This window comes from Clostridium sp. YIM B02555, assembly GCF_022320955.1.
GTDB classification, from domain to species: Bacteria; Bacillota; Clostridia; order Clostridiales; family Clostridiaceae; genus Clostridium; species Clostridium saccharoperbutylacetonicum.
Genome location: NZ_JAKJJY010000019.1, coordinates 1 through 115,343, shown reverse-complemented (window position 1 = coordinate 115,343; position 115,343 = coordinate 1). Strand labels below are relative to the sequence as shown.

Annotated in this window: 92 protein-coding genes and 1 pseudogene (1 of these 93 running past the window's edge); 32 read left to right on the top strand and 61 right to left on the bottom strand. The window is 29.2% G+C overall.

Going from position 1 to position 115,343, the window contains the following annotated elements; all coding sequences use genetic code 11:
• The 11 genes from L3B98_RS21620 to L3B98_RS21570 form a co-directional block, all read right to left on the bottom strand.
• Positions 1-895, bottom strand: the 5' portion of a protein-coding gene (locus L3B98_RS21620) for a hypothetical protein (protein ID WP_238918214.1). 173 nt of this gene lie to the left of the window's left edge; the window shows 895 of its 1,068 coding nt (coding positions 1-895); its start codon is at positions 893-895; the stop codon falls past the left edge of the window.
• Positions 896-900: 5 nt separating this feature from the next.
• Positions 901-1,263, bottom strand: coding sequence for a hypothetical protein (locus L3B98_RS21615; RefSeq protein WP_238918213.1), 363 nt, complete (start codon positions 1,261-1,263; stop codon positions 901-903).
• Positions 1,264-1,277: 14 nt separating this feature from the next.
• Entirely contained in the window at positions 1,278-4,076 is a 2,799-nt protein-coding gene (locus L3B98_RS21610) for a hypothetical protein (RefSeq protein ID WP_238918212.1), read from the bottom strand.
• Positions 4,077-4,082: 6 nt separating this feature from the next.
• Positions 4,083-7,403: an immunoglobulin-like domain-containing protein gene (locus L3B98_RS21605; RefSeq protein WP_238918211.1), complete on the bottom strand. Its 3,321-nt coding sequence runs from the start codon at positions 7,401-7,403 to the stop codon at positions 4,083-4,085.
• A 16-nt stretch (positions 7,404-7,419) separates the two neighbouring features.
• The gene (locus tag L3B98_RS21600) at positions 7,420-7,956 is read right to left on the bottom strand and encodes a hypothetical protein (RefSeq protein ID WP_238918210.1); all 537 of its coding nucleotides are present in this window, start codon (positions 7,954-7,956) and stop codon (positions 7,420-7,422) included.
• Between the two features lie 208 nt (positions 7,957-8,164).
• Complete coding sequence (locus L3B98_RS21595) at positions 8,165-8,380, bottom strand: hypothetical protein (protein WP_238918209.1); 216 nt, start codon at positions 8,378-8,380, stop codon at positions 8,165-8,167.
• A 69-nt stretch (positions 8,381-8,449) separates the two neighbouring features.
• Positions 8,450-9,442 carry a hypothetical protein gene (locus L3B98_RS21590; RefSeq protein WP_238918208.1) on the bottom strand — a complete coding sequence of 331 codons (993 nt, stop codon included), beginning with the start codon at positions 9,440-9,442 and terminating at the stop codon, positions 8,450-8,452.
• A 33-nt stretch (positions 9,443-9,475) separates the two neighbouring features.
• Positions 9,476-10,012, bottom strand: coding sequence for a hypothetical protein (locus L3B98_RS21585; protein WP_238918207.1), 537 nt, complete (start codon positions 10,010-10,012; stop codon positions 9,476-9,478).
• A gap of 48 nt (positions 10,013-10,060) precedes the next feature.
• Positions 10,061-10,501: a hypothetical protein gene (locus L3B98_RS21580; RefSeq protein WP_238918206.1), complete on the bottom strand. Its 441-nt coding sequence runs from the start codon at positions 10,499-10,501 to the stop codon at positions 10,061-10,063.
• Positions 10,502-10,508: 7 nt separating this feature from the next.
• On the bottom strand, positions 10,509-11,000 hold the full coding sequence (locus L3B98_RS21575; RefSeq protein WP_238918205.1) for a hypothetical protein: 492 nt from the start codon (positions 10,998-11,000) through the stop codon (positions 10,509-10,511).
• 130 nt (positions 11,001-11,130) lie between these two features.
• The gene (locus tag L3B98_RS21570) at positions 11,131-11,625 is read right to left on the bottom strand and encodes a hypothetical protein (RefSeq protein ID WP_238918204.1); all 495 of its coding nucleotides are present in this window, start codon (positions 11,623-11,625) and stop codon (positions 11,131-11,133) included.
• Positions 11,626-11,954: 329 nt separating this feature from the next.
• Here L3B98_RS21570 and L3B98_RS21565 point away from each other — a divergent pair, with 329 nt between their 5' ends.
• Positions 11,955-12,050 carry a putative holin-like toxin gene (locus L3B98_RS21565; RefSeq protein WP_017810920.1) on the top strand — a complete coding sequence of 32 codons (96 nt, stop codon included), beginning with the start codon at positions 11,955-11,957 and terminating at the stop codon, positions 12,048-12,050.
• A 191-nt stretch (positions 12,051-12,241) separates the two neighbouring features.
• Here L3B98_RS21565 and L3B98_RS21560 read toward each other — a convergent pair whose 3' ends face one another.
• The 4 genes from L3B98_RS21560 to L3B98_RS21545 form a co-directional block, all read right to left on the bottom strand.
• The gene (locus L3B98_RS21560; RefSeq protein ID WP_238918203.1) at positions 12,242-14,539 is read right to left on the bottom strand and encodes an Ig-like domain-containing protein; all 2,298 of its coding nucleotides are present in this window, start codon (positions 14,537-14,539) and stop codon (positions 12,242-12,244) included.
• 649 nt (positions 14,540-15,188) lie between these two features.
• Complete coding sequence (locus L3B98_RS21555) at positions 15,189-16,283, bottom strand: hypothetical protein (protein ID WP_238918202.1); 1,095 nt, start codon at positions 16,281-16,283, stop codon at positions 15,189-15,191.
• A gap of 1,053 nt (positions 16,284-17,336) precedes the next feature.
• Positions 17,337-17,621: a hypothetical protein gene (locus L3B98_RS21550; protein WP_238918201.1), complete on the bottom strand. Its 285-nt coding sequence runs from the start codon at positions 17,619-17,621 to the stop codon at positions 17,337-17,339.
• Positions 17,622-18,576: 955 nt separating this feature from the next.
• On the bottom strand, positions 18,577-19,455 hold the full coding sequence (locus tag L3B98_RS21545) for a hypothetical protein (RefSeq protein ID WP_238918200.1): 879 nt from the start codon (positions 19,453-19,455) through the stop codon (positions 18,577-18,579).
• Between the two features lie 447 nt (positions 19,456-19,902).
• Here L3B98_RS21545 and L3B98_RS21540 point away from each other — a divergent pair, with 447 nt between their 5' ends.
• Positions 19,903-20,412 carry a lysozyme gene (locus L3B98_RS21540; protein WP_238918199.1) on the top strand — a complete coding sequence of 170 codons (510 nt, stop codon included), beginning with the start codon at positions 19,903-19,905 and terminating at the stop codon, positions 20,410-20,412.
• A gap of 369 nt (positions 20,413-20,781) precedes the next feature.
• On the opposite strand, the gene L3B98_RS21535 is transcribed toward L3B98_RS21540, so the two are convergent.
• Positions 20,782-21,306, bottom strand: a complete 525-nt coding sequence (locus L3B98_RS21535) for a sigma factor-like helix-turn-helix DNA-binding protein (RefSeq protein WP_238918198.1) — start codon at positions 21,304-21,306, stop codon at positions 20,782-20,784.
• Positions 21,307-21,612: 306 nt separating this feature from the next.
• On the opposite strand from L3B98_RS21535, the gene L3B98_RS21530 reads away from it, so the two are divergent.
• Together L3B98_RS21530 and L3B98_RS21525 are read left to right on the top strand one after the other, a co-directional pair.
• Positions 21,613-21,891, top strand: a complete 279-nt coding sequence (locus L3B98_RS21530) for a hypothetical protein (protein ID WP_238918197.1) — start codon at positions 21,613-21,615, stop codon at positions 21,889-21,891.
• 6 nt (positions 21,892-21,897) lie between these two features.
• On the top strand, positions 21,898-22,173 hold the full coding sequence (locus L3B98_RS21525; RefSeq protein WP_343073702.1) for a phage holin family protein: 276 nt from the start codon (positions 21,898-21,900) through the stop codon (positions 22,171-22,173).
• A 287-nt stretch (positions 22,174-22,460) separates the two neighbouring features.
• On the opposite strand, the pseudogene L3B98_RS21520 reads toward L3B98_RS21525, so the two are convergent.
• The 3 genes and pseudogenes from L3B98_RS21520 to L3B98_RS21510 form a co-directional block, all read right to left on the bottom strand.
• Positions 22,461-22,749, bottom strand: a pseudogene (locus L3B98_RS21520) (transposase); the annotation flags it as partial.
• Positions 22,743-22,829: a hypothetical protein gene (locus tag L3B98_RS21515; protein WP_238918226.1), complete on the bottom strand. Its 87-nt coding sequence runs from the start codon at positions 22,827-22,829 to the stop codon at positions 22,743-22,745. The pseudogene L3B98_RS21520 and the gene L3B98_RS21515, both read right to left, overlap by 7 nt.
• A 309-nt stretch (positions 22,830-23,138) precedes the next feature.
• Positions 23,139-24,566 (bottom strand): Ig-like domain-containing protein, encoded by a 1,428-nt coding sequence (locus tag L3B98_RS21510; protein WP_238918196.1) that lies wholly within the window; start codon positions 24,564-24,566, stop codon positions 23,139-23,141.
• Positions 24,567-25,388: 822 nt separating this feature from the next.
• On the opposite strand from L3B98_RS21510, the gene L3B98_RS21505 reads away from it, so the two are divergent.
• From L3B98_RS21505 to L3B98_RS21495, 3 genes are all read left to right on the top strand, one after another.
• A complete protein-coding gene (locus tag L3B98_RS21505; protein WP_238918195.1) occupies positions 25,389-26,849 on the top strand; it encodes a hypothetical protein in 1,461 nt (486 codons plus the stop codon).
• A 197-nt stretch (positions 26,850-27,046) separates the two neighbouring features.
• On the top strand, positions 27,047-27,526 hold the full coding sequence (locus L3B98_RS21500) for a hypothetical protein (protein ID WP_238918194.1): 480 nt from the start codon (positions 27,047-27,049) through the stop codon (positions 27,524-27,526).
• A gap of 442 nt (positions 27,527-27,968) precedes the next feature.
• Positions 27,969-28,241, top strand: a complete 273-nt coding sequence (locus L3B98_RS21495; protein WP_238918193.1) for a hypothetical protein — start codon at positions 27,969-27,971, stop codon at positions 28,239-28,241.
• 82 nt (positions 28,242-28,323) lie between these two features.
• On the opposite strand, the gene L3B98_RS21490 is transcribed toward L3B98_RS21495, so the two are convergent.
• Together L3B98_RS21490 and L3B98_RS21485 are read right to left on the bottom strand one after the other, a co-directional pair.
• Positions 28,324-28,701: a hypothetical protein gene (locus L3B98_RS21490; protein ID WP_238918192.1), complete on the bottom strand. Its 378-nt coding sequence runs from the start codon at positions 28,699-28,701 to the stop codon at positions 28,324-28,326.
• Positions 28,677-29,447, bottom strand: a complete 771-nt coding sequence (locus L3B98_RS21485) for a ParA family protein (protein WP_238918191.1) — start codon at positions 29,445-29,447, stop codon at positions 28,677-28,679. The genes L3B98_RS21490 and L3B98_RS21485 overlap by 25 nt, the downstream gene beginning before the upstream one ends.
• A gap of 745 nt (positions 29,448-30,192) precedes the next feature.
• Here L3B98_RS21485 and L3B98_RS21480 point away from each other — a divergent pair.
• Together L3B98_RS21480 and L3B98_RS21475 are read left to right on the top strand one after the other, a co-directional pair.
• Complete coding sequence (locus tag L3B98_RS21480) at positions 30,193-30,417, top strand: DUF1659 domain-containing protein (protein ID WP_238918190.1); 225 nt, start codon at positions 30,193-30,195, stop codon at positions 30,415-30,417.
• Between the two features lie 38 nt (positions 30,418-30,455).
• Entirely contained in the window at positions 30,456-30,677 is a 222-nt protein-coding gene (locus L3B98_RS21475; RefSeq protein ID WP_238918189.1) for a DUF2922 domain-containing protein, read from the top strand.
• 171 nt (positions 30,678-30,848) lie between these two features.
• Here L3B98_RS21475 and L3B98_RS21470 read toward each other — a convergent pair whose 3' ends face one another.
• The gene (locus L3B98_RS21470; RefSeq protein WP_238918188.1) at positions 30,849-31,085 is read right to left on the bottom strand and encodes a hypothetical protein; all 237 of its coding nucleotides are present in this window, start codon (positions 31,083-31,085) and stop codon (positions 30,849-30,851) included.
• Positions 31,086-31,289: 204 nt separating this feature from the next.
• Between L3B98_RS21470 and L3B98_RS21465 the strand changes: the two genes are divergently transcribed.
• Positions 31,290-31,718: a hypothetical protein gene (locus L3B98_RS21465; RefSeq protein WP_238918187.1), complete on the top strand. Its 429-nt coding sequence runs from the start codon at positions 31,290-31,292 to the stop codon at positions 31,716-31,718.
• Positions 31,719-31,720: 2 nt separating this feature from the next.
• Here the strand turns inward: L3B98_RS21465 and L3B98_RS21460 are convergent, their stop codons facing one another.
• A complete protein-coding gene (locus tag L3B98_RS21460; RefSeq protein ID WP_238918186.1) occupies positions 31,721-32,584 on the bottom strand; it encodes a hypothetical protein in 864 nt (287 codons plus the stop codon).
• 778 nt (positions 32,585-33,362) lie between these two features.
• Here L3B98_RS21460 and L3B98_RS21455 point away from each other — a divergent pair.
• The 7 genes from L3B98_RS21455 to L3B98_RS21425 all read left to right on the top strand — a co-directional run bounded on the left by L3B98_RS21455 (position 33,363) and on the right by L3B98_RS21425 (position 39,175).
• The gene (locus tag L3B98_RS21455; RefSeq protein ID WP_238918185.1) at positions 33,363-33,797 is read left to right on the top strand and encodes a hypothetical protein; all 435 of its coding nucleotides are present in this window, start codon (positions 33,363-33,365) and stop codon (positions 33,795-33,797) included.
• Positions 33,798-33,891: 94 nt separating this feature from the next.
• Entirely contained in the window at positions 33,892-34,566 is a 675-nt protein-coding gene (locus tag L3B98_RS21450; RefSeq protein ID WP_238918184.1) for a glucosaminidase domain-containing protein, read from the top strand.
• Between the two features lie 239 nt (positions 34,567-34,805).
• Entirely contained in the window at positions 34,806-35,156 is a 351-nt protein-coding gene (locus L3B98_RS21445; RefSeq protein WP_238918183.1) for a hypothetical protein, read from the top strand.
• A gap of 57 nt (positions 35,157-35,213) precedes the next feature.
• On the top strand, positions 35,214-35,693 hold the full coding sequence (locus L3B98_RS21440) for a hypothetical protein (RefSeq protein ID WP_238918182.1): 480 nt from the start codon (positions 35,214-35,216) through the stop codon (positions 35,691-35,693).
• Positions 35,694-35,743: 50 nt separating this feature from the next.
• Positions 35,744-36,175 carry a hypothetical protein gene (locus tag L3B98_RS21435; RefSeq protein WP_238918181.1) on the top strand — a complete coding sequence of 144 codons (432 nt, stop codon included), beginning with the start codon at positions 35,744-35,746 and terminating at the stop codon, positions 36,173-36,175.
• A 71-nt stretch (positions 36,176-36,246) separates the two neighbouring features.
• Positions 36,247-37,581, top strand: coding sequence for an AAA family ATPase (locus tag L3B98_RS29170; protein WP_238918180.1), 1,335 nt, complete (start codon positions 36,247-36,249; stop codon positions 37,579-37,581).
• 46 nt (positions 37,582-37,627) lie between these two features.
• Positions 37,628-39,175, top strand: a complete 1,548-nt coding sequence (locus L3B98_RS21425; RefSeq protein WP_238918179.1) for a VWA domain-containing protein — start codon at positions 37,628-37,630, stop codon at positions 39,173-39,175.
• Between the two features lie 41 nt (positions 39,176-39,216).
• On the opposite strand, the gene L3B98_RS29005 is transcribed toward L3B98_RS21425, so the two are convergent.
• Positions 39,217-39,351: a hypothetical protein gene (locus L3B98_RS29005; protein WP_275298475.1), complete on the bottom strand. Its 135-nt coding sequence runs from the start codon at positions 39,349-39,351 to the stop codon at positions 39,217-39,219.
• A 160-nt stretch (positions 39,352-39,511) separates the two neighbouring features.
• Between L3B98_RS29005 and L3B98_RS21420 the strand changes: the two genes are divergently transcribed.
• The 15 genes from L3B98_RS21420 (at position 39,512) to L3B98_RS21350 (ending at position 59,799) form a co-directional block, all read left to right on the top strand.
• Entirely contained in the window at positions 39,512-39,991 is a 480-nt protein-coding gene (locus L3B98_RS21420; protein ID WP_238918178.1) for a DUF1256 domain-containing protein, read from the top strand.
• Between the two features lie 357 nt (positions 39,992-40,348).
• Positions 40,349-41,131, top strand: coding sequence for a hypothetical protein (locus L3B98_RS21415; protein ID WP_238918177.1), 783 nt, complete (start codon positions 40,349-40,351; stop codon positions 41,129-41,131).
• A 290-nt stretch (positions 41,132-41,421) separates the two neighbouring features.
• Complete coding sequence (locus L3B98_RS29165; protein WP_343073703.1) at positions 41,422-41,712, top strand: transposase; 291 nt, start codon at positions 41,422-41,424, stop codon at positions 41,710-41,712.
• Between the two features lie 54 nt (positions 41,713-41,766).
• A complete protein-coding gene (locus L3B98_RS21405) occupies positions 41,767-45,357 on the top strand; it encodes a leucine-rich repeat protein (protein WP_238918176.1) in 3,591 nt (1,196 codons plus the stop codon).
• A 340-nt stretch (positions 45,358-45,697) separates the two neighbouring features.
• On the top strand, positions 45,698-46,609 hold the full coding sequence (locus L3B98_RS21400; RefSeq protein WP_238918175.1) for a hypothetical protein: 912 nt from the start codon (positions 45,698-45,700) through the stop codon (positions 46,607-46,609).
• Positions 46,610-46,661: 52 nt separating this feature from the next.
• Positions 46,662-46,946, top strand: coding sequence for a co-chaperone GroES (locus tag L3B98_RS21395; protein WP_238918174.1), 285 nt, complete (start codon positions 46,662-46,664; stop codon positions 46,944-46,946).
• 75 nt (positions 46,947-47,021) lie between these two features.
• A complete protein-coding gene (gene dnaE / locus L3B98_RS21390) occupies positions 47,022-50,123 on the top strand; it encodes a DNA polymerase III subunit alpha (protein ID WP_238918173.1) in 3,102 nt (1,033 codons plus the stop codon).
• A 48-nt stretch (positions 50,124-50,171) separates the two neighbouring features.
• On the top strand, positions 50,172-50,438 hold the full coding sequence (locus L3B98_RS21385) for a hypothetical protein (RefSeq protein WP_015395952.1): 267 nt from the start codon (positions 50,172-50,174) through the stop codon (positions 50,436-50,438).
• Between the two features lie 59 nt (positions 50,439-50,497).
• Entirely contained in the window at positions 50,498-51,028 is a 531-nt protein-coding gene (locus tag L3B98_RS21380) for a hypothetical protein (protein WP_238918172.1), read from the top strand.
• Positions 51,029-51,040: 12 nt separating this feature from the next.
• Positions 51,041-51,517: a hypothetical protein gene (locus L3B98_RS21375; protein ID WP_238918171.1), complete on the top strand. Its 477-nt coding sequence runs from the start codon at positions 51,041-51,043 to the stop codon at positions 51,515-51,517.
• A 1,174-nt stretch (positions 51,518-52,691) separates the two neighbouring features.
• Positions 52,692-55,652 carry a hypothetical protein gene (locus tag L3B98_RS21370; protein WP_238918170.1) on the top strand — a complete coding sequence of 987 codons (2,961 nt, stop codon included), beginning with the start codon at positions 52,692-52,694 and terminating at the stop codon, positions 55,650-55,652.
• Positions 55,653-55,725: 73 nt separating this feature from the next.
• Positions 55,726-56,376, top strand: coding sequence for a hypothetical protein (locus tag L3B98_RS21365; RefSeq protein WP_238918169.1), 651 nt, complete (start codon positions 55,726-55,728; stop codon positions 56,374-56,376).
• 275 nt (positions 56,377-56,651) lie between these two features.
• Positions 56,652-57,323, top strand: coding sequence for a hypothetical protein (locus tag L3B98_RS21360; RefSeq protein ID WP_238918168.1), 672 nt, complete (start codon positions 56,652-56,654; stop codon positions 57,321-57,323).
• Positions 57,324-57,984: 661 nt separating this feature from the next.
• Positions 57,985-58,329, top strand: a complete 345-nt coding sequence (locus L3B98_RS21355; RefSeq protein WP_238918167.1) for a PadR family transcriptional regulator — start codon at positions 57,985-57,987, stop codon at positions 58,327-58,329.
• Positions 58,330-58,767: 438 nt separating this feature from the next.
• Positions 58,768-59,799, top strand: a complete 1,032-nt coding sequence (locus tag L3B98_RS21350) for a PDDEXK nuclease domain-containing protein (protein ID WP_015395946.1) — start codon at positions 58,768-58,770, stop codon at positions 59,797-59,799.
• A gap of 135 nt (positions 59,800-59,934) precedes the next feature.
• Here L3B98_RS21350 and L3B98_RS21345 read toward each other — a convergent pair whose 3' ends face one another.
• From L3B98_RS21345 to L3B98_RS21165, 37 genes are all read right to left on the bottom strand, one after another.
• The gene (locus L3B98_RS21345) at positions 59,935-60,840 is read right to left on the bottom strand and encodes a sigma factor-like helix-turn-helix DNA-binding protein (protein WP_015395945.1); all 906 of its coding nucleotides are present in this window, start codon (positions 60,838-60,840) and stop codon (positions 59,935-59,937) included.
• Positions 60,841-60,977: 137 nt separating this feature from the next.
• A complete protein-coding gene (locus L3B98_RS21340) occupies positions 60,978-61,259 on the bottom strand; it encodes a hypothetical protein (protein WP_015395944.1) in 282 nt (93 codons plus the stop codon).
• Positions 61,240-61,608: a hypothetical protein gene (locus L3B98_RS21335; protein WP_238918166.1), complete on the bottom strand. Its 369-nt coding sequence runs from the start codon at positions 61,606-61,608 to the stop codon at positions 61,240-61,242. Before L3B98_RS21335 ends, L3B98_RS21340 begins: the two co-directional genes overlap by 20 nt.
• 539 nt (positions 61,609-62,147) lie before the next feature.
• Positions 62,148-63,377, bottom strand: coding sequence for a hypothetical protein (locus L3B98_RS21330; RefSeq protein ID WP_238918165.1), 1,230 nt, complete (start codon positions 63,375-63,377; stop codon positions 62,148-62,150).
• Positions 63,358-64,197 (bottom strand): hypothetical protein, encoded by an 840-nt coding sequence (locus L3B98_RS21325; RefSeq protein ID WP_238918164.1) that lies wholly within the window; start codon positions 64,195-64,197, stop codon positions 63,358-63,360. Before L3B98_RS21325 ends, L3B98_RS21330 begins: the two co-directional genes overlap by 20 nt.
• A gap of 1 nt (position 64,198) precedes the next feature.
• Positions 64,199-66,616, bottom strand: a complete 2,418-nt coding sequence (locus tag L3B98_RS21320; RefSeq protein ID WP_238918163.1) for a hypothetical protein — start codon at positions 66,614-66,616, stop codon at positions 64,199-64,201.
• A gap of 1 nt (position 66,617) precedes the next feature.
• Positions 66,618-68,420, bottom strand: coding sequence for a virion structural protein (locus L3B98_RS21315; protein ID WP_238918162.1), 1,803 nt, complete (start codon positions 68,418-68,420; stop codon positions 66,618-66,620).
• Between the two features lie 11 nt (positions 68,421-68,431).
• The gene (locus L3B98_RS21310) at positions 68,432-70,615 is read right to left on the bottom strand and encodes a virion structural protein (protein ID WP_238918161.1); all 2,184 of its coding nucleotides are present in this window, start codon (positions 70,613-70,615) and stop codon (positions 68,432-68,434) included.
• A 132-nt stretch (positions 70,616-70,747) separates the two neighbouring features.
• Positions 70,748-71,866 carry a GH25 family lysozyme gene (locus L3B98_RS21305; RefSeq protein WP_238918160.1) on the bottom strand — a complete coding sequence of 373 codons (1,119 nt, stop codon included), beginning with the start codon at positions 71,864-71,866 and terminating at the stop codon, positions 70,748-70,750.
• A gap of 26 nt (positions 71,867-71,892) precedes the next feature.
• On the bottom strand, positions 71,893-72,381 hold the full coding sequence (locus tag L3B98_RS21300; RefSeq protein ID WP_238918159.1) for a hypothetical protein: 489 nt from the start codon (positions 72,379-72,381) through the stop codon (positions 71,893-71,895).
• A gap of 127 nt (positions 72,382-72,508) precedes the next feature.
• Positions 72,509-72,877, bottom strand: coding sequence for a hypothetical protein (locus tag L3B98_RS21295; RefSeq protein WP_238918158.1), 369 nt, complete (start codon positions 72,875-72,877; stop codon positions 72,509-72,511).
• A gap of 52 nt (positions 72,878-72,929) precedes the next feature.
• Complete coding sequence (locus L3B98_RS21290) at positions 72,930-73,304, bottom strand: hypothetical protein (protein ID WP_238918157.1); 375 nt, start codon at positions 73,302-73,304, stop codon at positions 72,930-72,932.
• A gap of 1 nt (position 73,305) precedes the next feature.
• The gene (locus tag L3B98_RS21285) at positions 73,306-74,871 is read right to left on the bottom strand and encodes a tail fiber protein (RefSeq protein WP_238918156.1); all 1,566 of its coding nucleotides are present in this window, start codon (positions 74,869-74,871) and stop codon (positions 73,306-73,308) included.
• Positions 74,871-76,289: a hypothetical protein gene (locus tag L3B98_RS21280; protein WP_238918155.1), complete on the bottom strand. Its 1,419-nt coding sequence runs from the start codon at positions 76,287-76,289 to the stop codon at positions 74,871-74,873. Before L3B98_RS21280 ends, L3B98_RS21285 begins: the two co-directional genes overlap by 1 nt.
• Entirely contained in the window at positions 76,289-78,154 is a 1,866-nt protein-coding gene (locus L3B98_RS21275; RefSeq protein WP_238918154.1) for a hypothetical protein, read from the bottom strand. The genes L3B98_RS21280 and L3B98_RS21275 overlap by 1 nt, the downstream gene beginning before the upstream one ends.
• Before the next feature lie 12 nt (positions 78,155-78,166).
• Complete coding sequence (locus L3B98_RS21270; protein WP_238918153.1) at positions 78,167-79,432, bottom strand: hypothetical protein; 1,266 nt, start codon at positions 79,430-79,432, stop codon at positions 78,167-78,169.
• 192 nt (positions 79,433-79,624) lie between these two features.
• Positions 79,625-80,839, bottom strand: a complete 1,215-nt coding sequence (locus tag L3B98_RS21265; RefSeq protein ID WP_238918152.1) for a glycine rich domain-containing protein — start codon at positions 80,837-80,839, stop codon at positions 79,625-79,627.
• Between the two features lie 142 nt (positions 80,840-80,981).
• Positions 80,982-81,653 carry a hypothetical protein gene (locus L3B98_RS21260; protein WP_238918151.1) on the bottom strand — a complete coding sequence of 224 codons (672 nt, stop codon included), beginning with the start codon at positions 81,651-81,653 and terminating at the stop codon, positions 80,982-80,984.
• A gap of 59 nt (positions 81,654-81,712) precedes the next feature.
• Positions 81,713-83,125, bottom strand: a complete 1,413-nt coding sequence (locus L3B98_RS21255) for a glycine rich domain-containing protein (protein WP_238918150.1) — start codon at positions 83,123-83,125, stop codon at positions 81,713-81,715.
• 11 nt (positions 83,126-83,136) lie between these two features.
• Complete coding sequence (locus L3B98_RS21250) at positions 83,137-84,510, bottom strand: glycine rich domain-containing protein (RefSeq protein ID WP_238918149.1); 1,374 nt, start codon at positions 84,508-84,510, stop codon at positions 83,137-83,139.
• Positions 84,511-84,693: 183 nt separating this feature from the next.
• Positions 84,694-86,157, bottom strand: coding sequence for a glycine rich domain-containing protein (locus L3B98_RS21245; RefSeq protein WP_238918148.1), 1,464 nt, complete (start codon positions 86,155-86,157; stop codon positions 84,694-84,696).
• 12 nt (positions 86,158-86,169) lie between these two features.
• Positions 86,170-87,411 (bottom strand): glycine rich domain-containing protein, encoded by a 1,242-nt coding sequence (locus L3B98_RS21240; protein ID WP_238918147.1) that lies wholly within the window; start codon positions 87,409-87,411, stop codon positions 86,170-86,172.
• 10 nt (positions 87,412-87,421) lie between these two features.
• The gene (locus L3B98_RS21235; RefSeq protein WP_238918146.1) at positions 87,422-88,066 is read right to left on the bottom strand and encodes a hypothetical protein; all 645 of its coding nucleotides are present in this window, start codon (positions 88,064-88,066) and stop codon (positions 87,422-87,424) included.
• An 18-nt stretch (positions 88,067-88,084) separates the two neighbouring features.
• Positions 88,085-88,741, bottom strand: coding sequence for a hypothetical protein (locus tag L3B98_RS21230; protein WP_238918145.1), 657 nt, complete (start codon positions 88,739-88,741; stop codon positions 88,085-88,087).
• Positions 88,741-90,558, bottom strand: coding sequence for a virion structural protein (locus L3B98_RS21225; RefSeq protein ID WP_238918144.1), 1,818 nt, complete (start codon positions 90,556-90,558; stop codon positions 88,741-88,743). The genes L3B98_RS21230 and L3B98_RS21225 overlap by 1 nt, the downstream gene beginning before the upstream one ends.
• A gap of 11 nt (positions 90,559-90,569) precedes the next feature.
• Entirely contained in the window at positions 90,570-91,421 is an 852-nt protein-coding gene (locus tag L3B98_RS21220; RefSeq protein ID WP_238918143.1) for a hypothetical protein, read from the bottom strand.
• A gap of 14 nt (positions 91,422-91,435) precedes the next feature.
• Positions 91,436-91,891, bottom strand: a complete 456-nt coding sequence (locus L3B98_RS21215) for a hypothetical protein (RefSeq protein WP_238918142.1) — start codon at positions 91,889-91,891, stop codon at positions 91,436-91,438.
• The gene (locus L3B98_RS21210) at positions 91,892-93,319 is read right to left on the bottom strand and encodes a hypothetical protein (protein WP_238918141.1); all 1,428 of its coding nucleotides are present in this window, start codon (positions 93,317-93,319) and stop codon (positions 91,892-91,894) included.
• A 55-nt stretch (positions 93,320-93,374) separates the two neighbouring features.
• Positions 93,375-97,139, bottom strand: a complete 3,765-nt coding sequence (locus L3B98_RS21205; protein ID WP_238918140.1) for a virion structural protein — start codon at positions 97,137-97,139, stop codon at positions 93,375-93,377.
• The gene (locus L3B98_RS21200; RefSeq protein ID WP_238918139.1) at positions 97,136-101,155 is read right to left on the bottom strand and encodes a hypothetical protein; all 4,020 of its coding nucleotides are present in this window, start codon (positions 101,153-101,155) and stop codon (positions 97,136-97,138) included. The genes L3B98_RS21205 and L3B98_RS21200 overlap by 4 nt, the downstream gene beginning before the upstream one ends.
• Positions 101,149-102,288, bottom strand: coding sequence for a Low copy number virion structural protein (locus L3B98_RS21195; protein ID WP_238918138.1), 1,140 nt, complete (start codon positions 102,286-102,288; stop codon positions 101,149-101,151). Before L3B98_RS21195 ends, L3B98_RS21200 begins: the two co-directional genes overlap by 7 nt.
• A 2-nt stretch (positions 102,289-102,290) precedes the next feature.
• Entirely contained in the window at positions 102,291-102,971 is a 681-nt protein-coding gene (locus L3B98_RS21190; RefSeq protein WP_015395904.1) for a hypothetical protein, read from the bottom strand.
• A 13-nt stretch (positions 102,972-102,984) separates the two neighbouring features.
• Positions 102,985-103,827 carry a baseplate J/gp47 family protein gene (locus L3B98_RS21185; protein WP_238918137.1) on the bottom strand — a complete coding sequence of 281 codons (843 nt, stop codon included), beginning with the start codon at positions 103,825-103,827 and terminating at the stop codon, positions 102,985-102,987.
• Positions 103,808-104,224, bottom strand: a complete 417-nt coding sequence (locus tag L3B98_RS21180) for a hypothetical protein (RefSeq protein ID WP_238918136.1) — start codon at positions 104,222-104,224, stop codon at positions 103,808-103,810. Before L3B98_RS21180 ends, L3B98_RS21185 begins: the two co-directional genes overlap by 20 nt.
• Positions 104,225-104,989, bottom strand: coding sequence for a hypothetical protein (locus L3B98_RS21175; RefSeq protein WP_238918135.1), 765 nt, complete (start codon positions 104,987-104,989; stop codon positions 104,225-104,227). It lies immediately after the preceding gene.
• A 2-nt stretch (positions 104,990-104,991) separates the two neighbouring features.
• On the bottom strand, positions 104,992-110,703 hold the full coding sequence (locus tag L3B98_RS21170) for a glucosaminidase domain-containing protein (protein ID WP_238918134.1): 5,712 nt from the start codon (positions 110,701-110,703) through the stop codon (positions 104,992-104,994).
• Between the two features lie 10 nt (positions 110,704-110,713).
• Entirely contained in the window at positions 110,714-115,321 is a 4,608-nt protein-coding gene (locus L3B98_RS21165; RefSeq protein WP_238918133.1) for a hypothetical protein, read from the bottom strand.
• Between the last annotated feature and the right edge of the window lie 22 nt (positions 115,322-115,343).

Below are 115,343 nucleotides of genomic sequence, written 5' to 3'. Positions count from 1 at the left end.
TTAATAGGGAGTGATAGGTTACCTTTAAACTTTTCCCTATTATGCTGTAAGGCTCTTTGTTGGTTACAGTTAAATTAAAAATTGTATCACTTGATATTTTCCCTAAATCGTACATTTTTTCTGAATCTAATATGTCATTATTTATTTTGAATTCCAAATTATAATTAAACTCGTATATATCCCCACCATAGATCTCATTAAAAACCTGAGCTGCGATTTCTTTATTATCGCTTCTGTTGTAGACTTTAACTTCAATATTATTTAACGGAAATAGCTTATCGATACAGTCTAAAACGATTCTCGTATTATATTTTTTAATATCAAAATCATTTGTTATTTCTACACCAGCTTTAAAAAGCTTAATATATGTTGTTCTATCAAAATTATTAAAAGTAACATAATTATTTTTATACATTATGCAATCATATATTTTTAATTCTTTATTTTTTCCATAGTTATAGAAACCTAAATTATTCATATTAACAAGTTTAGTGTTACCATAATTTTTCCATGTAGTGCCATTATCTGAAGATGCATATGCATATAATATTCCATATTCATCTATACAAGTCTTCATATTTGTACAAATAATACTATCATCACCACAGACTTCGAAATTAACTACAGAATCCGTTACTGACCTCAACAAAATTCCAGCTTTGTCATCTTGTGATCCTGGAGTATATGCTATTTTGCTCTGTACCACATACTGATTTTCAGTAGGTATTGGTATTAATAATTCTATGTTTTCATTTCCCTGTAATAAAGAGATAGAGTCGTTATTTTGAACGACTCTATCTTGATTATTCGGGCTTAAATCCCACAATAGAGATATATCGCCATCAAATTTTTCTGAAAATAGTAATCCAGATGATGATTTAGCTAAACTAGACATCTCTGTTATTGTTCCTCAAATACAATTTCAGTAGAAGCTGGAACTACTTGAACTATTTGTACATTATCAACACCATATTGTTGCATTAAAGGTTTTGCTATCTTCATAGCTTGTTTAATTGTATCCGCCACCGAAAATACTGCCCATACAGAATGTGGTATCTTTCTAAAATTTGCTGCTTGAACCCATCCATTATATCTCCATATGGAGTCACTATCTGTTGGCCAGCTTGTCCTTGTATAATATAAGGCACAATCATAATCTCCCGCAGCTGTACTTGATCCAACTCCTGACCAAGCACTTGTATTAGTAATTGGAGTATTATTAGCTGTATTTATTGGCTTAAATTGAACTTGATATTTAACCATTTTAGTTCACCTCGTTATTTTTTAATGGTAAGTCGTTTACCTTTTAATTTATCAGTATGATGTAAATCAAAATATTCAATCATCTTATATATTGCAATTGTAGCAGGTGCTAAATTTGTTACTGTAGCTTTTTCTCCATCTGTAACAAGTAAAAGCTTATTGAATAAATCTTTGAGAATAGGATTAACATCTCCTAGTTTTCCTTTATATCTTACAGTAAAGTTTCTTGTTGGATAATTTGCTATGCTTGCACTTGATATTGCAATACTTTGATTGATATCTGTTGGCTCATACTGAATAGTTATTTTATTTTCTAATTCTAAATTTAACTCATATATTCCTGGTTCATAAATAGTTTCTGTAACATTATTATCATTATCAGTAATTAATATACTGCTCTGTGAATTACAATTGTATAGCTTAAAATGTAAATCTAACTTAGGAATTTGCTGTTTATGAGTATTTACAAATGTTATGTTGCATGGAAGAGTCTTATCTATAGGCTCTAATATATAATTATCAGTGATAGTCATATTATTAAGCACTGTCATATTATTAAAATCATTTAAGCTTTTATGTGCATAATCAACACTTATCTTCTTTGTTGCAAATTCTACCTCATATTTGCAATTGTTTAATATGGCCATTTCTGAATACCATCTAAAAAGTTGTATACACCTTTCAGCCATTTTCATCTTTGCTTCATCATGAGGATACTTTTTCTCAAAGAAATCATATAAAAATTCCATCATATCACTTAAAACATCTACAGCATACATTGCAGCATATTTATATATACTTGCTTTCCATCTTGATTCAAGTAAGGTTATAAAATATTTTAAAAATCCTACATCTAAATCAATATAATCTCTTCCTATATAGTTATAAACTTCAATTGGATTTTCAATTGGAAGTTTAACTGTATATCTCATGCTGCTCGCATCATAATCAGTTATATATTCTGGCTTTATCTTGCCATCACTATCTATAAGTTCTCTTAAAAAGGATGTATAATTGTAATCCTTATGAGGCAGCAAGAGCTCATCTATAAGCCCATTATTGACTTCTTCATTCCAATCTTCATAGGAGTTAATTACTGATACAAATTCATAGTTATCTCTGAATGATTTCTTATCTTTAAACTTATTTACATGTACCTCTTTAACAATATAATCAATTTTAGGCTGCTCAAGATTTTTGCTTGTTTCTGATTTAAGTTCTTTTTTATAAATGAAATACTCCTCAGACATATGTTTCATTTCATTGAATTTCTTATTTAAAGTCAACTCATCTTCAATGATTCTTGAATGCTTTTCTACTTTTAATCCTAATATATCATCATCTTTAAATATTCCTTTTGAATTAAGATCCACCATCGATACATTATCTTTTAAGTTTATGCTCTCATTATCTTTATGAACAAATTCATGATTTTCTAAGTTTATACCCTCATTATCTTTACCCATAAACTCATGCTCCAGCATATAAAGTTTCTTATTTTCTAAATGAGAATTTAATAAATCACCTATATAGCTGATATTTCTGTCATAAGTGCCAATACCAAAAGTATCATACATTCTTATACTGTCTAAATCAGTAGTTACAAAATAATTTTTATCATCAATATACATTTTTTTGTCTTCATTTGCTGCAAAATAGTTAATTTCATTTATTTGAGTAGCACTTCCATCTAATGCAGCATTTAATATGCTGTCATCTATTTGAATACTCTCATTATATTTGTAAAGACTTATATCTCTATACTCTCTATTTGTAAACTTATCGCCTTTATTTATATAGAAATATTTATATTCTCTAAATGCATCAATAATATTTTTATTTACAAAATAATCTTCATATTGACGTTTTAAATATGAGCTTGCCTTAGACACTGAATAATCTTCATATTGACGCTTTAAAAATGATCCAGACTTAAATATATAATAATCTTTATACTGAAGCTCTAAAGGCTTTATATCCTTTGAAATTAAAGAATTCTTTAAATATTCCTGTGCTTTAACCCCATGCTTTTCTATGGTATACTGCTCCTTCAAGTAATATAGATCTCTATTATTTATACTTACAAACTCGTTATCTAAATAATACATTTCTCTGTTGTCTATATTTAAAAAGCAATTATTTAAATAAAATATATATCTGTTTTTTATATCTAGAAAATAATTAGAAAATCTATCATTCATACTTTTTGAATTAACAGACATGCCTAGCAAAGTTTGTATATCTAAGCTATGATATCTTATAGACTTTTTGAGTCTTTCAATAGTATTTATAGTTTGGAATATTATCTTTCCTCTGCTTACTATCTGCTGATCTCTGCTTAAATCATTAGTTTCTATTAATTTTTTAAAGACGAATTCTTCCTTATATAAGTTAAGATTTCTCCTATTTGAAACATTAGCAGTTATTTGTTTTTTCATAGTAGCATCATATTTATATGGGCTAAAAAGCATTTTTTCCTGCTCATATATCTTTAATTCTTTTTTATATGAAGGTAATGACATATTTATTAATGGATTACTATTAAAAATGTCCTTTGAATACTTTTTTACAAACAATTCATCATATATATATAATGGTTTTCCATTTTCCATAAAATTAATTAAAGCATCACTAAAACTAACTTCCTTATATTTTTTGCTTACAAAAATTGAATCATTTTGTATCTTTAGCTTTTCTTCTTCTGGAATATTTACCATAGTACAACATAGGGAGAGCTTTTTATCGCTCCCTATGTTGAAAGATACTTGATTAGTCCTTTTAAGTCCTATATTAAAGGATAAATCTCTTTTCATATTTTTTTAGCTTTTTGTTGTAGGTGTTGTAGTATCTGTAGGAGATTTTGTATCTTGAGGTAAACTTAAAATTATTAATTGGAAAGGATTAGAAGCAGTTTCTGAATTTTTAGAAATTGTAGCTTTCAATGTTATTTTTCCATTTTCCTTTCCATATATAGGTCTAGTGATTTTAGCTGTTGTTACTGATGCTCCTGGTATTAAAGCTATATAATCACTTGAAGTTACATCTTTTCCACTAGCATCAACTAATGACCACTTTATTGTAACCCCTACTAAATCTACATTAGAATCAATTAAATTTGGCAAGGTCATATCAGTTGTTATTTCATTTACTGATTTATTATCTCCAATAAATAAATGTGGTTCTACTAAGCCTTTAACAGCAGCTACTGCCTCAGCATCACTTATAGGAAGTGGCGCTACAATATATACTGGTAAAGTAATAGTTGCAATGTCTTTTAACCCTGTTAAAGATAAGTCACATTTTAATGTAAATGTAATTTGACCTTTAGTATAAGCAGGTCTTGTAACTTTTCCTGTTGCTGCATCTACACAAGTTGCATCAACAACTGACCATTTCGCAGTTACTCCTTGTGTTCCTATAGTTGTAGGTAAATTTAAATTATCAGTTATTGCTTGGGAATCTGTATTTTTTCCTTTTACTAAATCCCATGTGATTTGGGCTCTTGCATCTGCTATTTCATCTTCTAATGTCCATTGATTTACTGTAACTGTAAATGTTTCTACTAACTGTGTAGCTTTCTTTGTAATCGGATCAATCTTTGTAGCAGTTGCAGTTAAAGTTACAGTTGCATCTCCTGCTCCTACAGCTGGTCTAGTTACTAAACCATCATTGGTAATTGCATCAGGCATCTTAGATACCCAACTTATTGTACTTCCATTAGCACCACTTATAGGTAGATCTATCTTTGGACCTTTTGTTTCTGAAGGAAGTTTTATACCATTAATATCTAACTGTACAGCTTTAGAATCTGTCATTCCCTTCATTCTAACTATAACCTTCTTTTGGAATTCGCCTTTAAATGCTCCAGCGCCAGTTCCATGTGTTATTGTTGCTGTTAAAATAACTTCTGGATTTACCTTGATATTTTCATCAAAATCTGGTCTTGTAACTTTTGCTTCAATCATGTCTCCAACTTCTTTACTAACATCAATTAATGTTTGAACACTAGAAGTCCATGTAATTGTTGCTCCATATTTACTTTTTTCCAATAGATTAAAATCTGATATAACTTCATTTAAATCCTTATATTTTTTCTCAAGCTCATCTATTGCAAAATCCACGATTTCTTGATCAGTTGTTGGAACTGGATATATATATTCCTTTAATATACCAATTCCATATCTTCCATTTGGAGAATTAGCAAATGGACAGTACGGTGCAGTTATTGGAAGGAATACATAGGTTTCCTCTGGCTCATCCTTATACTTTTCAAAATCTTTATTTATAATTAATTCATCAAAGGCATTTAATGAACTTGTATCAATAGTAATCAAGCCTCCAAGGATTCCTCTTGGACCTTCTGATGAATGAACTACTTTTATTTTATCTGCAAAATATTCTGATGTATAAACAGATTTACCATATAATTCTTTTTCCATATATTGTTCAGTACTTGCAAAATATAAGTAATGTTTTTGGAAATAATCTTTAGTATAAGTAGCATACATTGCAAAATCTGTAATACCAGTAGCTGTATTTTTACCATAAGTAGTATCATGATTTTCTGCTACTGCATTACCAAAACCGTCTCTTATTACTCCTGGTACCTTCTCTGAATATTCTGTATAATATGAGAAATTATAAGTTAAATTCATTGTAACTGGTGTAAAAGTACCATCCGCAGCCAATTGTCCAAGTTGAATTCTAGAGCCTGAAAGTACTTTATTGGTAACACTTTTACCTACTAAAGAAGTTAATAATTGATTTACCGGTAATGTCATAGTAATCTTTGTTCTATCATCTTCTTGATAATTTACCTCAGGTATAAACGTAGCTGAAGTTTGAACCCCTACAGATTTAATAATTGTATTATTAAATTCATCTATATATCTGACTGAATCGGGTTGAGCGCTAAATGTAGAATATACTCTTATTGTAGAAGTATCTACATATCTATCCCCCCAAGCTGTACCACCACCTGGTAAGCTATAGTCATAAGGTATATTAGTAAGTTCCATTACTTGTTTGTTATATTCTGTACCAGAGTTAAATATACTAAGATTTGTTGCAAAAGCTAGTCTTGTACCACTTCCAACAGCACCAGTTCCTTGGGTAACAGTTGTTCCACTAATTATTGCTGGCTTTGCTGGTCTAATCTTAGTAATTGACTTACCCATTGCTGGTGAAGAAGAACTTGTAGCAAAGATACCAAAGTTTCCTGCTGTATCATTTATACTAAAATCAAAACTTTCAATTTGTCCTACATATGCACAGCCTATTAAATATCTGTTGTCACTAAAGTCAACATTTGGAGATCCCATAACGCCAAGTACAACTCTTGATCTATTAATATTTGCCCATATTTTAACTCTTGTATCCTTAGTTAATCCATCTAAAACAGGTACTCTTATTGTTCCATCAAGCATACCTGTCTTGCTGCCAAGTAAATCAGCTCTAAATTTTTCTTCAAAATCTGTATACCATGCTAACTTAACCCAATTCGATGTTCTTGAATTCCAAGTAGTGATATTTCTTGTTGTTGAATCAATTCCATTATCAGCAGGACCAGTTCCTTCAGCATTTAATTTATCAAAAATTCTCATGAACACATGGTGATAATTCCTTGCTACTACTGTATTTCCTGATGATATATCATTTGTATCAATTACATTAGGTATAGTTCCTGTTCTTTGAGTAAATGGATCATCTTTTTCACTATCACATAAATATTTAGGCATATAAATTTCAAGATACATAGTAATTTTCTCTACATTTAAATCTGAATTTACCCCTAAACTTGTTGAATTATTAGCTTTAATATCTTTAGGTATTGTTGTAGTCTTAAGGATTACTGTATCTCCTATTCTTTTTATTTGTTCTTCAGTAACAGCCTTATATTCCTCAGGTAATAAGTTATTCCAGTCATCTACATCAACTTTTATGTTATTTGCTGTTCTGTCTACTGCTGGATAAACTATTTGCCAGCATTCATCAATAATAGGATTAGCCGGCTTTACTACTTTTCCTGAGCTATCTATTATTTCCTCTGATTCAATTCCAAGTGTTAATAATCTAGATATATCTTTTACGATATTATCTGAGTCTGTTAGTATTTCATAATAAGCGAAATTTTCTGCCATTTTAAATACTCCTTTACTAAATTAATGCACGGACCCCTAGCCATATTTTTTTCTGAGTTCCGCTATCGTTTTTAAATATTAATTTTATTTTTGAAGAGGCTGGTGCTGCATAAACATACGTTGATGTACCAAGAAACAGCCCCTCTTTTACTTCTGAACAATACCAGTCATTAAACCACTGAACATCATTAAAAAATAAATCATAATGATCATCCTCACCATAGCCACTACAAGTTAATGTTATAGCAAGAATTTCACATTCTACGGATGGCATGTCCATTATGAACGTGTAATCCCCTTTAAGTGCAGGTATATCAAATTCTTTCATGAAATTGTAAGGCTGAGTTTTTGTAGCAAACCCTCTTATTCTTCCAATCTCATCTAAATATTTGACGTTTTCAACCTCTTGAAGGTTGTCTATATTTTTTATATTGTCTACATTTTCTACATTGTCTAATTTTTCTACTTCTTCTAAAGCAACAATTTTCTTTACTTTATCTATGTCACCGCCAACATTATAATTTGCAGTAAAAGATCCACTCAATAAAATCACTCCTTATAATGCATCCGAAATTTCATCATATTACAGCTGTAAAATAGCACTTTGTGCCTCAATTATTGAAAATAATTATTTGTATAAAATATACCTACAACTTTTTTCCAATTGTAATTGTGATAATATTATTTATTTTATAAGTAATAACAAATAATATTTTCAGCACATAATTCCAAGGTACCTAATAAGCTGCCATATGAAAATATTACTGTTTTTTCTTTTTACTTTTGCCCTTTTTACTCATTTCTTTATTAGGAGTAAGTGAGCAATATGTTGTGATTCCCATTTCTTCACTTTTCTCTTTCTGCTTTTGTGTATTACAATTTCCATAAAGAACACAATGTCTACAAGCAATTTTTTTAGAGTCATTCATTAAATTTAATATATTTTGTTTTTTTCTACTTCTAGCTTTTACTGCCATTTTAATTCCTCCAATGTCATTGGGTTTACGTAATCTAATTACCTGCCCATCTTATATTTTTGTATCACTTTATTGAAAAAAACTTCTGTATTTTGCTTTATTCAAAGCTGATACAGACACATCTCCAGAGATTAAGTTATAATTCATGTAAGCCTTAACCAAGGTATCAAATCTTTTTTGCATTGTATCCTTGCAGCTATTCTTCATCTCTGCAAGCTCAGTCTTACCATCCTTAAACGAAGATATCTTAGTAAAGGTATCCAAATAAGATAAAAACTCTTGTTTTTCTAGATAAAAATTCTTAATTGAAATAAGCAAATCATCTATGGAGCTAGATAAACTTTGATTTAAAGAATCTAAATTAACTGTTTCCTTATTGAAAGTTTTCTTTATTAAACTTTTTGCTGCAGTATCCAAATCAATTCCCTTAGCTTCTATCTTTATACTTTTTAAATCATAGCAAGTAGTACTAAGTACTGAAATAAAGTCACTTAATGCATAGGAAATCAAAGTGTCATAATACAGACTTGCATAATTTACCTTTTCATATTCATAATTTGCTTCTAAGGCCTGAATCTTACTTAAATACTCTTTAACTATAATATCTGCATCAGCTGGATTCACATTATCTCCAAAAACACAATTCATATATAAATCTAAAACTTTATTTATATCTTCATAAATTTTCTTTAAATATGAATAAGTTTCTAATTTATCAGAGCCAAAGTCTATATCGACTTTGTTGATGTCTAAAATCTTATTTATTTCATCCTCTGTCTTAGCAGCAAGATAGTCTGCCTCATATTTATTGCCTGTGAACTCGCCTTCCATTTCTTTTAGATAACCATTTACATCTTCCATAGAAGATAAAAATGAGTTAACAGTACTAGATGGAGAATTACTTAAAAAAATTCTTAAACATCTCGTTTTTGAATTACTGCTTTCATTGGAATACGTAATATCATTACTTCCAGAAGCATATTCACTATCTGATATTTTGCCAGATTTTCCATATATATTTAAATCAGGCTTATATGCTATAATTTCTTGTTCAATTCCCATAAAAATCCTAAGACCTTTCTTTTAGATAATTATTTATAATTTGGCTATACGGCCTATTGCAAAATGCATTGCATCCTTTGAGGAATAACCAAGCTGTCCAAGAAGTGTATCTTTTGAATCTAAGTCATGTAAAACTTTTCCTGCTGCAATAGCCCCTACTGCAGCTATAGATGTTCTCAATGCAAGCTGCTTTTTAGCATGGCTTTTCTCCTCTTTAGTTGCATTAGAGCTTAGAATTGTTTTAGCTGGCTCTTTAAACCAATCTGCCCCAATTTTAAACTTTGCCTGCATATCTATATCTTTTTTGAACTGCTCAGAAGTCTTACTAACCTCTTCTTTTGTTATATCCCTTAGATTAGAATTCTTTAAAAGCTTCTTAACTGCAAGATTTTCGTAGTTTGTTAGATCATTTTTACTCTTTCCCATTTTTTGAAGTACAGAATTAAACGCATGCTTATTAACCCCTGAATAGTCAGAATATTTTGTATTAATAATTGAATTAACTGCTCTTCTTCTTGTACCATCTGGCATTTTTAATAAATCAACAGCATCTTTTAATACTTTATTCACTATATCCACCCCCTTTTTAAGTCCATAAAAATAATAATTTTATGGAACTTAATAAGCTATCTTCATAGCTCTTTTTCTTGCTTCACTTCCAAATGCCTGACTCTTTTGCATATCTGAACTCATATTTTGAAGCTGTCTTTGCCTCATAGTTGCAGCAATTTCACTAGAATTAAAAAGCTTATTCCCAAGCTGTCCAGATGCTACAGCACCTGCTAAAGCTTCATGCTGAGCCTTTTCCCTTCCATACTGAAAGACTTTATCTACGCCTTTCATTACTACTTCTGCTCCCTCAACAAGAGCTACTGCTTCTCCCCCAAAAAGTCCAGTTGCAATTTCTGATATAGCTGTATTTGCTACATTGTCACCAAGAGTCCTTATAAAACTTTTATTATCGTCTGCTGCTTCTTTAGCTGAATTAAAAATAAGATCGGCACCATTTTCACGAATAAATTTAGTGCCAATATCTTTAAAAAATTTATAACCTGCCATATAATAATCACCTCAATTTATGCAGTGCTAATACTATTTCCCCACTTACAGCTGAATCCATGACATTGCCTTTAAAGCTTTTTTCAGCTAATTTTTTAGCTGTTTCCTTTATAGATTCAGGTGTTTCTCCTTTGCTTTTGCCTGCTTTCTTTGTAACTTTTCCTGTTTCCTTAGAATCATTGCCTGCATTTTTTACACTGTCATATACTTCTTTTATATTTGTGATTGTATCTTTTATAGTTTTATCTTCTTTTTCAGTGCCTTCCTCTGGTTTTTCAAGCATCTTAGTCAGCCCTGGAGAAAGGCCAACACCATCAGTCATATCAGATAATCTTCCAGATGTAATAGGACCTAATTTAGCAGCTTCATTAAGCTTTATTGCCTCAGCAACTGTAGCTCCAGCTACTATGGCACCTTTTGTAATAGCAGGACTAAATCCAGTTGAAGCTTTTAATGCTTTACTACCTAATACCTTTCCTAGTGCATTATATACATTCAAAAAACCACCCCAAATTCTTAATTATAAAAATAAACTGCCCGCTTAAGCAGGCAGTTATAAAAGGAAAGAAAAGAATAGATTAACAAACTCCACTCGTTTATTAATTACCCTAATCACTATTAATTTTGTTCTATATAATGTAATATCTGTTTTCAAACTCTTCATCTGTTTCTGGAAACCACTTAGTGCTGCCATCTTTATTTATTATAATGCTTCCATCCTTATTAAAAAGTGCAGGTGAATAATCATAAAGGCTAAGATAAACTCCGTCTCCAAAGATTTCATCATTATATACCTTTTTCCCATTGATTATTTGCTCATAGGCCTCCTCTGATGTTAAATTCTTGCCTTCTTCGTATACATAAAAGTCCTCTGCATTTATATCATCTATGGAAATTTCCCAGGTATATATTTTTTCTTCTTTAATGCCCTCATATACTGTAAACTTATTGTCTTCAATATACCCTAAATCCAAAATCACTGTATCACCAAGTTTTCTTATACTTTCTTCATCTAAATTTTCATATTCCTTAGGATCAACTATTTTAAGTCTCATTTTTGGATCCTTATGTCTTCCAACTTCTTTCCCAATCATTAATTCACTCATAGCCTCATTTAAATTCATTTTTTGCCTCCCGCAATTTATTTTTATATAATACACAAAAAATCAAAAGATTTGTCCTTTTAAGTGCCTTTAAATATCATTATTAATTACAGGTATAAATTTCTATTTTGCAATTTTTTATGATAAATATATATTTCAATTATCAATGCTTAATAATCATTAATCATTGAATGTTGATTTCCTTTGGAAATCTTTATATCTTGAATAATTATTTTTGCAACATCTATATATATGTTAATATAAATTTCCAGTATTTATGATATAATTAAATGGTACAATTGGTTACGGGCTACTTATACCACAATCCCTTAATGTTAGGGGGTGGTAATGTGAATGATAATTTAATGTTACTTTTATATGCAGGTAATTTTCTACTTGCATTGTTAACATTTATAGTTTTACTTATCAATAACATAAAAAAATAGTAGCCCATAGAGTGCAAATCTTGGCTACCATTTTCTAATTACTTAAATTTTTAAGTGGTATCAGTTGCTTCAACTGATTGTATACAGGGCTAAAACATACTCCAATATGTTTTAGCTCTTTTAATTTCTTCTTATCTTATTTTTATTATATCATATTTTTATTTTAAATATACAAGAATAATTTTCAAGATTTATTTAAGTTTATAATTTGGATTATTAAGCATATATTCACCAATCTTTAATAAGTCATCATTATCTATTGCCCCATTTATAGCTTGATCAGTAACATATTGTGGAAGAGAATTTGGATCTTCACCTAAATGCCTAGCATCGATTGCTAAGTCAAGAAGAGTAAATTCTCCACTACGGTTTACATCATCTGGTATTAAAATATCATCTATAGTTATGGTTGCTTCTCCGCATTCATCATATGTTAAATCTTTTTCCATCTGAATACCGTCAGAAATCTTACCCTTAATTATATCAACTAAGGCTTCTCCTTCAGCTATACCTTGAAAATAAAGCTTTAATATCACTCTCTTGGCATTTGCTATCCCTGCTAATCCTTCACTAGCAGTTATTATTCTTAATTCATTATCATCTTGATCTAATTTTACTAATTTTATACCTTCTACTTCATTTGCTCCTATGAATTTTAATTTAGTATTATCATACTTTATTAATGCATCTTCTGCTGCTATTTCTGTTATATTTTCTATAACTAAATTAGCTATTACATTTTCTTTTATATGAATTTTATCTTTTTTGGGCTCTATATCTAAAATTATGTCTCTTTTCACTGTAACAACACATGTTGTACTTAAACCACCCCAGATTGTAGCTGCTGTTATAGTTACTTGTCCTGGTTTAATACCTGTAATTTTACCTGTCGCATCTACAGTAGCTATTGAAGTATCACTTGAAGTCCAGGTTACTCCTATACCAACTGGATTTGTTGTTGCAGTTATCTGCTCTTCTCTTCCCTCAATCATTGTTATTTCTGTTTTATCTAAAGTTAAACTGCTCACATATTTATATTCATAATGAGTAGTTTCTGATACATTACCTGCATTATCTATTGCTTTGATATGAATATATATTGGTTTTAATAAATCTAAACCTGATAAAGGTACAGATATTGATAAATCTGAAGTGTCTATTTTATTATCAGGTTCTGTATTTTCTATATTATCAATAACATATGAATATCCTGCAATTCCTAATGTATTTACAGCAGATACTGTATTAGAAATTATATCATTTGTATTATTACCAGCACTAGCCTTAACATAATATTCATAGGTTGTCCCTTTATCATTTGGCTTTGAATAACTCACCTTTAAGTCTTTATCATCACTTAATACATTTGTAATAGTGACTTTATCAGGACCTGTTACATCCTGACCTTTATGATCATCACAAGAAGTATTACTTGTTAGTTGAGCTAAATAATATAATGTATTTGCAATAATACGAGTTTCTGCTTGTGATATCTGTGGGAAACTATGTCCACTATTAATAATAGCTGTATTGTTATAAGTATGAACATAAAAGTTATTTGTTCCACTTTCCCCTGTTGATGGAGAAACTGTTATTTCTTTAAATGTTCCATCAGTAAATCCTGTTGGGTTCACTGGGGTCATCCAAACATCTCCTTTTCCAAAAACCGATAAACTATGTTGAAGAGGAATATCAAAAACGGTTCCTATATCTCCAACTTCAAATGGATAATTGTCTAGTAATCCTTTTTTAGCTATTTGTACTTTTGATGAATAGTTCCAATAAACTGTACGATCTGCATTACTTAAGCTTGATGGATCATCAATTTCAAAAGATACTGTTGGAAATAAATTACCACTTGAATCCCTGCATGTATATGCACTATTACTATTTGCCTGCTTACGTCCAAATATTTCAACGCCAAGTTCCTTTGCTAGTTTATTGACTCCTCTATCCAATCCTCTATATCCTATAGTGTGGTGAGAAGTCATAAATCCTCCACCTTCATGAATAAATGTTCTAAGATATTCAATAGCATTATCATTAGGATACATTGTCTCAGGTAATAAATTCCACATGCCATAAAAAACGCAATCGTAATTCCATTTATTATTAGTTTTATATAAGTATTTAGACGGATTTGTATTAAAACTTGTAAGAGAAATGGATTCTATTTTAACTTCGTTTATATTCTCCTTTTCTAACCATGTCTTTAAAATACCACTATCAGGAATAACATTTCCATCTAAATCTTTTTCTCCGCCTGATAATCCTGTATTTTGAACTGGACTTGGATAGATATTTAATACTATCACATCCCCTCTTGCAGGGATACTTTGATAAATTTCTTCATTTTTTTCTTTTGAATAAACTCTATAGGTATATCCTTTCCCAAGATCTGTCCACTGAAGGTGAACATAATTCTGCCCTTCTATTGGTGTAGCTGTAACTATTAAATTTGTTTGTGTTGAATCAATATTTTCATTCATTGTCTTTACCTCCTAAAGTAAATTAATAATTTTCTAATCCATTTTTATATCCTTACTGAATTATGGATTTTTTACAAATATTTGATTTATTTAATAATTACAATGATAGTAATTAAATTTGTAATATTAAATTAAAACATAAAAATATATATTCCTATGTTTTAATTTTTATAAAATCTATGGTAATTGATTTTTTACTAAGGCAATAATTAAATTTTATCTTGTTAATATATTATCTATAAGTTCATATATTTATCTAACTATTAATTAATTATCATACTATTAATATTATTTACTTACAGTTTATCGAAAAATTAAATATAGCCTTAGACGTTAGTATATAAAGGTTTTGAGTAAATTTTATTTTTATCAAAATTCAAAGAAATTTAATAGAAAGTAATACTATTTATATAACTTTAAGTATAAATTTTAAGACTTTATAATTAATTTTTATAACTTTACATAAAAATGCTTTAATAATAAAAAGTAAAATGAATTAAAGCATAAAATTAAGATTTTTGTATAAAAAAAGATAAGAATAATTAATTTCTTATCTTTAAATCGAATATTAGGTTGTTAATTTTCTAAATTTTTAAAATTAATATAAACACCAATAAGCCTATGGATTTTTAGAAAAAAACAATAGACTCTAGTATAGTAGTGCTAAATTTTTATTAATATTTTCTGTAAGGCTTATATAAAATTTATCATCCATATAATTATTAAAATATTCACCGGTTTCATAGGAATTTTTATTGAGCTTCTTAGTATGTATGAAATTCTTATATTCCCCCACTACAGATTTTACAACTGCAGCTGCATATGCAGGCAGAGATTTAATATTTTCACGGCTTTTATGTACTTGGATAGCCCTATATTTATTTACTACAAGCTGAACTATTCTTTCTTTTAAAAACCATTCCTTTAAATTTGCTATTGCACGAATAAGATGCATTATGAGTTTCTTAGATAATGTAATTTGTGCAAAGCGAATTTTATCCATTACAAGCTCATATTCTTTTGGGTTCTTAGCTATAACAAGTTCAATATAAGTGTCTTCGTTAGTTTTATCCTTGATTGCCTTGCAGTCAAAGGCAAACTTGAAATTTTTAATTCTTTCTGGAGAATAATCCTTTTCACGCAAGGTATCACTATTATCTTCAAAAAGCTCGGAGTAAGTTGAAAGCATTTTGCAGATAGTATATTTTGCATAATATTTTGATTTTGTTTTTAATACATTAAGCCATGAAGAATTAGGCTTTAAAAGATTCATGGAAAAACCAGTATGAAAAGCTGATTTCTTGGAATCCTTAAGCTGAGACATATATATTAAAAGACGTTTTTCTCTTGCTTTCATAAAAGTAAATTCTTCAGAGAAAAAGAACTTTCTTATATTTGTATAACCAGTTGCAGTATAAGAAGCGTCATAATCTAAAGCTTCTGTCTTAGCTTTTGTCATGTTTTCCATATCTTTAAGAAGCCAGCAGTTTAAAGTGCCATCATAAATTAAAACGTTTAAGTTAATTAACTTTTCCAAACAGTTAAAGACAGTTTTATAAGATATCTTAAGATTCTTACGTATGAGGTTAATAAGATCTGACATTTTATCACTAAATGTTTGAATCAAATATTTATCATTAACTTCTGAACTTATATGTACCAGATTTATATAAGTATCTAATATATAATATTCATTGCAGGACAATATTTTTGATAAATGTGAATTATACATTTTAGTTGCCATAGATCTCTGTCACCTCCTTATAATTTCTCACTATGCCTATTGTATTTCATAATGGAGATTTAATCAAAATTTCAAAAATTCCACTCAGATACGTTGATTCTGAGACACTTCTCACGAAAGAATGCGCCTTTGAAGGCATTTTTCCACTCAGATACGTAAATTCAGGGACAGTTCTCTGGAAGTGGCTAGGCGTCTGGCTTAGAACCATGTGGAGTCTTGAATTTTTATGAAAAAAAATCAAAAATCACAAATTTCAAAAAAAAAATTCCACTCAGATACGTTAATTCTGAGACACTTCTCAAAAATAAGCCTTTTTTGCTTCAAAAATTCCACTCAGATACGTTGATTCTGAGACACTTCTCAAAAATCCATAAAAAATAGAAAAAAAATTTTTTTTATTTTTCTATTTTTTAAATAAATATTATTACATAAAAGGAAATATATAGGTTGTTTTTATCCATTTAATTAATATTAAGCCTAAATTTGTAAGAGTATATTTGTATTATAGTGATATTTCCACTCAGATTTTAAATTTAATTTACTATAGAAATAACAAATCTAAGTGGAAAATGCCACTTAGATTTAAGAATTAGGGACAAAATATAAAAAGAAAGTAGAAATCTGAGTGGAAAAATTCAAATGTAGTATGATAATAAAACAAGTGATATAGCCATTATAAAGAAAATCCAAGTGGAAAATACCACTTAGATTTAAGACTTTAAGGACAAAATTATAATAAGAAAATAGAAATCTGAGTGGAAAGATTCAAATGTAGTATGATAATAAAACAAGTAAGATAGCTGTTATAGAGAAAATCCAAGTGGAAAAATGCCACTTAGATTTAAGAATTTAAGGACAAAATTATAATAAGAAAATAGAAATCTGAGTGGAAAAATTCAAATCCAATATGATAATAAAATAAGTAAGATAAATGTTATAAAGAAAATCCAAGTGGAAAATACCACTTAGATCTGAAAGGTTAAAGACAAAAATATAATGAATAGATAAAAATCTAAGTGGAATTTAAAAAATGATTAATATTAAGTTATATAATTATCCATGATATCTTTTGAATGTAGTAGCTGTTCTATGCCAAACGATATATCCTGCAACTGTATTTTTATTTAATTCATCTTGAGGATATTGTAATTTAGCAGCAACTATATGTAAATCAGTATTAAGATCAAAAGATATTCTATATTCAATACTACTATCTAGCAGTCGTATATCAATATAGTCATCATATTCTCCAATTACTTTATAGGGATGTCCTTGGAATGTTTTAGTTGTTATATCTATTTTGTAGTTAACTTTATTACCTTTAATATCTATTAGCAATACCTATATGGATTTTACAAAAAATAATAAAATTTAGCAAGGGTATTCTTTATTGTATTAAGTTTCCTAATAATTAAAAGTTATTTATCAAAAAGGAAATAAATTATATAAAAACAGATCAAGCTTATTGTTCATTAATATTAAAAGAAACCTACATTTTCTGTAAGTTCCTTCAACTAATATCAATATTCTACTTTATCACATATTACATAGTCTTCATTACTACAATTTTCAAATTTATAAATTGGTACTACAGATATCATATTAACTTTATATAAATAATTCAAAATATATAAATTATATACTATTATATAATTGTAAATAAAAAATTTAATAAAATAAAAATTACAAATTAATGAAACAAATATGTAATAAAAGTTACCGATATATATTTATTAAAGCCTTCTATATACTTAAGTAAGTAATATATGTAGTTACTAAATATGTTACTTATTAAGATACATAAATAGTAACATATTTTATAACAATTATAGTAACTTTAAATGTTTCATAAGTAGTAACTAAATATGATACATATACTGTAATTATATATAAGGAAATTAAAAATGTTTTATATGATTTTTCATATTTAAAAATTATAATAATACTAAGTGATTACACTGAATTATGAAAACAAGGTTTCCTTTTAAGCAAAATTAAAAAACTTAATGGTGCTGATAATTTTCTTATAAAGTTTTACACTTTATGAGTTGGTTTGATTGCGATGTTGAGACTAAAATAATAGCATAAACTTAAGGTACAGCTAAACTTTGTATTAGCACTATCTTAAATTTATGCATCTCAATATCGAAATCAATTACTAGAACGAAGTCGCTAAAAGCAGACCGTCCCGTATGGGGATTCAGAATTTACGATTCCCCCTAAAACATATATTTTTATTAACATTTTTCTATTTTGGGTGTCGACAGCATTCCCAGCAAAACTAATGATACGTTTAATTATTTATAGCAATAATCATTAATTTAGAATCACTGCCAGTAGATATAACATCATTAATCCAAAGCTCACCTACCCCAACCATTATTCCTTGATAATTTACAAATAGATACTTGGTAGATGTTTTGCTAATTTTTTGCTTATACTCTTCATAAAAAATCTTGTCATAATTCTTAATTAACTCATCTTTATCTTGAATTTTAGTGACCTTACCATTTATTTTTACATTAATTGGATACTTTATTTCTTCAGCTAATTTTTCTTTATTATCATTTGATATATAATTTCGAATTTTACTAACGAAATCTTCTACATCTTGGTCACTTTTGTTATTAAGAACTTTGGCATATCTTTTTCCATATTCTGCTCCAGGAATACTACCTTCAAGTGATAATACAAATGGATAACTCGTTTTATTATCTGCACTTGTCCATGTTCCTTCAATTTTCTCAAAAGTACTCATTGTTCCTTGAAATATACCTGTATTTTCACCCATTTCATCATACTCATATAGTACAATGTTTTTTTCCCCTGATTTCCCTTGTAATCGTATTTCCTTTCCATGTTCCTCATAATAATATGTTCCAACTATATCTTTTCCTAATGGATAAATACTCATTCGAATTGGAATATTAGTATTTATTGTACCTTTATAATCATAATATCCTTTTTCAAACGGGCTTTTCGTAGTATCTATACTTTCAAGTAAGTTAGAATTTGTATCTTTTGATTGTGACTGAGATTGTTTACTACTTAATGAGTTATCTTCACTAGTTGTATCATTGGCATTAGGATTAAGCCCCTTCTTTGCACTTGAACAACCAAATAGCATTATGATTACGGTAATTATAATGATAATTCTTAGTGTTTTTTTCACTTTTAGCCCTCCAATTTAATATTAATTTTCAGTAATACATTTTACACAGTAATAATAAGTATTTACTTATACAATTATACATAAATTCTTTGAGTAATCATAGCTTACATAACTATGATTCTATACAGAAACTTGAGCGATCAACATCATTCATTAAATTATTCTTACTTCATTTATATCTTAGTTTACAAATTCATTATAATAATCTCTTTATATAATGACTACAAAATAAATCATTGTAGCTGTTACCCAAAGAAGCAAATTGTGATAAATAAGTGCTTTAATAAAATGATTATAAACTTTAAGCAGCAATAATATTAGGGATGTATTTTAGCTGTTATCCCTTGAAGAATGATTATTTTAGATTTGACACCACATAAAGAATTTATAATTCTTACAATTTAACACATAGCTTTATTTGGATTATATTTGAAAGGATGATAAATAATGAATACAAGTGATAATGGAATTGAATTTATTAAAAACGAAGAAGGTCATAAACTTTATGTTTATCGAGATTCTAAGGGAAATCCAACTTGTGGATATGGGCATTTGGTTGTACCTGGAGATAACTTACAAGTGGGGGACACTATAACACAAGAACAAGCGGATCAGTTTTTTTTAGATGATCTCGTTAATTCTACTGAAGGTCCAATTAATGATTTGGATTGTGCGTCTGATTTAAGTCAAAATCAATTTGATGCACTCGCTTCTATTGTATTTAACGGAGGATCTGGCGTTTTACAAACACATGATATGAGGAATATGTTTAATTATCCTGAGATTTTCCCAGATTTTTATGGACCACTTTCAGACGATGAAATTGATACTTGTTCAAGATTAGTCAGCAAAGCATTTTCATATGACAGAAGTTTAAAAGGAAGAAGAAATAGAGAAGCAACTTTATTTTGTCAAGGCGAATTATATACTCACCAATACCCAGTATATACATTATAATTTAATCGAATGTCCTAAATAAATAAGAAAGATCATCCTAAAAGATGATCTTTCTTATTTATTTTCTATATATTAGCACAAAATTTATTATATAACCTTACTTCATTGCACAAAATAATACTGTACCTGCAGCGATATATAAAAGAAAATAACAAGTTCTAAGTTGCCTTGGATATTTTTCATCGGGCAAGAAAGTGAATTGCCATAATAGGCCTGCTATTATGGCAAATTGACTTATTATTTTCTTGATTATACCTTATGCAAAACTTTTATCTTAGGATAATTGGATCAGAAATATTGGTGCTATAAATTCCATGAAGATTTTTAGTAAAGTTACTTAAAAATCATAAAAAAAGTTAAGTAATATATTTAAATGAAATAACATTCTTTAATTTTATTTAATGCCCTCTTTTTCGTTTGATTGATAGCTTGTCTTGATTTATGTTTAAACTCAGCTATTTCTTTTGCAGAATATCCATAAATATATATTAGTTTAATTATTTCTCTTTCTTTATAATTCAATTCAGTTAAAATATCAGAATATATAGTTAGATCGGTTAATGATTCATTACTTTTTATTTCAATATCATAGTTTAACTCAGTTTCTAAATTTAGAATATTCTTTTCCTTAGATAATTTTATATACTTATGTCTTAAAGATTTAGATATATAAGATAAAAGTACCTTTTCATTTTTTAAATATTCATTATTCATATTAAGCTTTCTTATGACCTCTATTAAAAAAATTAGCAATGTTTGCTTTGTATCATCTCCATCTAATAACCTTGCGTATTTGTTTATTTGATTTGAAAAAATACCAATAATATTGTCCACATATTCATTATTATAGTTTTTTTGATATTCAATAATAGTTTCATAAATTGACTTATCCACAAGAATACCCCCTTTTACAATGAAAAAGAGAAAAAACTTGTTATTGTAAACTTTTATTTGTAAATATTGACTATATTGCTCAAATTCTGCTTTTTTTTACAAAAAATATGTTTATATGAAATATGTTTAAAATATGTATTTACAATTTCGTTTTTTAAGACTTCTTATTTATATATAAGTTCTACTTAAGAAAGTTCATAATTTAGTTGGTTGCCTTACCCAACCACTCTAATATAGTAATTAAATCTTAATGAAGAAAATTTTTTAGAACATATATATAAAATCTTTTTAGATAGGAGGGAGTTTATGGAATCAGTTAGTATTGCGATAATTACTTCAATAATTACAGTAATAATAACTATACTTACATTTAGTAAAAACAGTGTGTTAGATGTTAAAAATGATAGTAAGGAAGATGGTATTTTTTCAGCCAAATTAGATTATATAAGTCAAGGAATTTATGATATAAAATTAGATAATAAAGCTCGTGATAAAGAAATTCGAGAAATGGTTAAAGATCTAATTGAGCTAAAGCAGAATTTGATTTCTATTAACAAAAGATTAGATTCACTAGAAAACAAATAAGTTTGAATGGAAGTGATTATCATAGATATGTCCAACTTAATTCAATTTATACCAAAAGAATTACTAATAGTTATTTTAGCTGATTACACAATAGGAATATTTTTCAAAAAGTTGAACTGCATAAAGGATAAATATATAACTATAATTCTAATGTTGTTTACCATAATATTTTCTATGATTATAAGTAAACCAAGTATATCTTCATTCTTGCAAGGAATATTGTGTTGGGGCGCTGCTATTGGAATTAATCAAACAACTAAACAACTTAGTAAAGAAGAATAATTGATTAACAATCCTAATTAGGTGCAGTCAACAAAACTTTCATTCCGAAGATGCCAATGTATATTGTTTAAAAAAACTTTTAAAAAATAAGCAGTAGTTTCTGTTGTACCTACACATAATAAATAAACAAATATAAGTTTGTCAAGATTTTTGTGTAAACTTCAAAAAATAACATGTTTATTTAATAAGGTTGGAGGTAGAATTATAACTTCCAACCTTTATTTTATGATTATCGAATATTATTACATTAATTATTTAAAACATAGGTGATTTAATTGTTCTAAATTTTAAAACAAGACTTCGTCGAAACGATCTTCGAAAAAGATTGATAGTTGAGCTAAAATTTGAGCCCAGCCCTTAATTCCTTGTGTCCACTTTTTGGTGATATCAACAGTTGCAAGATAAAGTATTTTTAACATTAAAAGCCTTCAAATCTTTATACGATAAGTACTTACTTGAGTTTCGTATTTGATGAATAATACATCTTTGTATTTCAGTATTGGGGAATACTGCATGGATAGCTTCTTTGAAACCATTAAGACCATCAACGCAAGCTATTAAAATATCATTTACACCACTAAAATTTCTAAATTTTTTTGAGATAATAAAGTATATCGTTCTTTGTTTCTTTTGCCATTTCTTATTCTAATTTTCATTTCTTTACTCATAATATCTGATATTCTAAGATTAATAACTTCGCTAACACGTAATTCTAGATCATTAATCATTTTCTTGATTTTTGGGTACATTTTATCACTCCTTTAAGAGGTGTGTAAAATGTGAGAAGTGAAGTTCCTTGAGAAAGGACTTCACTTCTTATTTTTTCCATATAAAATTTTATTTAATCACCAAACCAAGCCGTCGCTTTTAGCGATTTAGTTCTATAGTCCTAGTACGCACTAATATTGAAAGACACCTACATTTCTGTAAGCGTCCTTATATAAAAATTTTATTACTTTTTCAATTTATGCTATTACAGTTGCAGGTATTTTAATTGTTACTATTCCTGCAGGTGGAATATCTCCAACATTAACTATAATATTTTTAGAGGTTGAACTTGAATCAACTGTTCCTTGAGTAGTTGTTACTCCACTAACATTAAAATCAATATGATTTGGAGCTGGGTCATTTACAACTACTGCTTTAGCTGTTTTTGTACCAGTGTTAGTTATTACAAGAGTATATGTGAAATTATCTCCAATCCATACATCTTTTACATCTGCTGTTTTTAATAAACTCAATGTAGTGTCAGATGATCCATGAAATATAATCGTAACCTCTCCACCAGGGTTATTGGTATTGGTACCTTTGGCATGAGCAATATTAGTTATATACTCTGTATCTATTGGTTGAGGATCTGGTGTTGGTATTGGGTCAGTTTTTTTAGTTACATTTATAGTACATGATGCACTTAAATTGCTACCATCTGCTGTAGTTGCTGTTATTGTACAAGTTCCTTCTTTAATTCCATTTACTTTTATAAGTTTACCATTAGTAGGATCTACTTCTATTGTTGCCACTGAAGTATCACTTGATTTCCATGTTACGCCTACCGATGCTGGAGTTGTTGTTGCTGTTAGTTTATCTGAATCTCCTAAATTTAAATCCATTGTGGATTTATCTAATGTTATTGATTGATTATTCCAGTTTCCCCACGCAAACTCTCCACCATACACTCCTATATTAGCCTGTGTTCCATCTGGATTTGTACCTGTTCCCGCATTTTTCCATCCACTTGAAGTTATGTTATAATTACTATCCATGGTAACATTCTTCAAGTTAAAATATCCAGAAGTACATGCAGTATCTTTATTGGTAACACTACAACTATCATATGTGAAATTGTTCCAATTACCTGGACCAAATAAACAATTACTAACTCTTCCTGTATAAAGATAAAATATATCTTTTGACCCATCTGAACTATATTGATTTGTATAAACAATATTATATAAATTGAAATTTCTTCCTAATACTGACCATGTCTCATCAATATTGTTAGCATTAATAACAAATCTATATAAGTTTACATTTGTTCCTTGTATTTGACATGTATTAATTACCGATTCTTTTTCATATCCTATATAGCTAATTCCAGACTTAAAAGTTTTTTTAGTTTCAGTGAAATTTCCTTTAAAAACAATTGCTTCACCACTATTTACATTTGATTCTGCCATTTTTAATGTTTTATATGGATTAATTTCATTACCATCACCAGTTGTATCATTACCATTATTAGAATCAACATATACAATTTTATTAAAACTCAAAGTTGTATTATTAATTTTTATTGATTGAGTTGAACTATCTGCAAAAGCATTAACACAACAACCCAACATTAATATTAAAGCCATTACAAACATTATACTAAACTTTTTAAAGTAATTTTTCATTTATCATTCTCTCCCTTATTTTCAATAATAAATGAATGCGCATTCCTTATATTTATTTTATTTCTAATACCAATTAAATCCAACAACAATCGTAATACAAATTCCTTTATATCTAAGAAATTCAGTAAATTTTTACATGTTTTATTATCCATATTTATACTATTTTACTTTAAATAGATAAGAAAAAAGACTTTTTATTTATGTCCTTAATGTTATCTATACTTATATACTTGGACATCATATTCTCCAATTGTATAGCAATATAAAAAGACACATAAATTTCTCTAAGTGCCTTCAACAAATATCAATATCCTATTTTATCTCATATTAGATAGTCTTCATTACTAGCATTTTTTAATTTATAAGTGGTACACAGGCTTTGCTATAAATTCTAAATATATAATTAATAATATGCCATTTATATATAATAAATTATTCTATATATTTAAATGTAAAATATTAATTTTATAAAAGATAAAAGCATAAATAAATGAAAAGATATATAAGAATAATTGCAGATATATACTGATTATAAGCTATATATATGCTTTTATAAGTAACATATATAGTAACTAACTATGTTACTATATGAGGTACTTAGTTAGTAACATAGTTTATAACAATAATAGTAACCATTAATGTTTCATAATAAGTAACTAAAAGAGATACATATATTGTAACAATACATAGGGAAACTAAAAATATTTTATATGATTTTTTTTATTATAAAGGTATAATAATACTAAGTGATTACACTGAATTATAGAAAACTAGGTTTCCTTTTTAATATAAATTTTCAAGGTAAACGGCAGGGGTTTGTTGATGAATGAAAACTTTAAGATACAAATAATAGATAAGTTTAAAAGTAAATATGAAGAAATCACAAAAAAGAGTATTGAAAAACTTTTAAAAGCTCTTGAAGATGATTTTGCAAATATTGAAGATGTAGATAAAAGAGAGCTTATTACAAAGAATCTTTTAAGTGCTGTTAAAAAGACAAAATACAGATATGTAAAGAGAATTTTTGATGACAGCGAAAGTGATTATAATAAGGATATCTTATTTGCAAAACAACAGTATGAACAAGTATTATCAAAAAAAATAAGTCAAAAGAAATTTAAAGAATATTTCAATACTAAAACTTTTAAGGAATATGAAAAAAAGAGAGAAGAATTAATAATTAACTGGCGAAATGATGAAATGACTTTACTTACGGATTTTCCTTATTTTGAAGGTTGTAAGAAGGCTGCGATTAATTCGGCTTTTAAAAATGATATATTGGTTTTATTTTATAGGTTTATAGAAAATGCAGACAATCTAAAAAATACCACAAAGGTTCCAAGTATACTTTCTTCAATTCCGATTGATACTACCTCTAGGACATATTTTTTGACGGATGAACAAAAAAAGAATTTGGAGGTGTGCGTGGATATTAATGAACCTTCAACAATAGATAGATATATAATGATTGATGAAAACGAGCAAAATGAGCTTTTATTGCAGCTTGAACAGAAAACCTATCTTCAAATAAAAAATGGAGAGAATTCTGAGAAAGTTTTAGATTTATTGACTCAAATTGCCCTTATTAAATCTATAAAATATCTAAATAGACTGGATGTAAAGATAATAAGTTATTACTATACTCATTTTCATAAAATAGTTCTTGAAGAACCTATTGTAAAAAGTATAAGCAAAATAACAACAGATTTAAAAATGGCAAATACAACTAAGAATTATGATGCCGTTGAAAGCTCCATTGCTAAACTTGGAAGTACTCGTCTTTCTTATAAGATGGAAGGAAGATCTATTAATGGAATCTTTCTTGAAAGCTCCATCTATGAGCAAGATGGTATAAGAATGGCGAAGGTTTATCTTGGAAGCATATTAAAGGAACTTATCTTGAAGAAAAGTACTCTTGAATATGATGAAGTTTCCTTTGATTCTCTTGGAGCAGATGCACAGCAGCTTGCTATATGGCTTCAAAAGAGAAGATATAGATGTGCTTTGTTAAAGGTTAAATATAACGAAGTAATAACATTAAATAAACTTTCAACTGCAATCTACTGGAATACTAAACGAATAGATAGAAAAAGGGATAGATTAAAAGATGCCCTTGAAGAATTATCTAAAAATAAAATTGTAGTCCGTGAAGCTTCATATTCGAAAAAAGATATATCCTTTGATATTACTTATATTCCACTTTCACGCAATGAAATGGCAAAGATTAATGTTGGTTATGATGAAGTAAATTTAATTGAAAATAACAAAAATGTTTTAATATAAAATATTAAAATAAAGATAATAATTAAATGATAAAACTAGTATATTACTTGTATTAGCTTAATTAATAAGGTACATAAGGTGTAACACTATAGGTTACGTTTTATGTACCTTGTTATGTTACTTAATTATTCTCTTAACTTGGATAAAGTTTGAATTAATGTTATAATATAGCTTGTTAAGTAAGGGGGAATATATTAATGAATAAAAAATTAAAGAAAATGTTTTGTAGCACTATTTTGTTAAGTTCTATTTTTTATCTTTCACCATTAGCACAAATAAATGCATATTCGGAATCAGGACTAAGAAATCAATGGAAACACGAGAGTCATTATGCACCATATGCAGGACGTAATATTGAAAGCTGGAATTACTACGGAAATGATGGCAAACCTAAAGAAGGTTGGTTTACTGTAGGCGGTAAATGGTATTATGGAAATGAAACTCATGATAATGATTTTTATGGAATTTACATAAATGAATGGGTTTCTAGCAACGGTAATTATAATTATTATTGTGGTTCTGATGGAGCTATGAAAACAGGGTGGTTCCAAGCACGTCCTGGTAATAACTATGATGCAGGATTTAAATGGTATTATGCAGGAGCCGATGGTAAAATACTAAGAAATACATATACACCAGATGGGTACTGGGTTGATTCAAACGGAATTTACAAATAAATTTTAAAAACATTAGCATTAGTTTATTTTAACAAATGCTAATGTTTTTTTGTTTTAAATAGTATTATTTTATAGTAATAAATTTCTCTCATTTTTTATAATTAGTTTTAGCATTTTTAAATTGAAATATATCCTAAAAACTTCGCACTTTTATGGCATAAAACCTAGTTAGTATCTAATTATTTATATAGTTAAGTTTCTGGAATTATAACATGTTATGTAATTATTATTGTTACTTTTTATGTTACTTAAATATTAATAAGTTTTGTAACTTAATTTGTAATGTTGCTTGTATCAGAATTTGTTTCAATTATTATATCGTTAATCCTTTATTTACCAGTAGGAATAATTAGGATATAATCTAAATATATGATAATTTACTTATGAAAGAGAGATTAACTATGGAGAATAAAGATATTGAAACGGCAGAAGATTATAATAGATGAGTTGTATATTAAAGGCGAATATGATAGATATAGAAGATTATAATAAAGCAATAGATATAATATTAGAAAGTGATCCTGATAAAGTTAAAATTACAGGAGATGCTGAAGGTTTTGTAGTTCTACATACTTACATAGAAATAGACAAGCCTCTGATGATTGATGAAGTCATTTTAGGGCCAAAGGTAAAGAACCCTACAGAAGCTGCTAATTATATTTATTTTGTTAATAGAGATATTTCTGTATCTAAATCTAGAATTCAATATCAATAAAAATGTATAAATAAAAAATAAATAGATAGATAGAAAAATACCCCAGAGAGAGTTATTAATTTACACTACCTCTGGGGCACTTTTATTTCTTTTCTTTTTTTAAAGTTTCAATTAATTTTGGTAAGGTTCCATTTAAATATATATCTAAAAATTCAGCTTTTTTATAGCCTAATAATTCGCTAATTTCTTCTATTTTTTGAACTGTTTCTTCTGATAAATTGTAATTAGGTCTTACTGTTTTATTGCTTATAAAGTGAGCTGATATCCTCTTTTTACCTATAATTAAGTTCTTTGTTACTGTAACAGGTGCTGTTCTCTTTTTTGTTACCTTTTTTGTTACCTCAGTTTCGATAAAGCTGGTAACTAAGTTTGTAACATTATTTGTATCAGAGTTTGTTACGTTCCTATTTGGAAGTGGTTTAGCTGAAATTGGTTTTACTTGTTCTTTCTTACTTGCCATTTGCTTATCTCCTTTGCAACATTTTTATATGCTATTGAACCGTCGAATTTTTCTCCAGCATATTGACTTATACTTTTAAACTGCATAACAGCATCTTTAAATTTAGTACTTGTTTTTACATAGCTAGGGAACACATAATATTTTTCTTCAAGCATTTCAACAACTTCTTTACCATGCTTTGCACGGCTATCATACATTGTGATTAAAACTTTAATATCATTTAGATCCTTATTATATTCTTGAACTTGTTTCACAGTTTGTTCTAAGATTTCAAGTGCTCTTACTGAAAGATAAGACGCATCAACTGGAGCAAGGGCAAAATCACTTGCAAATAATGAATTTATAGTTGTATTTCCAAGAGAAGGACTGTTATCTATTAATATAAAATCAAAGTTTTCTTGTACTTTTTCAAGAGCCTTTTTAAGTACGTTTTCTCTTCCCATTACGCCCATAAGGTACATTTCTACAGTTGAGAATTCTATGCAGCTTGGAATCATAAATAAGTTAGTAGTTCCTGTTGGAACAATAACTTCATCTATATCCATATCTCCTCTAAATACATTTTCTATACTTGCATATTTTTCAAGTGGATTTAATCCAACATAAACACTTAAAGAACTTTGAGGATCCAAATCAATAATTAATGTTTTCTTGTTTAATCTGCTTAGTTCATATCCAAGGTTATAAGTTGAAGTAGATTTCCCAACCCCACCTTTATTATTTAAGACGCTGATTACAGTAGCCATAATATTATCACTCCATATCAATTCAAATTTTTATCTATTAACGTTAGTTCTTAGCTTTAAATAACTTATTAACTTAATTTTCATTAATTAGTTCTAAAGCATTTTTTAGTATAGTGAGTTTTAATACATTATGTTACATGCTTTGTAACAAGTATATAAATGTAGAATTAAGATTTAATATAATGGATATGTACTTTTTGTTGTTACCATATTTGTTACAATATATTTACATAAAGCGTAACAGATAAATTTACATATTATGTAACATTATTTGATACAAGAATCAAAGTAAATCTGTTACAAAATAAGTTACAAAATCAGTAACTAAAATATAAATAGAATGCTTATTATTAACCATTTATATAGTTTTTAAACTGATAAATAATAATTATATAAGTTGAAATTATTATTCATTATATGTTTTAATATTTAATTTATTATATGATATCAAAATTACATTTATATTATAGATTATTATAATAATTATAGTTTAATTTCAATCACTAATTTTATCATAAATTTTATTAAAATTCTAATATATATTGAAATAAATTATCTATAACTATTAATCTTTTTTCTTCTTATATATTATACAAATTAATTATAACTTTTTCTAATAAAAAAATCCAATCCAATCGAAGTAAAATTATTACATTTAAATTACAAAAAATATTTTAAATACCTATATATTTCCAGAATGAAGGTATATCTATTAATTAAGAAGAAAGGAAAGGAGGTAAAATGTATGGCAGTTTCATTAACAAAGAAAGCAACTTCACTTGGAATTGAAGTTCAAAAAGGTGTGGACAAAGCAGGAGATGCGATTTTTAAAACAAAGATGTTTGCAAATGTAAAAAATGATGCAGATCCATCCGCTGTTTATGAAGTGGCTCAAGCAATAAAAGGCGTAATGGCTGATAAAACAAGAGATACCTTTTTGAGTGTTACTTCAAGTATCGATAACAATTAGTTTGGAGCAATTTAAAAAAGAAAGGAGGTAAAGTTATTATGGAATATGTCTTAGCTATAACATTTAATACTCCAGGGGGTACAACAAGTACTTTAAGTATAACTGGAGTTAAGCCTGATATTACAAAAGAACAGGTTGTTTCTTTAATGGATACAATAATTTCAAAGACTATATTTGAAGTAAATGCTGGCGAACTTATAAGTAAAAGTGGTGCCAAACTTACTGAAAGAAAAATCACTAAATATGATGTGGCAGCTTAGTAGTTAAGTATAAAAGAGAGATTAATTTCTAAGGTAAATTAATCTCTCTTTTATCATATTTACGTTAGGTATATCTATATTATAGGCTATTCTAAAAAAATACTACTATAGTATAGAATTTCAAAACAATGGGGAATTTATATGGACTATGAAAGAATTGAGAAACTAGTATTAAAGGCTAAAATTTTTTATAACAGATGAAGTTTTTGCAATGTATTCATCAGAGAGCTTATCTATACCATCGCAAATTAACTTAAGTGAACAATGCTCACATGCTGCAATTATGCTTTCAGCTTTAAGGGAGCAGTTCAAGACATCATTTAAAGTTGAATTTCTTATGGCAAGGGCAATTTGCTTTTTATCAAAGTCTTCTGAGTCTAGTGCAGCTATTTTTATAGTATTATTCATATAAATTCCTCCTGTAAAATGTTGTTTAATTAATAGATATGATTAACATAAGGAATTATATAGTTAATTTTTTAGTTATAGAGAAAAAATACCATGAACTATAAGTTATTTTTAGGTTGTATATTTTAAGAATATAAGAATATATATTATTTAGAATTTATATTCTTAGGATTTTTAACGTTGAGAGAGGAGTTTATAAATTCTATGGGCAAGGATGAATTTAAAAATGATTTTATTGAAGAAGAAAAAGAAATAATAGGTTTTGATGATGAAACAAAAGGAAATGAATTAGTAAGCTTTAACTTTGGAAATGATGATTTATGTTGTGATGAAATGAATGGAGCATCACAGGAGCTATTGCAGAATTTTAAAAATAATAAAAGACTTATACCACTTTCAAAGATACATAAAACAAAATTTTTAAGTAGCAGTGGCCTTACAAAAAATGAAAATGGAGCTGCACACATAATTGATGGTGAAGCTCCAGATAGCAAAAGATGCTATAACTTAAGATCATCAACGGTCCGAAAATTATCAGAGCTTAAGAGTATACATCCAGATATTAATATTTGTGTATCAACTATTGTTGATTTAGCTGTTAATTATTTTTACAGCTGTATTAAGGAAGATTAATTTTAATGACCAGAATCAATACCAGGAGTCTTAAAGGAATTATAGATCCTTTCTACTACAGGCTTAAAATAGTCTTTTTCACTGGCAGGATATGTAAAGCCAAAGCGATTAAAAGATTCTTTACCTAATATAAAATATTCATAAGTAATCTTTCCATCTTTTTCCCAAGATAAAGTATAAGAGTTTTTTCCTAAATGGGAATAAGACGGAGTTACATTTATGTACTGTAATGATTGATTATAATAATATTCTATTGTTTGAAAAATAGCATTGTTATTTCCACTTGCGCCTAACTCAAGGCGACCATCAGCACTTTTAAAATCTGCACCGCCTCCATTTGCACCGCCACCCATAAATTGTAGATTACTAGGATAATCAATGGAAAAAAGAAATCGCTTATTAGTGTAAGTTTTATATGTAATATTACTGTTATTATTACTATTATCATCAGAAACCTGATTGCTTTGTTTTGCTTTTGTTGGAGTATCTTCTATTAAACCATTGCTATTTAAGTAATAACCGTCTACTGTGGTATTAGTGGCCATGGTTCCATCAGTATTTAAATAATACCACTGATCCTTATTTTTTATCCATCCAGTCCTCATTTTCCCATCATCGCCAAGATAATACCAAGAATTCTTATCTTTAACCCAGTCTACCTGCAGAACATTATTTTTATAAAAATGCCAGCTGTCGTTTTCTTTAATCCAGCCTTCTTTAACTTCTTCTGCTGTTACTTTTACATTGCTTTGAACAGGAGTATTGTTATTACTTTCCATTTTTGTAGCTAAAATCGCACCACCTACTGCACAGGATGAAACCACAACTGCTGCTAAAGCTCCACCAATTATTATTCCCTTATTCATTTTATTTTGTCCCCTTTAAGTATTTTGTGTTTATAAAATTAATTAGATTATTCTTTGGTTAACTTTCCACTTTAAGAAACATTTTACATTATAAGCATATATTAAGCAATCTTGTATTCCATTAATTACATTAGATTTTAACTAATCAAATTAATATAAATATATAATAGATGTAGAAAATGCATTACAACATATTTTCTATATTCATTAAATAAATTTGAATAATATAAGAAATATTTGAACTATAATATATAAGTAATGTATATTAAAATTTACCTATAATATTTGTAATACTAATCATATAATCTATTTATATATATAGGATATGCTTATAAATAGGTAACTCATAATGTAACAATAAAGATAACACTTTTAGTAACGCAAAAAGTAATTTATTTACTTACTCTATTAATAACATAAAGAGTTACATTAATAGTAACTAATAATAATACAAATATAGTAACATAAAATATTACTTAAGCTGTCACTTAAAAATATACTAAGTAAGGTCTTAAAGTATAATTAGCTATTATAAAAAAGCAAAAGTATTTATTAAAAATCATATATAAGAAATAAAAGTGTAAAATATATGGCAAATAAAAAATTTATATATATAGTATTTATACTATATATATAAATTTTTTATTTGAAACTAGAAAAATAAGCCCTAAAGAAAACTTTTTAGTAATTTTACAAAAAAATGTTAAGAGTCTATTTCGATTACGACCAAAATGTGGTAACATAGTATTGTACTACTTTTGACTATGGGGGAATTACCATGAAGGAAATGGTTAACATTGGTAATAGAGAGCGAGCATGTAATATTTTATTGTATTTAGAATTTAAAGCTTCTGTTGGAGATTTTTATATTTTTAAATGCAGCAAAAGATATTATAAAAAATCTAATAAAATTGAGAAATGTAACTTTTATGTTGTGTATAGCCTGAAAAGAAAAGATATTTTATTTAAATTTCATGTGGAAAATATGGTAGATATTTTTGAGTTCCTTACGGATAATGACAAAATTAAATTTCTTGAGGAAGTGTTATTGTTTGGTGGAATAGTCTTGCAGGATATAGCAGTAGAGAAGATACAAACTGGAAGTTATTCTTTACATATTGCTAATAAGCAGGATATCTATAATAGAGAACTTGTGTTTTCTAAATACAATGCAGAAGTAAACTTAATTGATCCTAAGCATTTATGCTGTTAAAATTAGAAAAATTATTAACAGTTTTAGGTCGTTTTCGACTTAAAAAGTATTGAAAAAATGGCAATAGTTAGGCTATATTAGAAGGGGGAATTGAATGGTAATAACAAAAATATTACCACTATGTTTATGTTCTGTTTTCTTAATAAATTTAGGAATCTGTAGTGGAAGCAACAATTTTGATTACAAATGTGCAGCCAAGGAAAAAATCAATAATCACTTAGCAGATATGTCATTGATTAGAGTAAATGAAAGTTTAATTGAAGTTGTAGAAATGCAGCAGGAAGAAAAAGAGCGTAGAGCACGGGTTGGGTTTAATAGCTATGATATAGGAATTCCAAGTGGAATCACCCATAAAGAGATGACAAATGTACTTAATACTTCATATCATGCAAATTTGTTAAAGCTTTCAGATGCTTTTGTTGATGCGGAAAGGCAGTATAAGGTAAATGCCTTTGCTCTAGTTGCAATAGCAGCTGCCGAATCTGGGTGGGATGAAAGCTTGAGAGCTAATAATGGGAATAACAATATTACAGGTATGGATGTTCAATTTGATTCATCAAAAGGAACTGTATATGCTTCAAAATATGAATGTATAATTGATTTGGCAAGGCAGCTTAGAATATATTATTTAACACCTGGGGCTTGTTATTATAGTGGAGGGAGCACAAGTAAAGTTAATAAATACTACAGTGCCGATTCTAAATGGTATAAGACTATTGATAGAATAGGGGATGAATTAGTTTTTGAATATGATAGATTATATAGATAATAAAGGGATAGTTATATATGTTTTAATTGTCAATGTTCAATTAATGAATAAATTCTTTCAGAATTTATTAAATGGAGCCCCACAATACTAATTAAAAGTTATATATAAATAAAGAACTTTAAGTGATTTTTAAAAGTTTATGCAGCAAATTTAAATTAATAGCTGTAATATATAAAGAGAATAGCAATGCAATAATAAGTCGAATTAGACTATAAAATTAATTGTTGACATCATAAGGTATGCAAGGAGGAAAAACTACGAGAGATTTTAAAAGGGATGTCTTGAATTTAATTGTTGAAAAATCTGGGAAATATTATGAAGCTTTATTAAAGGATGGTTATGCAATAGTAGGAGATAACTATATTGCAATTGAATTGAAGAAACAGCTTAATATCAATAAAATAGAATATTTTGTATTAACACATTTAAGTGTTGAGTATTTAATAGTTAATTTAAATGGTTCTTATAAGTTGGAAAAAATGTTGAAAAGTATATATGCAGAAACTAAAAGGACCAAGATAATATCAATGCAGTTAGTACCCATAATTGAATATTTTAAAAATAAAAATGTGGAGAAAATTAATTTTTAATTAATTATATATAGAAATATGGCAGAAATTTTACCTGCCAGGAAAGAAGGAATTAAATTGAAAAATAAAAATGCAAAAACTATTAAAAAAGATAAAGTATTTGAGGAGGTACAAGATATTTCAAAAAAAGATAATGAGATTATGGCTCCAGCTTTAGAGAAAATTTTAAAGGTTATTAGTGATGAACTTGATGCTGATAATGAATTTACTGTAAGACAAGGATATATAGCTTTGTCAAAAGCGCTTGTATACATATCTCAAGCATTATGTGAAAATGAAGAATTCTTTAAGAAAGAAATTGATGCAGCTCAAAAAATTGCATTAGAAAAGATAATTCCATCAATGCTTCCATTAATAAAAGATGGTAAGATTGTCGATGAAAATTATGATAAAGAAGATCTTTCTGTAAGAAGAATGATGATGGCTATTGCACAAGCTGGAGAATATATAATTTGGAGAATGCTTGTATCTAATATTCAAGATATTGAAAAAGAAGATAATTCAAAGGTTGAAACAGAAAATAAAGAAAAACAATAGTAATTATTGTAAAAGATCATTATTTTAATTATAATTTTAGGAGAATGAGAATGAGAGAACTTGAAGAAATGCTAAAAGATTATATAAACTGCAAGAATATGAATTTCTATGCTGTATCATTTGTAGAGGATCAAGAAAAGCCAAATGCGAAGGAATTAGAAAAAGAAGATATTTTAAAGCAGCTAAAAAATCATACTTATAACATATCTCAGGTCTATAAAATGTTAAGTGAAGGCAAACTCACAGCTGCTGATATTGCAAAACATACATCAATAGATAAATACGACTTATTAATGGATGAACTTAAAGACTTTGATAGAAAGCATAATAAAAAAATAAAAGCTGCAGATGTGGATTTAGATAATAAGGTGAAAGTAGCGAAATCTAATGAAAATAATTCAGAAGAAATGATTTCTGATTTATCAAAAAAGCTCATGGATTTCCTAACTGATGCTAAAGAGATATTGTTAATAAAGAAATAGGATTTTAAATTAAGCTGAGCAGGGTATTTTTATAATAACCCTGCCTATTTTATAGGGGGAAATGGGTAATAGTGTTTGATTTTAGTAAAGTTGATGAAGAAGCAAAGGTTGATGTATTAGATATTAACAAAAGAAAGAAAAAAGTAGAAAATTTAAATTCCAAAGGTGAAGTTTCAAAACGCGTGAATACGTCGATAGTGAAAGTAGTAGAAGGCACTATTAATGATATTTTAAAGATTGAAGAGGAATTAAATGAGCTCTTTATAGAAAGAGAAAATGAAATAAGGATGCTTACCTTAGCATTTATAACAGGTTCTAATGGATTTTTTCATGGACCTGCAGGAACAGGGAAATCAGCATTAGTAGAAGAGTATAGAAATAGAATAGAGGATTGCAGCTATTTTAGAATACTTATGGGAAAGACTACAGAGCCTAGTGAAATCTTTGGCCCTGTAAGTATTAATGCAATGAAAAATGATATTTATAAAGTAAATACTAAAAATAAACTTCCAGAAGCAAATATAAGCTTTGTGGATGAGATTTTTAAGGCTAATAGTGCAGTATTAAATAATTTACTTACTATTATGAATGAAAAGTTATTTTTTAATGAAGAAATTCAAAAAGTACCACTAATATCTTTAATAGGTGCTAGTAATGAATATTATGAAGAGGAAAACCTTATAGCTCTATATGACAGGTTTTTGTTAAGGTGGAATATAGATTATATTAATGAGCCTGGGAATAGGATAACTTTATTTAAGAATTATTTAGATAGAAGAAGAGAAGGTTCTTTATTACAGGAAAATGAAACAGTGAAAACGCCTGTGTGTAAGATAAACATTAAGGATTTAATGGTTATAAATGAGAAAGTTAAAGAAATTACAATTAGCATAAAAGTGCTAAATACGTATAATAAACTTTTAAATACATTACTTAGGAAAAATATTGTAATTTCAGATAGAAGAAAAAATGAAAGCTTAAAAATAGTACAAGCAGCGGCACTTTTAGATGGTAGGGATGAAGCTGAAATTCAAGATTTAGAAGTATTAAAATATATTTTATGGACAGATGAAGAAGATCTAGCTGCAATTTTAGAAGAGGTAGAAAAATTAGCTAATCCAAATAAAAATAAATTGAGAAATTTAAAAGTGACTTTTGAAGCTTATAAAAAACAGCTTCTTGATTTAGAAGATAATAAAGGTTCTGATCAGTATGTGTTTGATAAAACTATGGCAGTAACTGAAATAATAAAGAATATTAATTATGGCGTGAATACCATAAATGGAATTCTTAGCTCAATGAAAAAAGAAGGCAGAGATAATAGCAAGGAATTTAATGATTTTATGAAGCTCTTAAACGATATGGAAGAGTATGCAGAAAATGTTAAAAAGGAAATTGTACTATAAAGGAGATAATGGCTTTTAATTTATAGTTATAGGAGGATTTGTTATTATGCTTTCAGCCAATGTTGAGTTTTTAGATATAATGGATGATAAAATTCATTTTAGCTCTGTTAAATTGGATTATATAGATAAGGAAATTTTTAAAGATGCCTTAAGGGATGCAGAAAAACTTAGGGAAATCATAGAAGAAAACAACGAGAGAACTCCATTTTTTGAGAAGTTGAGCGAAGATTTATTTAATGCTTTATATAAGGTTGCACCAAAAGTTTATAATGAGGAAAATGTAGCTGTTTCCCTAAAGCTTGAAAATAAAATATTAAAAAGATTAATTGATAATGAAAACTTTAATAAGCTTAGGAAAAATACAGCTTGTGATTTATTTAATTCAACTTATGCTTTGAGTATGTTTTTAGATAAAGCTCTTGAAATCCTTGAAAATTTGGCTAAGCAGTCTGAAGAACATAAATTTTTGATGGACAATATAAATACAGCCATTGCCTGCCAGGAGCAGCTTATAGAAGTGAACCAGCAGTTAATGTATGATCCTGAGGATGATGATTTAAAGGCACAAGCGTGCGATTTGAAAAAATTAATTGATAAGGCTGATAGCAATATCTTAAAGGCACAGAAAAAAGGTACAGAAATTGTAGATATAAAGAAAATAAGTGACTCCTTAAAGGATGTTTTAGCAGAGGTTCAAAAAAAGCTAAGTAAAGACTGGGGGGTAATGAAAAGCTTTGTCACTCTTCCTAAAGCTCCTGGAGATGAAAATGGAAAATTACAAAAGGTTAGTTATGAAGAAAAACTTGAACTTGCTAAAGTTTTAACTAAAAGCAGTATTATTAAGCATATTTCAAAAAGACTTGGCAAGATGAGAGCTTATATAGAAGATATTAATAAAAATCCAGGAAAATATGGGATTACAATTGCAGGAGTTGGAATTGGAAACAGCATAAATAGAATTTTAAGCTGTGAAAAAGTCCTTTTATCAGATAAAGATTTAGAAAATCAATTTTATAAAAAATATTTAAATAAAACCCTTCTTCAATATGAAGTGCAGGGAGAAGATGAAATAAATGGGCCACTTATAGCATGTATAGATAATTCTGAGTCCATGAAAGGGAAAAAGGAGTATTTTGCAAAGGCCATTGCCATTTCAATGCTTCAAATAGCTACTAAAGCTAAAAGAGCTTATAGATGCGTATTATTTGATAACACCGTAAATAAAGTGGTAGATTCAAAAAAGAATGAATATGATTTGAAAAAAATAATAGAAATTGCAGAGACCTTTTATGGTGGTGGCACAGAATTTGAGCCACCGTTGGAAAAAGCTGTTGAAACTCTTTCTAAGCATAAATTTAAAAAAGCAGATATACTTTTTATTACTGATGGAGAACCAGTTAAATTTTTATCTATGGAATTTAGAAAAAAATTAGAGGCTTTAAAGAAAAAAAGAAAATTTATAGTACATGGAATCATAATTGGGGCAGCAAATGAAAAGTATATGATGGAATTTTGTGATTACATAACAAGATTTGATGATTTAGCAGATGAAAAGGCCTTGATCAATATTTTTAACAATATAAGTTCCAATTAAGATTGTACTTCTCAAAGCAAGAATTAGACTTATGTGGTAACTTACCGAAATCCAATACATTTGTCTTCTGCAGGACTAGTGAAATTTTCGCTGGAAGGTTCTAAATATGAGCTTGTCATCATTTCAGCTTGTACAGATGTAAAATCTGGACAAGCTGAAATGAAACAAGCACCCATTAAGAACCTTCAACAGCTCAATTTCACATGCCTGCTCCAGAAAAATGTATCAGATTTCTAGTGTAGTGTTACGATTATAATTTCTCAATAGTGGATTTATATTCCGTCTATAAGTTTGATTATTAATTGTGATATCTATAGAGGGAGGAGGAAATGAAACTTGACTATTAGAAAATTAGATGAAAATAGTGCTGAGGTTTTAGCAGAAATATGCATAAATCCAAAGAAAAAAATATTTTTATGTATAGGAACGCCAGAGCATGTTTGGGATAGCTATGGTCCTATGGTTGGCTCTCTTCTTGCAGAAAAAGATATATTATGTTTTGGGACAATGAATGATAGAGTTGATTCTTATAATGTTGAAAGCATTGAAGAGAAAATAAGGAATGAATATAAAGATGCTTTAATTATAGCAATAGATAGCGCAGTTACAAGATCTGAGGCTAAAACAGGAAAGCTAGCCATAATAAGAGATGGTGTAAAGCCAGGAGAAGCTTTTACCAAGAATTTAAGAAAGGTTGGAGATTATTCAATTCTTTTTGGGGTAAATTCAGAGGATATAAATAATAAGCTAATAGCGCTCCCGTTTAGTGCTGCTCTTGAAACTTATAATGTGATAATTACTTCGATATTTAGTTAATTTATGAGTGATTTTTTATTATAATAATTAGGCATTATTTTTGTTGTGTATATTGATTTATATACAGTAATTATAATATTTATATAAATATATTTGTTACACTTAATGGCACAAATAATATAACATTTTTAGTTACATAATATGTTACTTTAAATGTTATATTATTTGTACTTTTTTGTATTTAAAATTATATGGGAGATTATCATTTATATTAAGCATTGAGAACTTTATATTAAATATAGATTTTTGAATTGAAAGAATATATTTACTAACTATATAAATACTGTTAAATATTGATGTGATTTGTTATAATTACTATGTTGAAATTATAACTAGTAAAACTAAGGGGAAAATAAGATGGGTAAGAATGCATTAATTCTAGGAGTGGCAAGTGCAGTGGTAGTTATTGCATGTGGAGCAGGAGGTGCTATATATGCATTAAATGCATCAAGCGATAGTACTCCAAATAAAGCTACTGCAAATTATGAACTTAAGAAAGAACAAGCAAAACAAAATGGATGGAATCAAAAAGATGGTGATTGGTATTATTATAAAGATGATAAAGTACAAACCGGCTGGGTTCAAGATAATGGTTCCTGGTATTATTGTGATGATTCAGGAAAGATGAAATTAAATTGGCTTCAAGATAAAAGCAAATGGTACTATTTAGGATCAGATGGAAAGCTTAGAACAGGCTGGATAAAGGATAATGACAAATGGTATTACATGAATAATGATGGAACAATGGCAGTAAATACAACAATTGATGGATGTTATTTAAATCAAGACGGAATTATTGCGGAGACACCGGCAAAGAAAAAAGAGAACGATAGTGAAGCAAGTTCTAATAACAGAAATGCTCCTATTGTAATAACTTATACTACTAATTCTAATGGTGATATATTGACCTCAAGTTATCCTAATGGTTCAAGCATACAGGTAAAGCTAGGACAGGTTATTAAACTTGTTGAAAAAGATTATAAAACTAATCCAAGAATTCTAGCAAATCTAACTTGCATGAAATGGGAAAACTCAAAAGAAGTTAAAGCAATAGCTGTAGGTGGAGGGGATATACGAATTGTCCCTCGTTATTGTGATTGGGATAGACAATATATATATCACATTATTGTAAGTAATTGATAAAAAGGCACAAAGAATATAATAATATTTCTAATTGAAAAGGGGCTGTCGCACTAAATTAGTGCGCGGCTCATTTTTGTGGAAAAAAAGATTATACAATTAATCAGAAGTTTTATCAATTAAAGCTTCCATTAAATATTTATTATATTATACCAGCTAATGATTCAGTGCGATTACTAAGTCAATTTGTAGAGTAGATGGATTTAAAAGATTTATATTCGACTTATTTTCGAGTAAGAGAAAATCAAGTATCGCCAAGAAAAATGCTGAAGATTATGATTTAGGGTTATATTAATAAACTATATTCATCTCGGCACATTGAAAAAGCATGTCTTAGAGATATTAAATTTATGTTTTTACTTGAGGAGGCGACCGCTCCAGATCATGAAACATTTGCAAGCTTTAAAAGTTTGCATTTTGCCACATGTGCAGAAGAAATATTTAGATTGAATAATGAAATATCTTATGTGGAAGGAGTTGTTAAAAATAATCACTATGAAATATTAGTTATCAAATTAAATACATGGAACAATTGGAATACATTAGAAAATAGAATATGTTTACATAATTGGATTTATTAATACAGACATGATAAAATATAGAAATAGTATATTTTGACAAAAGGGGTAGACAACATGTTAAAGAGAAATAAAGAACTTATTAGTAAAATATTGGTGTTAAGTATGTGCATAAGTATGGAGGCAACTACACAGGTATTTGCAGCAGATAATCAAACTGGAGGAAACAATACAGTAGAAGTATGGAATAATAAGTCGGTTAATGCAGTTATTAAGAATTCAGAGTTTCAATTTGATACTGCTACAGGAACGATAATAAAATATGTTGGTAGTGATTCTGATGTAATAATACCAAGTACAATCAATGGCATTTCAGTAACAAGTATAGGAAATAGCGCATTTAAAAATTGTACTAGTTTAACTAGTATAAAAATTCCAGAAGGTGTAGCAACAATAGAAAATAATTCATTTGCTGGATGTAGTAACTTAAAAGAGGTAAATCTACCTGATACTTTAACAGCTATAAAAGATGCTGCATTTGAAGATTGTGATAAATTGCAAAATATAACTATACCTAATGGAGTAAAGTCTATAGGTTGGGTTGCTTTTATGAATAGTGGATTAAGAAATATAACTATACCTGGTAGTGTTAGTAGCATTGGTGAAGGAGCATTTTTTCAATGTATTGGATTACTTAAGGCGACTATATCTAGTGGAGTAACACAAATAGGGAAAGCAGCATTTGCTAACTGCACACAACTTTCAGAGATAAATATACCAGGTACAGTATCAAGTATAGGTGCTCAGGCGTTTACGAATTGTGGTTTAAGAGGTGTAACTATTTCAGAGGGTGTAAAAACCATAGGAGATGATGCTTTTAGTGAATGTATTGATTTAAGAATGCTAAATATTCCAGATAGCATAGTAAGTGTAGGAAGTAATATATTGCATAAAAGCGAGTATCGTATAATTTATGTGAAGAGTGCTGCAACAAAAAATCTTCTACTTAATAGTTCTAATGGAATATTAGAAAGTCAAATTTACATCGTAGGTAATTCGGATTATGAATTTGATAAAGATACAGGGACAATAACCAAATATAATGGAAACAAGGTGGATGTAGAAATACCAAGTGAAATTGATGGTGTGAAGGTGAAAAGTGTTGGCTGTGATGCTTTTGCATTTTGTCAGGATTTAAAAAGTGTAAAATTAGACGATGGTATAACAGACATAGGACCTCGTGCATTTGATGGATGCAAGAACTTGACTAATATAGATATACCTGACAGTGTAAATAATATAGAGTCTAAGGCATTTTATAATTGTAATAGCTTAACAAGCATAAAAATACCGGATGGTGTTGTAGCACTATCAAAAGGTACTTTTTACTGTTGTACAAGCCTGACAAGTATAATAATTCCTAAAAGTATGAAATCTATAGAATTTAGTACATTTTTTAAATGTGATAATGCTACATATTATGTTCCCAATAATGCAATTAGACAACTTTTAATTAATTCAGGTCTTTCTGAACATGATACTAAGATACAAGTTGATGGTAGAACATTAAATGAATTGGACTTTAAATTTGATGCAACTAATCAAAAGATAGTAGGTTATAATATTTTACGAGATGATATGAATATACCTAGTGAAATTAATGGAATTAAGGTAAAAAGTATAGGTGATAATGCATTTGCTGAATGTTCAACTATGAAGAGTACAGAAATTCCTGATGGTGTAACAAGTATAGGAATTAAGGCATTTTGCAATTGTTATGACCTAGAAGGTATAACAATACCTGAAAGTGTGACGAGTATTGGTGGAGGAGCATTTTTGATGTGCGATAACTTGAAAAGTATAACTTTACCAAGCAATTTAACAAGTATAGAGCCTAGCACATTTGTCGGATGTGATAAATTAACTAGTATAAATTTGCCTAAAAATTTAAAGAGTATTGGAAATGGAGCATTTGCTGAATGTAATAGTTTAGACAATATAACTATACCTGAAGGTACGAAGAGTATCGATAAATTTGCATTTGATAATTGTACATTGCTAAAAAGTGTAGTTATCCCAAACAGTGTGACATATATAGGAGAAAATGCATTTGATGGTTGTAATGATGCAATATTTTATGTAAATAGTGGAGAACAAAAACAGCGTTTAATAGATAGTGGTGTTAATGGAAGTAAGATTGTAGTAGCTAATCAACCTCAAAAAGTACAAGTAACAAACATATCGTTAAGTTTAAATAATTTAGATTGTGTAATAGGAGATAAAAAAACATTAACAGAAACAGTAACACCAAGTGGTGCAACTGATCAAACAGTAACATGGACCAGTAGTAATAACAATGTGGTAACAGTAGATCAAAATGGAAATATAAATGCGGTAGGAGCAGGAAGTGCCACAATAACATGTACAGCCAATGATGGAAGTGGAATAAATGCAACGTGTGCTGTAACTGTAAATGGGCAAAGTAGTACAGGCAGTGGAAATACAGGAGGTACGAGTAACACTGGAGGAAACAGCAGTAGTGGAAATACAGGAGGCACAGGTAACACTGGAGGAAATAGCAGTAGTGGAAATACAGGAGGTACAGGTAACACTGGAGGAAACAGTGGTAGTGGAAATACAGGAGGTACAGGTAACACTGGAGGAAACAGTGGTAGTGGAAATACAGGAGGCACAGGTAATACTGGAGGAAACGGAAGTAGTGGAAATACAGGAAGTACAGGTAACACCGGAGGAAATAGTGGAATCACTAATCTAACAAATGTTAAAGTAGCTGGGATAACTATTGGCGGAAATAGCAGCATCGGTACAAAAGGCGGAACTTTAATACTTACGCTAAATATAACTCCAAGTAATGCTACAAATAAAAATGTAACATGGACATCAAGTAATCCAAGCGTAGCAACTGTTAATGCTCAAGGCGTTGTTACAGCAGTAGCTAATGGAACTTCTGCTATTATAGCTACTGCTGCTGATGGAAGTGGAATTACAGTAAATAAACTTATCACTGTAACAGGACAAACTGCATCTAGCACTGGCTCTGATTCAATTTTGGAATCAGTTTCCATAAGTGGAACAGAGGAAGTAAGCCATAGATTGAAAGCTAACGTAAGATATACAGGAACAGAGCCAAGTTTGGATTATAAATGGCAACGAGCTGATACAAGAGATGGAGATTATACAGATATAAGTGGTGCTGATGAAAAAGAATATAGATTAAAAAGCAGCGATAGAAATAAATATATTAAAGTAATTGTTACGGCAACAATAAATGGTACTAATTATACTGTAAATGATACAGCAGGAAAAATCGATAGAAATACCTCAAATGACGATGATAATTCAGATTCAAGCAATAATAGCGCTAATAATGATAATAATAACAATGTTGTAGTATTGAGACCAACAACGACAACTAATTATTCACCAAGCGGGAAAATATATAACTCAACAACTTCAAGTAGTTTTTCCCCTTCAGTTATTAGGGCGTTTACAAACCCATCAGGTCATCCAGTAAGTGGGTGGGTAAAAGTAAATAATAATTGGTATTACATGAATAATAATGGAATGCCAAAGGTTGGCTGGCTAAATGATAATGGTAAATGGTATTATTTAGATCAAACAGGAGTTATGATAAGAAATTCTTATATAGATGGATACTGGCTAGGTGGAGATGGAGCAATGGTTTAATAAAACATATAAAATGAGTGATGTTAACTAAGTTTTCTCAGGAGAAAAGAGGTAATTCTCCTACAAAATAATATCAGATCACCAAAATATTCAGCAAATAAGTCACAAAATATGTAATAAAGTTTAGTACATATTTTGTGACTTATTTTGTTACCATTAATGTAACTATGTTAGTATCAAAATAAGTAACGTAATATTGTACATTTTATGTTACTCAAATTTTTTATAAAACCTATATTATCAAAAGCAACTCCATTTGATATAATAAAATAAATATAGATTAATATTTAAGTTATATATTTTGGAGAGCTGACAATAATAGAAGGAGGCAGTATTTTTTATGTGTAAAATCTGTAAAGCATGTGGTCAAAGTAACTTTGGAGTAATAGTTAAAAAAATTGAAAAAAGAGCTGCTAAAATTGTTAATGGAAAAATAACAGAGTACTTTAAAGGTTATGAGGAAGTAGAAGAAATAAGGGAAATTAATTATTGTTTTACCTGCAGAAGGAATGTTACGGAGGAAGATCTAAGTGAAGTTCATATATGCAAAGTATGTAAAAGGGAAGCTTTAGAGGTAAATGAAAATGGAATATGTTTAGAGTGTAGTAAAGAAGCTGAAAAGCTGATAGACATATCAAAGGAAGAGTTAATTTTAATGATTTTGAAGCAGAATAAAAAGGTTGAAACTGAGTTAAGTGATATAGATAATTTTAATGAACCCTTGGAAATATCTGAAGAAAAAAAACTAATTGATTCAAAAGAATCCTCTACTTCTCGAGAGCTTTGTAAGTCAGGGGTACATGATGAAGTAGATAAAGTGACTGAGTCACATGAAATAGTTGAAGAGAATCAAAAGAGAACTCAAAGTAAAAAAAGAAAAAGTGAAGAAAAATTAGTTAAAAATAATAGAAAAAGTGTTACAATAGAAAAAGAAAAGAAAATAGCTGAACTTAATGATGAGCAAAAAGTCGAAATCGACGTTGAAAAAAATATGTCTTCAAGGAAGAAAAATAGAATTAAAACAAATAGTGCTAATAAAAGTATTTCAAAAAATGAAGGTAATAGTATTAGCCAAGAAGTTAATGATATAGCTGTAGTAGGTACTGTTAAAGATGAAATGGATATTTTTAATATAGAGAAAAAAGCTTATTACAAAGAAGTGGTTAATAGCACATTAATCGAAATTGAAGACATTATAAAAAGTATGGACAATAAAAACATTATTGATGATGGTATAGGCATATCTTATTAAGTTTAGCAAGGATAAGAAATTAGTATTTTAAAATTATAAGGAGGAAATAGTAATGAAGGTTTTTGGAGCAAGATGCATCGTAAAGGAAGAGAAACAAGGGGAGGAAACTGTTTCTGGAATCATAATTCCAGGAAAGGATAAAGAACCTACCTATGTTGGAAGTGTTATAGCTGTTGGTGATGGAGCTCTTCTTGAAAATGGTGAAAGAGTGGCAATGCAGGTCAAAGAAGGAGATAGAATTGCATACACTACCTTTTCAGGTTCTCCAATAAAAAATGGAGATGATGAATTTATAATATTAAATGAAAGAGATATACTTTGTGTACTAGAAGATTAGATTAAGTTTATGTTAGAGGATTGAATTTATTTTATGTTAGAAAATTAGATTAATTTATTATGAGGAGAGAATTATATGAGATATGCGTTACTTCACAATCATACTAAGTTTTCAATAAAGGATTCTCTAACTTCTCCAGTAGAGTATGTTAAGGCTATTAATGAATATAATAATTCCAATGGAGAGCATGAAATAGTAGCCTTTGCTTTAACTGATAATTCAAATATGTATGGATTAATAGATTATCATAAAGCATGTATAGAGCAAATGGAGAATAATAGTTGTAAAAAAATGAAGCCTATTTATGGAAATGAAATCTATCATATTGATAGTTACATTGATATAGCAAAATTAAAATATGAAGAAATATATCATTTGGTCCTTCTTGCAGCAAATGAGGAAGGGGTAGAAAATTTGTATGCAATAACCACAGAGGCAGGAATACATAAAGTAAAACTTCCTTCTTGTGAAATGCCTTCAGCAGAGGAAGGTTATTTGGAGGAGCATGGAAGAGGAATTATAGCCTTAAGTGGTGGATTATATAGCAAAATAGGGCATTTTATTATAAATGATCAATATGAAGAAGCAAAGGAGTTAGCCTTATACTTCCAAAATATTTTTGATGAATTTTACTTAGAAATATTGCCTTATGATGATTGTGATGAAGTAATGTGCATAAATAGAGCTCTCTTAAAAATTCATAAGGAAACTGGTTTGCCTTTGGTGATTACAGGAGACACTCATTATATTTATAAAGAAGATAAAGAATATCAGGATATTTTAAAATCTATAAATAATATGGAAATTTCTAAGGTAAATAGCCATATGAGAACTCCTGAAGAGATGATAAGCTGGTGTAAAGCAAATGATATCCCCCTAGAGGCAGTTGAAAATACAGGAAAGATTGCTGATAAGTGCAATGTGGATATTACTCCAAAGGATACAAAAAGCCTTATGCCATCCTTTAAGTGCCCAAAGGGATATACTCCTAATAGTTATTTAAAAAAGGAAATGTTTTTAGGGTTTAAAAAGAAATTTTTATTAGGAAAGAAGACAAGCTCTATAAAAAAATATATTAAAAGATTAAATTATGAATATACAATAATTACATCTATGGGATACAGCAGTTATTTTTTAATATTGTGGGATTGGTGCAGATACTGTAAAAATAACGATATTCTTTTAGGACCAGGAAGAGGCTCTTGTACTGGAAGTTTAATTGCTTACTGTTTAGATATAACAAATATTGATCCTGTTAAAAATAATCTTATTTTTGAAAGGTTTTTAAATCCTGAAAGAAGGGATGAGCCAGATATAGACACAGATGTAGCTAGTGTAGACAGGAAAGAGGCTATTGAATATTTTCAAAACAAATACGGAATTGAATATGTCTGCCAGATTGCAGCTTTTAATAAGTATAAAATAAAAAGTGCAATCAAAGCAGTTTTGGCAAGAAACAATGGATATGATAATAAATTCAAGAATGATATTACAAGGAATATCCCAGATTTTTTAGGCGGGGAAAGTGTGACCTATGAGCTCTTAGAAGATATTAAAAAAAATTCCTATAATCATAACAAGTTATCACAAAGAGAAATTAATCAAGCAGTTATTATTTATGATAAGCTTCAAAAGTTATTTGCTAAAGACAAGAAGCTTGAAAAGGCTGTAAAAAAACTATGCGGTGGAATAAGCAAAGTTAGCATTCATGCAGGAGGCGTTGTTATTTCTTCTCAAAAAATAAAAAAGAACATGCCCCTTATGGTAGGGAGTGAATCTGCTGTTTTATTGCTATCGCAGTTTAATATGGAAGGAATTCATTATCTTCATGGCTTGAAGATTGATGTTCTTGGATTAAAGTCGTTGAGCATTATAAAAGAAGCTATGAAGACTATAGGACTTGAAAGAAGATGGTTTCAAAGCGATGATACAAATGACGAAAAAGTTTACCGCTTTTTGAGGGATGGAAATACAAAGAATATATTTCAAATGTCTAAATATGTGGCAACACAAATGATAAGAGACTTTAAGGTATCGGATTTAGATGGACTCAGTACAGTAAATGCCTGCAATCGCCCAGGGCCTTTAGCTAAAGGTGCTGATGGAAAATCAATGGTTGATAAATATAAGGCTGCAGTTATGGGAAGAGGAATAGAAAATAATTTAATAGATTCTTTAGGAAAAGACACGAAAGGTGTTTTGATTTACCAGGAACAGCTTATAAAACTTGGACAAGTTATGGCTGGTTACAGTCTTGGAAATGCAGATTTGAGAATAAGAAAGACCATGGCCAAAAAGGATAAAGGAAGGATAGCAGAAATCAGAAATGAATTTGTTTATGGAAAACAGTCCTTATTTAATGAAAAAGGAGAGGTATGCGGAATTTCAAAGGAGCCTTCAAAGTATTGCACTGGCGCATTAAAGCTTGGTTTTTCAGAAGAAGAAGCTTTAAGTGTTTTTAAAAATATAGAAACTTCTGCAGCATATTGTTTTAATAAATCCCATTCTTATGCCTATGCATTTTTAGCCTATAAGACAGCTTGGCTCAGTTTATATTATCCAGCAGAATATGCAGCAGCATGTATGAATTTTTATGCTATGGATGGAAAAACAGAAGAGATTACAAAAACCTTAGGAGATGTTAAACAGAGAAATATTAAAATTTTTCATCCTGATATAAATGAATCTAAGGCAGATTTTAATGTTAGTTTAAACAATGGAGATAAAAGTATAAGGTTTGGCCTTCTTGGAATAAAAGAAATAGGAAAAACTGTTCTTGATTCAGTTAGAGTTTTAATAAAAATTGATGGACCATTTACCTCTTTTGATGATTTTTTAAAAAGGACTTTAGATGATGTAAATAATGGTACCTTAAGAAAAGAACTTAGTAAAAACTATGCTAATGTCACACGAAAGCGTGATAAAAATGGAAAAATAGTGATAAATGTGAGAAATCCATTTTCTAAAAGAAATGTGACAGCTCTTATTAAAGCTGGAGCTTTTGATAGGTTTGAACCTAACAGGTACAAATTATTTAACGATTTTATAAAGTTTAGAAATAAAAAGAAGGAATTAGAAAGTGAGTTATTAGAAGAAAAAAACTTTAATAGAGAGAAAAAATTACAATGGGAGCTAGAAACTTTGGGATATAATGCTTCAGGAGACGTAAGATCATGAGGAACTGAAGCTTTTGATAAAATAAAATTTTAGGAGAGTTTTTATAAAATGAAGGATTATTTTAAAAGTGCAGTGGCCTATTATTTTAAATATCTTGTTGGAGAGGGCTATAATGATCCTGTTCAAGTAATCATATATGATTTTCTTGAAACAATTAAAATTACAAAAGAGCAGCAAGATTTTATGATAAATAGTTTTGATATAAACAAAAAAGATATTTTCAATTTATTAATTTTAATAGAAAAGATGAAATCAGATAAAAAAATAGATGAGGAGTCTTTGGATCTAATTGCTGATTATATAAAGCATTTGTAAAACTTCTCTAAAACGAAAATTTGGGATATTTTTGCTTTAAGAAAGGAATAGATGTAATAATGAAGAACAACGAGGAAAATTTTAATTCTTTACATATTGTGAATAAAGGGATTGAAGATAAATATTTTGCTAATGGTGAAATTATACAAAAGATTTTTGATGTTGTAAGGAAGAATTTTATACTCAAGGATTCATTATTTGGCAATTATGCAGCTGATACAATAATTGCTATTAACTTGAATGAATCTAAACTCAGTATTATAGAAGAAAGAATAAAAGAATTTTACGATAGAAATGGTGCGGATTTTTATGATATATACTTAACGCTTTATGAAAAGACAAATGATGATATGATAAATAATACGTTACTTGAAAAGGAAATTCAAATAATTAAACCGAGAAAAATTATATATCTTGGATTTGATAATTGCTCTGGACCAGCTTTATCTGAGAAAGAATTAGAAATATTAGTTTCTGGAATAAGTGATTTCAATAAAAAAGACACACCAGAATATAAATATGTTAATGATAAATTTAAGCTTCTAATGGAATATGCTGCTTTAGAAAATAAAATGGGTAATATAAGCTAATGGAGGACTATTATGATTCAGTCAACTTATACAAATAAAGAATGGGAAGATAAAGAAAATGAATATCTTTTAAAAATTAATTCCATAGTCATTCCATTAAAGGCAACACCAATTGAAGTTATGGGAATTGTAAGCAGGCTGGACAACCTTCACACAGAAGCAAGCTTTGATTATTCAAATTTTAAACGAAAGCTGGAGCTTGCTAATATGGATTTAAGGAATGCAGAAATTGAATACTTTTCTATAATTAAGCATCAGCAACAAAACTTAGGGTATAAGGTTACAGAGAATGATATAAAAGGGTTAGTTAAAAGTTATATTTCTAATAATATTATTAATGGATATTCCTCTGATTTATATACTTTAGTAAAATATTATATTTTCAGAACGACATTTATGGATCAGGTACTTAAATCCATATTGGAAAAGAAACAAAGTATAAATATTATAAAGACAATGATAGAAACATACAATAATAAGAATAATTAGAAAAAAATATATAAAATGTTATTGTAATACAAAAATAAAAGTGTTATAATAAATATGCAATACACCATAAAGCCCATCAACGGGCACCGTATCCCTATAAGTATAGATGATGAAGTTTTTGAAGTTTAAAGTCGATTTCGACACATAGTTTTTCAATTTTAAACTCTATAGAAACGTTGAATCTCATCCATTTTTATTCGTTATCTATAATATACCTTGAAAGCTAAAGTAAATGTATTAATAATATGTTCTTTGGCTTTCATCTCCCACAAAAATTGAATTTATGCTGCTAATATTTATTTATGTATTCTATCCATAAATTTAAACGCATTAAACTCCTATTAAGTAAGCACATAATGTTAATAATCTCTCTTTCTATAAATATAGCAGCTAAATATATAAATAAGTATCACAGAATAGCCAAAAAATAAATCGTTTTGTGATGCTTATTTTATTTTGTAATATATGTTAATTTAAAAAATATAGTTAATTATTCCATATTTCAACAAATTAAACAAATAATTTTATTTATTTATTTAATTTAATATTATAAATCTCAAAAAAACAAAATTATCGCCCTATATTATTTACAAAAAAGGAAAAAATATTACATTATGAAAGCTGAATTATTATATAGGGATATATTTATTGTGAGAGAGAATTATATTCAAGAGTAAAATAAATCTAGTTTGATTTTTGATGAAACAAGTAAAAATAGCTTTACTAAAAAGTGTGTTTTCGGGAAATGTAAATTTCCCGAAATAAAACATTAGCATTTTTCAATGGTTTGAGCGGAATTCTAAAAAATTAAATAAAGAGGCTCTTTTCTTCGAAATCGACCATGTATGAATTGTAGCAAATTTTTGGATTTGAAAATTAAATAATACTGAGACAAGGTAGTTTGAAAAAAATATAAATTTAAAAAGATTTCTATTTCGTTATAGGGAAAGTTTAATATATATAGCTAAATATGTATATATATTTAATCAATTAAATTATATAGAAGAAATTACTTTCAATATAAAATTTGACAGAAATAACTATATTATTCTATGTAAATGTAATATAATAAAAATATAGGTATGCAAAAAGCATATGAATAGATAACAATTCCAGGGCGGAACAGATTCGTCTGATTACGAAGAGTTACTAAAACTAATAGAAGGTGAATATTGTGGCTGATAACAGCACTATATTACAAGAAGAACAAACATCAAAGGTACTTACAAATAATTTATTGCTACGCGATAGTTTTGATGATAGCGGAGCATTAATGGCTATTAAATTTGGAGGAGATATTCAAGAGTCAGATGGAGAGGATGCTAATTTTACTTTAAGGTTTAAAGCAACTGCGGCTCAGGGTAATTTTGCTATTGATAGACATTTGCTAAACTTTGTATGTACAGCAGATGATAGTGGCGCAGTTCCTGCCATTACTTTTAATGATTATAAAATATGGAACGAAACAAATGATGGTCCAAATTCAGGACTAAATGCAGATTTACTTGACGGTAGACATGCTACTGAATTTAAAGATAGGTATGGTTATCATCATTTTCTTCATCAGGTAAACAAAGATCCTAAAACAACTGATGAAAAGAATTGGGTTAAAATAGCTACCTTTACTACAAGAAGAATTATGGGGAATAGATCAGATTTAGACTATACTCATGAGGGAAAACCAGCTTATGGAGGCGTATTTGAATACAGTGGAAATGGTGTCTTTGGAGTAGATCCTAAAGATGTTGTGGTTCCAGGAGGAAATGTAACTATTCCTGCGAAAAATATAAATTCTTTAAATCAAGCTCTTGCAACAATGGATATAAGAGATCAATTTAAAGCAAATACTCCACCATTCTTAGACGAATACGACCCAGATGTATTTCATACAACTAACCTCTTAACAGAAGGTGTGTACAATGGAGCTTTAAGAGGCTGCGTTACTTTACTTAAAAATGATAATGCAACAACTTTTGATTTCCATGTTGGATTATTTGAAGATCCATTATATACAAAAGATACTACAATGACTGATGCTTGGAATGGCATAAGAAAATATTTTTATGTAAGTTTACATGATGAAACCTTGCCATTTTTATCAGAAAAAGATGTCTATACTACCCCTAGTTATGAGGATATGGACTCTAATTTAAACAAAGGCTATACCAAGGATGATAAAAGAAATTGGGATACAGATGATGAAAATGGAGATAAAGATGCTTCGGGTGCAGTTATTGATGGATATTCTGCAAGCTATCCTAATTTCCCGCAATATAGCTGGAGTTATAGCGGCAATACAGGAACAAAAAATTATCAAAATGATGTTACAAATGAATTATCTGGTGGTACTAAAAGCGCAATGGCAAACTTGTATTTTACCAAACCTGATGTGGAAAAAGCTAAAAGGTTAAGAGAGTTAAAGTTAGCTTATGGTAATGATTATAAACTAGCTTTAGAAAGTGAACTTGCACGTTTGAAGGATTTAGGTCTTGCTATGGCAGATGGAGATACTGATGCAGATTCAAGTGAAGGTGGAAATTCGGGTTCAGATCCAAGTAATGGTGGAGGATCTTCAGATGGTGGCAATTCTAGTAATGCAAACTTCAATTTTACTGAGGTAAGTCAGTTAAAAACTCTTATTGATAAAGGAAGTGACACTGATTTTAAAGATGATCCTATTTCTCCCTTGAAATATAGAGACGAAGATGTTGAAGCGATTAAAGATGTGCATACTGGTCCATTATCAAGAATAGATCTAGAAACTAAAATTCGTGGTAATTACCAAGAATTACCAAAAACTATTCAAGAAGCTGAGCCATATAATGAAACAAAGAGAATGAGAAAGCCATTTCCAAAGAATAATGATGCAGATCAAGGGGATAAATATCAAACTTATATTGATATTATGAGATTATATCATGTAAATACAATAGTTGAGTCTCTTGATGGACTTCAAGTGGTAACACATATATTTGAATTATATATGGCTATAGATGAAAAAACAGAAATAAGAATTCAGCCATATATGTCAAGTGCATGTCTTATGTATAACTTTAATGAATGTGTACCAACAGGAGAAATGCCAGCTGAAACACGTTATATAAGACCAAAATCTATATATGATAATAGATATGCAAGTGTTCGACACAGGCATTATGACTATGAAAGAAGAATTTGGGAATTGACCTTAGAAGCAGATCAAATTTGGAAGAACTTTAAGAATTATGTAGCAATTGATCAAGGAATGGATAATGCAAATAAAGTAATGCTTACAGATAAAGAAGGAAAAGTTTATGCTGCTGATGATAATATGGTAAGACATTGTGAGCCAACAGATATAAATCCAGATACAGGAGAAGCGCCAAGAAGAAAAGGTTCAAGGGTTCTTGTAACAGGTGATCCTCAAGCTAGGACAATAGAAAATTGTAAAAGTTCTATAAGCACTTCTTGCGTTGAAGAAAGTAGTATTACAATAACAGAACTCAATCGCTTGAAAGGTATCAAGGGAAATATTCAAGATCAAATAAACGATTTATTGGCTGCAGTAAATGATGAAGTTTCGAAAATATGGACAGACATTGGAGATGTATGGGAGGTATTGAAAAAAATAAAGGGATTGCTTGAAGATTTAGTAACTGCATTAAATGCAGCATTAGGCAATTTCGTAAAGAAAACTGGAGATACTATGAATGGATCTTTGTGGATTCAATATGATGGGAAGGCATTAAAAAATGGGGCACCTCAAAAATATGATGAGAAAAATACATTATATGGATTAGGAAACGAAACTTTCTGTGGAGTAAAATTCTATAGTACTGCTTCTGATGCAAAATGTGGTGGATATTTATATGGTGCAACTAATAAGACAAGTGTAGGGTTAGGCGTTCAAAGATATAAAGGGCAAGATAGAGATGCAGATTGGGCTATAGCGCTTATAGCAGAAGAGAACGTAGATGGTCAGAGCTTACCTCTTAGGTGCAATTTTAATTTTAATAGAATAACTTTCGCAATAGATGGTAGAGATAATACGAAATTAGATGCAAATGGTAAAGAGATTCCTGCTAATACTTTTTCAATAGATTTTAAAAAGCTTTATGATTGGTATAATAGCACTCATACGGAAACATTAGATTAGTTTCTTCAATTGTTCTTTGCAATAGAAGAGACGCTATTGCAAAGAATTTAATATTTTTAGGGAGATGATAAGGATGAAAAAAAGAATTATAGGGTGTATATTGCTTGGATTAATAGTGTGTACAAGTTCTACTACTGTTTTTGCAGGAACCTGGGAAGAAAGTGGACCATCATATGATCGTTATTGGAAGTATAAAAAAGATGATGGAAATTATGCTAAAAATGAATGGCTTTATTATAATAACGCATGGTATTATTTCGGTGAATATGGGCAAATGGCTGATAATAGACAAAACTGGAAAATGCCAGGTAGTAAATACACTTATTATTTTTATGCTTCAGGAAAAATGGCAACTGGTTTTATAAGAGATACTGCTTCAAATTATTTTTCTGATGCATTGATGTTTGCTGATAAAGATGGACATGGAGTAACAGGAGCATTTATTGTTGATGGTCAATTATATTATATAAGTCCCAAAAGTGGTATTGCTGAAGCTGATTTTACTTCTAATAATGATACTATAACGCTTTACAATGATGTTACTAAACAGAGAGATGAGATTCCTTGCATGGTTGATAAAGTAAAGATATTTGATAGAAATGGGAAACCTTTTACAACTAATTCTAAATTGTTTACTGAAGTGAAATATATACCAGAGTATGATTCAAATGGTAATTTAGTTGGAGAAATTAGAAATTCAACTGACTGGAGAGCTCTGGAATAGTAAACAATAGCTAATATTTTATTGATTGTTAGTTAGAATAAGATAAATATAATAGAAATGCAAATAATTGATTACATAATATAATGTAAATCAAGATATATACACTTATTACAATTAATTATAAAATTGTAATGAGTGTATATTTTTAGAATTTAAATTTATAGAATGAAATTTTAAGGAGCTACTCTATTATTAATTATGTATATGATTTATTAGTTTATAGATCAACATATTTAAATTAAGTTTAAGGAATTATTTATAGGGAGATGATAACAATGAAAAAAAGAATTATAGGGTGTATATTGCTTGGATTAATGGTGTGTTCAAGTTCTACTGCTGCTTTTGCAGGAACTTGGGTATATGATAAGTATGAATCTAAGTGGAGCTACTTAAAAGATAATGGGAAATATGCTAAAGACGAATGGATTTACGATAATGGTAGTTGGTATTTTATTGTGTGGGATACTTATATGGTTTCCAGTGGACCTGTTATAGCTGCACATTACAATAATACTGGAGGAGGAGATTATTGTTTTGATGCATCTGGTAAATTATCATCTGGTGGATTTATATATGGTGTGGATGGAACAAAAATGTATTTTTCAGATAAACAAGGACATGCTATAAAAGGCTTATTTATGGTTGATGGTAATTTATATTTTGCGAATAAGGATAATGACTTTATAGATATTAGTAGAACTGCCCCAGAATATCTTTTAATACATAATAGTATTTATGATAAGTATGATGGACGTTTAAATAGTGGTTATGCTGATTCATATACGATTAGAGCACAAGTTGTAAACGGAAAAATATTGAATAAGGATGGAAAGCCGTTTTTAGCTAATGATAAAATATTTACACAGATAAAATATTTACCCAAATATGATTCACAAGGTAATTTAATTGGAGAAATTAAAAATCCAAATGGGTATGATATAGAATAAGTGATAAAAAAATTAATAAATGATTACATAATATAATGTAAATCAAAAAACATACAGCTAGTTATAAAATTAATAACATAGCTGTATGTTTTTATTTACATATTAATTTTCTTAAAAAAATTTGATCCTCTCCCCTCACCTTCTACTAAATAAAAAACTTCACGCATAAAAATTAACAACATAATCCTAAGAATATAAGAATATATATTTTTTAGAATATATATTCTTATATTCTTGGCTTCTAAACGCCTATTTTAGGTATGTTCCTTATTCTTATATTCGTATATTCTTATATTTCTGAGAATCTTATTAAAGTTTTCGTATGTTATGAAAATAAAGTGAATATTATCTCAGTGAATAGCAACGTAAATTTAATTTTACGGCAAATTTTCTTTAAATGGTTTTGCTATAAAAAAAATGATATAATTATTAAGTATAATTAAATTTTGAGTATATTGACTTAATTATTAATGTAAGCTATGCTAAGGTTTAGCTAAATGTAGTTAAAAATGTATGTAAAAAAGGGTAGGGTATAAAATTAAATGAATTTAAATATTTATTTAATTTTGTATATAATTTAATGACTTATTGTAGGTCGAATTCGTGGTAGAAAAATGTAGAATGTAGAAGTTAAATCTAAGGAATGGAGGGTCTTGTTTAAGTGGAACAAAGAAAAATAACCAAAATTACGCCTGGCAATTTATTAGAACTATTTACACTGGGATATATAATGAAAAAAGATTCAGAAGTATATTTTAAAGAAGTTCTAGACGAAATAAAGCGTTTTGACATTACATGGGATATATCTCATGGAACTTATTATCCTGTAATTAATTCCATGATTAAAAATGGATATATAAATTACATGTATGATTACAACCAAAAGAAGTATTACGAAATAACACCTGTAGGCAGAGACTATTATAATTCTAATTCTGAACATTATAAAAAATTACTTAGCAAAACATCTAAATTTTATAAAGATGTTGCAAAAGTTTTACCTTAAAATCTAGCTTATGCTAGATTTTTTTGTTTTATCTCATATTGACAAAATATCCAATATAGGGTTAAGATGATATTAGGTTAGGAAATAAAATTATTTCACGTACAAGACTTAAAACTATATAATTTACATTTTAACTACGAAAAAGGAGCTTTTGCATTAACTGATAAAAATCTGTTAGCGATAGCTCATTTTTAATTTTAAAAATGTTGTAAGTTTAAAAAATAGCATCAAATAAATATGAAATAAAGTTTAATGTTGACGTACTAAATTTTAAAATATATCATGAATATATTAAGAAATTCGAGGATTTTGATTTAGAAAAAGTAAAGCTGCAAGAGGTAGCTGAGGTTTTAGAGGCAAATCCATTTTAAAGAAGGATACAACAGTTTGAAGCATTTCGGTATCTTAAATTTATCATAGCAGAAATGGAGGGATATGATGCTTATTAATGAAAATGATTATTTGCAAACCATTCAGAAAATAAAGGAAGAAATAAAAGCTTCACAATATAGAGCTATAAAAACTGTGAATAAAGAACTTATACTATTATATTGGAATATAGGTAATGTGATTCTTAATAATAGCAAATGGGGCAATAAGTTTATAGATAGCCTTGCAAAGGATATTAAAATGGAATTCCCTGAAATAAAAGGTTTCTCTATTAGGAATTTAAAATACATGCGTAAATTTGCAGAATTATATACAGATTTTGAATTTGTGCAGACAGTGTCTGCACAAATAACATGGTCACATAATATTGAGATTATGGATAAGGTAAAATCACAGGATGAAAGAAAATGGTATATTGAAAAGGCTATAGAAAATGGATGGTCTTTAAATGTATTGGCTACTCAGATAAAAACAAATCTATATAAAAGGCAAGTACTTGTAGAAAAAACCACTAATTACGAAAAAAATTTACCTAAGACACAAAGTACAATTGCAAAGGGAATTTTAAAAGATCCCTACAATTTTGATTTTATTACATTTAGGGAAGATATGTTAGAAGTTCAATTAGAAAAAGAACTTGTAAAGCAGGTTACAAAGTTACTTTTAGAACTAGGTTCAGGCTTTGCATTTGTAGGAAATCAGTATCACATAGAAGTGGCTGGAGAAGATTTCTATATTGATTTATTATTTTATCATTTAAAACTAAAATGCTATGTAGTCATTGAGCTGAAAACAGGAAAATTTGTACCTGAATATGCAGGTAAATTAAATTTTTATCTTTCTGCTGTTGATGATATCTTAAAAACAGAACAGGATAATCCAACTATTGGGCTTTTATTATGCAGAGAGAAAAATAAGTTAATTGCAGAATATGCCCTTAAAGATATGACAAAACCAATTGGAATAAGTGAATACAAACTATTTGGAGAATTACCAGATGAATTTGAAGATGCATTGCCAACTATTGAAGATTTAGAAAAACGCATTAATTTCTTTGATGGGGAAATATCTGATGATTAAAGATCAGAGAAAATCAATCAGGTAAAATTCTTAAATTGTGCAGACAGTGTCTGCACAATTTAAGTTGAACTGCTATAAATGTAAAAATCACATTTATAACAGTTTTTGTGTACCAAGTATTTGTATTAACTAATATTACTCCACTTTTCTATATTTCAAATACTCCCCTATCTTTGTCTTGGCAATATTTCTTCTTTTATTTATGCTGCCTCTACAGATGCCAAATTTATCACCTATTTCTTTGTCGGTAAGATTATCTATATACCATAATTTAATAATTTTACGTTCTAAAGGAGTAAGGATCTTAAAGGCTGTGCTGCAAGTAATACCATTTATCCAGTTGGTATTTAAAAAAGTATTATTATATGTATCACTATTTTCTTCCCCGTAAGCCACTGGGATAGAGGAAGTTTTAATATCGTAATATACAGTTATCTTATTTAAAGTATAGTCGTTTTCGACTTTTGATTGCACATCTTCCAATATATCTGCAAAGGTAAGATTGGTATCTTCTACAAACTTAATTGATTTAATTGGTGTAGAAATACTTACAGAGCTTCCACGTCCAATGGGATCTCGTATAGTTTTCTCCCAGTACCTATAGGCATAATAGTGGAAATTTTTATCTATATAGGTATGAAAACTAGGCCTTACATCCTTGTATTTCTGACACATATTAAAAAATATTATTTTCAAATCTTGTTTTATATCTTCAGAGCTTGACTCATGAAAAATATTCATGATTGTATTAATTGTTGAGAATACTACATTCTTCCCTGCATATTGATTATAAAAATGAGAATTTAATAATTTTCTATCTTTAGGATCTTCAACAAATAGCTTTATAAAGCTTCTTACAGAATAGTAATTTAAATTGTATTTACCATACTTTATTAGTACTGCATAATTGGATAAGAATTTTGCAAAGGACTCCAATAATTTATCTGCAGCATCCATTGAACCATTTTTATATTCATATACTAAGTCATGTACTCTTTGATAATCTTTGCTATAATCAACTTCATATTGTTTATTTCTCATAAAAGCTACCTGAATAATTTAGTGATGGGATTAAGACTAACATTATTCTCCCTCTCTTCTTAGATCTTTTCTCCAAACCGCCTTGTTCTTACTAAATTTTTAGAAGTGGCAGTTTTATCAGTAGTATCTGAATTTATTTATTCCTCTTCAAGGCGTCTTGCAGCCTTTTTTCTTTCATCTATAAGCCCTGGAGTTCCCCTGTCAGCTTGATTTAACATAGCTTCCTTACACCAAGGATGCAAATGCCATTTAAATTCAAATTTTCTTTGAAAAGAATCTTTTGAAAATTCACTTGGATATATTATTTCGTTGCAATACTGGCAAATAATAGGCTGACCTGGTTCAGGCTTTTTAGGTATATTTTGCCCATTTCTTGTATAATCCTCAGCATTCATATTATTATCTAGCACTATTTTCATTGTTTATCACCTGCTCTCTCTTAGCTGCAATAGCTTTTAGCTTATCAATAGTTTCTCTTGAAACCTGTATAGTATTGTTTTCTCTTTTTATCATGTGCTGTCTATCCATATATTTATGGGTGCACATTGGTATTTGGCAAAGTTCACATTTAATATATAAATGGCTTGCCTTATTCTCACATTTACTGCATATAGGACATGGATTGTATCGAGGACATGAAGTGAAGCATTCCTTATCCTCTTCAAATATTTCTTTAGTTGTCTTATGTTTATGCATGTTATCTTTAATTTTTGTAACCAGCTTTTTCTCTGCTGCTGCTTGCTGCATCTTAATAAATTCTTTATTCATACTATTCTCCACCACTTTACATACTTACTATTGTATTTGTATTATAAATGCGTTCCTTTGATTTCTTGTATAAAGTTATAGTGTCTTCATCTATAAAACTCATAACAGAAAAGATATCTGCACATTTTTTTAACAATTGAGGAAGAGTATATATCTTTTTAACAATACATTTTGTATTGGAATTGAATACGGAAAATATTATATCTGAGTTTTTGCTTAACTCAAAATTGATGTAAATACTGTCATATTCAGAGCTTGGAACATTGTTGATTAATTTTTGAGCACAAACTTGCTCTAGGGTGCTTAATAAATAATTTAAATTTTTTATTATATTCAGTATTCTGTCTTCGGACACTATAAATCGCCTGCCTTTAATGTAATTTAGTAAAAGTACTTATGAATCTTCTTAAATATATATAGTCGAAATAGACTTAAAACTATATAAGAGAACCTATTGATTCATAAGCCCTTTACATATTTAGAATCAATATCCTTTATATATAAATTATAGCAAATTACAATAATATTACAATCTAATATTAGCTATTTTTTTTATATATAATTTCTATTTTTCTAATATTCATTTCGTCATAACTTTCACCAAAAATACATTTTACCTTGATATTGCTAGTTGCAGGTGTAAATGGGAAGGTATCTGTTATCTTATGATATTCATCATTATTGTCTTTATAAAAGAAATCATAATTGAAATCTTCATAATACATGCTTGAATCGCTGCCATTGTTAAAGTATGGCTTAATACCTGTTATTTCATAGCCATCTGTATCAGGAATCTTGGTTTCAAATTCAAAGGAAGAAGTTTCATAATCACTATAATAATTAATAAAACCAGTTACTTCTTTAAGTCCATATAAAAAAGTCCTGTAATTACTTTCAACTTCTGTATATCTGCTTGCTTCAACGGTTATTTTAATTTGATTTATTTTTCTGCTTTCAAAATTTAATTTAAAAGGTCTTATGGATTCTATATCACTATCTTGTGAGTTAATGCCTGCATTAGCGGTAGCAGGATTAAAATCTAATCCATCAATAAGATCCCAGGCAGCAGAATCTCCATATCTGCAATATACTTTAGTTACTTTGCAAAGGAATGGATTAATGTATAATTCATTCATTAAAGGGGTTGTCATTATTTCTTCAGGCAGGGTTATTACATAGTTTGTTGTTAATTTTTCTACTGAATTATCAGTAACTACCCTTCGTGTCCAGTATAAATTTTCGTCTTTATAAAATGGAGAATATATATCATTATCGCTTTCAGTTATTATGCCATTAGAATCTTCATTTATTATTGTGACATTTAAGGTGTCTGGAAGATATACAGAATCAGCTGCTTCATCAAAAATAACAAATTTAGATACTTTTAAAGTTGGTCTTTTGGTGATACTTGAAGTCTTTGTTTCTATGACTGCCCCATAGTTTCTGTCATCTGTAGTGCAGGAAGATGGAGTTATTAGCAGTCTTCTTTCTGTAGCACTATTTTTAAAGTCTTCATATTGAGTGAGCAAATCATTATATTTTTGAAGCATAATTTTGTTTAAGGAAGTTAAATACGTATTTTCTTCTTTAATAAAGTCCATATTTCTGTTTAATAATCTTTCAATTGCATTGGTTTTGTTATAAAGGTCAAGAATATCAGCTAATATTTCATTTTGATTTTCATTATGTTCATCACTTCTGTTAATTGATTTATAACCAAAGTTTTTTCTATTTGCACTTGGTATATTATTAATTATTACGTTCTTCATATTTTAATTCCTTTCTTATATCCTCCATGCTACTTTCTATGGTTTCTAGTAAGTTTGTAAGCTGTACATTAATGGTTTCAGGTTTATCTAAAAAGCCTTTTTTGTAGTTTTGTAAGTATGAAACTCTCTTTTTTAGCTTATTTATATTATTTTTGATTTCCATTATGGCAAAGTCTTTTTTCTTTGACTCATGAGGGCCTCTATATCTATTGTTGTATCTTATTGCATTTGGCACATCTAAATGCTCTTCTTTTTTGAAGATAGTATTATCTATTACAAATCTAGCACTAACTTTATCAGTTTTTATATCACCAAGCTGAGTATATAAATAAATTATATATTTACCATTGTCCATATTAGTGAATTCTGCAAAGTTAACTGTTGTTTCTGTGAATTTATCTTGCTTATTTAAAGGCATATCAGCTTTTTTAATTAGGTAGAAATATTTGTCTGGAACCTTTTTAATATATATCTGCACTTGGTTTGAAGCAGATAGCAGATTATCATTTACATCATAGATATAGACAGAATACACATAATTTCTGATATTATCTGGATTATTTACAAAGGATATTTTAATTTTCCCAACTTCTCTTTGAAGATCTATTGATATTTGAGGAACCTTCATATTTTTTGTTACTAACACACTATTATCTAAATAGGATGTAGTCTTTTGATCTTGTATTTTATTAGAGGCTGCATCTGTTTCTAAGATTCTTCTGTAAATCTTATAATGGTCAGCCCCTATATCGGTTGTTGTCCAATTTAAAGCAACTGCATCATCCTTGTCAGGATAGTTATATGTTAAAGTTGTAGCCATTTTATTCACCTACTATCTTTATAGAATTAATTGCTGGAGATACTGTGTAATCAGCAGTAGATAATTTTGCCATGATTCTAAGTCTCACGTTTGAATTTCCTTTTGCATTTTTAAGGTATTCCTTAGTTGAATTAAGCATATGCTTATAAGTAATATACATTCTAAAGTATGGAGTATTGTTCATATAAACTTCTTGAGAATGATATGGAGGATAATGTCCATCATCTGATGGTTTAAGCACATCATTGTTTTCATCATATATAGGGCCATCACCAGGGCCGTCATCCATAGCTTTTTCTTTAGTGTTATAATCCATATCTCCCATAGCCATCGGTACGTCTGGGACGTTTACTTCTAGGTTTAGGTTATCATAGTAATGAGGATCTTTAATCTTTTCAGCTTTATTTTTTAAATCAAAAACAGTTACTATGACATTTTTAAATTCTTTTACACGAGGAGCTTCATTTTTGGGATGGCTGCTTATATCTTCTTTTTTTACAGAATAGTATTTTAAGGACTGATTACTTATGTTTTTTATAAGGCTATTGTAATTTATTCTCTGCATTTCAGGGCCAGCATATAGTTCCTTGCAATAAGCTAATAAATTAAAATTGTGCTTTATTTTTTTCACATCCTTAGTTTTATCCTCATTATCTAAGTTTGTTAAGTCATGATTAATTAATAAAACCATTATTTGTATTAGATTTTCTCCAGCATTTAACTTAAAGCTGTATTTATTATTTTTAGGGAAGATTTGTCTTCCATTTATCAATACCATTGCATTAAAGGTTTCAGTTGTAACATCATAGGTAATATATCTATTTTCAATTATGGTTTCTTGTTCACATATGGCATATTGACTCATGATAAAATAGTTATTGACCCTTTCACATCTTATATCCATAACTGTAGAATCTAACGGTGCTATATCTGTAACCCTTGCCTTTGAGTAATCATCAGTATGACATACTTTATCTGCTGGAACAGCATCATGTATTATGTGCTTATCCTCAGGAATTCCTTTATTAGGATCAGCTTTAATATCTTCTATAGACTTATTTTTATATCTATCATTTACATCAAGTCTTTCAATGAGCCATTGAGAATGACCAGCTCTTAGATAAATAGAATTTAAATTTGTATTATCTGGCAAGGGGTAAACCTTAAAGTAATATTGTTTATTTACTTTGTCATATCTAGCTAGTTCAGAAAACTCAAATTTTTGTGTTTCATAGGTTAATATTTCTTTTTCATTGGTAAGAAGGCCTAAATCAACATTGCTTCCAGCTTCAACATTCTTCCATTCTACATCATCGTTTTTGTTTTCAAAGCCTACAAAATAAGCTATATCAGTATGTGGAGGCAGTTCATGAACTGGATCTACTGTAATATTTGATACTGGCTGCTCCATTTCTATGGTTTTACTTGTAAATACACTGGATTTCTTGTATTTATCATTATAAACAGATAAATTAGAAAACATATAATAGCAATAAAATTCGTTATTATCATTATCCATGTAATCAAAACTTGTTTTTTCAAAGATAATTCTAAAGGCTTTCATATTCATAGCATTAAATCTCCAAGACATACTTGAATCCCCAGCAATATTGCTTTTTTCAAGAAAGTTAGTGCCATCCTCTGAGATAAATAATTTAACGTTAGTGTTGTATAAGCTACAGCCATTTAAACATATTCTTGAAGCCTCATGATTTTCTGCAAAATCAATTTGAAGGGTTAAGGTTCCAGGTTCTTTATTTGAAGTTACTGTAGATATTGTAAGCATATCAGTTATTATTTCACTTAGAATTGAAGTTATATCTTTGTTTAAAATGACTTTAGCATTACTGCTATCAACACTTATGGTTCCAGTTGTGCTTATATCAACTTTATCACTTGGAGTAGACCTTAGCTCATTTCTTAAAATTGATATATCATAATCTATTTCACTTGTACTTTGAGGAATATTATGAGTAATTAGATTTCGTGTACTAACCATAGATAAATCATTGAACTTTATTATATAAGGTTCATAAGCAGTTTTAGTTTCTGTATATTTTTTTAAGAGCTCTGTTTGAAGAATTAATTTATCTAAGGAATGGTTAGCTTCCTCCATTTGCATATCATAATCTCCATTAATAAGCACTTCATAATTAGTTTGAGTATTGTATACCTGAAAGGCATTTTTCAAGTCCTGTTCTATGTTTTTAAACATATTATTATAATCTTTTTTATCAGATCTAACATATTTCTTTAATGTAATTGGCTTAAAATAAGGAAGTCCTGGAGTTTTGTTTTCAAAGAATTCAGTTATTCTCTTATTAACTTGATAATTTGTTGCTCCATGACCTTCTTTTAAAAGTTCTAGGGAATACTGTTCATCTTTTTGCCTAAGTTGATATTCTTGCATATTAATCATATTAAAAGCTCTCCTTCCCGCTTATATCTAAATTGTAATTGTAGACTATTGGTGTCTCATCAATAATATCTTCAGGTCTCGAAAGCTCTATTTTTATTATGAAGCTGCTTGGTGAAGTCAGCATATCTACATAAGTAATGTTTGGATTACGGTTTAATACTGCTGAGTCGGAATTTACAATAATAGTACATGATCCACTTGAAGCCTTATGACGTGGATATATACGATGCCATTCCCCTCCATTATCAAAGCTTATGGAATATTGAATAAAGTCATTTATATTTCCTGTAGCAGGGACATAATTATTAAAGGAATTAGGAATATAATCTTCTGAATTAAATATTAGCTGTTTTATTGGATTTGAAGCAGTAAAGGTCTTAGAAATATAAGTTCCAATTTTTACATATTTTCTATATCTAACATCAACTGCACTTATTCCTATGCTGTATCTATTAGCATTTACAGGTTCTCTTTTTATTAAGTTTCCATCAGAACTTATAGTGTTATAAAAAAGCTGTGCTTTTACATAGGCATCATCCAAAAAGTTTTCCGTATCAGCAGTAGTTGGATAAATTATGCTTCTATTTCTTTTATCATATTTAAGGCCTAGGAGTTCAATACTTTGAAGTGGAGCTTCAACCTCCACATAGCCTTGTAAATCATCGCTATCATATTTTGATACCCTAGTTGGATCAATGTTGATTCCGTATTGCCTGCATACTTGAGTGCTTACAAATTCTGTTTGAATAAGTTCTAAAGTTACATATTTAACCTTTTGGCTGGAAAATGGGATTACCAGTGTACCAACTAACTCTCTATTTAATTCTATAATTTGAAGTAACCCTAGGTCATCTGAAACTATTACCTTATGTAATATTGGATTAGCAGTTTCATTGGTTTTAGGTGCACCTTTTATTACCACGTAATTAGAGTTGTTTTCTGATTTTAAGGTTAACTTTAAATTTAAATAAAGAGTGTCATCATCTGTTACCCATTTTATCCCCTCAGTATAGGAAAAACCTATCATAGAGGTGTCTTCTTTAATAGAGTCTGAAATATTATACATTTCAAATTCAAACCAGTTTGTAGAGGTATATGAAGACGCAGCATTATTATTTACATCATTCTCTTTTATAGCAGATAACTTAATGTGAGTGTTGTTTTCACCTTTAAAGGTGAACTTATTATTTATAGTTCCAACCGTGCTATATACCTCATGAGTGTTACCTGGAAAGCCATTTGAGGTATTTAGGATTTCTATATCTATATTGTTATCTGAAATAGACTGACTGTTAACAATTCCTAGCATTAAAGCATTTGAGGAAGTATCAATAAAAGAATTCTGTGCTTTATAGCCTGTACCATCACTAAAATCATCTGAAATAATAATATCCGAAGCTTTTCTTATGGCAGTAATTTTATTTTTTATAAAATCAGTTGTTGCAGCTATTTGGTCAATTCTATTTACAAGTATATCTATAGAGTCTTCTGTCTTTTGTCTGCTGGAATTTAAAGTTTCATAATTGCTGCTACACCCTTGAATTACTGTATTCATATCATTTATTGCATTTTCAATCATAGCTGTGTATTCCTCATAAAAAGGAACTGAAGCTGCAGGTATGAATTTCATAGTAGGCTTTCCAAGCTGTTTGTAGAACTCTAAAATGGCATTTTTTAACTCATAAGCATAATCTGTTTGGGTTTTTATCTGTCCATTTTGGTATTTAAATTGTATTTTTGCTACTTCCTGTTTAAGTCTTGAATCTAAAGCAGCATTATCTTGTCTATACTCATATCCATTCATTTTCTTGCCTCCTAATAAGTTTCAATATCATACTTTATCTCATTTAAAATTGGAGTAAGCCATCCATCCTTTGAGGAATTTCTTCTAAATATAGCTTTAGTTCTAAATTTAGAAATCAAATGCCTATAAGAAATATCTACTATATAATTTTTAGGAATAGGCTTGTTAAAATATATTATGTTCTTATAAACATAGTATTGATAAGTTCCATCTCCTATAAAATTCTTGTAGCTAATGCTTTGATTTGCGGCTTCTGTTATATTTTTAACTTCTATTTCTGTACCTGTAGTATTTTTACTAAGATCAGTAAGCTTTACACTACAGTAGTTATCTGTGTCATCTATATAAGGTTCATCATTAAGTTTAAAAAAGGTCTTATTGTTGCCATCAAAACTTTCAATGGAAGTTGCTAGCTTTTGACTTAAATCTAATATATTAGAACCATCAATAGGCTTATAATTTACACTATAAACAGCATCAAAATCGTAATTATTTATTCTAATTGCATAATAGTGACCAGCAGAATCTTTAGAACAATCTTTTTCAAAGACTATAGTATTATCCTTTTTTAAATTAATAGGCACACCATTCTTCATAACATTTAAAATTTCATCTGTTTGGAAGCGCAAATAAGCATAATTTCCCCCAGTAATTTCTAAAAGCTCTGACTTTATTTCTGTAACTCCTTGAGGAAGTATTGGAAGCCAATCCTCCATAGTTGGATTTTCTGAACCAGCTATATAATATTCAATGTCAGTAATATAATGATTCAGGCTATCCCTTTGATGAATTTCATCAGTATAAAGCTTAATTGTTCTTATGTTATTGCCAAGATTAATCATTTTAGATACATAAAAACCTGCTCTGTCATAATGGTTGTTATAGCAGCTTATATAGTAAAAACCATAGTTATAATCATATTTAATGACCTTTCTATTATCTTTTTCATCCCCTATTATAATGGCTGCAAGATCCTTGTTTTCATTTTTTACTATCCTATCATTTACATTGTCCCAAATAGTCGAATTCAACTCTCTATCGCCATAAGTAGGTTGAAATTCAGCTTCTAAAACCTTTGGTTTAACACTATTTTTACTATCAAACCATAAAGAATTTTTGTATACATCCTGAGGATTGTACAAATAAGTTTTTCTTAAATAATGCTCCTGTACAAATAAAATATAAATTTTCTTACATAGAATATCTGGAAATTTAAAACTCACTTGTGATTTTGTAAATTTATCTTGAAGCATTTTTTGCTCATTCTCAGGCCATACTAATTCTGTAAGTGGCTCGTCTTCATCATCTGTTTGCTTATATCTTACAGCAACTATTCTAATTGGATAATTACAGCAAGGATTTAATACTAATTCATTTACTGTATTTACACTTTCAAAGTTAATTTCAAGCTCGCATACAGCCCCATTGTCAATGTCATAGTAATAACCATCTCCAGCAAAAAGTACATTAGGTTTTTTGTCTATAAAGCTTACCTCTAATTTACTATCTGAAAGGATACTTGTATTCCAAAAGTCAGTTTCACTGTCATCTAAGCAGTTTTCAATATTAGTTTCGTCATTTTTTAAATTAGTAAACCCTCTGCCAAGCTGGAAAAAAGGTGTAATATACGCTGTTTCAACCTTGTCATCATAACGCAAGGAATTATCCTGCCTTAATAAGGGCAAGGTAAGCCTATGTTCTTTATTTTCATAATTGCAGTAACAATAGCTTGGAAAGTATCCATCATACCTTGTTTTTTGTAGACTCCTTGTCGTATCAAAACTATCTGCTGTTCTAAATCTTTCAATGTGATAGGCAGGCATATAGATACTTGTTAAGGAGTGTCTGCAAGCTTCTAAAGCATCGCTGATTTCATTTATACGTGAATTCACATAGTTTATATAGGAAGAGTAACTTACATTGTATTTTGATAATTCTTCCCCTATATTATTTAGCACCCCATAAGTTGTAAGAAGATCAATATATAATTTATTCATTACATTATTTATTGAATCTGCATCAATTGTTATATCTCCAGAAGGTGCATTTGATATTAAAGTATTGGCCTTTATTTTGGAAGTTAAAGCCTGTTTTAGTGCTTCTTTTTCATTTTCAGTTCTTGCATTACTGCTTAAAGTGTCTACTACATTATCGATAATGCTATTTTTTATGGTATCTAAATTTAAAAAAGTCAAAATAATTCTCCTTTCGAATAATAAAAGGCAGCTAGAGGTTTTCTAGCTGCCTTGTAGCTACTAGATAGCTACTTCTCTTTATATTATTTTAACATGTCGAATTCGACTATGCAATAAATATTAAATATGAATTTATTTTTCTAAAGTATTTTTAGTTGCAACTCCACTTGAATCTATTATGTAATCATAGATTACAGTATCATGTGCCATTTCACCTGTGCTGTATAATAAATAATCTTTTCCATCTAAATTAATCCAGCCAGTTCTCATTTCACCTTTGACATAGGAAGTATTAGTAGTAGAATCTGTAAAATTATCTACTTGTAAGTAGTACCATGTATCATTAATTTTTTGCCAGCCTGTCTGCATAGCTCCAGAGTCATCAAAATAGAACCATCTTTTATAATTACTATCAAATATCCAGCCTGTTTTCATAGCTCCATCATTGCTTCCACCTAAGTAATACCAGTTACCATCTTTTTGCTGCCAAGAATAAAGCATATACCCATTTTCATTAAATAAAAACCAAGCAACATTATCAGCATCATTATTTTTTATAGGCAGCTTAGCCCAAGAATTTTTAGGATAAGTTCCATCTTCATATTCAAACCACCAGCCTTTAGAATCAAGCTTCCAAGTTCCTTTAGAAGTTTGAAATTCTAAGCTTATTACACCATCTGTAAAGACATTTAAATCTCCATAAAAGGCTCCTAAGGTACAATTTTCAGTATACTGATGGCCAACAATTTCAATACCAGCTGAAGCTAATGCATCATTTGCAACACTATCCAAATCTTCACAATTGTTATAATTAGCCATCCATGCTTTACTGAACATGCTTAAAGATGTATTATTTAAGCTTGATAAAAAACCTGTATAAGTATAAAGTAATAATTCCTTGTTTGAATACATTGAAAATGCAGCTACAAATCTTTGAACATAATCATTAAGATTATCAAAATTTGTTTCTACATCTAAACAAGGCATAAGTTCAAATTCGTACCCTTGAATTTTTTCAGCAAAGTTTTTAGCTTGGTCTTCAGGATCGCTTGTACTTACTAGGAAATGATAAGCTCCAGATTTAGCTCCTACAGCCTTACACTCATTATAAAATCCATCCATATAAGAGTCTTTAAAAGTTCTTCCTTCTGTAGCCTTTAAGTAAATATACTCAGCCCCGCTATTATAGGCTCCATTTATATCTACATTTCCATTATTATTTGAAATATCTATTCCAGTAATTAATGACATATAAAAATCCTCCCTTAATTTTATTGCTAAGCTTGTACAGATGCAGATTCAGTTTGAATTTTTGCTCCGTCGATTTCAGCAGCTGCGGCTGATTTATCGGCATCTTGTAATTTATCAGCTTGAGTTTGTGAATTAGCAGTTGTTGTTTTTACTGAATTCTCATTTCCAGCAATTACTTGTCTTATATAATCTATTTCCCCTTGAGTAAGTGAAGGAAACTTTTGCAAAAGAAGATTATCAAAATAATCAGCTTTATTTTCAAATTCCTTTGTAATATCAGCTCCTATGCGGAAATTTTCATCTACAAGTTTCCAGATATCACAAGCTTTTTTAAATTGATCTTCATATTGACTAGATTCTATTTGAAGGAGCACATATTGAAAAAGATTATCTAATAGAGCTTTTACATAAGGTCTAACCTTTGCAATTAAAGTACCTAGTGCTGCAATAACAACTGTTGTTATTACTTCAGCAAAGTTAATGCTTGAAATAGCATTATTAATTATATCTAACATATTATCTCTTCTTTCTAAAATATTTTAAGCATGGCTTAGCCACTATTAGCTTTAAGACCAATAATAAGCAGCTGGATAATTCCAACTGCTTATTTTACACTCTTGCCTTAACATTGTTAATGTTGTTTTAATTTCCAGATTTGCTAGAATCTTGACCGTTAGTGCTGCTAGAATCAGTTGTACTAGTAGTAGCAGTAGCAGTAGGATCAGTTGTAACTCCACCAGTAGTATCACCAGCTTCATTTAAATGAACATGGGCATCAAATTGTTTTTGTAATCCATCTAATCCTTTTTGTAAAGTTCCTACGTTTTCTGAAAAACTAGATATTGCGCTAAGTTGCGCTGCTGTTGGAATGTTCTTTGTTATAGCGTCTAATGCATCATAAAGATCACCAATTCCTTTTTCAATATGGTTTAAATTTGCAGCATTAAGCTTTGTTCCAGGTACATTTTTTGATTTATCTCTATCAACCCAGTTAAGTGCTGTATATGACATAAAATCACCTCTTTGATTATAAAATTAGATTCCGTTTATATTCAGCATAGTTTTATGCATCCTCAGAATCTATGTCTCCGCAATAACTTGAACCACATTCTGCAGTTCCACAATATGCTCTAGGTGCGTCAGAATAATCAGAAAGTGAGTCCAAAATTTCTTGGAGAGTTTTTTCACCATTGTCTGTTTCGACTATGATGTTCGACGCTTTAATGTTAATCAAATCGTCTTCTGTACATAATATACTGCCATTATATAATAGTTTGTCATTATTATTTTTAGAAAGATTTTTTATTATATCCTTCTTATCATATACATCTATTAATTGCTCTTTTGTATAAAATCTAGTGATTAATGATTTACTAAAACTTTTAAGATATTTTTCTACTACATTAACTATTGCATCTTTTATATTTATTTGAGCCATTTTACATTCCCACCTCATTCCATATATCTGCAACTCCACTATCAGTTTCGGCATCAGTAATATTAAAATCTTCTACATTCATAGAACCAGATTTTACTCCTACTATTTTGCTTATCCTAGCGTTATATGAAGTCCAAGCTGAACCAATTGTAGAATCAATATAAGTAAGCTTTTTTCCTCCAATTGTGAATCTAATATTATAATAACCATTCACATATTGAAAATAACTAAGGGCTTCAGTGGGACTTATTGCTGAAACATCAATTACAGTCATACTTTTATCAGAACCATTGTTTATATCACCATATACATATAAAAACTGATAGTTGTTTATATCATCATTTAAAACATAATCTCCAGAAGTATTAGCTGTGCCTTCAAATAAAGTCTTGGTATCAAAGCCAGCATATTGTGGCGAATAATTCATAAAATAAGTCTTCTCAAATTTAATAGCGAAATTTACAACTATATATGGCTGCATATTGTTATGATCTGTATTTCCACCAGTTGTAGATATTGCTCCAGCCTTAGTACTGTAAGTTTGTGCCCTATCAGAAGTTCTAAAAGAATTATGATAGTTGCTTTTTGGATAACCTTGAGAATCTGAACTATCAACGTCATGGACTGAAGCTTTACCATCATGACTATGCTTTGGCATTTCTGACACAGTAAGTTGATGAGTTTTCTCCCCACCAATATTATTAATCTTAGTAAAATCTGAATCTAGTGCATTTAAACCAACTGGTGTTTTACCTCTTAGGTCTGGCACAGCAAAAGTTGTAACACCGTCCCCTCCAAAGTAATTTATACTTCCAAATTCAGTTAAAAAATAATTAGCCAAATCCCTTTTGTCAGTTATATTATAAGTTGAACCATCACATATTAAATAATGTGCTGGGGCATTAATACCTACAAACGGCATTATATGTCCAAGTGGAGTATCTTGTATTCCAGTGGTCTTATCTATTTGCTGTGCTGGATCTATTACGACTGTCCTTCCTATTTCTTTTATATTTATAGAAGTCATTCTAGGTTGTATTATAACTCCAGGTATTCCACTAGACATCTTAATACCTATTTGAATGTCTTTATTATCAACTTTTATTATACGAACAAAATTAGATTCATTTGTTTGATTGCTATTAAAATTTGTAGATACGGAACTAATGCCAGCTATATTAATATTATCTGTATAGTTATATAAAAAAGTTGTTAGAAAGCCTGACACAGATGTTGCTAATAACATAATCTTGCCAGAAACTTCATATGTCTTATTCGCTTTTAATGTAAATAATGTTTTATCATTACTTGTTTGTATATCATTATTAATATTTAATATAACTTTATCAAATTGAATAAAAGAATTCTCATTATAAGTTATGTTGCTTGACGTTACAGCTGTACAAATGCTTAATTCTTTTCCTATTTCGCTTCTTGCATCTATATTAGCCATCTTTTTATCTATTTCTGTCCTATTATAAAATCTTGAAACTAATGATTTACTAAAACTCGTTAAATATTTTTTAACTACATTTGTGATATTAGTATTTATATCTATTCTGTTCATTATAATCCCACCCCACTCCATATTGATGTAATATCAGAATCTACTGCTGAATCTGTTAAGGCTGCGTCTGGTGCTGTTGTTATTATGTCTTGGTATGGATTATCATAAGAATAGCCTACACCTAGTACTTTTGTTATGGAATAAGCATATCCATCTGTATTTAAAAATTGTGTTATATTTAACATATTTTCAGAAATATTAAATAGCATTCTTCTTTGAGTTACTGTTGTATAATTTATTTCCATATCCTTTGAATAATCATATTTAGTAACTATCGTATTTTTTACAATATTACTATAATATGATTGAATTATTAGATAATCATATTTATTAACATTATCTAATAATTGAAAATTTCCAACTTTATTAGCATTTCCATCAAATATTATGTTGGAAGCTATGCTATCTTTATAATAATTAAAGTAATAAGGTTGCGCTATTTCTTGAATCAATAATCTGGACTCACTACGAATAATACCACCAGAAATATAACCTGTAACCTCTAATCGTATTTCGCAATCAATCGTTGGGGTGTATATTTCATGACCATCTCCGAATAAATTATATCCTTTTGCACCTTGACTTGTGCTAATTGTAATTCCTTTTGTAATATCTTTTAAGGCAAAAGCTAAATTTACATATTCACCTACTAATGAATAATTTATGGAGTATGTTTTATTTGCTTTTAATTTTACAGCTAAAGTTGATGTATTTAGCATAATATTACCACTAAGCATCCTATTAAAATTTATAGCTCCTAGTCCTGTAATATTATGTCCAGCTATATCAACGGCAAATGACCCATATTCAAAGTTTATATTCTTACCATCTTCACAAGGATCTATTATTGTATTTCTTCCAATCTCTTGTATTGTAAGCTCACAATAATCTGTAAATAACATAGTTCCTTCCTTATAAGTTACCATAACTGTAATGTAGATATCTTTAGTAACGTCCATTGAATAAGAGCCACTTCCACTTATAGTTGAACCACTTATAATAGTTTTTCCAACACCAATTGAATCTGTAACATTAAAAAATTGAAAGTCGAATCTTGCATTGCTTGTTGCAAAAAAATTAAGGTTATAGCTTTTTCCTTTTTCCAATTTAATATAACCATTTGAATCTACTATAAGACTTCCACTTTTAATTTTAAAGGGTATTTTATAGTTAGCTGATAGTGTGGGATTAACCCCTGTTTTTGATGTATCTATATCAAAAGATCCAAAACTTAGTTTTGATCCAATCACACTTCTTGCCTTCAAACTATCTATATCTGTTTGAATTGCTGGAATAGGTAATATCATGGTATCTACTTGCTTTTTTGTGTAAAATTTAGAAGCTAAGGATTTACCAAAACTAACTAAATATCTTTTTATTATTTTAATAACAGCATCTTCAAAATTAATTTTCGCCATCAAATACCGACCTCATTCCATACTGAATTTATGTCTGAGTCTATAGTTGAATCTGTAACTGTAAATTCATCGACAGTTGTAATAACATCTTGGTACGGATTTTCATAAGTATAGCCTATGCCTTCTATTTTGTATATTATAGGATTAGACCATCCAGAGCATCCATTATTAGCTATATTAAAGGCCCTATCACTTGGGAATGAAAGTTCAACAAAATAATAATGAGAATCATTAATTGAAAATCCAACTATAAACTCATATATACTGCCATTTTTAATATCAGAAACATTAATTATACTAGTAGTTTTTTCTCTAACGGCTCCATCAATATTACAAGCTGCATATACTATTATTTTTTCATAATTCTTTATACTATCACTTAAAGTATAATCTGTTGCTTTAGCGTCAGCACTTCCAGTGAATAAAGTAGTTGTTTGTAAACTGTCTTTGTAATAATTAAAGTAATACGGTTGTGCTATTTCTTTTACTATAAAATAGCTAATATTGCTATCAATTATATCTATATACCCAGTAGATTTTATTTTTATAGAAATATAAGTATCTTTTGTGGGATTAAATATTGTTTTAAAGGTCGGGTTTGAAACATATCCTGCACCATATGTTGTTGAAACCCCTTCAGCATATTTTAAAAATATAGAATCTGTTTCGTTGTACAATCCAAAGTATATATAACCTGAATTTGAAGTATTACATACACAATACAGAGAGGCTTCAATCTCATAAGTTTTACCTGCTTTTAATAATACTTTATTATCAGATATAGATAAATTCCCATTATTTACTTTATCAAAATTTATCAATGCTCCATTTACTATACCAGTTGTCATATGGCTAGATAACTGAAACTCGCCATATTCAAAATTTATATTCTTGCCATCTTCACAAGGATCTATTATTACTTGTCGGTTTATTTCCTGTACTTCGATATAGCACTCATAACTTGGGAGAGTTACAGGACTTGTAGAACTATACCAAGTTATATACATACCTATTTCACAATCATTTGTTGGAACATAATAACTTCTCCCTGGATGACTTGCATTTACTGATATGGTAGAATGACTATCTGCAACGATCGTTAATCCCTTTGAGTTAGTATAATCATAAAGTCCAAAATCCAAACCAGTAGTAAGATTTATTGTTCTAGCTCCAAAGGCTATTTTATATTTTTTGCCAGCTTTAAGAAGTATTCTCCCATTTGAATTTAATGTCATATTAGAACCATTAGATAAATTCATTGGAATCATTGCTCCATTTGCATTAACAACAAAATCAGAGTTTCTTGTAAATAAACCATAATCTAGTGAACTACCAATAACACTTCTATTTTTTAAATCAGTAATTTCAGCTTCAATACCAGAAGTATCAAAATCAGCTACAATCTTTTTCCCATTAAATAAAGGATTATCATCTTTATCAACACTAAATTTATCAAGTACCTCTCGATTATCATGAGTAGCCAAAGTCGTATTCGACTCCACTTTGGTTTTTAAATCCTTAAAATCCTCTGTTGTCACATAGCCTGAAAATTTAAGAGACAATGCATCAACTGCATCTTTAAGGGTTTTAATATCCTTAGAACTTTTGTCATCTAAATCGCTTATTTCATCAGATATCTTATTATCCAAATCCTTTAATTTTTGATTTACTTCATCAAGAGTTATACCTGAATTTATTGATTTAAATTCTAAATATCCACCTTTACCATCTGTTAAAAAAAATTTTAAATCCCTTGTGACTAAAAGTTGCTCTTCACCTTTAGTAAGACCTTCCGAATAGCTTGCCACTCTTTCATAATCGCCAATCTTAACAGGACTTTTCAAAATTATATATTTATTTTGCATTTTTTCACATCCTTAAAATTTATCTAATGTGTTGATTGTATAAGTAGCACTTTCACTCGATACTTTATTTACAAACACTTCATCATAGTCTTTGTGAAATACTATATATGCTTTACTAATAAAATCATCATATACATCAATACTATAATCTTTTATCTTCGTATACTTATCATTATTTCTTCCAAATAGTGTTATTGTTTGCAATTTAGCATCAGCTGCCTCAAACCTAAAACTTAAAAAGAAGTCATATTGTAGTACCTCTTTATTTAATATACCGCAGCTTTTCCGTAAATTATCTTGATCGTCTCTATTATAATCAATAAAATAGTCTAATTTATTTTTATCTGGAGAGGTTATATCAATAAATAGACTAGGTAATCCTTGGCTAACTTGTCTGTATTGCTCACAAACTCGTATGTTTGTATTAAGTAATGCTTTATATGTTGGATTATAAATTAGTTTGAGCTTGTAAACTTCTTGACTTGATAAACCAACTATTTTATATTTTGAATAATCTATTATTTTTGATGGATCATATGTTATCCCATCTTTTACAAATAGCTTACATAATTCAAAAATTGATAGCACGTTTGTTTTTATAGAATCAACTACTTGATTTATAGTAAGTGGAGCAAAGCTATTTGTAGTAGCATCATAAAAATTTGATTGTGGAATAAAATAATCATTATCTTTTTTTAAACAAAATAAAAATGGAAATTCTTCATATGTTATTTTTACATAGCCTGTAGTACCATTAACTCCAGTACTAGTTCCAGCATTTTCAAGTAGGCTTATATAAGATGAACCGCCTCCACCACCTCCATCATCACAATATTTACCTCCACCAGAACCACCACCATACCAGCCGCCGCCACCACCACTCCAAGTGTCACGTCCACCATATCCAAAGCCACCAGCATATCCTATTCCATATCCGTAGTTCGCTCCTGCAAAGCCTCCAGATGTTTGAGTGCCACCACCGCCAGCAACTATAATTCTATTCGTTAAGTCAGTTCCATTTAATCTAATGTCAGAAGCACCACCACCATAACTATTGCCACTATTCCATCCGATTCCACCAACATAAATATTTAGTATTCGCGAATCTCCATTATTAAATTTATATGTTCCATAAGCTTTACCACCATAGCCTCCAACACCACCATTTTTATTGCCAATAGATCCAGCTGCTTCTAAATAAACCTCTCTTAATCCGTCTGGCAACTGTATTGTTTGAACCTTGCCAGTATAATAAAAAGTAACAGTTTTTAAAGCCATTACTACCCCTCCTTAGAATTTTTCAAGCGAACTATCAGTTAACTTGAAGCTTTCTTTAGTAATTCTATTTATTAAAACTTCTTTATTGTCGTAATTAAATGTGACATAGGTATTTATAAAATCAACTTGCATCAAGTAATCATCATCTTTTATTTCAATATAATTATTGGATGGTCTTCCATATAATATTATTTATTCAAGTATGCTAGCTTTATCATTAAATTTAAACCATATATTGAAATCTCCTTTTAATATTTCTTGATATAATAAATTGGATTTCTTATAATCTATTGCACCATATATATCATAGAACATACGATATGATAATTTTGCTTTATCTAAAGTTGTAATATCCATAAACACATTATAAAGCTTATCAGTAAATGGAATAAATTTATCTTTTATTTTTATTTCTGTTTTATCAAGAGAAGTTTGAGTTGGATTAAAGGTTATGTCCATGCCAGCCATTTTTTCTGTAGTGAATACGCATAGTTTATATTGAGAAAAATCTATAATATCACTTGGAGTGTACCTTTCTTTGTTATATTCAAATGTTGGATTTAACATACTTTGTAAACTAGGAAATGTGGCTTCCCAATCTTTGCATAATACTGTAATTTCATCAATTGTGGCTTCTTTAAACTCTTTGCTATATATATTAAAATGAGCCTTATCTGGAATATATAATTTATTATCTTTTTGTAATAATATTGTACTTTGACTGCAATATCTAATCATGACTTTTCCATTGCCAGCGTTAACTCCAGATTGCATTGTTCCATTTAATACACCACCAATATATCCAGAGCCACCGCCTCCTCCACCATCATTACCACTACCACACTCTCCGCAGCCGCCGCCATACCAGCCGCCACCGCCACCTCCTCCATAGGAGTTAGAGACACAATTACCACCTTGTCCGAAACTACCAGCCTGGTTATACCAGTTGCTTTCAATATAGGTTCCTCTTGCACCTCCAACTGTTTGTGTTCCACCGAAACCATAATATCCAGCATCACCTTGTCCGTTTCCTCCACCTACACCTCCAACATAGTTCCATGTAGTACTAGGACCATATCCAGTACCGCCACCTCCACCAGCAACTATGATTCTGTTAGTAAGAGCTTTTCCTCCAATTCTAATATCGCTAGCATCTCCACCAGGATAGACTGAATAACCTCCACCATTCCAAGTAGTATTGTAGTTCGGACATGCTCCAACATATACATAAAGGATTTGAGCTTTAGTTAGGAATAGATGACCTTTTGAATATCCACCCATTCCACCATTATTGTTTCTACTTCCACCCTGAGCTCCCCACACTTGAAGATCATAGTATCCAGAGTAAGGAACAACAAATGTTTGTACTGCACCTGTGTAAACAAAATCAAATTGCTTAATTACCATTAAACCCCTCCTATAGTATTTTTAATAAATTTTTCTTTTTCATAAGTAAGTTTTTAACAACTAATTAGTAATCTCGTTAGGAATTTACAATAATAGTTTTACTTTCATTTCAAACAGCACAACTACCATGTTTTTTTATTCTCTAAGGAGTTTCATCCAATACAAGTCCATAGCCTGTTAACGCTGTAATATTATCTACTAATTCTACTGGAAGATAATCAGTTACATATACATTATATCCACTTATTGTATCTTCTTTTTGAAGTTGTAAAGAAACAGAAGTTTTTGGTACAGCACCATCATCGGTTATTTCAACATACCTAGGATCATATTCTAATAAATCCTTTGTCGCAGTATTTATATTTATAACTTTATGTTGAAGGGGTGTTCCTTGCTCTGTTTGTACATAACATTGCATCAAGAAGTCACATCCATCCCCTTTATTAGGAATAGTTACAGCTTGATCAGCTACAACATCTTTGAAAACAAATTGCTCCACGTTATTTATATAAATAGAATCCCCTGTTGGCCTTATATCTGGAGCATTTAAATCAGTCTTAAGCTCATCATAATTATTATCAACCTTAGTTGATAGATTACTGATATTACTATTTGCAGTTTTTATATCAAAAGTATTCTGGTTTATAATTTGATTGTTATTTTCTATTTTATTGCTTAACTCTTTATTGTCGGAATCGACTTTTATTTCTAAATTAGAAATCTTAGAATTTAATGCAGTAAGTTTATTTTTAAGATAATCATATAATTTAGTAGAATAATAAGTTAATCCATTATTATCTAGATATTTTCTCATTAACTAACCACTCCTTTACTTTTCAAAATTATATATTTATTTTGCATTTCTTCATGTCCTTAAAATCTATCCAAGGTATTAATTGTATATTCAACACTTTGCTTGCATAATTTATTAATTATAACTTCATTGTAGCTTTCATTAAATTTTATGAATTTATCATATATATTTATATTAGGCTCTTTAAGCTTTACATATTTATCATTATTCTTACCATATAAAGTTATTGACTGTAATAAACTATCTGCCGAATTTAATTTAAAATCAAAATAAAAATCATTACTTATTTTGTCTGTATTTAATATACTGCAATTATTATATGATTTGGTTTCCCCATAATCAAAAAAATAATCTATTTTTGTTTTATCAGTAGCTTTTATATCTAAAAAGAATATTGAATCATTTGCATTTGTCCTATAATTATCTAAAATATATTTTTCCTTTATTTTTATATTTGTCGCAGATAAAGCTTTATTTGATGCTGTATAATACATTGTTATTTTATATAAATTATCTTTAGATAAAGTACAAAGTTTATATTCTTTAAAATCTATTAATTTAATGGGATCATAGGTTTGATTGTCTAGCACAAATGGCTTTAACATTGATGTTATACTCATATCGGCTCTTGGAGTAATAGCTGTGTCAACTAAGTCATTATATATATCCTCCAGTTCAACTGGTAAAAATATTTTATTTATATTATCAAAATATTTTTTATCTATAACATAATATTTATCATCTTTTTCTAAGAAATAAGCATTTGGATCTTCTTCATATGTTATTTCGACCAATCCATTTCCTGTCCTTACCCCAGAAGTAGTTGATGCATCTATTGGATCAAGTAATGCTATATAGGATGAGCCGCCAGCACCTCCTCCAGGTTCTACACTAGTATAAACAGTGCCTATTATTCCACCACCACCTCCATAGTAGCCGCCACCGCCTCCTCCACAGACCCATTCTCCATAATTATATCTATTGCCTTGCCCCATTCCACCAATTCCTAAGGAGCCTTTTCCATATCCGCTACCTCCATCAATTTGTGTTCCACCCTTTGCACACCATGATGAATAATAATTACTTCCATCTGAACCTATTAGTCCTCCACCATTGCCACCTATAAATCTATCACTACCACCTCCGCCGCCTCCAGCTACAATTATTCGATTTACTAAATTAATCCCATTAATTCTTACGTCAGAAGCACCACCACCAGCCCAAGCATTCCCAACACCACCACCATTGTATCCATTTTGTGCTCCCACATAGATATATACTGTTCTTGCATCATTATATTTTAATATATAAGTTCCTTCTGCTACTCCACCTTTTCCTCCAGGTTGAGAGTTTGAATAAATACCAATTCCTCCTTGAGAACCATAACATCTTACAAAAAATTTACTCACATGAGTTGGAATAGTCCATGTTTGAGCTACTCCTGTATAATTAAAAGCAATTGTTTTAAGCATAAAAATCTCCTTTAGAATCTATCTAAGCTATCAGTATAATATTTAAAATAAGTTTTGGTTATTCTATTTATCAATACTTTTCCATATGCTCTTTCAAAATTTACAAATGTATTGACAAAATCATTAGTTATAATTAAATTATCATTTTCTATTTTCGAATAAGTAACATTATCATTTTTGTATAACGTTATTGTATTTAATATACTTGAAGTCTCATTAAATTTAAAACTTAAATAAAAATCATCTTTTAGTATTTCTTCATCTATTAAAGATGCATTATTATTTGATACATCCTTAAAAATTTTTTCATAATTAATTGTGTATCCAATTTTAGATTTATTTGTTCCAATAATGTTTAAATATGCATTTCGCAAAGCTTCTGAAAAAGGAGTATACTTTTCTTTTATTTTAATAGTCGTTTTCGATAATATTTTTAATGATGGATTATATTTTATTTCTAAAGTATCTGGTAAAATGTTATCTGATAATAAGCAAATTTTGTATTTAGAAAAATCTATTATATTATTCGGTGTAATAGTTTCCCCATTTAACATAAATGCATTAGTTAATTCTTTTATGCTACAATTATATGATGTAACATCTTCAATAGAGACATCTTTGAATTGTTTTGTTTCTATATCAAATGTTTGTTTATTTGGAACATAGTATCTGCCATCTTTAACCAATGCGAATATTTCCCTATTTAATAAAGTTATCGTTACTTTCCCATTCCCTGTATTTACACCTGAGGAAGTTTTACCATTTTCCAGTAAATCAACATAAGAAGAACCACCGCCAGCACCTCCAGCATATGTGATTCCCCCTCCACCATACCAGCCACTACCTCCTCCAGGACCAGAATCTCCAGCACTACCACTTCCACCATATCCAAATCCACCTGATTGAGCTAAACCATAACTACCTGAAGAACCTCCTGTTCCTCCGGAAACTTGAGATCCTGAAGATGCGTAGACGCTTGTACTATATGAACCTACAGGAGCTCCTCCAATAAGACCACCACCAGCACCGCCTGTAGTTCTTTCTGCACCTCCACCTCCTCCAGCAACTATCAACCTTGATTGTAACGAAGATAAATCATCCCATTGTCCTCCAATTGTCCTTATATCAGAGGACCCTCCACCATAAGCAGATCCACTTCCGCCACCATTCCAGCCACTAATATAACCAGCACCTCCAATATATACATATAACACTTGTCCTTTTGTTAACCTAATATTCCCGGAAGCATATCCACCATTTCCGCCAACTCCATCTAATACACTTCCTCCTTTAGCTCCCCACGCTTCAATTTTATAATAACCAGTTTGAAGAACTGTCCACGTTTGAACTGCTCCAGTATAATTAAATGTAAAAGTTTCTTGCATAAAAATTCCCCCTAAAAAGCACACATTCAATATTTTAGAATCATAATACTTTCTATATAATCTTTCTTTTTATTATCCATCTACTATAACTTTCAATAAATATAATTACTCCAGCAGTTTTCAATATTAATGTAACTATAAACTTTTTTCATTAACATAATCAAATTAAACATTGTATAGCTACTAAAATTTATCTAAAGTATCAATTGTATAATCTATTGATTGTTTTGCAATCTTATTAACCAGTACTTTTTCATAGTTATCTTTGAAGCATATGAGCATTTCAAAATTAAAATTGTCATATACATTAATATTAGTGCTTTTAAGTTTAGTATATTTATCATTATTCTTCCCATATAATGTTATAGAATTAAATATTCCATCATATGAATTAAATTTAAGGTTTAAGTAAAAATCATTAATTATAATATCACCATCTAATACACTGCAATTTTTATATGCTTCATTTTTACCAAAATCTAAAAAATAATCTATTTTTGCTTTATTATTTGAATTTATATCTAAAAAGGTAGGCTCAAGTTCATCATGTACTGGGGTATATTTATTTTTTACTTTTATATTTGTTTTAGATAATGCTATGTTTGATGGGATATAATTCATATCTAATTTATAATCTTTATTAATATCAATAATACCTACTTTGGAATTAGCATAGTCAAATATATCATTGGGATAATAATAAACTCCATCTATCATAAACGGCTTATATAAATTGATTAATGGATACACAGCACCACCATTAACTATGTTGTTATAAATATCAGATATACTTACTGGAATGAAGGAATTTGATGTTGTATCAAAATATTTTTCTGTTGTTATATAATATTTTCCATCATGCTCCAAAAAGAAGTATCCCTCTTCATATGTTATTGTAACTTTACCCTTATCGTTATTAAGTCCAGCAATTGTTTTTGCATTAATTAAATTTCCATAGTATGATGAACCACCACAGCCTGAAACATTTGGATATACAGCAGAAGTATATCCACCGTACCAGCCGCCGCCACCTCCACCTTGTCCAATATTCCCGTCATTTCCGTCCCATACAACACTCCATGCATCTTGACCTTTTCCAAATGCATATCCACTAGTTTGAGTTGCTGAGGTGCTTGTATTATTAGCACCCATTCCCCCAGTTAATCCTCCACCTTCACCAGCCGTAAAATTCCAAGAAAGACCACCACCACCGCCAGCTACTATAATCCTTGACAATAAAGACTTGTCAGTATCCCATGATGTATGCGAAGTGTCATACCATGAACCTGAAGATGCAGCAACCAATCTAACATCTGAAGCACCACCTCCGCTGCCACCACCTTCATCATCTCTTCCATCGTATGTTCCTATTCCTCCACCGTTCCACCCACCAGGAATATTAGAAAATCTACCATCAATTCCAGCACCACCAACATATATATATAATTGCCTTTGAGTATTACGTTCAAACGTATATTCACCGCAACAGTATCCGCCTTTAGCACCATTACTATTTACGCTTCCATTCATCATGGAACCTCCACCCTTGGCACCATAACACTCTATTTTTATCCTATATACACCCTCTGGTGGAATCCAAATTTGCATTATTCCAGTGTAATTAAATATAATTGTTTTTAATGCCATAAAACCACCTCGTTAGAATGTGTCCAAATTATCGTCTAAATACTTAAAATATTGTTTAGTCAACCTATTTATTAATATCTCTGAGTATTCTTTCTCAAAAGCAATTTGAGTATTTATATAATCATTGCTTACATTTAAATCATCATCTATTATTTTAAAATAATTAATATCTCTGCTGCATAACGATACTGATTTTAACAAACTAATCGCATCATTTAATTTAAAGCTTAAGTAAAAATTATCTTTTATTAACTTTTTATCTATTAAACTGCAATCATCACTTACAATTTCATGTATATTTTCATAATTTATGATATAGCTAATATTAGCTTTATTGGCTGCTTCTACATTCAAAAAAGGATTGGGAGTATTATCTTTATAAGGTGTGTACATTTCTTTAATTTTAATACTAGTTCTAGACAAGGCTTTATTTGTAGGAATATAATTAATATCTAATTCTTTCACATATTCATTAGTCCTAGAACCATTAGGTATAACACATATTTTACATTTAGATATATCTAGATAATCAAGTGGATTATAAGAAATTGAGTTTATTACAAATGGTGTATTTATATTATATAAACCTACATTTCCATAGTTGCTATTATTAATTTCAGACCTTAAGTCATTTAAACTAACAGCTTTAAACATTTTTGTACCAGTATCAAAATATTTTGCTATTGGTAAATAATATTCTTCACCTTTTTTTAAAAAGAAAGCAAATTCATCATACATTAAAGTTATAACTACTTTTCCATCTCCAGTATTAATACCAGAAACTGTAGAAGAATTCTCTAACGTCCCTAAATAAGATGAGCCACCTCCACCACAGCCACCAGTTGAACCTACCGCACCATATCCACCATTTCCAAGAGGAGTGTCTCCAGATGCTCCTCCGCCACCTCCTGCAACAATTATTCTATTTTTTAAATCAGTAGCATTAATTCTGATATCTGATGATCCACTTCCACTAGCACCACAGGTGTCACTGGCTCCATATCCACCACCATTAAAAGCATATGCTGGATGCCCGCCATCTGTGCCCTTTTGCCCAACATATATGTATATTTTTTGCCCTTTTATTAAATTTATATCTCCTTTAGCATATCCACCATATCCACCATATCCACCTATGTACCCTTCTGTGTTACCACCCTGAGCGCCCCAACATTCTAATCTGTATTTCCCATTACAAGGTGCAGTCCAAGTTTGTGCTCCACCACTATAATTAAAAGTAAAACTTTTAAGCATAATCCACCTCCTAAAAAACAGCCATACTATCCTTAATAACCATCTTGCTTTCCACAGATTTTGTTTTTTTGATTAATACTTGACTATATTTTTCTGGAAAAGTTACAGTCACTTGATTTATTGCTCCTGTATTAAAATTTGTATCACAATCAATCCTCTTATATTCTCCTAATATATTTTCAAATAATTTATTTAGCAATTCTCCATCATTCAATTTTAATAAAATATAGTTATGATTTTTGCTAATATAGTTAATATATTTGCATTTACTATTTACATAATCTTTGATGTATCTATCAGAATAGTTCTCAAAATATCTAGAATCACAATTATTAGAATCATAGTAGTTATCCCAATTTTTTAAATCATTTGATACGAGCATCTTATGCTTGTTTTCAAATTGAATGTTCTCATGCTCTATATTAGTTAAATTTATAAGAATAAAAGCATTGGAACTATTTATTTTATAGACCATGCTCTTATTCTTATTAGCATTAAATAATACAATTTTAAAAGGTGCATATGCTTTTAACTCATCCCTTAAAGAATCTAAAAGGGATGAGTCAAAAGCATTTTCAATATTTAATGTAGTTTCAGTTAATTCATTATTTTCAATACCAAAGTATTTATTCCCTGAATATATAAGGCAATTCATTTTAAGCACCACTTTCGTCTAAGATAATTTGTAATCTGTTAAATTATTTATACTCTCTACCAGTTCTACTGGAAGTAAATCAGTAGTGTAGATATTATATTCACCAATTGTGCCTTGCAAAGTTAAATCTAAGGTTACATTATCTCTAGGCTTTGCTCCATCATCTGTTATTTCAACATATCTATCGTCATATTCTAATAAATCTTTTGTAGAAGTATTAATATTCAAGCTCTTGTGGACAAGTGGTGTTCCAGTTTCTGTTTTTACAAAACACTCTATAAGAAAGTCACTTCCATCTCCTGAATTTGGGATTGTAACTGTTTCTCCAGCGCTTATATCTTTAAATACAAATTGTTCCACATTATTTATAAAAATAGAATCCCCCGTAGGTCTCATATCTGCAGAATTAAAATCAGCCTTAAGCTCATCATAATTATTATCAACCTTAGTTGATAGATTACTGATATTGCTATTTGCAATTTTTATATCAGAAGTATTTTGATTTATAATTTGATTATTACTTTCTATTTTAGTATTTAATTCCTTATTATCGGAATCGACTTTTGCTTCCAAAATAGAAATATTAGAATTTAATGCAGTAAGTTTGTTTTTAAGATAATCATATAATTTAGTAGAATAATAAGTTAATCCACTATTATCTAGATATTTTTTCATTAACTAACCACTCCTTTACTTTTTAAATAATTATCAAGATAAGAATTCAATTCACTTTTTTTAATATAATCACTATTAAAAGATATTATATTATCAGAATCATTAATATAATATAGCTTTTTAGTTACTTCATTAAATACAAACTTCCCAATCCCTAGTTCACTGGATACTTTTTTAGTAGAGTCAATATTCCAATTTCCTGCTACATCTACCATCCAAGTTGAATTTGTTCTTGAATCATAAATATATTTATTATCTTTATCAAATTTTATATCTGAAAAACTAGAATACATTTGAGATAGACAAGAATATCCATATTGACATGGTCCCTTAAATTTACTAAGTAACTCATTAGAATTTAAATCAATGTCAATTTTATTATAAGCAGAAACTGTAGTTGAATTCATATCAGAACTATAAGTTGTTATCTTATCACCGTCTCTTATTATCTTCAATCTTATACCATTTGGTATATTTTCCCAATTACCAACAGTATCTGAGCTGATTGAATAATAACTTATTAATTTTTCATCACTTCTATTATAGTTATATACAATTGCATATTGAGTTGATATATTTTCAACTAAAACATGGGGTTCAAAACTCCTTATTCTTACAACAGAAAGAGTATATTCTCTTCCAGCTGGATCTTTAGTAAATGCTATTACAACTCCTATGGCATCATTATCCATATCTGTTGATGATATAGTAACTTCAAGATTATAATTATCATATTTTTCTGGACTTATAAATCCAATATAACTGCTAGAATTAGTTTGACAGATTATCTTTTTCTTATCCGAATCATATACCCAGCCAGTAGTTTCTGATGTTACCGCTGGCTGATTTTCGCTACTATCATGTGAAAATCTATACCAAGTATTATAAATAACTGAAGGATCTATTAAGGTTACTTTTGCATCCTCAAGTTCCTTATCTGTTTCAATTATAGTTGCTTTATATAAAATATATCCTGGAGTTATTTCACTTGAACTATTGCCTTTTATATAATATACTTGCCCATTATTTCCACATGGTTTTGATTTCCACTGTGCATCTCCATCAGCTTTCCATTCTAATATTTGGTCAGAATTACCTCCTGAAGGAATATGGTTATATCCAGAACCCGTTGGATGAATATAATTTTTTACATTTGCCTCTATTCCATCTAATTTTATCTTATCTTCCTTTGACATTATTCCGTCAGCTGCTTCTGTCACTTTATTTAAGGCAACATCTTCCCACTCTGCTTCTCCATCACTGTGCCATTTTAAATATTGTCCACTAACTCCTCCAGCAGGAATATGGTTATATCCTGGTCCTATTGGATGTATATAAAAATTTGCATTTGCCTCTATTCCATCTAACTTAATCTTATCAAGTTTATCCATATACCCATCTTCGGTGTGGGTCACAAGTTCTGATTTTAAGTAATATAAATCATTATGGTTATGAGGCATTGGAGTCCTTGCATCCGATAATCTTGGATCATTTCCTTCACATACTGTACCACTATCAGTTCCAAAAGGCCTATTAAAGGCTGAATATTTTGTTAGAATCTTAGGTTCACCATTTAAATCATCCAAGGTTAACTTCACAACACCAGACATATTGTTTATGCTCAACACTCCTAAAGCTTTCTCAAATATAATTTCCTTTTTTGCTCTCTTAACTGCTTCTGTAATTATTGACTCAACAGATTTATCTAAAAACCCAGGATCATTTTCAATAAATCTTTTAAACATATTAAGGAAATATTTTTCCATTTCATCTAATTCTTTAGTGTATGTTGCATCATTCTTTTTATCTATTCTCATATTTATCACCCTTAATATTTGTTAGTAATAATCTTAGTTAATACTTCCTCTGTTACACCAGAGCTGTCTGTGTAATTTAAATATACCATGTCACTTTCTTCTACTAATAAGGAAGTCTGCAACTCATAGGTTTCAACACTTGCTAATCTCTTATCCTTTTCATCATCATAGATAAGTTCTATTTTTGTGTTATCCGTTAATACTCTAACTAACTTGTCTTCGTAATCTCTATCTCTAACAAGAGTTATAGTATCACTATTATCCTCATCCTTACTTAAATCTACATTTATTAATCTGTATGCTTTTTGAACATAATCATCATAATATAGTACAGCAAAACCATTAATTACTGGCGTGTTTATCTTATTGCTTAATAAATTTGCCTTAAGTCTAAAACTATAACATGGAATATTTAAAACTAACGGTACGGTATCATTTGCTTTAATTAAAAAATTTCTATTGTCATCTGTAATAATGTGATAAATAATATCACAACCTGTTGGTATTACTTCATCTACTACCAAGAAGAAATTATTTAACTGGGATTTATAGGTTTCATCAGTGCATTTTTTAGTTGAATAATACACACCATTTTTAGTTAAATCCTTAACCTTAAGACTAGATTCTATTGAGTTATAAACCATATTATCTGATAAATAGAAATCAGAGTATTCTCTGTCCTTAACTTCATTTACGAACATGGAATTTACATATTTATTATTATCAAAAGATATCTTTACAGAATTTAAAAAAGTGTTGTCTCCAAATTCGGCAATATCATGTCTCGTTATATCATCAGCTATTTTTCTAGTGCTTACATCCTGCTCTATATCTGCTTTTGTTATTTTCTTAAAATCAGCCATAATTATCCCCTCCTTTAAAGTTTAGTATGCTGCCCTATTTTATAATTATTTCTAAATATCGGGTATATGTAATAGGTACAGGTTTTTTCGCTGCTATGGATATATTGCATCTTATCTGTATCGAATTCGACCTCAATTGTATCATTTGCAGTTATATTTAATACATCAATGGACATCATCCTGCTTGCTATATTATAGTTATAATAATTTGTGTTTATTTGAACATTATTTATATATACCTTTAGTTCTGAGGCATTTTCAGCATATATATCTGCTGGTAGAGTCCAAAGTAATCTTGCATTATACTCAAGTTCCTTTTTTTCTCTTATATAATTTGCGCTTTTAGTATTTTCAATATATATTGTTTCTTCGATACCATCACTATAGGTTATAGTTAAGTTATAGCCTTTACACAAATAATAAGGTAATCTTTCAAAAGTAATTATATTTTCATCAACTAATTTAAGCATTTATACCACACTCACAATCGCTTTTGAAATTTTCTTGTATTTATCATACAAATACATTGTGTAATTATATTTATTCCCTCTTATTCCTATATCATTTACTTTTAAATTAGGAAATCTTGAATCGAGGGTTATTGAAGATACTAGATACGTTGGATAATCGTAATCATTTTCTTCCATTTTCTCATTCCTTAAGAAATATTCTTGATAATAGACTCCTCCTTGTCTTACAAAAACTTTAAGTACTCTTCCATCAATATCATTATATTGAATAGGTTCATTTCTATCATCTTTTGAAAGTAATGTTACATCTTTCCTAAGAATTTCTATTTTATCAATAAAAACTTCCTCTTTACCATCATCAAATATGAAAGGATCAGATTCTACACTAATGGTTGCAGAGTTCTCATCAATGCAAGAATTAATGCCCTTTAATACTTTTTTATTTCTAAGCATTAATTTTCTACTATCAGAATTCCAAATATTAGTTATTTTCAAAATCCTTGATCCATCTTCATCTAAATCTGAAGCATAAATACTTATACCCTCCGTTGGTATTATGCTGCTTACCAGCTTTTCCTTTGGTACGCGAATTTCCTCTATAGAAGAAGCTGTACCTAAAACTTCATCAAATGTTGGATTCTTTGCACTATAATAATCACTGCTTGCTTTTAAGGAAAAACTTAAATATGGTTCTGAAATCTCAGCTATTGCAGTGTTGCTTATATCTGAAATATTTCCACTACTATCCTTTGCTATAACGTAATAGTAATAAATATTCTTTCTAAAATCGGCATCTTGGTAAAAGGCTGTATAATCTGTAGTATTTATTGTTTTAAGAATAGGCTTGTATATTCCATGTCCTCTCTCAGGCGTCACATCTTCAAAGCCTTTTCCCACATCATAAAAATTATAGACTGTTAAATCACCATAGAAAGTTATGCTTTTATAATTTAAGTCAAAATCATTGATAAACAGTATTGAATTTTTTAATAATACAAAGCTTTTAGCTAATAAATCACTATCAGTTATATCATTTAATACATTATCATTATCATCTAGTTGTTGCACATGAGTTATAACATTGGCACCTATAAAAATTTTATATATGGCATCATCTTTTGTTGAATCTACACTATTTCTAAACTTAATACAATAAGTGGAATTAGGTACATTAAAATTAAAAGGCAAACTGAAGCCTGTATAGCCTTGATGATTTTTTGGGGATTTATCTACAAGCATTGAGACATTTTTTAATTCTTCAACTGATACTGTCTTAGTATCAGCTACTTCTGATATAACGCCCACAGGAGTTCTGTTATCTATGAATTCCTCTAAATCTTTTTCTATAGGAATACTCTTACTGCGATATATATAATGAGTCATATCTCCAGAAGATGATTTATATATTTTAATTAAATTTGTTTTCAACAGTTACACTTCCTTTACATTAAAGTAGCTTACAATATAGCTCACACTTACTTATTTAATTTTCATCAATAACCTTAACTGTTATATATGGATTGAAATTAAGTGCATTTACTACCTTTCTGTTTACCTTCATTGTATTTTGAGGCATTAATTCATCATCTACAACCTCTACATATTCTATAATTGGGTACATTCCATATGCGCACCATCTATTGACTGCATTTTCAATATCATCCCTGGAATATATCCCTCCATTTATTTTTAACATCCTCTTATCAAGTCTTATAACTATAACTGAATTTTCATGATAAGGCTTACCATCTAAAGTTCCTATATCTAAATAATAATCACTTTCCGGCTCAAGCTCCTGCCTTAATTTATCAGACATTGCTTCAATTATTCCGCCGCCTCTTTGCCTTGTGTCAATTAATATTGTTGATTTCTGAGATGCATGATGTCTTACAAAAAGTCTTCCTATAAGCAAGTCAAAACTGCCCTCTGCTTCCTGAGTATCAAATCTATGGTATATTGTAAATTCTTGATCCCGTTCTTCTATTACTTTATTTGTTTTTACATCAATTTGCCTCATTGGTCTTAAGAAGAAATAAATTGTCTTATTAAACAAATTATAAACCTGTTTTTCTTCCTGAATCTCATTACTTGTATCTGTATAAGTACAATATTTACTTGGATTAATATTTACATCAATCATCTTTTTATTCTTATCAGCTTTACCATCTGTTAAAGGATAATAGCCTTTGTAGTGAAAAAATAGCTCTTCATAAGAATAATTTATAAGTATATTATCATTTTCTGAAATAACATTTTTAAATTCTATATATCCATACTTAAAATTAAAGCTTTCTACAGTAAGTTGTTTTAAGGAACCATCATGAAGAACTTTATAAGCTTTTATATTTTCAGGATTACCTAAAGCATTTACTTTCACATATAAAGGATAGTGGACAGTTTTTACTGTATTATTTCCAACATATTGAGGTATTTCATCTTTAACATCTTTATATGGGCTGCCATAAACTCCCCAAACCTGCGAATGAAACTCAGGTATAGAATATATTAACTGGGTACTATCATTTTCATATACTTTTTTAAAATAGCTGTATTTAAATTTTGAATACCATTCTTTTAATGGATTTGTTTCATCTGGGCCACATAACCTTATTTTATTTATGTTTCTGCATAAAACAGAATAACCTTTAAATATTTTTCCATTAACTACCTGATAAATACTATCTGGATCCATAGATTTATTATATCTTGTAACACCATCTTCTGTGTTTTTAATGCCTGTATCTTCGTAGGTTCTTGCATATATTAGTCCAGAGCCATCTGGATCTGTATATAAAATGACTTTATCTCTTACTAAAAAGCTATTGAAATCATCAATGTCAACTCCTACTTTTACTACTTCAGCATTTTCGATTTCTTCACGATGATCTTCTCCTGCATACTTAAGCAATATACTTTTTGCTGTTAAATATCCCGTTACAGCCTTTGGAGATACAATCATATTGTCATTCTTAAATAAATCTTTCTCTGAATATAAAGCATACTTTTTATTTAGTACTTCTGCTTCTATTGGAGGAGTCTTAATACTTCCTGCTGAAATTACATATTGAATCCTTATTTTACATCTTTCATCGTATATAACATTAAAATCTGTCATTTTAACTTTAGTTTGAAGGGTGATTCCTTGGGATTTTTCTATGTCATAATCAACATAATTATCCATTGCTTGTATCACACTTATCTTTTCAAGGATTCCAACTTTAACATCAAGAGGTGATATTTCATTCTTTAAGGTATAAGCCTCCTGAGCTATACCATCATACATTGCATATACAGGGTTTGCAGCTAGTGGCACAACGCTAGTATATATATAAGCATCAAAAATATCAGCATATTTAGTAGGCTCTAAAAAGACCTTATATTTATAGGTATCAAGCAGTGGCATATTATTTTCATTAACCAATTTAATATTATCTGCCTTGTAATTTCCATATTCGTCTCTTCCGAGATTGTTGTAAACTCTGTATTTAAGCTTATATTTATAGTAAAGAGGGGTTTCATCCTTAAACTTATCTGTGATATAAAATAAATCATCATCAATTAAATCATTTCCCTCTATATCATGAAGGATTCCACTTTCATCAGCATACATTATAAATTCTCTCTCAGCTTCTGGATCAATATTGCTAAGACCATCCTTTTTTGTTACATATCCTAAATATTTAGCAGTACCATTATAAAGAGGAATCTTATCACTTATTATTCCTCCATATCTTGCACTTATAAGCCAGTAACGCGGAACAAATCCTTCTCCTTTAATAGTAAAAATATTATGGCTATCCTTAAAGAAATCATAAGGTTCATTGGCAGAGTTTATATATTTTAAGGTACCAAATTTTTTCCCATTATCATACTTCTTTATTCTTGGTATCCTTACATTTTGTGTTCCTCTAAACTGTTCATAAACTTCAATATATTCAGGATTCTGATCTATTTCTAGACTTTCATCCCAGTCCACATACTGCCTATATAAAGTTCCTGAATATCCATGGTACTCTGTATTATCTTCACCATTAAATACAAAACTTGATGGAAAAAAAGTATCGTCCTTTTCAGGTAAATTTCTCTTACTGATCCACTTCACAACATTTTTTACGCCAACTGAATTTGTATCTGTTTCCTGAATTGAAATTGTATCGTTATAACTTGCAACTGTATTGTAATAAAACCCCAAATTTACAGCACAATCTGGTACATTCTTTCCTACTCTTATAGTTCTGTTATTATATTTGTTAAATTCAAAATGGGCATCTGTATTTCTAAGAAGATTTCCATCTTGAAAATCACTTTCATACTTTTCAAAGCTATTAGAAGGAACTGCTGGAAAATCAACATTAGTATCTTTAAAGTTAGGCTTATCATCCCAAGTCCAAGTATTTTGTCCTATAACATAGGTGGTTTCTGTTTCATCTATTTTTCGTGCATTAAAGATTATATTTATTACTTCTTCTCCATAAGACCATTCTCCATCGTTTTTATCTTCAAAGTCCTTAAAGGTCAAGATTAAATATTCTGTTCCATTGAAAGGAAGTTTTGAAGCTAGTGTAATATCTACTTTTGGAACTGCATATATTTTATTTCCCTTGGCTGATTCTATATTATCGCTTTTGTCATCTCGTATGACTTTTGCATTAACTACAGTTTGAGTACTTGCTGAACATGTGAAATTACTTGCAGTATTAACATGATTCATGGTTTGTAAATTTGATTCTATACTTAAACTATTATCAGAAACTGCCAAGCAGACTTTTGTTGGATATAAGTCTTTACCTGAAACTTTATATTGAGTATTGTAATTAACTTCAATACTTCTAATTCCATTACTTTCTACCAAGTTATATTCTGGATCCAAATAATATTCATAATACTGATTAGTTACACTTTCATTGGAAAAGCTTTTAATAACATCCATTTCAATTACTCTAAGCTGCCTTGTTCCATCAGAATAAGTTATTAAGAATTCAAAAGAGTCATCTCCATGAAAACCTGTCATACAAGTATAGGTGAACTTTATTCTATCCCCTTGAACTTTTATATCTGCAAATAAAATAGTACCATAAGGATTTTCTTTAGTAGTTTTATACGTATCTCTTTTATATGCATTTGAAAGTTCAATACCTGTAACTCCTATTCTGCCTATTGGAATTATCCCATGAAGAATTGAATTTTCTTTTATTGTGTATTTAATTGTATCTCGAATTTCCTTATAATCTTCTGCCAAGCAAATCACAACTTTCTATTATATATTTTAACTTCATCTTTTACATCCGCTGATACTGTTGCCTTAATAGTATCAATACAATTTTCTAATGAAGCTGTATATCTGCAATATATGATTCCATTAGAATCTGTCTTTTCATTTCTTATGTTAATGCTGCCTTTAACGGCTACTATATTAACCTTAACATTTTCTATTGGATTACTATTTTTATCTAATACCTGAACTAGCGTATTCATTGTATCAAGTCCATTAGCATATATATAATCACTTGATGGATATATGGTTACACTCCTTGGTTCATCTACGTAATCACATATAAAAACATATCCATTATATCTTGCACTATATATAGGATTAAAGCTTATATCACTTAATTCCCTACAGGAAGAAATTTTATTTGTCTCATAAAATATTTTTATATTTTGGACACTATCTCCAGTTTCTTTATTAAAATCTATTTTAAAAGTATCTTTTGAGTAATCATAATTAACAGCAAAAGAATGCAATAACTTGTAAGTAACTTTAATATGCTTTCCTTTTTCTATTTTTCCATTAAAAATTATTACATTATCCTTTATAGTATACTGCAAATATTGTTTATAGTCTATTTCGACTTTTAAACTCTTGATATCTATGTTCAAATATTTCAAGTATAAAGTCTTAAAACCTAAGGATTCAAACTCCTCTGTATTCGTTAAAACATAATTATAATTTTCATCTGTAAAGAACACTTGTGTATAGGCTTCATCACGTTCGTCACAGTAAATAATTATTGGTGCATACTGTTGAGGAATTGGAGATAAAGTAATGGTATTATCAGTGATTCTATACGTAGCTCCAGCTTGGTTATTCTCTATGAGCTGCTCATCATATAATACATCATCACTTTTAATATAAACTTCATTTCCTACCTTGGATATTGAAAAATCTGAAATATCTCCATATGGATAAAAATTAGTATTAACCACATTTCCTACATTAAAACTTAATGCAGTTGATAAATGCGTTAATTCTCCATTTAAATTACTTATTAATAACTCATCTTTAGCATCATATTTTAAGGAATGAGTAAATACGTACTCATATTTTGCTTCATCTGTAGTTACAATGTGTTCAACTAAAGTACAAGTTGCCGCATCAAGGCCACATACAGAACAAGTTGATGAAGTTTCCGATATATGTGTTTCCCCTGGATAAATAGATGTATTATTATGGTGAAATAAATAATAATCATAATAACTAAGAGCTTCCACATATATATTTCCAAAGCCTGGCAGATAATCTTTTCTTTCTTCATCAGTATATTCATATCTTTGAACTTTCATTTCCATATAAAATATTTTTGAATTTGGCTTTAATATTATCATATACCTTATGAATCTTTTTAAATCAGTTTTGACTGTATTTATATCAACCTTCTGCCAGTCAAAATACTTTACATTCCCTTGAATATCATTTTTATGATCAGCCTGTACCATATAAATTTCTATTTCCCCTTGGTAAACAGGATTAAATTCTATACTTCTTTCTTTTATTTCTTCTGCAGTATCTCCTAAATCCATAAAAGTTCCTACATATGCGCCATCTACAGAATAAGACATTGGCATAAGAATTTCCTCATTATAGGATACATTATAAGATAAATAAAAATTCATATGATTTCGCCAATCAGCTTCGCAGTCATAAAGAATAGTTCTTTTCCTAAGCTTAGGTTTTCTTGATGGCTTCAACACAAATTTTAATATTAAAGTTCTAGATAACTGCAATTCTTTTGGAATTTCCTTATCTCTATATATTCTTACTGGAGGATTATAAACTCCATTTATTTCATCATAAGCATAGGCATAAACTTCTATTGTACCATTTGGTGTTCCTGCCTCATCCCATGTGATTTTGGAATAATGAGTTACCTTATCATTAAAGACAAATGGCTTTGTATAATATTCATAGTATGGTGCATATTCACTATAATAATCATTATACGATTCAATTGCTTTAGGCCATACCATGTCATCAGCCCATTCATAGTGATAACTATCAAGAAGAAGATCTTCTTTCGTAGATAAATGATAAGTATATTTTTTATTCTCCTTCTTTTCTCCTTGTACTCCTATTTCCAACTTCACCTGAACATCTTTAGTTAAGTAAAGATCCTCTTCGATAAGGTTTTGATCATCTGGTACGCATTTAGAATATAAAAAATACTCATTTTGATTATAATAGTAATATCCATTATGAATACTTGGACTCCATTTTGCAGTTGCACTTTGTAAGTTTCTACACGTTACGGTAACTGTGGTATCTATACTTCCATCTTCCTTTATAATTAAATCTGGAATGTTACTTATAATTAAAATATCATTAATACTAGGAACTATTCTAAGTTCAAATCTTTTATATGCTGCTAAATCAACAGAGATTCCTGATATAGTATAGGTATATTTATGATCTCTATTATCCTCTATGACATATGGACCTACTTCAGTTTGAGTTATAAATTCACTGTGCTCACTGTCATCAGCAAAAATTGAATCTGAATAAAAGGTAATGCCATCTCCATCGACTTGCGTATAGTCATGATCTTTAACTGGATTGTCCCATTTAAATTGTACATAACCGCTATCTGGTGAAATAGTTTCAAATACACAATAATATTTCTTATTTATTACTGATTTTGACGTATCAAAAGTATTCATATTGACATGAAGATTCTTTAAGCCATCCTTACTACTTTCAAAGTCTCCATTAATCACTCCAGTAAGTGGATCATAATCTTTTGTTGGATACCATTCAACATATTCCTTAGTAAGCTTAGTAGCCTTTGCTCCAACTGTGAACATATGGTCAAAGTAACCATGTTCACTCCAAGAAAAGGAATTATTATTTTTTATAGCTCGTCCACCATATGCCGGGCTATATACCACAGCTTCACCGGACGTATTAAAAATTTCTATTGTAAATTTATATCTCTTTTTATAATTTTCTACTAAAAGCTTAGGGAAAAATTGATATAAATATATTTCTGCAACCTGAACATTATCGTCTAAAGTGTAAGTCAAGTTCTTTTCACTTACCATAGGCTGTCCATAAAGCACTTCACCTTTTGAATCGGCTAGGATATTATTGCACTCCTGTGCTGTAACTCTCACTGTAAAGGCTGCTCTATATCCCAAATATGGAACTTCTCCAACTAATTTAAATCTATACTTAAATTTTATAGCATGATGTTTTATATCGTTACTTGCCCTTATACCATAAATCTTATTGTATAGCTTAAACTTGTGATTTAAACTTAAATCACTTGCTTTGCATAGCAAACAGTCATTATCATCTCCAACTCCTGAAGCAAAGGCTTTTAGTTTACTTGGATAATCTTTATTTATTTCACAAATTGTCTCATCTCTATCTTCAACTTCAAAAACAGGATAAGTGCTTTCTTCTGCTTGCTCCAATAATGTTATGGAACAAGGTAGTGATTGTAATTTTTCTAAAGCTGAATTTACAGCACTAAGATATCTAGTATAGGTTGCCCCTGTCTTTAAGTCACTTTCAATATAATATCCAATTCCGCTTGGTACCTGATAAATTATATTATCATGTTCATCTTTAAGATATTTTATTTCTTCGCTGGCTTCCCAATACCACTTAACTACATTATTGTATAGCTGAACACACTTTAATACTGGCTGATCCTTTGTAGCACTTAATTTTGCCATTATAGCAGGTTCAGGACTAAATACATTTGTATCATCAGTATTAAAATAAACCTCTATTCCATCAGTGTTAGATGTAATTTCATAACCATATAGTGCTAAATCCTTTTGACTTATGGTATTTCGAGCACAAAATCTTCCTATTTCCCTTGAAAAATAATCTATTAAATTATGTTTTTCAAGCTGAACTGGTTCTGTGCTTGATAAAGCAATATCTTGTTTGGTAATCGTCTTTGATAAGTCAACTAGGGAATTCATTACCAAATTCTCTATTGTAATGGTTATTTTATATTGAAATTTTTCAATTACCATCTTTTATATCCCCCCTTATCAAAATAGCCGTAATCACCGAATCCTTTAATATTAGAATCATATGTAGCTGGAATAAAGCCAAAGGTATCTACCTTATATTCATCACTATTTTGTATCCAGCATGCTTCATTATACATAAAATCGTCCCACATAATGCTGCAGTTATTCTTAATATTTTTTACATACTTTAGCATTAAATCTTTTGGCATTCCATTAGCATTATAGGTTTCATTGCTAAATTTATTATTACTATGATCTATTAATGCTTTTATTTCAAGTCCGCTTATATAACTTACCTCAACATATGTTTCATTAGTTCCAAGAGCTTTAATCGCTAAATATCCTTCTGGCGTATAAAGTATATCTTCTTCCTTAACAATTTCATTTTTTACTTTAATTAAATTAGCTATAACCATAGAATCTTTAATTACAAAATCTTCATTTGTATCTTTCCAGACTTTATGCTTTCTCATACCAAGCTCCCTTGATATAGCATTAGCTAATCCTTTTTTACTTGAATTTGCAGGATTTTTAAAGACATCTAATATTCTATTTTTATATTCTTCATTTTTTTCTCCATATAATCTTGGACATGAAAGTAAAGCTCCAAATTCATCAAAGTAATTCCAAATTTGATGAATAGATAATGCAAAAGTATTAATGATTCCATCTTTCAATTCTACAGTTATCTGACCACCTTCATAATTATCATCAATATCATAAGCTTCCCTTACATAAATAATTTTATTTTCAATGTCCAAAAAATAATAATCTGGCTGCATAATATTATTATCTATTATTCCATAATTATATCCGAGGCCAAAAAAATCATATAATTTATCAGCTTTACTCAATAGCTCATGCTTAGTAGAAATAATCTTGATACTACTCATATCATAATAAGAAGGCAGTATTGCCTTATATACAATGTCAACAAACTTAGTATCTGCATCTTCTATTCTTGTTTGCTTATATGCATAATTTAAAATATATTCTATATCGTCTAGCTGAATTCCAAAAAAATTTAAAAATTGCAACCCGATAGACTCTGCGGGTTGCTTTCTCATTTGAAACCAAAATGGTAACATGGATCTTATTTTTTCAGTATATTTGGCGAACTTAAAATCTGACATCTTTAAATCATCACCCCTCTAAAAACTAATCCTTTCAAATCTCCATTAATACTATTTAGTGTTTTATCTGATTGATCTACCACATCTGTAATTAAAAATAGGAATATATCTAAAATAGTTACAGTTTTAGTATAAGCATCAGGATAAAATACTGAGCCACAAACATTTTTAATCATATCAACAGCTATGCTTTGTCTATGACTATTCCATAACTGATATTTTTCTAAAACAATTTCTAAAACCTTTTTTTCTTCTGTAGAATATGATGTATCACTTATGTAAAAATAATTTAATTCATTTATTATTTTACTAAGTACCTCAACACTTCTATTTTCTAATTGGTTATAATCAATATCCTCATTATTATCTACATATTTCACAAAGTCTTTCAAGAAAAACCTACAAATATCTAAATGTTTACTGATTATTTCCTTGAATAATATTTCTTTCCCCTTATTTTTCATTTCAAAACAATTTCTAATTGTATTTTTGTTATATTCAATCCTTGTAAATACAGGATGATAAATTAACCTTAGTTTATCATTTTCTTCATCATTGGAATTTTTTCTTCTTTTCCTCTTTATTCCAACATATGTGCCAATTATCGCTATTATTGAAGTTAAAACTGCCGTTACTGCTTTTACTATTTCAACTTGTACTTCTGGCTCACTATTGTAGAACATCGTATTCTCTCCTTTATGCTACTGTAATTGCGTCTGTATCTGTTGATACCTGAAATTTTTCATCCCATCTTAAGCCTTGATTAATAAACAAGCATACTTCATCATTTACCTTCAATAAATTACATGCATAATTAACTATTTCGTTATTATCTTTTGTATTATTTAAAGTAGTTTGCATAATTACTTTAGTAAGTTCATTTATAATAAGAACATCTCCAATAGAAATGGAATTAATATAATCTATAATATTTGTCCTTACAGCAACAGCTAAGGATTGCTTTTCTGTATCTGTAAGATTATTTGAATAAGTTAAAGAGATTGACAACTTAACATATTTCAATGTTGGCAGTTTAATGATCACCTTTTCTCCATAGGAGCATACATCTAATATTGCTTTTTGTACTTTATTTAAAGTATCATCTTCAGCTTTAGCAGAAGAACTTATTATTGGCATAACCGTGAAACTTCCTGGACCATTGGAATATTTCTTCATAACAATATCATCTACATATTTAATTCCTAAGGCTGCAAGCCTTATGGATGTTTCATTGGCGTTTGAAAGACTTAAACACTGACTAGTTATTCTCTTCCTATACTCATCATCTACTTCGTTAGGTATTCTTTCGCAGGCTAATAACTTTCCAATAGCATTTAAAAATTCTCCAGTAGCAGTAGTTACAAAGGCTTGTACATGATTTAATTCTAAAGTATCATAAAACTCTGCTAGATTCTTTGCTATTATATCTGCAAACAACTTTGCAGTTCCTCCAGGAGTAGTCGTAAATCCATTCTCACTAAACTGCTCTTTCAGCTGCTCACATATTTCATTAAAACTTTTATTGTTTATAAGTTCCATAATTTATCTTTACACCTCCAACTACATCAATTCGTACATTTATTAAAGAAGTTGAATTTCCATATTGGCTGTTTATAAAAACTAATATTCCAATGCTGTTTTTTTCTAGTTGTGATATGCAGTATATTTCCTTTTTAGATAAAAAACCATCATAAGAAACTGAATTTTCTATTGCGCTTATCATATTTTTAGCTGTAGTTTCATTACAAGCTTCACCTATAAATTCTTCAAGATTTGCCCCAATATTAGTGTTAAACCAGTCATTAACTACAGATTTAATTCTGCATAATGCAATTTGTCTAATTAGTCCATCATCTATGGCTCTAGCAGCATCTTTTTTGCTTATATCAAATTTAAGCTCCCCGTTATCACTTATTGCAAAATCCCTTACTATCACTTATTTCACCCCTGTTATATTATCAACATTGAGCTCTAATTCCCTCGCTGTTATGGTTATTTTATCTCTTGCTTTAATATCTATACTATTAGTAATTACCGACCAATTTTCTGTTTTAGTACATACATTATTTCCTAATATCTCGATTGTTTTATTAGTTGGATCTATTTTTATACCTGTATTTGTTTCTACAAATATATTTATAACGCCATTATCGGTAATTTTAATAACACTTGATGACACTGGGTTATAGATTCCAATATCTTGCCCATTAAAATTTCCTTTTGAAAACATAAGCTTATCGGCATTATCTATGGCATTTTGGTTGAAAAATTCACCAGTTTTGGCTAAATGAATATTGTCGTTATCTATCCAAGTTTTACAAGATGGTGAAGTTATTTCACCATCTAAAGTATCTTGATTTACTGTAAGTTCTCCTTTTCTTAAATGCCTTTCTTTTATTCTTGTATTATAAGCGTATACTTCATCAGCAATACCAACTATCTTAGGTTGAAAAAGGGAACTATTTGCAAACTGTATATATACAATATCATTTATGCTAAGTCCACTGGAATGAACGCCTTTTGAGGAAATTTGTATAGGAACATCTGTTAAAGTAGTATCCCCTCCACTCGATAAACTGTCAATATAAACATCTGCTAAATTATTTGTGCTATCATAATTTACTACTGTTCCTTTAACTAAATTAATGTTAGATCTAGTGGTATTTTGAACGGTTTCTGATATTTTGTTAACTATACTCAAAACTATTTTCCCCCTGCCTCTTCTCCTGGAAGATCAGTTCCTTTTTCACTTACTGGACTTCCTGGTAGTAATGTTTTTTGTCCTGTAGCTGATGCACAGAATGGATAAGTTTTCCCATCTTGTCGCAAGCTATATAAAGGTGATAGGTTAATGCAATTTCTATAAGCAAACATATCATAAAGCCAAGTTAATCCAATATTAATAATTATATCTAAAGCAATCATCATAATTATGGAAGGTGGAAATACAGTGCCTGCAACAACTTCAGCCGAAGAAGAAACTAGTGTGGCTACTTCCTTTACATCTTTAAATACAGTTACTGCCTTTTTTACAGTATTAAGTTCTTCCAAGTATTCAGCTGTATTCGTAAGTATCTTTGTTGATTTAATATAATTAAACATGGTCTTTCCTAATCCATTTACAAAGTTTTTCTTGTTTAAAAACATATTAGCTAGCTTAGTAAATTTAACTCCATGCTCTCCTTTTGTAAAATGCATCAGACTTGCACTTAGTATTGTAGATAAAATAACTTTACTCTTAGAATTAGCTATCATTGATGATATAACATTACTCATCCCACTCTTCTTTAAAGTATTATTTGCAATGACACCAGGTGTTATTGTAGTTATAAAACCTGAATCTACACTTAAACTATGTGTTACTCCTCGTACTGTAAATAGACCACTAAGCTTTGTGTACTCATCATTCATATATATATAATCATAAGCTTTTATCTGTGGTTGTCCTAAAACAATAACACTTCCATCATAAGTATTTTTCCATGACTTCATAAGTTCGCTCACACACACATTTATTGCTAATTGTTTCCCATTATCATACATACCAGTCCATGATAGTAATTTATCTATTATTCCAGGCATCCATGAAAAATCTTGTACCGATGTAGTATCTACAACTTTTGTGCTTTGTTTAGACCAATCTATATTTCTATCACTCATTATTGATGGTGTTGAACTTAAATCTCCTCCTAAAGAATAAATACCAATATAATTAGTATTATGATTTTTACTATTTAGCTTAATATCACTACTTATAATATTGTCTAATGAGGTTATTTCATGAACCTGAGCAAAAGATTTAGCTCTTTCGTATATTCCATCTTTTCCTTTAACATAATCGTAATTGCAAAGCCATATAGGAAGACCATAAAACATTCTTGATTCAAAACCAAAATACCTTGGATAAGCAACAAATTCTGGGACAGCCTTTTCACACATTTTCATAACATCCCAAGGCGTTTTTCCACTACAGAAAAATCTAAAATTAAATTCACCATCAGCTGGATTATATGGATTTTTACAAAATGGAACTCCATCATATGTTCCTGTGTAAATATTTTTTATGATGTCATATTGTTTATAATACATGCTTCCATCTACAATATTTGTCATGGCAGCCGCTGAAAAAGTTATCTTCTCCCCTGAAGAAATACTGGCAGTGCCTATCTCTCCTTTAATTTCATTTATATGACTACCAAAATGCTCTATTCCATATCTTGATTTGTATTTAAAGAATCCATGTGAAAATGTATATAGGAATCCACTTTCTCTCGCTACCAATAAATCCGCCATTATGTTACTCACTTCAACACCAAGACCTAAATCCTTATTTGTTGCTTCTGTCTTATCTGTTAAAGGCTCATTCATTAACTCACAGCCATCTGATTCTGCAATAAAAGTGACAATTTCTTCTGTACTAACTTCTGTTATCCTTCCATTAAAACAGGTTGGATATCTTGAAGGATCTGATCCATAACCAAGTCTTATATGAACTCTTGTTCCTTCGCCCAAATTTATCTCATCATATAAAGTATTTCTCATTTGTATCATTTTATCAGTTATTTCTTCATCAAAAATAGTTCCAGTTGCCTCAAACATAAATTTTCTTATCCACTCACCATCATCAAACCCTACAGTACTAATACTCTTTGCTACTTTGTCACTGCTTAAATTCCCATTATAGTTAGTTAATGATACTTGAGCTACAGCTATAGGATTATCATCACTTTCATGTATGTTAATATCAGTTGCTGCCCTTGATACATAGTAATTTGTCCATAGTTTTTTTCTATCAACCCAATCAGCTTGATCATCTAAAAATACTAATAAGTAACTTGGAAAAGCTCTTGCTAGCAATCCGCCTAAATTATATTGCACAGAATCTCTATACATATATTCCACTACGTGATCTTTGTCATTTGCTTGTTTTGTACTTTCTCCAATTTTACTGTAATCAAATTGTCCAACATTAAAATCAAGTATTTTTTCAACAAAATCTGTTCCATATTTATTTCTATCAATGGAACTCAATTTATCTCCATGCTTAGCTCCTGCATGTGGATTCTTGTACATTGCAAGCTTATAACCATATGGATTTGTAGTATCTATTGGTATACTTCCTCCACTGGAACTAGTTGATAAATTGCCTGAATTAGTCATTGTCCAACAATTAAAATGTTTATGAAAATCTTTCATTATTGATGAAATCCCCTGTACCCATGCCATTTTACCAGCTTCAGTATCTCCACAATATTCATGTGACGAGTCTACCATCTCTATTAATGTCCTTTGATTATGCCCACTATACCATTGCCTCTCTATATCTTTTGCACATTGAATAAAACCTTCTTCAGGTGTAGCATAACTCCATGCATCTTTTGTAGGATTATTATTATCAGCACCCATTCCATAAAAATTATTTTTTCCGTTTATAGGAGAGTCTCCCCATCCACTTTCCCATCCAGCATGAGCCATGAGATATACTGGATCATATCCTGTTTGATTTGATGCTTCAATTATAGATGCACCTTGGCCACACATTGGTGTGTTATTTTTAGGACGTTGTATTAAGATAAATGCATTTAATTGATCTGCAGTGCATACAGTTTTAAGTTTTAAATCTTGACTTGCAAAATTAAAAGATGCATCAATTGTTTGTGTTGTTCCAATTCCTGATGTTGTGGAGGATGAAGATGTTGAAGCTGTACTTGCTGCTCCAGAGGTTGTAGTAGTTGATGTGGCACTTTCAGTTGAACTGCTACTTGAACTTGAATCTCCTGATTCTGCATAAAAATCAGGATGAGCTTTTAAAAAGGCTTCATTTAATTCTGCCATATTAGGTATTCTTCTATATCGATTAAATCTCTTTCCCACATTACCATATATTAATCCAGTATCTGTACTTGCAGCTTCGCATGTCTTACCATTGCCTAAATATGCTGCTGTATGTTCATCACCACCATGTCTTACCATAAAGTCTCCTAGCTTCAATTCTGATTCATCTATAGCTATTCCTACATTCACAAGATCATATGTAGTCAGTCTTGATTTAATGGCGCCTATAGCCATCAATCCCCATGATACAAAACCAGAACAATCAAATGATTGAACCCCATCATACAATTCTCCAGCTGCTGACCATTTATATTTACATTTTGCATCAATTCTGTCACACAACAAGTCTATAAATACATTACCAGTTTTCTTGTTTACCTTACTTGGCATTGTTATACCTGAACCTTGTATAGAAGTTCCTGTACTCAATTGAATGTCCGATTTTTGTGAATTTTTAAGATTTTCTTCGCCTTTATTTTCCCACTGTGCTAAAAATCCATGATGATTATTTAATTTAAGTGTTTCATATCCATAAGCATAATCTGGCTCTGTAGCGGCATCTGGCGTTATTTTAGGAGTTATAAATAAATCTGTTGGATCGCTTACCTTATTCATAAGCTCTTCCATTGGATTTTTAGAATTTGATGAAAAAGCATTTGAAATATCACTAGCTTTTAATTTATCTGTATTATTTATTGTAATATCTGAATAAGAGACAAGAGACATTACATAGAAATCTGGGTCTAAATATCCTTCATATTCTGTTTCAACAGTGCTGTCTGGCAAAATAGTTTTATGTCGTGGATATTTTGTATACATTGGCATTTCAAGTAAATTATTTTTTTCTCTAAATGCTCTTATTTTACTAATTGCATCATCAGCTTCTTCATATTTTGGAAGATGCATATCTGGATATAATTCCAATTCCTGGAACCTTGACATTATCTCTATATCCTGAGACACCTTATTTAAAAAACCAAGTGGTTCCATTGAAATTAAATCAGCTCTTGTACCTTCTCTAATTTCACCTTTGTCGTTTTTTCCAAAAGGTCTTAAAACTTTTAATTCTTCAGCTTTTGTTTGGCTAAAATTATAGCTTACACATAAAACTGCAATTGAGTAAAGCCCAGGAAAATTAGGAATAGTTTCCACTTTAATATCGTTTATAACTACACAGTTGATTCCAGTTAACTGTACTAATTCATTGTCTATTCTTAAAAAACCCAATCCATTTGTATATTTATTGCTTCTTATAGTTTGTTTATTTTGAGTATTTAATTCATTAAATTTACCTGCAATATATGAATCTGAAGTTTGAAATATAAAACTATATTCAGTATCGGTTCCACCTAAAAATTGCATTGTTGGTGCTTCATGATATGATAATTGTATACTTGGCATTATATTTCCCATAGAGAAACTCATTTTAACTAAAGTAATATCATCATCACTGCTTATAAATTCTGTATAGCTAGATTCGTCATATATATTACCATGTATATTAGGGTCAATAATTGTATTATTTTTATTAGTATAATCATAATAATTAGTTGTTGATTTACTTTTTGAATCATCTTTAATCTTTTCTTCTTTAAAAATGCTAAATTTAAAATCATTAGTTAAAGCTGAAGTAGTTATTGCATGAAGTTTTTCTGGAAAATCACTATCTACTTCACTAGAATCCGTTAATGGTTTTTGAGTATACCATCTAAATAAATCCCAATCTATTGAATTATCAAAGAAGGCATTAGGAATTCTTAAGTATGGAGTTACATTAAATTCATCTAAGGTTAATACAACCTGTAATGCTTCTGGAAAGCCTGCTATAGTTTCAACATATATATTTCTTATTGCAACATTGTTTACACCATGAGTTATATTTACAACGGTATTTTCTATAGGCATAAAAGGAGTAAATTTCATTTGAGCTATTAAATTCCTAAGTCCATCTACATAATAGCTATAATCCATTGGACCTTCTACTTTATAACCATTTATCTGATCCATACCATTTAAAATCAGGCTTATTTGAATATCCTTTTTTGAATAACCATTTTCTGTTTTTATACTTCCTGCCTGTCTTAAAGGCTGAACCGATTTATCAGTAGATCTAGTAGTTACAGTAATAAACTCTGGTGGAATTACTGCAAAAAAGTCCCCTATTCTAAGGATTCTATTTATATCTCCTGATACTAAACTGTCATCACTTTCTGAACTTGAAGATAGTATTTTTGTTGGATCTGCCATATTATATGCATCTTGTCTATGGGGATATATTATATAATCATAATATCCTGGAGGAGCAGCTTCAAAATGCCTTTCCTCTGCATATTTATCAAATCTGGATTTTAAAGCATTCATATCACTTCTAGTTGTTGCCTGCGCATTAGCTCCAAAATAAGACATGGTTTTATGTTTACTTACATTAGTAACCTTAGCCATATTTACATGAATATCTTGTGGAGTATAATCATCTTTTTGCGCTGTTTCAGTAGTTTTGGGTTCACCTGTAGCATTTGTATCGGCAGTACTTGCACTTGTGCTTGCAGTGGTTTGCTCTTTTGCTGCACTTGTATCCATTTTATACCTCCTACTTTATTGAATTTTCTATCATGCTGTTAATTTCAGCTGGAGTCACTTTTCTTCTTGAATCCATAAAATTAGTGTTAATATTTAAGTGCTTTCCACCTACAGCTTTACTTATAAGCTGTGACATATCACTTTTGGTCGAATTCGATGGTGATTTTGCTGAAATGTTAATAGCATTTCCTATTTTTTGCTCTGCATAATATCTTGTATTACTTCTTGGAATATTTTCATAATTTGCATCAACCATATTTATAGGTTCACTAGCTTTATTAATATTTTCCTTTGGTTTTGCTATTATATTAGGTTCAAATTTTCCATTTATGTTCTTAGATGATACCATTTTGCCTGCTGTCAATGGTTTATTTATGGCCAACACTTTATTTGTATTCTTAGATTTATTTTCAAAGGCTGCTTTTACAGAATTTGAAGCTTTCTTATATCTTCTGCTCTTTTGCCCACCCTTTTCTTTAATAACTTCGTTTATTGTATTTTCCATTTTACTTATATAAGTACCACCTAAAAAAACTTTCAATTTTTCCTTTGTTAAGTTTTTAGCTTCTTTATTAATAATACCGTCTTTATTTAAGCGTTTAGCATTATATATTACAGCCTTTGTCTTCTTTATTATCTGCTTGTTTACCTTGTAATCTAACTCATCAGAATAATCTTTCCTGAGTATCTCACTTAGGGATTTATTATTTAATTCGCCAATTGACAATCCTGCATATTTTCCATAACCTATTTTCACTTTCTTAATGCTTTCAAGATCTTCGTTTGAAGCATCATTAATATTAAGAGCCTTATTTAAAAATTCAGGATTATATGCATTTTCTCTGTAGATAGAATTTAATATTTTTTCATTATTTTTATCTTCTTGCTTTAAGTAATTAATATAACTCTTAACAACCTTTTTCCCTGGAAGCTGCAAACTATCAGCTTTTTTAATTATGCTTTTTGCTTGTTCCTTTAAGATTCCCTTGGCTTCCCTTATATTTATTCTTGGATACTGTTTTTCTTTCTCCACTGCCTCAAGTATTCTTGCATTTTCAATACTTTCCTTTGTTATTACAGCTTTAAGAAAGTTCTCTACTTTTGGAATAGTGTCTATGTTTCTTTCTTTAAACTTTGAACTTTTCTTTAAGAGATTATATAAATTCTCCTTATATTCCTCTTTAGAAGCTCCTGCTTTTAGCTGCTCATTTATTTTTTCTGATACATGGTTAATTTCCTCTTCAGTTATCAGCTTCTTATTTTTAAGCACCTGTACTGTATTTACATAATCTGTTGCCTTAGCTTTATCATATTCTTTTCTTATTTCCTTAAAGGCCTTTATATGAATAGGATTATCTTCTAAATTGCTTCTATTAAAAATCTTGTCCAAAATCTCAAAGGATTTAGGAAGAATATTAATATATTCATTTTTTATTTGGGCTTTTATTTTGTTTAATACTGTTTCATCAGTTTCCTCAGGCAATGCAATTTTATAATTCCTTACCGTTCTTGATATGTCAGCAAAGCTTTTTTCTTGAAAGCTTTTTACATGATTTCTTTGAATATCTTTTAATTTTAATTCTGCATTTCCTTTTTTGTTTCTATAAATTTCTAATACTTTAAAGAGGCCTGCATCATCAATATTTAAAGAATATATTCTATCTCCCTTTAATACCTTTTTACCAGCTATACTAGGAGCATTTTCTCCATAATTTCTTGAATATACTTCGTTAAATATCCCTTTATCTTCAAATTGAACTTTACCTATTGCTTTTTCACTTATACTGTCCATTTTTTTATATAAAGGCACTTTATTTCTTTCGCCTTCAGGGAAAATTCCTTTTTCGTAGAATTTTTCATTGATCAAAGCATTGGACTTTGGATCTTCAATTACCTTTTTTAAATCCACAAGTACATCATTTATTGCTACAGCTCTACCTTGTTTTAAAGCTAGTGAAAAAGTATCTTCTTTAAGCTCCTTAAAAGCCCTTGACCTATTTTCTGGTGAATTCTTCAAATTACTTAAAATATTTATATTATTTATATAAGCGTCTGAAGTTTTAAGCTTTTGTTTTATGTGATCAGAATTTATGTTTAATTTATTATCTTCAGGCTCATTTTTAAAATTATCTTCAAGCTCACTTTCAAATATGCTCATAAAAGTATCCATATTTTTATTCAATTTTGAAGCATCATTTCTCTCAAAATGTGAGCTTTTTCCTTTGTTTAAGCAATAATTATAGGCATATACTTTATTTCTTTGCTTTATTAATAATTCTTGCATAATATTAGCATCATTATTTATAGGACTATTATTTTGGTCTACTTTATAATGACTATCTTCACTTATATCAAAGGATTTTCCGTTTATTTGTTCCTGATAATCATCATTTTCAAGTAATTTGATCATATCAGCTATGTCCTTAGTCTCTTCTTTGGATCTTAAGAAATATTTCCCGTTTTTACTTTTTCTTATTCCTTCGAAAAGAACTTTTATTTTTTGATCTTCACCTAATTTATTCCAAGTACCTGGCACAACCTGAGCATATCCCTTTGGTACCTTTTCATTAACGCAGGTTTTTACAAAGTGTACTAATGGTGAAATTTTCTCTAAATGGCTTAATACAATACTATTTATGCCAAATTTCTTTAAATAACCTTTACCTATGCTTTCTAAGTGCGTTTTTTCCTTTAATAAAGGCCCTCTTTTTTTCTTTATCTCAGAAATATTTTCAATATCCTTTGTAAAGTTCTCCTTCATATAATTATAAAATTCAGGACTTTTATCTATATTATCAGTAATAAGCTGCCTTCCTATGGACTCATAGGCGAGGTTATAATCTTCTCCAAATATATCTTTTGGATTAATATTATATATAGTGTTATTCCCCTTTAAGACCTCTTTACTATCAGCAGTTTCAATTATAGGCGAGGATTTTATTTCAGTATTGTTTTGCTTATGACTTTCTAAAGGTTTTTCTCCTTTATTTTCTGCAATTTGGGCTTCCATTGAAAGCTTTAGGGACGCACTATTTCCCATTTGTACTTTAAGACTCTTTTTAAAGTATCCATTACTGTCATTCATTTCATAAATTAAAGCTTTATAATAATCCTTTAATTTCTTTTGAGCCTTTACTTTAAGTACTGATTTATATTTATTTTCTTTAACTGTAGCATTACTTTCATAGCTACGCTTATCCAGCTCATATAAAACATTTATTAAATCTGCGCTTGTCTTTTTTAAATTTATCAAATTATCTTTTAAATCTCCCACTAAAGCTTCTGCTTTAAACGCTGGAATAATAATTTCTGATATTTCCGATTTTATTTTAGACTTATGGGCATATTCCTTTGGCTCATAATTGTGAGAAAGGTTTTTATAAATATAGGTTCCCTTCATATCCTTAGAAAATAAATCTTTATATAGTGGATTTTCAAGCTGCAGCTTTTCTATATTTATCTTATAAGCATTTACTCTTTTTTCCTTGCCTTCTTCAATTACTGTATCACTAAAGGTTTCGCTCATATCATATGGCAGAATATATTCTTTATATGTAACTGCATCTTTAATAGATATATCCTTTATCTCTGCTTTTTTAAGCCTATTTTCATAAATTCTTTCATGGTTTTCATTACTACCTTTTTCATTAGCATTAATTTCGTCATATTTTGAAGCATTATCTTGAGCTGCTAATGCAATATTAATATTTGAAGCTTGCTCCATTTTATGTATGAAGTTTTCATTTTTAAACATGTTATTTAAATATCTTTTAGCTATGCTCTTTAAGCTTTCATGCTTATAACCTGTCTTATTATTAATATCCTCCACAGCTCTTTCTATGGCCTCTAAGGACTTATAATTAATTTCTTCTTCCTGCAAATCATGGCCATAATATTTAAAAATTAAGTTAGCCTCATCCTTCATATCCTTTAGCATATCTCTATACTCTTCCTTTGACATTCCATTTATCTTTGCAGCAATAGCATATTCCTTTTCTAATTCTTCTTTTAAATTAATTAATTTATCCTTTTCTCCAAAGATTTTTCTTAAATCCTCTAAATTATTTAATTCTTCTATTTCCTCTAAATTAAATATTAAAGAATACATATTCATATATTCTTCAATTTCTTCAAAGGCTGTTTGTTTATACTTTGTACATTTTAATAAGTCATCTTCAAGTTTATTGAAATAGTCAGTATAAGTTATAAAAATATATCCCTTATCATCTATGAATTTAATTGTCTTTGAAATGTCTTCTTCATTCTTAGCTGAATAATATTCTTTGTTTATTATATTATCAATAAATAACTTCACATTTTCTTCAGGAAACTTAAATTTTTCTAAAAGAAATGTTTTTAACTTTTCCTTTGAGCTATTATCATTAAGGTAGTAGAGATTTTCCTTTATGCTTTCAAAATCCTTATCTTTTAATATACTGCTCTTTAATTCATCTGCTTTAAGATATTTAATATATTCATTTTTTGATATATTCTCAAAAACATCAATGCCATTTTTAGTTAACATTGATGTCTCCCTATCTGTATAACTTGAATATTTCTTAATTATTCTGCTCTTTAAACTTGATAAAATATACTCCTCTAAATTATCCTTTGCCATATATAAAGCTTTTGTCTTTAAA

Excerpts from the sequence above, each read along its gene's own strand:
- L3B98_RS21345 (WP_015395945.1), bottom strand. The coding sequence starts at position 60,840 with ATGAGAAATAAACAATATGAAGTTGATTATAGCAAAGATTATCAAAGA.
- L3B98_RS21165 (WP_238918133.1), bottom strand. The coding sequence starts at position 115,321 with ATGGCAAAGGATAATTTAGAGGAGTATATTTTATCAAGTTTAAAGAGC.
- L3B98_RS21320 (WP_238918163.1), bottom strand. The coding sequence starts at position 66,616 with ATGATTAATATGCAAGAATATCAACTTAGGCAAAAAGATGAACAGTAT.
- L3B98_RS21495 (WP_238918193.1), top strand. The coding sequence starts at position 27,969 with ATGAGTTGTATATTAAAGGCGAATATGATAGATATAGAAGATTATAAT.
- L3B98_RS21590 (WP_238918208.1), bottom strand. The coding sequence starts at position 9,442 with ATGGGAATTGAACAAGAAATTATAGCATATAAGCCTGATTTAAATATA.
- L3B98_RS21435 (WP_238918181.1), top strand. The coding sequence starts at position 35,744 with ATGAGAGAACTTGAAGAAATGCTAAAAGATTATATAAACTGCAAGAAT.
- L3B98_RS21305 (WP_238918160.1), bottom strand. The coding sequence starts at position 71,866 with ATGTCATTAATTACTGGAATAGATATTTCAAATAATAATGGAAATGTA.
- L3B98_RS21235 (WP_238918146.1), bottom strand. The coding sequence starts at position 88,066 with ATGAATTGCCTTATATATTCAGGGAATAAATACTTTGGTATTGAAAAT.
- L3B98_RS21385 (WP_015395952.1), top strand. The coding sequence starts at position 50,172 with ATGAAGGATTATTTTAAAAGTGCAGTGGCCTATTATTTTAAATATCTT.
- L3B98_RS21260 (WP_238918151.1), bottom strand. The coding sequence starts at position 81,653 with ATGAGAAAATATCTAGATAATAATGGATTAACTTATTATTCTACTAAA.
- L3B98_RS21515 (WP_238918226.1), bottom strand. The coding sequence starts at position 22,829 with ATGAAAATTAGAATAAGAAATGGCAAAAGAAACAAAGAACGATATACT.
- L3B98_RS21610 (WP_238918212.1), bottom strand. The coding sequence starts at position 4,076 with ATGAAAAGAGATTTATCCTTTAATATAGGACTTAAAAGGACTAATCAA.
- L3B98_RS21445 (WP_238918183.1), top strand. The coding sequence starts at position 34,806 with ATGCAAGGAGGAAAAACTACGAGAGATTTTAAAAGGGATGTCTTGAAT.
- L3B98_RS21350 (WP_015395946.1), top strand. The coding sequence starts at position 58,768 with ATGCTTATTAATGAAAATGATTATTTGCAAACCATTCAGAAAATAAAG.
- L3B98_RS21265 (WP_238918152.1), bottom strand. The coding sequence starts at position 80,839 with ATGGTAATTAAGCAATTTGATTTTGTTTACACAGGTGCAGTACAAACA.
- L3B98_RS21455 (WP_238918185.1), top strand. The coding sequence starts at position 33,363 with ATGAAGGAAATGGTTAACATTGGTAATAGAGAGCGAGCATGTAATATT.
- L3B98_RS21405 (WP_238918176.1), top strand. The coding sequence starts at position 41,767 with ATGTTAAAGAGAAATAAAGAACTTATTAGTAAAATATTGGTGTTAAGT.
- L3B98_RS21530 (WP_238918197.1), top strand. The coding sequence starts at position 21,613 with ATGGAATCAGTTAGTATTGCGATAATTACTTCAATAATTACAGTAATA.
- L3B98_RS21240 (WP_238918147.1), bottom strand. The coding sequence starts at position 87,411 with ATGCTTAAAAGTTTTACTTTTAATTATAGTGGTGGAGCACAAACTTGG.
- L3B98_RS21570 (WP_238918204.1), bottom strand. The coding sequence starts at position 11,625 with ATGAATTTAAATGAGGCTATGAGTGAATTAATGATTGGGAAAGAAGTT.
- L3B98_RS21475 (WP_238918189.1), top strand. The coding sequence starts at position 30,456 with ATGGAATATGTCTTAGCTATAACATTTAATACTCCAGGGGGTACAACA.
- L3B98_RS21170 (WP_238918134.1), bottom strand. The coding sequence starts at position 110,703 with ATGGATACAAGTGCAGCAAAAGAGCAAACCACTGCAAGCACAAGTGCA.
- L3B98_RS21380 (WP_238918172.1), top strand. The coding sequence starts at position 50,498 with ATGAAGAACAACGAGGAAAATTTTAATTCTTTACATATTGTGAATAAA.
- L3B98_RS21330 (WP_238918165.1), bottom strand. The coding sequence starts at position 63,377 with ATGAAGAACGTAATAATTAATAATATACCAAGTGCAAATAGAAAAAAC.
- L3B98_RS21360 (WP_238918168.1), top strand. The coding sequence starts at position 56,652 with ATGAAAAAAAGAATTATAGGGTGTATATTGCTTGGATTAATGGTGTGT.
- L3B98_RS21500 (WP_238918194.1), top strand. The coding sequence starts at position 27,047 with ATGAATAAAAAATTAAAGAAAATGTTTTGTAGCACTATTTTGTTAAGT.
- L3B98_RS21450 (WP_238918184.1), top strand. The coding sequence starts at position 33,892 with ATGGTAATAACAAAAATATTACCACTATGTTTATGTTCTGTTTTCTTA.
- L3B98_RS21415 (WP_238918177.1), top strand. The coding sequence starts at position 40,349 with ATGGGTAAGAATGCATTAATTCTAGGAGTGGCAAGTGCAGTGGTAGTT.
- L3B98_RS21560 (WP_238918203.1), bottom strand. The coding sequence starts at position 14,539 with ATGAATGAAAATATTGATTCAACACAAACAAATTTAATAGTTACAGCT.
- L3B98_RS21185 (WP_238918137.1), bottom strand. The coding sequence starts at position 103,827 with ATGGAACTTATAAACAATAAAAGTTTTAATGAAATATGTGAGCAGCTG.
- L3B98_RS21195 (WP_238918138.1), bottom strand. The coding sequence starts at position 102,288 with ATGTCAGATTTTAAGTTCGCCAAATATACTGAAAAAATAAGATCCATG.
- L3B98_RS21250 (WP_238918149.1), bottom strand. The coding sequence starts at position 84,510 with ATGCAAGAAACTTTTACATTTAATTATACTGGAGCAGTTCAAACGTGG.
- L3B98_RS21200 (WP_238918139.1), bottom strand. The coding sequence starts at position 101,155 with ATGGTAATTGAAAAATTTCAATATAAAATAACCATTACAATAGAGAAT.
- L3B98_RS21490 (WP_238918192.1), bottom strand. The coding sequence starts at position 28,701 with ATGGCAAGTAAGAAAGAACAAGTAAAACCAATTTCAGCTAAACCACTT.
- L3B98_RS21480 (WP_238918190.1), top strand. The coding sequence starts at position 30,193 with ATGGCAGTTTCATTAACAAAGAAAGCAACTTCACTTGGAATTGAAGTT.
- L3B98_RS21470 (WP_238918188.1), bottom strand. The coding sequence starts at position 31,085 with ATGAATAATACTATAAAAATAGCTGCACTAGACTCAGAAGACTTTGAT.
- L3B98_RS21485 (WP_238918191.1), bottom strand. The coding sequence starts at position 29,447 with ATGGCTACTGTAATCAGCGTCTTAAATAATAAAGGTGGGGTTGGGAAA.
- L3B98_RS21510 (WP_238918196.1), bottom strand. The coding sequence starts at position 24,566 with ATGAAAAATTACTTTAAAAAGTTTAGTATAATGTTTGTAATGGCTTTA.
- L3B98_RS21295 (WP_238918158.1), bottom strand. The coding sequence starts at position 72,877 with ATGTCATATACAGCACTTAACTGGGTTGATAGAGATAAATCAAAAAAT.
- L3B98_RS21255 (WP_238918150.1), bottom strand. The coding sequence starts at position 83,125 with ATGCTTAAAACAATTGCTTTTAATTATACAGGAGTAGCTCAAACATGG.
- L3B98_RS21605 (WP_238918211.1), bottom strand. The coding sequence starts at position 7,403 with ATGGCAGAAAATTTCGCTTATTATGAAATACTAACAGACTCAGATAAT.
- L3B98_RS21245 (WP_238918148.1), bottom strand. The coding sequence starts at position 86,157 with ATGGCATTAAAAACAATTATATTTAATTACACTGGAATAATGCAAATT.
- L3B98_RS21215 (WP_238918142.1), bottom strand. The coding sequence starts at position 91,891 with ATGCTTAAATTAGTTGATGAAAATATAATTACTTTTGAAAGATTACCT.
- L3B98_RS21540 (WP_238918199.1), top strand. The coding sequence starts at position 19,903 with ATGAATACAAGTGATAATGGAATTGAATTTATTAAAAACGAAGAAGGT.
- L3B98_RS21465 (WP_238918187.1), top strand. The coding sequence starts at position 31,290 with ATGGGCAAGGATGAATTTAAAAATGATTTTATTGAAGAAGAAAAAGAA.
- L3B98_RS21190 (WP_015395904.1), bottom strand. The coding sequence starts at position 102,971 with ATGTTCTACAATAGTGAGCCAGAAGTACAAGTTGAAATAGTAAAAGCA.
- L3B98_RS21280 (WP_238918155.1), bottom strand. The coding sequence starts at position 76,289 with ATGGCGAAAATTAATTTTGAAGATGCTGTTATTAAAATAATAAAAAGA.
- L3B98_RS21325 (WP_238918164.1), bottom strand. The coding sequence starts at position 64,197 with ATGGCTACAACTTTAACATATAACTATCCTGACAAGGATGATGCAGTT.
- L3B98_RS21335 (WP_238918166.1), bottom strand. The coding sequence starts at position 61,608 with ATGAATAAAGAATTTATTAAGATGCAGCAAGCAGCAGCAGAGAAAAAG.
- L3B98_RS21615 (WP_238918213.1), bottom strand. The coding sequence starts at position 1,263 with ATGGTTAAATATCAAGTTCAATTTAAGCCAATAAATACAGCTAATAAT.
- L3B98_RS21555 (WP_238918202.1), bottom strand. The coding sequence starts at position 16,283 with ATGGCAACTAAAATGTATAATTCACATTTATCAAAAATATTGTCCTGC.
- L3B98_RS21505 (WP_238918195.1), top strand. The coding sequence starts at position 25,389 with ATGAATGAAAACTTTAAGATACAAATAATAGATAAGTTTAAAAGTAAA.
- L3B98_RS21400 (WP_238918175.1), top strand. The coding sequence starts at position 45,698 with ATGTGTAAAATCTGTAAAGCATGTGGTCAAAGTAACTTTGGAGTAATA.
- L3B98_RS21365 (WP_238918169.1), top strand. The coding sequence starts at position 55,726 with ATGAAAAAAAGAATTATAGGGTGTATATTGCTTGGATTAATAGTGTGT.
- dnaE (WP_238918173.1), top strand. The coding sequence starts at position 47,022 with ATGAGATATGCGTTACTTCACAATCATACTAAGTTTTCAATAAAGGAT.
- L3B98_RS21225 (WP_238918144.1), bottom strand. The coding sequence starts at position 90,558 with ATGAGAATAGATAAAAAGAATGATGCAACATACACTAAAGAATTAGAT.
- L3B98_RS21270 (WP_238918153.1), bottom strand. The coding sequence starts at position 79,432 with ATGGCTTTAAAAACTGTTACTTTTTATTATACTGGCAAGGTTCAAACA.
- L3B98_RS21395 (WP_238918174.1), top strand. The coding sequence starts at position 46,662 with ATGAAGGTTTTTGGAGCAAGATGCATCGTAAAGGAAGAGAAACAAGGG.
- L3B98_RS21285 (WP_238918156.1), bottom strand. The coding sequence starts at position 74,871 with ATGAACAGAATAGATATAAATACTAATATCACAAATGTAGTTAAAAAA.
- L3B98_RS21340 (WP_015395944.1), bottom strand. The coding sequence starts at position 61,259 with ATGAAAATAGTGCTAGATAATAATATGAATGCTGAGGATTATACAAGA.
- L3B98_RS21300 (WP_238918159.1), bottom strand. The coding sequence starts at position 72,381 with ATGTTAGATATAATTAATAATGCTATTTCAAGCATTAACTTTGCTGAA.
- L3B98_RS21230 (WP_238918145.1), bottom strand. The coding sequence starts at position 88,741 with ATGAAAAAATATCTAGATAATAGTGGATTAACTTATTATTCTACTAAA.
- L3B98_RS21275 (WP_238918154.1), bottom strand. The coding sequence starts at position 78,154 with ATGCAAAATAAATATATAATTTTGAAAAGTCCTGTTAAGATTGGCGAT.
- L3B98_RS21525 (WP_343073702.1), top strand. The coding sequence starts at position 21,898 with ATGGAAGTGATTATCATAGATATGTCCAACTTAATTCAATTTATACCA.
- L3B98_RS21460 (WP_238918186.1), bottom strand. The coding sequence starts at position 32,584 with ATGAATAAGGGAATAATAATTGGTGGAGCTTTAGCAGCAGTTGTGGTT.
- L3B98_RS21290 (WP_238918157.1), bottom strand. The coding sequence starts at position 73,304 with ATGGCTCAAATAAATATAAAAGATGCAATAGTTAATGTAGTAGAAAAA.
- L3B98_RS21425 (WP_238918179.1), top strand. The coding sequence starts at position 37,628 with ATGCTTTCAGCCAATGTTGAGTTTTTAGATATAATGGATGATAAAATT.
- L3B98_RS21375 (WP_238918171.1), top strand. The coding sequence starts at position 51,041 with ATGATTCAGTCAACTTATACAAATAAAGAATGGGAAGATAAAGAAAAT.
- L3B98_RS21595 (WP_238918209.1), bottom strand. The coding sequence starts at position 8,380 with ATGGCAGTAAAAGCTAGAAGTAGAAAAAAACAAAATATATTAAATTTA.
- L3B98_RS21580 (WP_238918206.1), bottom strand. The coding sequence starts at position 10,501 with ATGGCAGGTTATAAATTTTTTAAAGATATTGGCACTAAATTTATTCGT.
- L3B98_RS29005 (WP_275298475.1), bottom strand. The coding sequence starts at position 39,351 with ATGGGTGCTTGTTTCATTTCAGCTTGTCCAGATTTTACATCTGTACAA.
- L3B98_RS21315 (WP_238918162.1), bottom strand. The coding sequence starts at position 68,420 with ATGAATGGATATGAGTATAGACAAGATAATGCTGCTTTAGATTCAAGA.
- L3B98_RS21220 (WP_238918143.1), bottom strand. The coding sequence starts at position 91,421 with ATGGCTGATTTTAAGAAAATAACAAAAGCAGATATAGAGCAGGATGTA.